Genomic DNA, 115,343 nt, shown 5'->3' with positions numbered 1-115,343 from the left:
ATTCGTTTCCCTTTATTCTCGATCCACAACGCACAGCGGCCATTGACGAGCACAACACAATTCCCCTGCCTCCTCGTGAACTGAATCTCTGACATATCCGGCCAGTCTAGTAGGATGCCATAAGGATTCATCGGGTCGGCTGCTGTCATCACCGCAATGTGATCCTTCGCCATCGATATAGGTAGTTGAAGCTGTTCGAGGGTCTCCGGCTTGGCGAATTGTAGTGACTGAATCCCCTCAATCCAGAACCCACGCGTCAGCATCCCCATCTGTTCCAGCTGCTTGCAAGCATCGTACATCTGCTCCCATGTGAATAGCGATTGCGACGCAACCGTCTCCTTGGTCAAGATCAGATGCGTGTCTAGCAAATGCTCAATCCAAGCCGCAGCGCTTCGTTCAAGCTGCAGTTCCGGGTCCGCAAGCGACTCAAGCATATACCATCGTCCTAGCCCCGATTTAAAAGCACCTTGGGATTTACCTGGCTTCGAGCCATGCAATCGGAGAGGTGAGAACTGATCATTCGAAACAACACCTGCCCAGACCAGATCGATCAGCAGGTCCATCAGTTCTGAAGGAGCACATGCCATCTCTCGGCTTAAGGCGGTCAGGAAACTCGCTCCTTTACTTCGCAGTAGTTCTACGAGCTGCGGGTGAACCTCGAGTGAAGTCGCCTTACAGAGCGGTGCATACAACGCCTTGGACTCCGCGAGAAAAAAAGCAACACGTCCTTCTTTCTCCCCCTCTTCTCGGCGTCCCACCCAGATAATCTCGCCTTCCGCGCATAGTTGATCGAGCCATTCCTTACGATACAGCTGCATCCGAGCCGGGAATAGACTCGTCTCCCAATGCGACAACGGGAGGAACACCCCTTGCATGCGAGCAATAATTTTCCGAAGCCCCTCCGCGCCTTGCTCTTGATCTTGACGATACAAATAATGCCGACTGCATACATCATGACCATACCGTGATGCCTCCACAGGCTCAACCTGTTTGCGCAATTGCCCCGTAGTCCGGCGAATGGCCCGTTCAGCTGCTGTTCGACTCATCCAGGTCGTTTCTTCGGATTCTTGGAATGGCGCAGGATCAATCCGCTCCCGTTCCAACAACTCTTCGATGAACTTGTCTACCTGTGCTTCCGACAGACCATATGCGGCGATCAACTGACTCGGTGTAAAATAGAGCTCTCGCTCGATATATCGCTCCAGAACGAATGCCGCTGCTTGTGCATCTTCCTGCAGCCGTGCATACGTATCTGCCTCGTCCGAACAAATCCAGCGTTTGGCCCCATTAAGGGATATCCATTGAATCCGTTGCCTCTGGGTGAGTTCGTCGAGCAGCCGTAAGGTCTCTTCCGCATCTTGCGTCCCATGAATGAGCTCTGTCGTACTGAGATCGCCCTTACGCTTCAAATAGGTCCACAGATCTTGCGAGGACTGGACGTGATGTCCTTCTTCCTTCAGCAGCTCCGCAGATTTGGCGGGGAGCAGCGAAGCAGAGAACATCTCCCCTGCAAGCTCTCGATTGATGCTGAGCAGATGAAGCTGAATATCTTTGCCGATCGCATCGGATTCATACATCTGACTATTGGCAGAATCGAGTGCGAATTGCCACGCAAAAGGTGATGGCGTCTTGCGATCATCGATGACAAATTCAAGAGTTCCTGCTTGAATATCTGTCAGCAGCTGCTTCAATCGTTTCAGATCCAGCAGCTCATACAGACAAATCTGCATCGTCTCTTCGATGAACGGAAATTGAGCCGCATGCGGGACTGCCGCACGAAGCAGTTCTTGACTGCGCAGCCGCTGCTTCCATGCCGGTGTGCGCGTGAAGCTTCGCGGCAGCAGCAAGGAAGTCTCCGCGACGCGGCGGAACGTCATGCCGAATAAAGGGGATGCAGGAATCGCATCGACCAGCAGCTCTTCCACTTTATGTAACGGCATACTGAACAAGGATTGCACAACACGCAGATCCCAGTCTGGAAGGATGAATTCAATGCCGTTGTCTTTGAGCGATGTACTCACATGAGCGTTGAACAGACGTTCCAGACTAATCTGCAGGACAAGCTGCCAGGTTCGATTTAATCTTTTGCCGAACCAGCTGTGAATGACCATGTGATGCCGCAGATGATCGTCCTGATAATGCTCCACAATGATGCGTCGATCCGTAGGAATCGGTCCTGCTTCAAGCTGTGATTGGATATAGCCGACAAGCTGCTCTGCGGCACTCGCGTCCATCCCATAATCTCGCATCAGCCAGTCTTTGACTGCATCCTTCGTCTCCGTCTCTAACCGTATCGCAATCGACTGATGGAACTGACCGATCTGACATGATAATTCGAAGGACCTCCCGGACGCCTCCGCACGCCAGAAAGGAATTTCGCTCACTTCATTCGCCGCCTCGACCACATAGACGCGATCATTCTTAATCGATTGAATCCGCCAAGAGGAGGTCCCGAGCTGGAAGACATCGCCGATGCGGCTCTCATAAATATATTCCTCTTCCAGCTCACCGAGCTTCAGTCGAGACTGGGCGTGGTGGATCGGGTAGCTGGTGCTCTGCGGAATCGTTCCAGCACCCATAATCGCGGACATCAAGGCCGTTCGGGTTGGCGTTAGCATCCCTGAAGCTGTATCCCACTCAAATAAAGGCCGAACAAACGGAAAATAACCCGATAGCACGCGCAAAGCATCATGCAGCCGTTCTTGGGTTAAGCTGCGATACGTATCACTGCGTCTCAGAACCGCATAAAGACGCTCCACAGACCATGCCTCACTTGCAACCATCGCTACGATTTGTTGAGAGAGTATCCCTAGATCATTCGAAGGAATCTGGATGGCTTCGATCTGCCGATGGGCAATCAGATGCGCTTGCATTGCACATTCCGAGAGAATGCCACGTGAACGAGCGATCATCGTCCCTCGGCTAATATCCCCAACAGCATGGCCTGCCCGCCCGATTCGCTGAATGCCGGATGCTGTGCTTGGCGGCGCATCAATCTGAATCACCAGATCTATATGGCCAATATCGATCCCGAGCTCCAACGAAGACGTAGCAACGAGGCATGACAGCTCCCCAGCCTTCAGCGCCCGCTCCACCTCAAGTCGATTCTCGCGTGACATGCTCCCGTGATGCGCTCTCGCGCGATCGGTGCCAGCTTCCAAATTCAAATGCCGTGTCAGCCGCTCACAGAGTCTGCGATTATTGGCGAAAATAAGGGTTGTCCGATTCTCCTTCATGAGCGATTGAAGGCGCTCCACGAGCGGAGCCCATATCTCTTCTTTATTGTTCGTCATCAGCGTACGATCCGGCAGCATTACGGACACGTGATAAGTCTTGTCCATCTTACTCTCGATAATCCCGACCAGGCGCGGTCGATAGATCGCTTCTAATGATTCTACTCCCTCTGTCGATCGCTCCCATCCACCCATAAATTGCGCTACGAGGTGGATCGGCCGCTGTGTCGCGGAGACGCCGATACGCTGCGGTGAACGTCCTGTCAGCTCGACGAGCCGTTCGAGCGTAACGGATAGATGCATGCCACGAGCATCCCCGGCTAGACTGTGAATTTCGTCAATAATCACCTGCTCCACCGTCTTCAGCATTTCTCGAGATTTCGGCGAGGTGAGCAGCAAATAAAGTGACTCCGGCGTTGTGATCAAGACATCGGGTGGTTGACGCAGCATCGCAGCCCGAACCCGCTGCGGGGTATCGCCCGTCCGAATGCCTACGTGTAGTCCTGGCCATGCCAGATCCGACTTCACCGCGACTTGCTCCATCTCGGCCGCGAACTGCAGCATATGATGATGCACGTCATTATTGAGCGCCTTCAGCGGCGTCACATATAGCAGCTTCACACCCTTGGCGAGCTTCCCATGGGCTTGTTCTTTCCCTCGAATAATCCGTTCCAGGCAAGGCATCAGTGCGGCGAGCGTCTTGCCCGAACCCGTCGGTGCTGCGATCAACAGGTGATCGTGATGCTGAATTTCACGCCATACGCTTCGCTGCACCTCGGTTGCTTCACCAAATTGCTCACGAAACCACGTCGCCAATACCGCGTGAAAAGATGTTAGATCAAATTCCAGCAACAACAACCCCTCCATCGTAACAAAGTCATATGTTGTTAGTATAAAGATATTTACATCATTATCCAATGGGTGCACCAATAAAGCCTGCACCAAATCAAGTCTGTGCTCCTCAACATTCCAAATAAAATAAGCCCCTAGCCTGCAATTGCAGGCTAGGGGCAGTGTGCTTCACTGCTTTTTTATTCCTATCCGTATTTCCAATTAATTCAGCATCTTCCGTGCGATCATCGCCAGATCATCAATATCAACCTTGCCGTCGCCCGTCACATCGGCTCGCTTCGCTTGCGCCCAGCCAGCATCCGTCTCGGATGCGCCGTAATTCGCCGCTACGATCGCAAGGTCGCCGATGCTGACGACGCCGTCTCCGTTCACATCTTCAGGAATGACCGGTCCTGCCGGAACGACTTCAATCGTTATCGATGCCAGAGCTGCAGCTGTCTCCGCTCCACGCGCATCGCCAAGGATTGCCGATTCGACTCCGATGTTCCCGAGCGTTGCCGCTGTCACTTGCTTCGCCCGGAATGTAAGCTTCAGTAAGTTCGCATCACCGGATATTGCATTCTCTGCGCCTGCACTCGCTGTGATGAAGCGAACCTGGCCCGGTTCTTGCTGGGAAGTCTCTAGCACTTGAAGCCCTTCACGATTCGGTTTCCCTTCCACAAACTCAAATCGACTCGCATCATAGCTTAGTCGAATATCCTGCGCAAATACGGGTTCCTTCACTTGTGACAGCCCAAGAAGCACCTGCACTTCTTGCCCCGCCGTGACTTTCGCTGGAGCGCTTAACGTTGCACTCGTCTTCATCGCAACCGTCGTAAATGTGCTGCTATATGCATCTATCCCCTTTCCCCCGTTATTCTGTACGGCTCCCTTTGGAATCAAAATCGTATACTGAAGCTCCGGCGATAACTTGCTGCTCGGCTTCAGACGAAGCGTGCTACCTTCGACCTTAATCACAACAGGTACCACGATCTCTCCTTGCTTCAATTGAATCTGATCGAATGTCTGCCCTGGCTTCACCTCTTGATCGAATTGAATCGAGAGTTCTTGATTCAGTGGTACATCCTTGGCCTCGTTGGCAGGGGTCGATTGTACAACAATCGGTGCGGCAACCGCTTGCTGGAGTTGGAATGCATGCGTCGCTCCCTTCGAGCCTGCGGTTTGAATCTCTACTTTGAGCGATGGCATCGTCTGAAGTACCGTAACGGTGCTGTCCTTACTTGCTACGGTAAGGTCCGAGCGATTCCATTCCAGCGTGATCTTCGATTGCGTCTGTGTTGGGTCAGAGACACCTACGCTCCACGTGCTGCCTTTCTTGCGGAGCATAACTGAACCTGGGCTTGATGCCGTCAGCTCACCCGACGTCCCTGCTTTCCAGAAATTCAATGCCGTCACGCCGAGCTTCGTCTCCTCCACCGCTTGAAGATCCCCGGTGTTACTGAGCACGCGAATATCGGGATTCTCGCTATATTGCTGTGTCTCTTCGGTATTCTTATTCGGAAGCAATGTATAGGCATAAGATGCATCCGTCGGGTTCGTCCCATGGCCAACAGCCAGTGAGAGATAATTGCGCGTTATCGATTCCGTATCCGTAAATTCGAGCTTCTGATTAATATCGGACCACGCATTCGTACGTGCTTCTCGTGAACCTACAACATCCGTTGCTTGCGGAAAATAGTACCCGATATCAGAGCCTGCCACATTCCCTTGTAAATGCGCCCAGTGAACGCCGGGAACAGTCTCTTTCCAGCCTAGCGCCGCCGATTTCGATACCCCGTTGATCGTCAACGCGTTGTCCCCGCTAGCATTTAGTTTGCGATTCTCCACGATCGTCTCGACGCCGCTCCCATCGGTCGCCTGAATCCCTGCGCCAAGCGCTACAATCTCGTCATCGAACATGAACCAAGATTTTTTGCCCCGGAGTGTACTGCCCCGTGGAGCCACATCCATCCCAACCGCTCCGTATTTTCCTTCCAATGACGATCCGCCTACCCAAGTCCGATCATTCGTACCGCTCGTTCGCGTCTTCCCGTCTGAGGTTACTCCAGGCAACCGATACGAATCCACCGTCGGCCAGAAGTCATCATTGAACTGCGCTAGATCTTGATTGTATAGATAGGTCATGCCATCGCCTGTATACCAAGCTTTCAGGTTCTCACTGTTCCCCGTCTCATAATTCGCGATACGCTTCGAAGTCAGGCTGATGCCGAATCCAAACCCTGGACGCAAGTGTACCGCCCGATCCATCGCTGGAAACTGCTTATGCAGGACAAGCTCCTCTTTCGGCGTAACGCCCGTATCTTGCAAGAGAGATTTGACGAGCTGCATATCCGAAATTGGGAGTCCTGCTGCAAACGAAGAGCCAGATCCACTAGACTCGATCCAATATTTTGCCATACGCTGGATCTTGGCCCCTTCCTCCGCTGGTGCAGCCTGGGATAATCGGAGCAAAATAACGACGGCCGATTGCCCGATCGTATCGTCCTGCCAAGCTTTTCTCGAGATCGCCCTGCCGCGCACCATGTCCATCATGACGCCTTTGTAAATCACCGGCTCGAAAGAATCTTGAATCCAGCGGTAAATATTGCTCGTCCCTGGATCGGTCACTTCCCAGCTAGAACCTTTCAAAAGCACGAGCAGATCCGCTAGATGATCGATGAGCACGTACCCATAACTTCCGGTGTAGGCGATATTGGAATGCTGGATAAAAGAACCGTCCTTATAGAACCCATCACCCGACGTTACATAAGCAAATACTTGCGAGAGCGCATCACGTCCTTGCGCGACTTTGGTGCCATTTTTGCCAATGATGCCACGCAGTGCAACAATGAGAGACTTATCCACGCGGTTCGCGCCGGTCTCGGTTAATGTCGGGGAATTCGTCCGTTTCGTCGGATCGAACACGAATTTATCGATGGCTCGGATATAATTCGCTAGCTGCGTCTCGGTTAAATCGCTATACATCAAGGCCATGAGATCGTTCAAGGTCATTGGCGAGCCAATCTCCCAGTCCCACCAATTGCCCCGTTCGGTTGCTTTCTCGTTGTATCGCTGAGCATACAGCCAATCGAGCGCATCAAGAATATCATTGCGCAGAAGTGGATCTTGATAATACTTGGAACCAACCGTCGCATAGACGAGCGCCATGTCTTTCAATCGATTGTAGCCTGCCGTAATATCAGCCGAATATTGTGCTTGCGAAGATGGAGCATTCAGATCGCTCCACAAATACGTACGGTTCGCCGCCTTATTCAGCGTATCCCAATAGCCCGTCGTATCGGGGTTCTTCACCCTCGACTCCAGCGCACGAAGCGTTGCCGCGATATCTTGATCCGCCGGATCAAAAGCCGATCCTCCCGTCAATTTATTGCGCCACTTGGTGAGCAGTACCGGGAACATCGTATCGATGCGGACTGTTGCTTTGACTTCCGGACTTTCATTCCCATCGACACCCACAATCTTCGCATACACATCCGTCTCGCCTTGCTCCCGAACAGTGACGGGACCGGTATATTTTTGCCAAGTACCGTCCTTCTTCAGCTTATAGAGCAGCTCACGGATATTCTCTTCCGCAGCAGGGTCAACTTGCAGCGTAAAGGTCACTTCCTGATCACTCCAACCTTCTTGGCTTAATGCAATCGTTAAAGGTGAAGGACCGTAAACCTCGAATTCGAGGAGTGAGTATCCGTATTGCGTCGCCCGCTTCGTTCCGAGCATTCGGACATACCTCGCATTCTCTGTCTCGAACGTGATTTCATCCGTGCCCCCGTCACCTGTCGTGGTCACGAATACATCCTTCCACGTCCCGCCATCGTCCGAGACTTGAATTTTGTATCCGCTTCCATAAGCAGCCTCCCAAAATAACTTCACCGTATTAATCGACATCGACTTGCCTAAGTCCACGTAAATCCATTCCACATCCGTCCGATTGCTCGACCAACGTGTAACCATGCTGCCGTCAAATGCATTTGCAGTGTAAAATGTCGTCGTCCCCTCTACCGAAGAGGATACCGCTGTTTTGCCCTCCGCCATGTTGTTCGTTCTGCCACCACTTACCGCACCGTATGCCGTCATCGAAGGGGTAATCGGCAGCATGGAACACATCAGACTTGCTGTCAATCCAAGTAACAGATTCCGTCGCCAGTTCACATGTAGACCTCCTATTCATAGGCTAAAATATTGATTCTACGAGACAACACAAAAAAGACACGCGCAAGAAGAGTTGCCTCTTAAAGCTCATGCCTGCATGCAGTAACACGCTTAGGGCTTGAATCTACCTCTAACATAGATGATCCCTGCCTAATTCTCAATATGTTCGACAAAGGTTCCTAGGGTTCTTAGAAATCTCTGTTAATCCGCGAAAAGACTCATCCATAAAAAGGAAATATCATCTTACTGTCAAATGTTCTTCGTCATATCCCATTGCGTAAGGAGTCGACGATCTTGAGCACAGCACAACGATTAACTTTATATATCAGCTTAAATCTCTTAATCCCAATTACCTTTATTAATATCTTGTTTTTCTGCTATCCAAAGTTTTGGTTAGGAGGATTTATTCTCCCCGAGGGTCTCGTTAGCATTCCTATTTTGGTCTTTCTAATCGGTACATTTTGTTCCTTCCTGTTCGGACTCCATCGCTACATCCCGATCTGGGTCATTCTATTAGATTGGTTATTATTATCCATACTAAGCGTAGTATACCTTTTGAGTGTAACGGATTTCTTCCTTAACCTCGAACGAACACGATGAATCTACAAATAAAAGCGCAAACGCGTTAAACGGCGTTTGCGCTTCTTCATCTCACTACACCTTCCGCCCCTCTGGCTTATGCTCCGGCTGCTCATGGACCACGCTGCCATCCGTCTGGCGAATCCAAGTCTCGAACTGCTTCTCGCCCTGCTTCAGTCGAATCACACGCGCGCCTGTCGGCACTAGGTCGTGACGCTCCCCGTCCACGAAGCTCACATAGCGTGTCGATCGGCCGTAACAGAGACGAATCCCGTGCAGTTCTCCCCAGAAATCATTGCCATGATCGTGACCGACGAACGTCCCCATCACATCGCCCATATCGACCATCGCAGAGAACATGCCCGAATTGATATTCGGTGCCGAGCACCAGTTATCGAATCGATGTCCATAGCAGGTATGGAAATCCCACAGGTCGTTGTATTCCGGGAGCGGAATATGGAAGAACGCCAGGGCAGGCAGCGGTTCGCCGCCGTTCTGCGCGGTCAGCTCACGCGATCTGCTCGTGTACCAATCAATTTGGCTTCGACGGATCCAGTCGTAACCGCCAACCCGATGGCCTTGCTGCGCATAGTCACCGCTATCGAGGAAATAGAGCGCCGCTGCTGTATGATCATCTTCACCTCTCACGTGAACGACGAAGTTCCCTGCGCCATCTACACCTTCCGGATCTTCTTCCGCTACGTTATGCACATATTGCAATTGCAGTTCATGCATTTGCTTCCGCGGCACCACGCCTTCGGAATCATGATTGCCGAACACGGCGGCCCATGGAATCCCGCGCGCTTCTACCGCTTCAACCGCACGGCGGAACGATTCGAGCGGATCTCTTGCCCGGTTACTCGCTACCACATCCCCAGCGAATACGACAAGGTCCGGCTTCTCTGTGTCCATGACACGCTCCATGAGCACTCTCGTCTCTGCGTCATAGAGCGGCGTCTCTGGGTCATAATCAAATTCATCTAGAAATTCCACATCCGAAAATTGCACAATAACAAACGAACCGTCTTCACGAAACTTGAGTTGTTTCTTCATATTCGATTCCCCTTTGTCAGCCTAATCCTCATCGATAGACAGCTGCATATTGATAGATTCCTGCATCTTCCATATCAATCCAAATATAGCACATGCAGCACAGGTTAGCGTGAAGATTTAATCAGCAAAATAATCCAACAAGTGCGCAATGCTATATAGAGACTCCATCTTTTTTTCGATTTAGAATTAGAGTATCCGGATTTCCATAAATAGAGCAAATCATTCATTTGGGCAAACGTATTAAATCCATAAAAAATTTAATTGGAGGTCACTAAATGAAATTAGCAAAGAAAAGTTGGACAGTATTATTACTATTTGTGATGGTATGCACCCTTTTCGTAGCTTGTGGAAAAACGAACGAAAACAGCGATAGCAAAAATGAAGCTAGCTCGGTAGAAGAAAGTAAGACACCTATCCAGGAAAACGATACTCCAAAAGACTCGCCGCAATCAGAAGGAACGTCCACAGATCCCGTCACAATCACCGTGGCATTTCCATGGGGAGAAGAGATTTTTAACAATCGATTCAAAGAAATTGATGAGAAATTGCCCAATATCGATATCAAAATGGTTGCCTGCGAATGTAAATCCACGTCGCTGCAGGAATTATTTGCAAGCGGTATCAATCCTGACATCATCTTTCCGAACTACGGAATTTCTCACGTCGAAAGTCTAGGAATCATACACCCTCTTGATGATTTAGCAAAAAGCAACAATTTTGACGTAGACACGTTAAACCCAGGACTTGTGTCTTATATTCGATCATTGGATGCAGAGGGAAGATTAATCGGTATTCCAGACGGAACAGGCTACATGTCCCTCTTCTATAATAAAGAAATATTCGATTTATTCGGCGAACCGTATCCTACAGAGAAGATGACTTGGGATCAGGCCTTCGACTTGGCTAGAAAAATGACAGGACAGCGCAATGGCGTTTCCTATCTTGGACTTGAACTGGGCGGCTGGGGGAATGTTGGCGATGGTGCTGCCGTACCGCTCAGAGAATTAGCCGTGAATAAGACAGATCCGGATACCGGCGAAGTGCTCATTACGAAGGATCCTTCATTCTCCAAATTTTTAGAGCTGATGAAGAAGTATTACAGCATACCTGAAGTAAGATCTGAAGAAGCAAAGAACGTCGATTTGTTCGCAAAAAAACAAGCTGCAATGACAGTGACTTGGACCGCCTATTTCGTTCATGGAAATCCGTTTGAAGATGTAGAATATTTAAAAAATAATATAGCCATGCTGCCTGTACCTGTATGGGCTGATCAGCCCGATATTGGTCCTGCACTAGGGACAACACCGATGGTCATTTCCAATCAAAGCGAGCATAAAGATGCGGCATTCAGCGTGTTGAAGGAATATGTATCTGTAGCGAATCAGACCAAAATCGCAAAATCAATGGCATCCGGTCCTGTGCTTACCGAGGTTGCCGATCAGTATGGCTCGGATATCGAAAATTATATCGGGCAGGATGTTACGTCTGTGTTCAAGTTAACACCTGCAACCTATAAAGGCAGACAAAGCTTATGGGATCAATATGTCAACCTGGACCTTGCAAAGTTTGCTGATTCCGATCTGAATATACAAGAATTTCTAAGAATAACAAAAGAAGAAGCCGAAACGGCAATTAAAGAGGCCAAAACGCAACAAGAAACCACGAAAAAATAATGAGAAAAACCTAAAAAAAGAACCGTAAAGACCATTCGCGGGTAATATTATCCCCTTTAAGGAGACACTCAAAAAAACCTCATCCTACCCTGAGAGATGAGTAGAGTGAACTTGGAGGGGATATTTTGTGTGGTCTGTAGAAGAATATGTCTACTTGACGGGGGTATGACTAGGCGCCTTACGGTTTTTCAGTAGAATTCGGTGAATGATTGTTTATACCTTGCGCAGTTTGTTTGCGGAATTCGGAAGGTGAACATTGCCTATATTTTCTAAATACTCTGTTAAAATAGTTAATATCATTGAATCCCACCCGGTGAGCAATTTGTGTAATGGGTAAACTTGAATTCATAATCATCTCCTCCCCCTTTCTGATCCGACACAAATTAACATACTCTATAAATGTTTGTCCTGTTATCTTTTTAAACGTCCTACAAAAATGAAAGGGGCTCATTCTAGCGATCCTTGATATATCGTTCAGTGTGAATTCCTCGCCGTAATGTTCCTCTACAAACATCATAACGTCACGAAAATCCTCTGTCTTTCTTCGATTTGCACGTTCAGTAGGACTCTCAGCAGCCACATAACCATATACTCTTGTCAGTGTAACGACAAGCTGATAAAGATAAGATTTAATGACCAATTCATATCCAATCTTTTTCGTATGAAGTTCAGTAGCAATATTTAGAATGACTTCTTTAAAGTAACGATAGTGATCATCCCCAGATTGTAAAATCCTAGGTAAAGACAGCTTACCATGTAATTGCGGTTCATGAACGAGGTGCATCGATTCCGCAGCTAACAAAATGGATTTGTTGATCAAGACAGCATAGTACTCAGGGACTTCTTCCTTTTCTATTAAATATGCCCCATGAATTTGCCCCTCTTCAATAAAGAAAATATCCCCTTCTACACCAATATAAGAATAGCCCCCAATAAAGAGCTGCATTCGCCCCTTCACGATATAGACCATTTCCAACACTTGGTCATGCCAATGAGAGACGAAAAGGGCATTCCCATAGGGTTGCGCTTGAAACAGATTGAACGGAAGATAGTTGCTGATTAAATAAGCCGGTTGATTCGTTGGCGCTGGAAAAGACAACATTGGACATTCTCCTTTCAAAGCGTATCATTCAACCCATTGGAGGTTTGAACATATAAACTTATAGAACCTGAGACTATGCCTCAGGTTCTATCAAAATCAATCTGCAAACCCGTTCGTTCGAAGGTTTGTTTGCGTTATTACTTCCCTTATTCTTTCTTTGCTTTCTCATCCGCAATCTTCATTTCCAACTTTTCTTGCAGCTTACGTAAATATTCCGAAATATTCATGTCTGAACTCGCAAAGTCGGGCAAACTTTCAACGATCATACTCTCGGCTATTTTTTTCCATTTCGAGCTTTTACCTTCTAATATTTTTGCATTATCCGGGAAATAAGATTTTACATTCTGGCCGTCATAAATGTCTTTTTCACTGCCAAATACCGCGATGGCTTCCGAATTCTTCAATACCGTCGGATATCCCGCAGCGGAAAACTTCTTCTGCATGTCTTCCGCTACGACTTCTTTCATCCACTGGAAAGCGGCGTCTTTGTTCTCACTGTACTTGTTCAATACATACATATGAGCTGTCGTTGTCGGTGCATATTGATCTGCGCCTCCCCAGATCGGCAATAGTACTGAGTTCGTATTCGCTCGGACATTCTCAGGAATTCCCCATTCCATATATGTCGGCCAAGAGACTAACATCGCAGCCGTACCGTTTGCAAAGAAGCTTCCTGCTTTCTTCGGGTCGCGTTCATATAACCCTGGCACGCTATAGAACTTCTTCATGAGTTCGAAATATCTTGTGACTGCCGGCTCACTCGTAAGTAATACTTGATCTGTTTCAGGATCAACGACATTCGTAACAAGCTCTTTTAGCGGGGCGAGCGTATCGTCCGTGACACTGTTCTGCCATCCCATTTCCAGCCCCCGATAGACAACACCGTCTCGTTCCCCTGTCATCTTCTTAGCTAACTCGATTGTCTCATCCCATGTCATATGGTCCGTCGGATAAGGAACGCCGAACATATCAAAAATTTCTTTATTATAAAACAACGTATACGTATCAGCGAACGTTGGCACGCCAATCATAGAACCCTTATCATCGAACGAACGAAATAGTGAAACGATGGATGGGTCTATACTGCTGATATCCATTCCGTAAATCTTCGACAATTCATCAATCGGCTCTACCATATCCAGATCCTTCAAGGCGTCAATTCCTTTGGATGTATAAATAATATCCGGGACGACACCGCTAGCATTCAATTCTTGCAAAGCCTCCGAAGTCGCCTGACCTTGAATCCATTTAACTTTAATGTTCTTGCCTTCTGCCTGGAGTTTATCTTCAATGGGCTGCATAAGGGCAGAGATCTGGTCCAAACCCCATTCATGTTGAATCGTAATTATTGTTTCCTTGCTGAAATCCGTCACGGCTCTACTGGCCGGATCATCATTCGGGTTCGTTTCGTTATTTGATTCCGAATTACTGCCACTGCAACCTGACAGAATTGTTGTTAACAAGAAAACAAAAGCAATGATCAGAGAGATTGAATTTTTCTTCATTTTCATCCTCCTCAGCGTCATTCAATATTTATTTTCCGTTAATTGACATCAAGGATTACAACTCACCAATACTTTAGAAAGTACGGATCTATTCGACCAAGCCCGTTCTTTCCACACTTTCGATAAAATAACGCTGTGCGAATAAATAGATCAGCACGGGCGGAAGGATCGTCAAGAAACTAGCACCCATCTTAATCGGCTCCGCCATATATTCCGGGAATCCACCGTTCTGAATGAATTGCCCTAAGGCTGTATCGATGAAGGTCATCTTCATCGCAAGCGGCATATCGCCGGTCGGACTGAGGAACATCCGCGGATAATAAGTGTCATTCCACGTCCACACGAAGGAGAATAAGAAGACGACCAAGATCGCAGGTCTTGCGAGCGGGAACATCACGCGGAAGTAAAATTTCAGCGCCGTCGCCCCGTCAATTCTCGCAGCCTCTTCAAGAGATTTCGAATGCGTCATGAAGAACTGTCTGAAGATGACGACGAACAAGGCGCCTTTGACCCCAAACCCGAATATCGACGGTAAAATCAGTGTAATGAGATGACCGTTCAAGCCTAATTTGGTATAGACCATAATCGTCGGCAGAATGATAACCTGAGGTGGAATAATGAACGCAAGCATCAATAGGAAGAAGATCGTTCGTTTAAACGGTACATCTAATCGAGCTAGTGCATATCCCGCCAATCCGCAGGAGATACAATGCAGTACGGCTACACTAACGGCGATGAATAAGCTGATCATTAATGAATTCTCATAATTCAGCAGCTTCCACGCCTCTGCCACATGACCCAAATAAATGGAGGATGGCACCCATGTTACTGTCGGATCTACGAGATCCTTCACATTCATGACCATCTTCACGAGCATCTTCAACATCGGATTCATGTAAATATATGAAGTAATGATAAGGACTGCGTACAGGATCAGCTTAAATACAAGCCCTTGGTTAATCTCTTTCCCGAGCACCAAATTGCGTGCTTGCCTGATCCGTCTCTTCGTTAGAAATCGACGACCCTTCGCATCGGATAATATGGTCCGCATCTGCGATTCCCTCCCCTCTAGGCGTAATTTTTAGCATGTCTACGATTCATGATCGAATAGATCAATATTACAAGCCCCAAGAAAATGATGATAATGAAGAAATAGATCCAAGCCAGTGCGCTGTTAAACCCGTAATTCCCTGTGTTCACTAGCTCAATGACCGGATTGGATGGGAAGGTGAACATGTCGACCACGGTATAGATCAAGTTGAGCAGAATAAACGGCGACATCGCAGGAAGCGTAATTTTCCAGAAGACTTCCCACGGGGTTGCCCCGTCAATTCGTGCCGATTCATACGCCGAGGTGGAGATGGTCTGCAGCCCGGCGAGGAAGATCAGAATCTGAACTCCCGAGTACCACAAGACGAGTACAAAGTGATTCAGAACCTCCTTCACCGGCTTCGCCCAAGAGCTGTCCCCGAGGAAGGTATCGAGATAGCCGCCAAGCTCAAATCTCTCTAGGAATCCGAGGTTCCCTTCCCCCTGATTAATAAACTGCAGCAGTACCGCGCCGGTCGAGAAGATCACTGGCAGGAAGAAAATCGCACGGAACAGGAATCTACCGTACAGCTTCTGATTGAGCAGAATCGAGATCATCAGTGCAAAAATGACGATCACCGGCACCATAAGCACTACTTCTTGAAAATAAGGGATCAATTTATCATAGAGCGCAGAACTGTTCAGGATAATCTCGCGGTAAAATTTCAGACCGACAAAATCATAAGCGACCTTATTCGGTAGAATCTTAACCGTGTGAAAGCTCATGTAGAGTGAGAAAAGAAGCGGAAACCCTAAAAACGCGATAAATCCAATCACCCAAGGGGCTATAAACAGCGTCCCTTCGAGCCTCCGTAAAGACCGAGCGGTAAGCATGCGTTTTCGACTCATTCCATCACGCACCTCCCTTAATGACAATAAAGTCTCTCGCCTTCACCACATGCTGTGTGTCGAGGTTGTACGGCGTCTCATTGTAGTTGACAATAATGCGCTTGCCATGCGCGTAAGTCGTCTCGAACACCCCATGCGCTAACTCGCGATGATTCTCGATGAACTCGCCTTGGACATCACCCAGCGCTTCCGTATAACGCTGATATTGCGATACGATTTCTTGAATCCAATCTTTATAATACGTGCTGTAGAATCGATCCAAATGAAGGGACTTGAGCAGTTCCTCCGGTTTGGCATACGTGACGATGTAAGATGGCACCGCCCCGTACTCGATTCCTTTCAAGAAACTCTCCTCATAATCATCACTTAAATTGGCATAGTCAAATGAGTAAGTAACGAGACCATGCAGAACCATCTGCGTAAAAGGAATCGCGCGATCCACGAACAGATCATAAGAGTTACTCGCGAACATATTGTGCATATGATTCACATACGGCAAGGTATACAAATTCCCATCCGCGACTTGCACGTTCCCGAGCGACTGCTTCGTCTGATTCATGATCTCCTGCTGAATATGCATCGATTCCTCTCTTGATACCTTGTGATCCTCGTTATAGTCGGTATTTAACTGATTGCCGACCCCTTGACCGTACATATAACCGTCCACCATCAGATCTTTCGCGTCCTGCAAATCATCCTGTATCACCTTCTGCATGAATTTTGGACTGACGAACGTCGTACGCTGATCATCCCAAGAATTGAATTCGATGACGGATGAACCAAGGTCCCGAAGTCCATCCCGCTTCACGCGAAAGCCGTCTTTGCCGGTATTGTTGAACGTATACGATGAGGCGTCCATATAAACCGGAAACCCGCTCGTATGGGCAAAATCAATGAATTGCTGCATGCCTTCATTCCCGCCAATTTTCGAGCCGACCGGGAACGCCCCCCCGAATTTACTAAACCCGCCATTCTGCCAGCCCAAGTAAGTAATGGACATGTCATCGACGCCGAGTGCACCGAGCTCCTGCACAATTTCTTTGGCCTCTGCGGTTGTCGTAAGAGGCAGGTAGGAGTCCCATAAGAAGCCTGTCTCCGTGTCAGCCCCTAGGATATGGAGCTGAAGCTTCATGTCTGCATTCTTGCCTTGAAGCGGCTTCAGTCCCTGTTCATCGATCAAATATTGACGGTACCGATCTGCCATCTGCGCATAATCAACCTCAGGCTGATCGATAAAGTAATACCTGACGGAACGATCAGACTTCGTTATTTCTTTGCTGTACATCAGATAACCGTTCTTCTTCTTCGTATCGGTTGGTTGGAAGAACTTGAAGCGATATTCGAATTCTGCCGTCGCCCAATTGTATTGACTGAATGACCCGGAAGGCGCAGCGACAACGTTCGCATAGTCGTCCCCTTCACGGATGACACCAACCATCGCCTGGTTCGCTGACTTGATGCCGAAGAACGGCATTTTGATCGCTTTGCGATCGGACATGATATTGCGGTTGCTATAGGCCCAGTCATCGCCATATACGCGTTCCGTGTACAAGTTCTGGGTACCTGCACGATATTTTTTGAAATCGATTAAAGCTCCTGATCCATCTGGAATGAGCAGAAACCCATTCTCCTCATCCGAAGTCTGCGCCCCAAGGAAAGGGAAGAGACGAATCGATACGAGCCTAGCCAGCGGATCTTTTTTCTTCGTCTTCAATTCTTCCGCGGTGTATACCCTCTCGTCCTTCAATCCTTCGGATAGCACCTTCGTCTCAACAAAATCATCTCCGAGGGTGACTTCCACGGGAATCGAGAAGCCAAGCTCTGGGAGCTCATATTGAATTTTGAATCCATGCTCTGTCGCCTCAAATTGTGAGACCGTTCCCTTCTGTGCAATGAGGTTCGACTCTTTGAGCAAGTCTTTCCGAATATTGAATTCAACATAACGGAACATGAAGGGCGAGGCGAGATGGTCCTTCCACGCTGCCGTGTTGGACTTTTCCTTCCAATTCTTCGGGTTCGGGAAGGAACGCCATACATCTCCCGTCTGCTTATTCACCACGAGGAAATGGCCTGTACTCGCATCGACCTTTAACTGCAATCGCTGATTCTCTACCAAGGGCTTGAATGTACGTTCATCTGGCAACCCACTCGCAACTGGTGTACCAGCTGCGGCGACCTTCACGCTGGCCGGTTTCACCGTCGCTTGTTGAGCTGTTGATGGCTCGCTAGACTGTTCAGCCGATTGTTGCTTAGATTGCGAATCTGAGCCCGATGCTGCGAAAATAAGCCCGACAACCGTTAATACAGATATGATGCATGCAGTCACCGATAGCAGTAATTTCTTCGAACGAAATAATCGCATCACATCGATACCTCCTGATAAATCGTATAGATGAAGTTGCTGAACTCGGAAGACAGGCCGACCAGAATGAAGATCATAATCCACAGAATCATCATGGTCACTCCGGTGAGCAGAATGTTGACGACCGTCTCTCCCACACCATAATTCTGCATCGCCTGGATATTCCAGAAGAACAGCAGCCCACTCCAGAGCAGCATCGCCCATTCAATCGAATGATAAATGGATGCTTCACTTAAGGTCAGCCCATTCGAGATCAGGGCAAGCGGCAGACCAAATAGTACAACTGGGAACAGCGCATAAGAGCTGCCCATGAATACGTCCTTGAACCTTGCCTCCCCTTGCCGAATGGAACCGATCAAGTAGTTGCAGACGACCCAAGACAGCCAGACCGACATGAAGATGATCAGCATCGAGCTGGCACCCTTCTCATAATCCGGGACTGGATTGAATGTAAAGCTGGAGTAGAACGTCTTCACCAGAATCATGACAAGCGTCAAGATGAGTAAGATCAAGGCACTGATATAACTGCCTTTTTGCCGATACCTAAGATCGCCGAAACCATCAATCGGGTGTTTCAGAATATAGAACACATGCTTGAATTGCTGATACCAGCGCTGCCGATCGAGCAGGGTCGTCTTCGGTAGAATCCTGAATTTATACTTCCGCTTCAAAAGTCCGAGAATCCAGATCAAGACGGCCAGTACAATGAGTATATTCGCAAAGATCGAGAAATTCTTCTGGAACCACCCGAGTCGCAGCTGCCAGAAGGAATCGGAGAATCCACCCTCATCCCCAGCGAGCTTGAACATGTCACGCGCTAACTCATAGTCCTCACGATAGAAGGCCGCTTGCGCAATCCCTTGAAAAGCAGGGGAGAAATGCGCATTTAATTTCAGCACCTTGGTCCAATATTTCTCGCCTTCAAGATACTTGCCATCCTGCATGAACTTGTATGCCGCCTGTACCGTCGATCCAAATTCCGTCGGCTTATACACTTGAACGAGATTGAGCGCTTCATCCAGAATGAACACTTCGTTCCGAGAATTGGTTGCGACAGCCGTTGGTGCTTTGGTTAACCCGATTAATGAATTTCCCGTTGTTGAACTGCCGCTCCAATAGAACAACAATTCGCCATTCTCGTCATATTGCGAAATGATGTTGCGTGACTTATCGATCATGATAATATTCCCGTTCTGATCGACGGAAACATCTGTTAACTGTGGCTCAATCGGTTCACTGCTAGTACGCCGATATGCTTTATTTTTATCAAAGTCGATATCCTTCTCTTTCCATAAATCTTCGCCGCGAATGTTCAACTTCTTCACTTGCTCCGATTTGGAACCTGAGACGGTATAGATAAAGCCTTGATCGTCAATTTCAATATTACGGATCGTAACAGGAAGTAATCGAACTTGTCGACTCAGCTGCTCCTTCGTATAGAACTGTCTACGGATTTTGTCCATCAGATTGACTTCCGTTTTGTTCGTTCCGAAGAACTTGAGGAAATTGCCTTCCGGATCGAATTCGATAATACCGTTGTAGCTCCCTTTCGATACCACATAGATGAATCCGCGCTTATCAACGACCATATTCGTCGGTTCATACACAAATTGATCATTCATGAAGCTCGACTTCGGCCGCTTCAGCTCTTGAACGAGCCGACCTTCCTTATCCGTGTGTACGACTCGTTTATTGCCGGTATCCGCAATGAAGAGGTCCCCATTTTCGGTCACAAATACCCCCTGCGGCTGATTCAGCGGACTCTCTGGCAGCGTAAGGATCCGTACCAGCTCTCCGCTCGGATCCAAATGAATAATTCGATTGTTATCTGTATCGGCGATATAGATATGGTCCTGACGATCAATGAACAAGTCTTGAGGTCTTTGCAAGGGCGTATAGCTGACCTCCCCTTGCTGGTTCAGCGTAGGGATATCCCTTGCGATGACGCCTTTCGGTGCATAGGCAGGTTGGGTCATAATCGTACGACCATAGCTATCCTTCGTAAATGTTCGGTATGGCACATCCGCGAATGCAGCTGTTGGAAATAGCGTTATCGTCATCAAGCAAACGAACCAAATCGCAAACTTCCGCCTGCTGTGATTGTTTTTCATGTCGGAACCCCCTTCTCCTATCGCTTATTTAATCCCCGAATGCGCCATCGTTGTAATGACCTTCCGTTGGGAGACTAAGAACACAAGCAAGGATGGAATGAACATAATCAATGCACCAGCCGCCGCCGCTCCTTGCCTTGCCACCGAATTGGCTAAGTTCGACGTTAACGTCCCCATATAGAAAGGAAGTGTCTTCATTGCGTCATCCTGCATGAACAAGGTTGAAGTCTCTGCATTTCCCCAAGCCGATTGGAACGCCAGAATCGTGATCGTAGCCATTGCTGGCGACACAATTGGAATAACGATACGCAGGAAAATGAAAAATTCCGGTGCGCCGTCAATTTTGGCCGCTTCGATCAATTCATTCGGAACTTGATCCATGAACTGCTTCAGGAGGAATACCCCGACAGGCATCGCGATCATCGGCAGTACATGCCCCCAATAGGTATTCATAATCCCAAGGCTCTGCACGACGACGAATCGAGGAATCGCAATCGCTTCCGTCGCGAATAAGAGCGAGGTCAGCACTAAGCCGAAGACGATTTTGGAACCCGGAAATTTATGTTTGGCAAGCGGATAGGCGCACATCGCTCCGAAGATTACCATTCCAAGCGTAGCTAAGAACGTCACGACGATACTGTTGAAGATATATCTCGCGACAGGCACAACCGTCGATTCCGTCAAGGCAAGCAGCTCCGAGAAGTTCTGGATGGTCGGTTCTCTCACCACGAAGGTCGGAGGGAATAAGAACAATTCATGCAGCGGCTTGAACGCATGGTTAAAGATATAGAAGAGCGGCAGCAGCATGAAGATAGCCAGTGGGGTTAACCCGATCGCGATCCCAATCTGTGTTCGGTCCACCTGCCGGACTGCGAAGACAAAATCCTGCCATTTCGCAGTCCACGTCCGCTTGGTCGTCATCATTTGGATCTCTTGCATCATTCATCCTCCTTCGGTCCGAACAGCTTCCAGAACAGCTTGCTCAGCAGGAAGCACATGATGAGCAGCACGATGGAAATGGCACTGGCGTAACCCAGTTCAAAACGTATAAAGCCGAAGTCCCCGATGTGATCAATCATAAGCTGTCCGGCATAGTTCGGCGTTGGATTGCTTCCCGTCAGCGTCGAGCCTAGGCCCCCCGATTTGAGTGTGTGAACGATCGACATAATGGCTGCGAACAGCATCTGCGGCTTCATCATCGGGATCGTGATGTACCACACTTCCTGCAATCGACTCGAAATGCCGTCGATTCTCCCGGCTTCATACAATTGTTTATCCACATTAAGAATACCCGCCAGGATCGCGAGGAAGCCGATCCCCATACTGGACCAGATTGAAATCACGATCATAATATTGAGCAAATAATCCTTATCGATCAGGAAGTATAACGGCTTATCAATGAGTCCCCATTTGAGCAGGAAGCTATTGATATAACCGGACCGATCGCCCGTGAACATTACCGTCCATACAACCGTCATCGCTACCCCTGCGGATAAAGAAGGAGCATACATGGCTAAGGCATACCAGGTTCTGAGCGTAGATGGCAATTGAGCGATTAACCACGCCAGAACAAAGGCGAAGATATAACCGATCGGGCCGACGAACAACGCAAATTTAAATGAGTTAGGCAGGACATGCTGCAAAAATACGATATCCTGCGAGAAGAGATTCTGATAGTTCATCCATCCTCTCCACGATGGGAACTCAATCGCGTTGAAGTATGTGAAGCTGAGCAGGACGCCGGCAACGACTGGGATCAGGATGAAAATCACGAACAACACAAGGAATGGAAGGATGAACAAATAGGACAGCCGGAACTTCCATATCTCACTTAATAAATAACGCAGCTTCTGCGATAATTTGCTCTTCGTCTCGCCAAGTCCAGCCGGTGCTGGACTTGGATGATCAGAAAGGATCGGTGTTCTAGTCGACATGTACTTCCGCTCCCTTCCATGGTTCTGTCACTGTGGGAAGATCTAGTTTCTTGATGATATTGCCGTCCCTATCGATGAAGTTGAACTCCTGCTGCTTGCGCTTCAGTTCCCGATTGATTTCTTTAATCCCTTTCTCCAGGGATATCCGTACATTCTCACCGTCAATCGTGACGCGGTTCCAAGCAAACCCGAGCTCTCGCAGCGTCATATATCCACCGGGAACGTTCGGAATATCTTTAATCCATTTCCACTGTTCAAGAATGGCCTGCAAATCTTCCGTCTTCCATGGCATATTGACAAAAGCATTCACGTTCGCTGAATTCCACCGGAACGCCTCGCCGCGGTATTGCTCCAGATTCAGACCATACTCGGTCTGGATCTCATCCGACATGTACCACTCAAGGAACTTCCATGCCAAGTTTTGTTTTTCTTTGGGCGTATCGTTGAACAAGACACTGGCAGTTGGGGTAATGCCTGAACCCCCAGACCATCTTGCAATTGTCCCATCTGCTTGCTTCGTACCCGGAATCGGCGCGATACCCCATTCGTTCAATATTTCCGGAGCAGCGACGAGCAATTGCATGTATTGGTTGAAATCGGCTATGCCAATCGGCAATGTTCCATCTCTGAACTGGTTGTAGAAGCTGGCAACTTGGCGTTCTAATCCATATACATTAAATAGATCCGTCCACTTCTTGAACGCTTCGAAAGCCTGCGGCTCGCCGAGTGCTGTCGATAGCCCATCCTGCTTATAGAGCTCTACCCCGTTCTGGAAGAACAGATAGGAGAAGTCTGCCGGATCGACATAGAAGTTACTCTCGTTCTGGAGCAGCGTAGGGAGCATCGCATAGACATCATCCCATGTATTCGGAACGGTAAGCCCGAGCTGCTTCAGAATATCTTTGCGATAGAACAGCACTTTGAAGTTGGTCGTCTCCGGAATCCCGTAGACCCCGCCGTCATAGCGGTATGGAAGCATCGCGCCTGGATGGAAGCTGGAGACAAGCTTGTCGGCTCCCGGCATCGTATTCAGATCAAGCGCTGCGTGACGCAAGGCCAAATCGAAGATCGAAGTATTCGATACCCCGATAGCAACATCTGGGAGGATGCCCGCTGCTTTACCAAGAACGAGCAAGTCTGCCGATTGGATAAGATTCACCTTCACGCGAATACCAGACTCCGGTGTGAATTTCTCGTCTGCAAGCTGCTGCAGTTCATCCACGTAATCTCGTCCTTTGAACATCCAGACGTTAAGCTCTTGATCATTCTGTTTACTTATCTGGTTATCCGCTGTGAACGAGTAGTATAGCGATGCGAACATGCCGCCTACTTTCTCGAAGAACCCCGCTTCCATGCGCGGTAATTCCGCCTCAAGCGGTGCGATATACAGTTTATCGATTTGTAATTGACTGTCCATCAATTGTGACCGCTGCGACTCCAGCTTCTCTTGCAGTGACCCGATGGTTAGTTGGCTGTATGGAATTTCGTTCGGTTTATCGAGCAAATCCTTCAGATCCTGCACCGATGTTCGGAACGTCTGCGACACACTATTGGTCTCATGATTGATCTGATCCATCTGTGCGGTTAGCGCTTCGAATTGCTGCTTCAGGCGCTGCAAGCGATCGGTGATGCCCGGAATATCCCGTGCTACATCCCATACCCGATATTCATCTTCACTGTTGCCTGTAGCAATGCGAATTTCCTGCGAAATATCTCGAATTTCCGCGGACATTTGATCGATTAGGACAAGCATCGGTACATAAGGCTCATAGCCTGCTTCAAGCTTGATCGCGTGTTTACCTTTTGTCAGATAGAACGTGAACGGCTTATTTTCTTCTTGCTCGAGCGCAGCCCCATACCAATCCGAGTGATAGGCGAAAGGATAGTTGGCGAGCTCCTTGAATGGAATCTGACCGTCGATGGAGATCGTTCGAAATGCTGACAGGTTTTTGCGGAAGTTCTGTTTGACGCGGAAAGCGATCTTGTAGAGGCCATCTTCCGGCACATCGAAATCCCATGATACCGCTTGCCCTCCTTTGTACCAGACCGTTCCGCCGATTGTATTGAAGCTCACGAGGTCTAATGACTTCGGCGTTGTTAATGGACTTCGATCATATTGCGTTTGAATGGATGATGAGTTTTTGGTTGTAAAGTTCTCAGCTTCAAGTGCGATGATGTTCTGCGCGGTCGTTGATCTGGATGGGTATGCTTTACTTACCTCTTCGTAAGATGGAAGGGTTGAAGGCGCTTGCAAACGAATCGATTTCAAGGCCATCGGCTGACGAAGCACCGAGATGCGAATCGTATTTTTTCCCTTCTGCAAATGCCATAAGAGTGGTGTCGCATAAGCATTCTGGGAGTCCTGTATCACCTTGCTCTTCCAGCCTGTGATCTCGTTCAGCAGTGAACGCAGCTGATTCCCGTCTGCATCGAACTTCTCCGGCTTCTGGTCGACGAATTCACGTTCGAGTGAGATCGAGTGCGCTTCCCGATAAGGGAATTTGCCATTGAGCTGGACTGTCATCATGACTGGCTGCTTGCTGCCGCCATCCTCCTCCGTGAATGGGAAGTATTCGGCTGCCATTTCGTAGAGACCTTCCTGCGCCACATCCACTTCATACTCGATCCAGCCTCTTGGCTTAGACCACAGCAGCACATCATTCTCCCCTTGATAGGAGCCGATCTGAATGGACGCATCTGGCGATTGGTTCGCAATCGATTTCAAATCGATTGATATTTCCTTCGTTCCCACTGGAACCTGATCTTTCTCCCATTGCTTCTTCACTTCATAGAAGTAAGGATCATGTGAGAGGCTATTGCTCATGATTTCTGAGGGGTCGGCTTGTGCTTGTTCTCCGTCCGAATGACGCGGAAAACCTGCTACACCAAGTACAGCCACAGAAAGAATCATGATGATCAAGGGGTAGCTAACAACCTTGTACCATCGTTTTGCCATCTGTCTCCCTCCATTAATCCGTTAATAAAATCTCAGTCTCTTTGTGGAAAAATAGCGCTTTGTTCATATCCACCGCTACCGATGCGCGCATGCCATCATCGAAGTGGTAGCGTGGATGCGCCCGCGCCACGAACCGCTTATCCATTCCGATATCCATATGATAATAACGATCCGACCCGACGAACTCGCTTAGCTCCATAATGCCGTTCACGATCGAATGCGGGTACGTCTCGAGCATAATTTCCTCGAAGCTGATATTCTCTGGGCGAATTCCGAGAATCACCACACGGTCGACAAGGTTAAGTTTTCTTAATTGCGACGCCTGGCGCTCCGTCAATTGCAGCGAAAATCGGTTCGTGTGGAATTCGAGAAAACCATTATTCTCTTGCAATTTGCCCTGAATAAAGTTCATCGGCGGGTTCCCGATAAATTTAGCGACGAATAGATTGGCCGGGTGATTATAGACGCGTTCTGGTGTATCCACCTGCTGCACGATCCCTTTCTCCATGACCACGATCCGGTCGCCCATCGTCATCGCCTCGATCTGATCATGCGTGACATAGATCGTCGTCACGCCGATTTTCTTATGTAAGCTGACAATTTCGGAGCGCATCAATACGCGGAGCTTCGCATCCAAGTTCGACAACGGCTCATCCATCAAGAAGGCTTGCGGGGTTCGAACGATCGCTCGCCCGAGCGCAACCCGTTGGCGTTGACCCCCGGATAATTCCTTCGGTCTACGATCGAGGAAATTCTCGATTTCGAGTACGCGTGCCGCCCGCTTCACAGCGAGATCAATCTCATGCTTCGGAAGCTTCCGCATCCGTAGTCCGAAGGCAATATTCTCATATACGGACATGTTCGGATATAGCGCATAGTTCTGGAACACCATTGAAATATCCCGTTCCTTGGGAGGTATATCGTTCACAATTGTATCGCCAATATAAATTTCACCTTCAGATACATCCTCAAGCCCTGCGAGCATACGCAAGGTTGTTGATTTCCCGCATCCCGAAGAGCCTACGAAGACGAGAAACTCTTGATCCTTCACATCCAGATTGAAATCCTTCACTGCATATTCCTGATATTTTCCATAGCGCTTGTGTACATGATTAAACACGATTCTCGACATGATACCCCTCCTAGGCTATAGATGTGCATATCTATATAACTTGATACTAACAATTTTACTGTGAGCGTAGTGTGTGATTGTTGTGGATTTCGTGTGAAGATGGGACAACGAGCGGGATGATAGTGGGCGAATACCCGTTATGTTGGAGCACGGGGGAGGGGATGGGCAGGGGGCTCCACCCGCTGTTAAAAAACGTGTGGATTGAACGATATGTAGCGGTGTTCACACGTTTTTTAAAGGCGGACGCTATCGCTTCTCCACCCCCTGCCCATCCCCTTGCATGCTACGTTGGTGCGGGGTTCTATCTCATTACACCCACTCGTCGTCGTGCCTGGGGGTGAGAAGGGCTATAGTGGATTTTCGCAGCATAGAACCTCGAATTGACTGCAACGCAGCTTCTATACTGGATTTTTCACACTAAGTTCTCGTGTTTGAGGGAAACAACGAGCCATTTCGGCCAGCTATATTGCTACGATCCTACATAGCTGCGGAATGGAGTGGAAAAAGAGCTTCTATGTTGCATAGATCCACTGTAGACGTGAGGCACTAGCTGGAAGGGCAAGATACCTACCCAGAAGAACGACTTCATCGCCCTGTAGCGCGATAAGCGTTCTTACAAAACCTTCTCAAAGACAACACAAAAGGCCGCCCCCGCGATATTCCATAGCTTACAGGGGGGACAACCTTTACATGCAATCCTATTCAGATTCCAATTGCGCTCGCACCTGACTCAACACCATCATCAATGCAAGCTGAATCACCGATACCACGTAAGCGCCGAACACGATGCCAGCGAGGATCGCATACGGGCTCCATAGCTGGTGAATGAGCGTACTCAACAGCCCCGATGCGACGAATAAACAAAACACAAGCAACATCGTCTTCATTCTGGATTGCTTGAAGTATTCTCTGCTGCGCCGGAGGGCTGCATCCAGCTGGGATCGATTAACCACAATCGTAAATTCGAGATAGATAAATAGAATGCGCAGCACGATGAAGACCAATAACGATAGGAACAATCCAATCCCTTGGAACAACATCACTAGAAGTGTCGTGACTGCCGTCTTGGCGAACATGATCATCAGATAAAGGAAAATAAACCGGATCCAATAGACCTTGCCCTCCCGTATAAATCCCCTGATCGATGCTGGCTCACCGGACGATGCTTGCCGAAGTATACCAATATATCCGCCCTGCGCAAAGGTCATCAAGAGCAGCATCAGCACCACAGCGGCCCAGCCGATGGTCGGTACGCCAGGGATGTTCATAAATTGGAGTTGATTCGGCAGTAATGGAATATTGATTAAATGGCTGACCGACGGCAATCCCATCTCAAGAATAAGTCGATACGATAGAGACGATGTACCGATAAAACCTACCAACGCCTCGCCGAGCAAATAAGCGATAAGATCCAAAATGATAGGACATAGAATCAACAGCGGATATCGAAGGATCTGGACAAATGCACGTTGAAGCAGCATGATCTACCTCCATGACAATGATGTGTTAATGAATCGACTTCGCAAGCGGCAAATGCAGCCGGAACGTTGAACCTTCACCCAGCTCGCTCTCCGCATCAATCGTTCCCCCGTGGGCCTCGATCAATGCTTTGGCGATGCTTAAGCCGACGCCGATCCCTCCCGTACCGCGTGAACGAGCTTTGTCCGCACGATAGAATCGATTGAAAATAAGCGGAAGGTCTTGCTCCGAAATGCCAATTCCGCTGTCGGTGCAGTACATCGTAACGGTATGCGCATCCTTTACCGAGAGGCCTACCGCTATCGTTCCGCCCGTCGGCGTATATTTAATCGCGTTCGATATGACATTGGTGATCACTTGGATGAGGCGGTCCGCATCTACGCGGACTGGACATGGAACATGCAAGTGATGCAGATGGAACGTAATGCCCTTATCTTTGACGAGAAAGATCATGTTCTCATAGACGTCCTTCACGAGTTCGCGCAAATCGACCTGCTGCATGACCAGTTGGAATCTCGCACCTTCGGCCTCAGATAGCTTCTCCACCTCATCCACCAACCGGCATAGACGATCAATCTCTGCATAAATCCGATTCAAATTCTCTTCATTCACCGGATAAATGCCGTCAATCAACGCTTCCATACGTGAAAGCATTGAAGTAAGCGGCGTCCGCAATTCATGCGTCAAATCCTGCATCGACTGTTTGCGCCACGTCTCTTGCTTCGTGAAATCTGCGGATAACGTATTGATGGCATTCGTGAGCTGATCAAGCTCCTTCATACCCACCGTAGGGATGACAATGTCGCGATCTCCGCTCGTAATGAGCTCCGCCATCTTCCCGCTTGTCCGTAAGGACCTCGATAACCATCGTGCCACACCATAACTAACAAGAATCGATATGAGGATCACGAAGAAAACGCTTCCCTTATTCTGATGAACAAGATTATTCGCCAGAAAAGCCAAATAAGGAATATGCTGTACATTGTTCAAATCAACGAACGTATCCAAATAACCGAGCAGTACCCCATTAACCGAAATCGGTACACTCACCGTGTACGGCACGGCCCATTTATGCGATTTGGGGACTGAATCAAAGAGAACGCTCTGATGGTCCGGTCCATAATAGCGCACATGCATGGCATAGATATTGACAGCCTTCCGCATCCATTCCGTCTGCTCCTTCGAGAGGATCCCCGGTTCGAGATTTGATCGGAGAGTGAAAGCCATTTTATGCGTCTGATCTCGAATCACTTGCTTCTTATACGCCGTTAACGATTCATTCCAGGTGAGGGTTAGGAACAGTCCCGCCGTCAACATCAGAAGAATCGATGTCATCATGAGTGTGAAGAACAGCATGAACTGTGTTCTTCGCAGGATCCCGTATTTGCCCATTAGAACCCCTCATCCGAATGATAGGAGAACTTGTAACCGCCTCCAATTTTGGTCACGATGTACACCGGATTTTTGTGATCCTCTTCGATCTTCTTCCGGATATTCTTAATATGCGTATCGGTCGTTCGTCCATCGCCGATATCCCGATACCCTTGCACTTCATAAGACAGCTCTTGCCTCGTATAGAGCTTGTTCGGATTCTTTACCAGCACACTGAGCAATTTGAACTCGGTAATCGTCAGATTGGCCGGCTTGGAATTCACATAGACTTCTTTCGACTCGAAATTAATCACGAGATTGCCCCGATTGAACCGCATCACGGTCTGATTATTCACGGGGAACATATTCATTCGGCGCTGGATGGCACGGATTCGCGCGATCACTTCTTTCATTCGGAACGGCTTCGTAATGTAGTCGTCCGCCCCTAGATTCAGACCGTTAATCGTATCCATTTCTTGCGCCTTAGACGTGATCATAATGATTGGAATATTCGAGAATTTGCGAATTTGCTTACAAATTTCCTCTCCCGATACACCCGGTATCATCAAATCCAGCAGCAGTAGATCAAACTTAAAATTGTAAATTTTCTGAAGCGCATCATTGCCATCTTCGGAAGTATGTACCGTCCAACCTTCGTTAATGAGATACGACTGTAATACATTGCGAATCGAATCATCGTCCTCTACGATGAGAATGTTCATGCTGTCACCCCTCAGAACTTTAGTTGTTGTGAAACTATCTATAAGAGCGCGAGGACTCCTATGGTCTGCTGAAGATGCTGCCTAGAAAGGACTCTATTAATATAGCATCGAACCCTACTCGGCTCAAGGTTTTCCTCAAATACCAGATTTGCACAAAATATAACCCGACCATTTCTATGCAAGAAATGATACTGGGCATGTCGTAATATTGAACATCCACTCACGTGCAATCAAAAAAGGCCGCATTTCACCCTGAAATAAGAGTGAAACACGACCTTTGATCTACGAATATAATCCGTTATTTGCTTGTGATACCTACGGTAACAATCTCGCATGGACCTACTGCTAAGGACATTTGTCCTGCATCGTTCTGCTCGATCCGAGCCCCGCGCTCTTCCAAGATGTTACTCTTGAACGCATTGTCGAATGGCAAGTGGTACGCAAGATCCAGCGTTGTTGCTTCGCGGCTCATATTGAACCAACGCAGCATTAAGTTGCCCGAGCCTTCATGCAATTTCATCGAGGAGAACGCAAGCTCTGTATTCTCGAATGTGTATGGTGCGAACGTCGCAGTCATCGCTCCGTCGTGAACACCGGTCTGTGCTACGGTCCAAGGCACTTGGAACTGATACGCTTCCGCATAAGCACCAGACTTGATGCCGTCGCCGTTATGAGGAATCACTTCCATACGCACGGTATGCTCACCAATACATTGCGCTTCTGGCGTCGGGAAGTAACCCCAATCGCCAAGCTCGCCAACCGAGCGAAGCAGTGTTACCGCAATCGTGTTGCGACCATCACGCAATACTTCGTATTCGTTGAGTCCGAAGTTCGCAACCGTAAGGCCTGCTCCAGCCTCGGATACATCAACAAAAGCTTGCTGATGCTGCGTATTGCTTGGGTTGTCCCATTCTTCAGCCGGCTCATTGTCACGAACCGGAATTTCGAACATGGAATCCACATGATGGACATTCGTGCTCAAGTCGGTCGGGAACAATGCGCGTACGCGGTGATCCTTCGCTTGGTTGTTGAAGGAAGCTTCGATCTCTACGCCTTTACCGCTCTTGTTCAAGCTAATGACCGTGCGAATCGTGAATGGAACCATCACATTAGAACGCTGTGACTTACGATTCGGATAATACACGCATGCATGCTGTTCAACATCGAGCAATTCATCCGCAGATGCCGGAATCTCCCAATGATGTGTTACTTCAACAGACGCGCGGTATGGTGTATCTTCAACAACGCGAATCTCTGCGGACAAGCCTTTCGTCGTTAGAGCCGTCTCGCCTGTTGGCTGCTTGAACATATATTCGTTACCGATATCGCCTGTATTCTCATACACACCCAGATCACGGTACGTACGACCGGATTTCTTATCCGTTAATGTGAACGAGCCATCCTCAGCGATCTCGACCTTAAGTCCTTCATTCTCCATGGTCCGTTCGCCGCTTAATAACGATGTTTCCGGTACGACTGCCCCAGCTTGTCGAACCCAAGCATAGGTCGTTAAGCCCATCGCTGGCACCTTCGAAGCTTCGAATGTCAGCTTCACTTGGCGGCACATGTACGGCTGACGGAATGCATCATCCGGTAGATCATAGCCGAATTGAAGGCCAAGATCTTCTACCGTGCAAGGAATGACATTGCCTTCCGTATCCACGAGTACACGGCCTGTAATATCCAGATTGCGAATCCGATCTGTCGCTTCTTCCAAGGTGTATCCGTCGCGGAAGTAGAGACGTTCGGCATCCACCGTGATCGTCACAACGCCTGTGCGTTCCCATCCCGTTGTATTGAATACAACGACTGGACGTCCTTCTTCGCCATACTTCACGAAGCTGGATGTATCGATGTTGTCTGCAATCGCTTGTTTCACATCGTCTACAATCGACTCTGCGACATGACGGCTCTTATCGAAGCGCGCCACCATCTCGCGGTGCACCTCATCCACACTACAGCCGCAAATGCTGTCATGCGGGTGATTCTGCATTAAAGTCTTCCAAGCATAAGTGAACAAGTGATGCGGATAGGCTTCACCCACGCCCGCCAAATGTGCCATCGATGCAAGCGGCTCTGCCACTTTCTCCAGCATCATTTGACCAAGCTGATTCATTTGCTTCAGATAAACACGCGCAGATGCTGTATTGACAAGCGTACCCCAGCCGTCTGTACGTTGACTGCGAAGCTCGCCATGAACCTCGGAGAGATCACGATCTACCGCACGCTCCAGCGCATTGAGATAATCGATGAAATTCGAGTGAATGAACGAAGTATCTGGATATTGCTCGCGAGCGACGCGAATCGCTTCTGGCAGATCCAATTGGATCGGCTGATGATCGCATCCGTTCATATAGAGCAGCTCGTTTGTCGATGCATATTTCTCCGCATCTGCGAGCTTTCTATCCCAGTATTCTTTAGCTTTTTCCGGATCGGCAGGGACTTCGTTCCCGTTCGAATACCAGTTCGCGAACAAGATGCCGAGTACCTTCGACCCGTCCGGTCCAACCCATTGCAATTCCGAGAAGGACGATTCATAATTACCGTCTGCAACCGTATTGTTGAAGCCCGTTGGTTTCACACCGCGCCCGAAGAACGCGTTCTGAATACCGGATTGCTGCATTAATTGCGGTGTCTGACCGACAAGGCCGAATGTATCCGGGAAGTAACCCACTTTGGATACATTTCCATAACGTAACGCGTCTTGATGTCCGACTTGCATGTTGCGTACGTTTGCCTCACCGCTCGTTAAGAACGCATCCTGCAGGATGTACCATGGACCGATAAGAATACGTCCATCGCGAATGAACTTCGCAAGACGATCTCTCTGATCTGGTCGTACTTGCAAATAGTCTTCAATAATAATTGTCTGTCCGTCCAAGAAGAAGCTGCGATATTCCGGATCTTGATCCAACTTATCGAGCAATGTATCCATTAATTTGACAAGACGCACATGATGCTTCTCGTATGGCAAGTACCACTCCCGATCCCAGTGCGTATGCGAAACGATGTGGGCTGTTCTCTTCTTCGTCATGGCTGTTCCCCCTATTCTTCGCTTACCTGAATATCCACCTCATGCGGACGGTAAACTGATATGATCTGTCCTGTCGCATCCGTCGCGAACAGCACCGATCTTTCCTGTGCTAATGTAAATTGATAAGTCTTGCTCGTGTCGATATCTTTCACTTGGATCGTCGTATCCAAGGCATATTCCGATACGAAAATATATAAGAATCCGTCCTTGAACCGCAGCTTGCGTCCATAGACACCTGCGAGATCTCCGCCTTGCAGCCACGCCATGTCTTGCTTGCAGCCTGCAGCTTCCACCGCGTATCGATAGAGCTCGGCTATGGAATCTGTGCGTTCATTCAATTCAATCGGGAGTGGACTCCAGATCAAGCGGCCTTGACCAATCTGTACATCGATAACGGCATCGTTGCCCGTTTCACCGCGCACTTCTTTGCTTACTTCTGCGATACGACGATGACCGAAGGATACCGGAATCGCCTTGCCACCGAGATGGAGCATCTCTTCGCGGCGAACATTACGCAGCTCGCCTTTACCGAGCAAATCCGTCAAACGATCGGATTCTTGCCAGTAGGCATTCAGGCCAATCGGACCCGTAACAAGCATCGTTGCACCCGTGTTCTCCACCATGTCGATCAGCTTCGCCCATGCCGCATCCTCGAAGTTATGCGCACTTGGCAGAATAATTAATCTTGCCGGGTTCTGCTCTAGTGCCTCTAAATGGTACTCGGATACCGCACGGAATGGCAAATTCAATTGATAAGACAATACACGCGTTAACCGTGTCGTCGCATCGAACGCAAGTTTGCGATTCGAGAAGTCATTCGAATACGGGAATACCGCAACAATCTCCTCCAACGCGCGATCTTGGAACAAGTCCCGAATCTCGCCCATGAATTGTCCGAAATGATAGGATACATCCGCTTCCGGTTTCTCTGTACCATCTGCACGGAGGGCCCCAATATGGGATTCATTCGCATTATCCATGTAGAAGTTCGTATTCCAGATCCAGTGAATCGCACCTGCACCTCCTGTCGCGAATGCATAAGCATACTTGCGTTCCAACAAGCTACGTAGTTCTTGCTCGCTGCGTTTCGCACGGCCATCCGGATTCTCGACATACATGATGCCTGTCTCCTGAATGACATTCGGCTTATTCGCGGTCTTGGCGAAGATACCGTCCCAGATGAGATAATCATTCAACCACCAGGAGTGAACTGTTGTATAATCCACGGCTTCTTCATAGAAGAATGGAGATGGACGCTGTGCGCCGAGCGCTTCATCCTGACCTACCGTCACAAGATGATCCGGCACGATGTCCTTAATGGTATCGTATAACGCCTTCGCCCAACGATTATGCATATCCATCGAGAACAAGCAATAATCGAGCCAACGCGTTCCTTTTTTGCCTTGATGCATATCTTGTACGTCGAAGTTAATCTCTTTCGGACCCGGAATGACCGCAGCCGCGAAGCTCGGAAGCTGCTCCGGCGTCATATTCCAGCGCTTCTGCAAATCTTCGATCCGCTCATGACGCTGTTCAAGCCACTGGGTGAAGGCTTCCTTCTCGAAGCGGTCTCCGCAAGAACGCGGTCCTTCGGAGAAGATCAATTCCGGTTCGAACATGGAAGGCTCGTTGATCAGGTCCCAATCCACATGCGTCGTCGCCTTATGGCGCGATACGATGGAACGAATGAAGCGTTTCTGCGCTTCCACACTCTGTGGATCGAGATAAGGGTTGGCCCCTTCCCACGTCTCCGGTGTAAACGAGAAGAAAGTAAATGTGACTTGTAAATTGTGTTTCTTCGCAGTTAAGAAGAAGGCATCAATTGCACGCAGCACTTCCTCCGAAGCGTGTCCGTCCACTTGCATCACGTTTCGATATGCCGTCCAAATGCCCGTACGAATCCAGTTGATGCCGGCTTTCGCCATCTGTCCCATGTCCCGATCCCATACATCGGTATTAGGCAGGAACAAGAATTTTCGCGCCACATCGCTCGTCATGTATGTCATGCCGACGATTGGCAGCGGCCGCCCGTCCTTCTCAAAATAATCTCTTCCACTCTTGATTGGACTGCCAGCTGTCAATAACGCTTCATCGTTACCCCAGAAGCCTTGACGAAGCACGCGTACTTCGCCGTCTTCCATTGTAATGGTGCAAGTCACACGATAATGTCCGCTGTTGATTTCGAGCGGAACTGGAATGCGAAGATACTCAATCTCACGTGTTACTTCTAATATAAGCGAATTCTCCCAGCGATCACTTGCGTCTTCGCGTTCAACTGCAAGATCAATCTTCATGGATTCAAAACGCTTGTCAAAATGAACGAAACGTTCAATACGTTGTGCTTGCAGGGTTAATACCGCGTGCTCACCTGGCTCATATGTCGCATAATTCGGTTTGATCCAAAATTCTGTAACATCCTTCGCACAGAATTGCGTCCACGTCGCGAGTGCTGCCAAACCGCCTTCATCGAAGAAGCGTGCAGTAAGCGGTGCATTCACGAATAACCAACGTGAACCACCGAACTCGCCGCGAACATTCTCCCATAGGACAACAGGTGCCGCAATCTCGCGTCCCTCTTGGCTAACCGCCTTCAGGAGCGGATAAATCTGCGTACTCATCGTACCAGCAGAGCCCATTTGCTGAGGCAAGTCGGCATTCTTCGTCGTATGCGGCACGAGATTCCAGGTCTGATCGATTTCGAATAAAGATTCCTGACCACGCAGCAATGGAATGGAATAAAGTGCCGTAAGCGTTGTTAACTTCGCATCGACACGCAGTATTTCATGAATGTATAACTGCTGATGATACGCCGTTTGCTCCGGCTCAATAACCCAGCTGCCAGACTCTTTCCGTACCGGAAATTTAAACGGTGCACCACCAATGCTAACAAGCCCGCCACCTTGACGTAAGAATTCAAGAATCGCAGGCCATGCCGCTTTCGGGAAATATGGTGCGTGCATATTCACGAAGCACCCTGATGCAGATGAACGAAGGGCTTCAGCAAGCCCCTCGCTATCTACAACCGTTCCGACCTGACCAAGTTCCGCCGCGCTAATTTCCTCTAGCGCAGACGGACTTGGGAAAGTTGGATCATAGAATACGATGACTTGACGGCTCATAGAATGCCTTCTTTCATCGCCTTGTACACCAACTGCGAGAACAAGCTGTTCGACCAAGCGAACCATTTACGTGTGAAGACACTCGGATCATCCGCATGGAATCCTTCATGCATGTAGCCTGTATCTGCATCTGTGTTTTCTAACATCGCGATCATCTCGAGCTTCTCTTCCTTCGTCGTTGCCGTAATCCCTTGCATCGACAAAGCCATGTGCCAGATGTAATCTTTAGGCGTGTGTGGACTTCCGATCCCTTTCGCTGCTTTTCCTTCGAAGTAGAACGGGTTCTCTTTGGATAATGCAAATCTTCTTGTATTCTGATAGATCGGATCATCTGCACCGACATATCCAAGGTAAGGAATCGACATCAAGCCAGGCGTACCCGCATCATCCATCAGGCAATGGTTGCCAAAACCGTCTGTCTCATAAGCATAAATCGGTCCAAACTCTGGATGACGGTAGATACCGTACAACTGAATCCCGTGGTCGATATCCTTTTCCAGGTCTTTCAGTTCTTTCAAGAAGTCCATATCGCGGAACACCCACTCTGCGAACTCTTGCATGTGACGAAGGGCAACTACTGCGAACATGTTGCCTGGAATGTTGTAGTGGAAATCGCACGCATCATCGCTAGAACGGAAGCCCGACCATACCATACCTGTGTAGTTCACCGGCATGCCAAGCCCGTTATTGCGCAAGGAATCCTCAGGAATCCCGTTATCCCGCGTGAAACGGTAAGGCGACAATTCGAAATGGCGTTGTTCCGTCTTGAACAAGTCGTAAATCTTACGCATCGCCGACTTGAAGCCTGCATCGAAGATGTCCGTCAGCTCTGTTTCTTTCCAGTACATATAAGCAAGACGCATCGAGAAGCAAAGGGAGTCAATCTCGAACTTGCGCTCCCACACCCAAGGGGACATTTCCGTGATGTCTGCCTTGTTCCAGTGCCAGTCATTCGCCGATTCGTTGAACGCATTCGCATACGGATCGATGTGAATGTAGTTGATATGGCGCTTAATCAAGCCGCTCAAGATGCGTTGTAGATCCGCATCTTCCTTTGCGAACGGGACATAATGGATCACTTGCTCAACGGAATCCCGCAGCCATGAAGCTGGAATATCACCCGTAATGACGAATGTCGTTCCATCTTCCATTAATTTCGTTGTCGTCTCCAGTGTGTTCGGGAAGCAGTTCTTGAATAATTGCAAAAGCTTCGGACGATGCGCGAGCTTCTCTTCTGCTTCTTGAATCACTTCTTGAATCGCTTGCGGCAGCTTTAGCTCCGGCATCGGAATTTTAGGCAATCTGAATTGTTCCATGGTAAGTTTCCCCCAGTCTTTTAAGAGGTAGTTCAAAAAGTCACCTTTACATTACGAAGATTTCCAAGTAGAAAAGTTGACTTTTTGAACACACAATTTTTACTCTTTTACCGCACCAATCGTTAGACCTTGAATGAAATAACGTTGGAAGAATGGATAAGCGAAGATAATCGGCCCAGTCGCGAGTACGACCATCGCCATCCGTGATGTATCCGCTGGCAAGGATTGCATTATGCCCGCACCCAAGGATGGATTATTCGTATTCTGTAGAAGGAACTGCATACTGTTCTCGATCCGCATAAGCATCGATTGCAGTGGTACAAGATCCGGATTATCAATATACAGCAACGCGTTGAACCAGTCATTCCAGTATCCTAATGTACTGAATAGTCCGATGGTTGCAAGACCCGGTAATGACAACGGTAGAATAAGTCGGCAGAAAATTCCGAACTCGCCTGCACCGTCAATTTTCCCGGATTCAATAATGGCTTCTGGCACCGAGGTGACGAAGAAGGTTCGCATAATCATAATATAGAAGGCGTTCCCTGCCATCGGCAGGATTAGCGCAAGCAGTGTATCCTTCATGCCAAGCAATTGCGTTACAACGATATACGTCGGAACAAGTCCACCGTTGAATAACATCGTAAAGAAGGCAAAGAAGCCGAAGAAATTACGATATTTGAAGCTTTTGCGGGAAATCGCATAAGCAAATGTTGCCGTTAGAATCAAGCTGACGAGTGTACCTATAATCGTAACGGTAATGGTAATCCCGTAGGAACGAAACAACTGATCTCCTGCTTTGAATAGATAACGGTAAGCGTCAAGACTCCATTTCTCTGGGAAGATACTATACCCGTTCGCCGCAAGAGTTTGCTCGTCCGTGAACGAGATGATGGTAACGAATAAGAACGGGAAGACGCAGGCAAAGGCGAACAACCCAGCTATAATATTAAACACGACATTTAACCCGGCGGGTAATTTATGAAAATCACGCGATTTAAGCGCTTTTGTCGACATAACCATTTCCTCCTTCCAAGGCGATCCTTAGAATAATGCGTTGTCCTTGTCCCATTTGCGAACGATCCAGTTCGAGACAATAACAAGCGTAAATCCGATCACTGATTGATATAATCCTGCTGCTGTACTCATGCCAATCTCACCTGTTGCTTTGAGACCGCGGTATACGTACGTATCGATAACGTTCGTGACAGAGTAGAGTGCACCCGAATCTCTTGGTACTTGATAAAAGAGACCAAAGTCTGCATAGAAGATACGTCCAATTGCAAGCAATGTTAGAATGGTCATCAGCGGTTTAAGCATTGGGAGAGTAATGTTGCGAATTTGCTGCCATTTGCTAGCCCCGTCGATCATTGCCGCCTCATAGAGTGATTTATCAATCCCCATGATCGCCGCTAAATACACAACGCTGTTATACCCAACGGACTTCCATAGGAAGACTAGAATAATGATAAATGGCCAGTATGCTTTCTCGGTATACCATTGTGTTGGCTCTGCGCCGAACCAACTGCCGATTTGATTGATCATCCCTTTATCAAAGCTCAAGAAACTGAACACGAAATAACCAACAATAACCCAAGATAAGAAATAAGGCAGGAACATACCGGTCTGATACACTTTTGCAAGCTTTTTGTTCGTAATCTCAGCGAGAATAATCGCCATCGTTACCGCAAGCACTAGACCGACAATAATGAAAAAGATGTTATACAATAATGTGTTACGCGTAATGATATAGGCATCATTGGTGCTAAATAAGAACTTAAAGTTATCCCATCCTACCCACTTGCTGTCTACAATACTTGCCCAGAACCCATCACGGCTGTTACGGTATTCCTTAAATGCAATAACAACCCCGGCCATTGGCAAATAGGAGAAGAACAGGAACCATAAGGTCGCCGGCAAAGCCATCAGCAGAAGTACTTTATTCTTATTGATATCCTTGAAGAATCCGCCGATCCTTTTCATACGATCACCTCTCGAATCAAAGTTGAGAATGAATTAGGCGAATGATCAACATCCGCCCAATTCATTTATATCTTGTGACGTTTATTTCTTCGTTGCTTTCCAAGCATCCACTTGACTTTGTGCTTCAGCAATAATTTTATCTAAGCCAGCAGCTTTGAATTTCGCAGTTGCTTGTGGAATGAATTTATCTGGATCCACAGTTCCTGTCATAAGCGATGCCCAGAATTCTTCTTTAACGTTTTGTACTGCTGCGATTTCTGTTGTTACTTTGGATGGATCGAAGTTGAATCCTAGAAGCGGTGCTTTTTCACCCGAATCGTTGAATTTTTTGAACTCGTCCCATTTGTTCTCAGGGTCGTTCTTGTCACGGTATGTGAGCATTACGTTACCAAGGGAGAATGTCGGCATATCGTAGTTCTTGGATTCTGGCAAGTTTTCCATCGCATCGTCGCCTACTTTTTTGTAGTGAACGCCTTCGATACCGGAATCGATCATGTTACGAAGAACAGGGTCAGTATTGAGCAAGTTCAAGAACTCCATTGCTTTCTCAGGATATTTCGAGTTCGCAGAGATCGCTTGCATCGAACCCATAACGGACCAGTTGTAGATCAACGCAGGGCTAGCAGCTTTGGATACGACAGGGTAGCCAAGGCTTTGGGACCAAAGGTTATCTGCGAACGGTTGGTTCGTTGCTTTATCTGTTAACCATTTACCTGTAGCTTGTACATCAGACAAGGAAGTCAGTGTTGCAGCTTCTGTTGGGATGTAACCTGCTTTGTAGTATTTGTGCATTGTTTCAAGCGTTTGCTTCATCTCAGGTGTTTCAAGGATGTTAACGACTTTCAGATCTTTATCGCCAATTTTAACCGCCATCGGCATGTTCTCGATGATGTAATCGAAAGGAACGATCGGGTTAAATGTTTTGTCTACTGCAAGCGCATAAGTACCTGGCTCGTTTTCTTTGATTGTTTTAAGCAAAGGCTCAAGGCTTTCAAGGGAACCTACGTTATCCAGGTTCAATTTGTATTTATCAACAAGGTTTTTGTTGAAGCGCCATACGGATTGTGCTGGAAGCTCTTTGTTCGCAGGAACACCGTAGTTGTGTCCGTCAACTTTGGAGCCTTCAAGGAATGCCGTATCAAGTGTGTCTACGATGCCTTTTCCTTGATTCTTCAGTAGGTCATCGATCGGCAGGAATGCGCCTTTACGTGCATTTTGTACATAGTCGAATGCCCATGATGACGTGAACATGAGGTCCATCGGTGTACCCGAAGCCGTCATAACTTGCATTTTCTGAGTGTAGTCACCCCAGTCGATCATGTTCATTTTTACAGTTGCGCCGATTTTCTCTTTTGTATATTTGCTAACCTCTTCCATAACACGATCCACATCTTTTTGTGGTGTACCGATCGTGTACCAGATCAGTTCTACGGGTTTCTCAGGTGTTCCAGTGCTCTCTTCTTTTTTGCCCCCGCATGCACTTAGGGATAATGATAGCGCTAACATCAGCACTAAAGTTGTTACAAAACTTTTTCTCACTTTACTCATTTTTTGTTTCCCTCCTGTTGTACTTCTCAATGACTGACCCCCGTTTGGGGATATATTTACAGTACCTCATGAAAGCATTTTCAAATAGGCGACAAAGTAAATGATCTATGTCCAAACTAAAGAAAAAAAAGACTACTCTAATTATTGTTTAGAGTAGCCCTTTATATTCCGTTGGGGAGATTCCCACATATTTCTTAAACTGTTTGTAGAAGTATCCTGTCTCCCAATAGCCCACATTCCGCGCAATTTCGTGGACTTTCAAGTGCGTGGTCTTCAACATTTCCTTGGCTTTATCAATCCGGTATTTATTAATGTATTCGGTAAAGGTTTCGCCCGTCTCCTTGTGGAACAACTGCCCTAAATACACGGGATGGATGTTATATTGCTGGCCCATTAGCTTGAGTGACAATTCTTCGGCGTACGATTTGTGAATGTAATTGAGCACCTGCTGCACAACGGGACTCTTCACATCGGAGATGAGAAATTCGACCGCCGTATCGCACACGCTATGAATGGCTTCACTCAAATCGTCAATCGTGCTTGCTGTACGAACTTGATCGAATGCGTCATGGAACAGATCCGTCTCTTCAGTATGGCGTATCGCTTTCAGTTCCACCTTGAACCGAACGATCATTTCAAGAGCAATGTTCTGCACATCGTGCGGCATGATGCCCGGGAGACTCTGAATTCGGCTGAAATCCTCTCGGATCAATTGATGCAGCGCTTCGTGGTCTTTGGCAATAAGCAGCTTGGTATACTGCGCCCAATCCAATGTAAAATCAACCCGTTCAAGCTCCTGTCGAATCGGAAGTTCACTATAATCCATCATATCTTGGTCTGGATAGATCCAGAAATAAGCCTGCGTCTTCTTCGCATTCTGGTAGCTTGTCCCTGCATGCTGCGGAAGAGATTCCATGCTGCCAATCGAGATCCGAAGCGGATGGTAGTTACTGAGTCGATCATGCAGTTCTTGCAACCACGCCTTCAGCTCTGCAAATCCTTCGTCAGGATTCTGGATGCACGCAAGCAAAATTAGATCCCCGTCAATATCGCGGAAGCAGTTATATGTCTTGTGATGCTTCAATTGTCTTGCAATGAGTTCGAACACCTCAGGCTGCTTGCTCTCCGGACTGAATACGACGGCCGCAATATAAGGTGCATTGAACGTGATATCGAGCAGATCCATCCGTTCCTTGAATTCCATGGGACCGATCTGATTCGTGACCCAGCGATGGAGCGTATTGTCTTTCAGAATTTGCGTGCTGAATTCCGTGATCATTCGCTCTTCTCGGAACGTATTCAACTTCTCAACGGTATTCAGCAGCGTTGCACGCAGCTCCTCGACATTGATCGGTTTGAGCAGATAGTTCTCAATCCCGAGACGCATACCTTCTTTCAAATACGTGAACTCATTAAACCCGCTAAGCACGATAACCTTAAGCTCATCGTGGAACTCTCTCGCTCCGCGAATGAGTTCAAGGCCATTCATCACGGGCATCGAAATGTCCGTAATCAGAATATCGACGAGTGTCTGCTGCATCGCATCCAGTGCCTTACGTCCGTTCTCGGCATGGCCGACAATCTCGAGACCAAGCGCGGACCAATCGATAATATCGTATAGGCCCTCGATAATAAAGGGCTCGTCATCGACAATAAATACTCTATACATCTTAACTCTCCTTCTCTTCGATGTCTGGCAGGAGCACCTTCACAATCGTGCCTTCCCCATCCCGACTCTGAAGTTCAATCCCATAGGGACTGCCGTACAAAAGCTGAAGCCGATCATGCACACTACGGAGTCCGAACGATTGGCCTTCTGGCGCATCAGGGTGCAGGGAAGATCGTATCTGTTCTAGCCGTTCAGCCGTTATCCCATGTCCGTTATCCTCAATCTGTACGAGAATCCCCTCATTACAGCGCATCACGCGGATATGAATGACATTATCCATCTGATCGGTCCGAAGGCCGTGAACAATATAGTTCTCGATAATCGGTTGAAGCGACATCTGCAATACTTTTTTGTTACTAAGCTCGAAGTCGCATTCAATCGTGTAAGAGAATATATCTTTGTAGCGGATTCGGAACAATTCCAAATATAATCGGCACGCTTCAAGCTCATCCTTCAGCAAATAAATCTCCTTCTGGTGCACGAAGCTGCGGAATAGCGCCGACAAACTGTAGATCATCTCCCCAACATCTTGTGCTCCTTGCGAGATCGCCCGCATCCGAATGACTTCTAGGGTGTTATAGAGAAAATGCGGATTGATCCTCGCTTGCAAGGCCATAAGCTCTGTCTGCTTTTGCTTAATATCTGCCTTATATACCCGATCGATGTATTGATTCAGATCCATCAGCATATCATTGAAGCTATGTGCAATCTGGCCGAGCTGATCTTCGTTCGGGTCGTGAATGCGAGCGGTCAAATTTCCTTCTTTCACTTCTTGGGTGAAGCGAATAATCTCGTTCGTCCGTCTTGCGAACCGTATGATGAAGATCGATGGGAACAGGATTGCGACAAGGATACAAATGGCGCTGACGCTTAGAATCGTATTGCGTAAGCCGTTATAGGAGGCCTGCATCTCCTCCCTTGAGATCATGCCAAGGACCATATAGCCACCTTTATTCTGCGTCAGCTTGGTCATATATTGATTATTCACTAGCTCGCTGCTCTCATAGAAGGAGTTAATCGCCGCCATATCCGGATAGGTCTGCCCGTACATCTGTCCAAGGGAATCGAACAATACGCCACCTTCTGTGGTGAGCACGAGAATACGACCTTTAAGGTTATCCTTCAAATCAACGAGCGTCTTCCAGATGCTATCCGAATTGTAGAACACGAGCAGTTGGCCGATATTCGTCAGGGACTGCTTATCATTAAGCTGCAGCCGAAGCGAGAACAAATGCGTATTCCATTGATTCAGCGCCTTGCGTACCCACGGATTCGGGAGTGTGATGTTGCCGCCTTCCAGTGCCATCACGTCGGGGATATAGGTATGTACGACATCCGTCTTCCGTACCTTGAGCTGCTGGTACTGATTATATTCGTACATCGTCTGCTGTCCCGAGCTGTATAGGATGAGGTTGCTGATATCTTCGTCGTCATCCATCTTGTTCTTGAAATATTGGAGCGTCTCCGACCATACACTGTTCGAATTTCGGTAATATTGATCCAAATTATACTGAATGTACTCTTGGAATGGATGCTCCAGGAAATACGTTACGCCCGCCGACAACAACGAATCTCGGTATACGCCTTCAACCATCATGTGTACGGCATCGTATTTCGACGAAATATAGCTGTTGACGCGCTGCATCGCTTGCTGCTGACTTTCCAGCTCCCGATTAATCACCGTCTCGGACATGGAGCGGAACATCAAATAAGAAAACGTAATAATGGTCACGATCGTGATGAAGGAGAACAGAAGAATCAGCTTCATAAACAAGTTGTTTTGAAATTGTGTGCGGTAGAGGCTGCCTAATTTCATACTGTACATCCCTTCATACGTTAGTCAGTAGTTGATTATATCACGACTTGCACAGAAGTCGAAATGACACCACGGGTCGAAACATGTTCTATAGCGCATAGGTGGGGAAGGGCTGGAGGTTCAGGTCTCTGACGCTTATCCCCCTGTCATCCCTTTCAGTTCTACATCGGTGCGGAGTTGGACTTTTTGAATAGTACAGCATCAACACAAAAACGATCCAAGGGTTTCTCCCTTGGATCGCACTTTTCACTTCACTACCTATAAACCATATGTCTTTCGAATTCGCGAGCTTAAGGCATATTCACGCCACGTGAACTAACATAGAGTGAATACCACTCTTCACGCGTCATCAGCTGTGCTTGGCGCTCAGCATCCTTGGTCGCCAAGATCCGCTCCACATTCGACGATCCAATCACCGGTTGAATCCCAGCAGGGTGACGCATCAACCAACCCAGCACGATCGCTTCCGGCGTTGTACCTTTCTCCGCTGCCATCCGCTGAACCATCGCTGCTGTTGCTTGAATATTCGCAGGTTCGCCTTCCACGCTGCGGCCTGTGAATCGACCTTGTGCAAGCGGTGCCCAAGCTTGAATCTGAACTTTCTCCATCTGGCAATATTCCATCAGCCCCTCAGAGAAGTTCACATTCACGCCCGCTTGTTGGTTCACATGAACCCCTTGATCGAGCCAATCGAGCTTCGCAAGACTCATTTCCAGCTGATTCACGACAAGCGGCTCAGGTAATGCGCTCTGCAAGAAACGAATTTGCGCCGCACTCATATTCGATACGCCGAAATATCTCACTTTGCCCGATGCCTTCAATTTGCCAAACGCTTCTGCCACTTCCTCAGGCTCCATTAGAGGGTCTGGACGGTGCAGCAGCAGCACATCCAGATAATCAACGCTAAGACGGCTAAGTGAAGCATCGACGGATTCTAGGATATGCTCTTTGGAGAAATCAAATCGTCCAGGAACGTCGCCTTCTCCGAATCGAATGCCGCATTTGGTCTGAATCACGAGCTGTTCACGCAGCTCAGGTCTGTTCTTCAGAATGCGGCCGAAGGCCTCTTCTGCTTTACCCATCGTATAGATATTCGCATGATCGATCATGGAGATGCCGATGGACATTGCTGCATCCAACGCCTTCTCCGCCTTCAATACATCATCCGCCAATAGTGGGTCACGGTTCCATCCGCCACCGAACGGCATGCATCCCATAATCACTCGGCTTGCAGCAATACCGCGTTGTTGTAAAGGTATGATCTTCATAAGTTGTATAGCCTCCTGTGCATGTGAGAAATATGACGATATTCACATCCATTATACACAGGTTAGATGCAATCATACGAATTTTTTACATGCTAGCGATATTTCGCTTAAACAGCCCGGACAAATTTTAACTCGAGAAAACCCTAGTACACTAAGGCACTAGAGCATAATTTTGGGGATTTGAGTGATTTCTAACACCGATACTACTCTATCGTTATACGCAAAGATACATTTTTACCGCCATAGCTAAACGTGATGACGTCTTTGCCTTTGCTCACCGCGGTAATCGTGCCCTGATTGGCAGTCGCCTTACCATTCGACTTAGCCTTTGCGAGCGTCGTTACATCGGTGCTGTTCCCACTGCTGAACACGGCTAGTACTTGATAAGTTGTTGTCTGATTTAAAGCAAGCTTTGATGTCGATGCCGTGACCTTCAACTTCTGCAGCTTAGGCGTGACTTGGACCGGGATCTCAAATGTGCGATCACCGTACCTGCCGACGATCGTTGTCGTACCTTCTGCCAATCCTTTTACGCTTGATCCTGTGGCTTTGGCAATTTGCGCGTTTGCGGATGTCCATGCCACCTTGCTTGCAAGCGACACCTTTTTACCGCTGGAATAGGTGCCGATCACTTTGATGGGCTTAGATGAGCCGGCTTCCACCACAAGAGAGGCAGGCTGCACTTCAATACTCACCAGGCTCTCCTGCAAGGTGACTGGAAGCGACACGCCTTTTCCTCCATAATACAGTTTGACGCTGGCCTGTCCCTGTGACTGACCGGTCGCCGATACTGTGCCGTTGCTCACTTGAATGCCTTTGCCGTCTGCTTTAGCCGTCACCTGGGAAGAGACATCCACCGTGCGTCCACCTTCATAAACCGCCTGAACGGAATACGTGGCCGATTTACCAGGCGTCAGAACCAGCTTCGCAGGGGTTACGGTTAGTTTGATAATCTTCGGCGTAATCTGCACGGGAATTTCGAACTTTTGCGCACCAAGAACTCCCGTAACGGTCGTACTGCCTTCCGCCACGCCCTTTATCGTCGTGCCGCTAACCCGCGCTACTTGATCATTTCCGGATTTCCACGTCACTTTCGTTGCGAGCGATACTTTTTTTCCACTTGCGTAGTAGCCCGTTACTTTAATCGGCTTAGAGGAACCTGCACTTAACGTGACGGAAGATGGCTCCGTTTCATATTTCACGAAATCCTCTTGGATTTGAACGGGAACGGTAACCGTCTGATTGCCGTATGTACCTTTCAGCTTAGCTGTGGCTGCATATTTGCCGCTCACCTTGCCTCCGCTGATATTCAGCACATCCGAATTAGACTGCCACGTGATGAATCCAGTCACGTCCTCGATTTTGCCGTCCTTATACAAGGCGTTTACTTTCGGAAGATTGGTTTCCTGTCCAATGATGAGATCTAATGACTGGGGCGCAGCTATCAATTTAAATGAAGCCGCCACAGCATTGCTCTTGGCTTGTGTGCTTGCCGGCCATGATATGGCAAGGATCAGCATCAGCATAGAACATACAACTAACGATCCAATACGAAATTGGCCTTTTCCTGATTCAAATACTGACTTCATAAGTTTCTCCTCTCACAACTGCCTGGTTATATCACTTTCGATGCCTTATTCGGATAGGCTCTACTTCATATAACGGCTGTTAATGAGAAAAATTGTTGCTTTTTAATAAAATTGGATGCCATCCGAGTACACCTGATGCGTTATCCATTCGCTTGTCACGAGCTGGCAGACTAACGTTAATATGGAGACAATAAATAGACCTGGAATTATGATATAGTGACGTGGAGGTGATGTAACCCATGCAAATCCATCGGATGTTCGAGATCGTATATCTCCTTATGCATAAGAAGACGGTCACCGCCAAGGAGCTTGCTGACCATTTTGAAGTGTCTCCGCGCACGGTATATCGGGACATCGATACCTTGTGCGAAGCCGGCATACCGGTCTATACGCTCAAAGGTAAAGGAGGCGGCATCCGGCTCCTCGATAACTTCGTCCTGAACAAGTCGATGTTATCCGAACAAGAGCAAGAAGAAATTCTCTCATCGCTATCCGGGCTGAATGCCGTCACGGGCGATATGGAGCAAGTGCTCGCGAAGCTCAGCGGCTTCTTCAATAAGACGATGCCCAGTTGGATCGAGGTCGATCTGTCCCATTGGGGTGAGGAGCATTCAGACCATTACCAGCTGCTGCGTGCCGCGATCCTACAACGCTTGGTCATTCGGTTCGTATATTTCAACAGCAGCAGCGAAAACTCCATTCGAACCGTCGAGCCCCTTCAGCTATGGTTCAAACATAGAACCTGGTACATCAAAGGCTACTGCCGGCAAAAGCAAGCCATGAGACTGTTCAAGCTGACGCGCATGAAGCACATCGAGCTGCTCGAGGAGCATTTCGATCGCGAGCTTCCTCAGTCGTTCCATGAGCAACAGGCAAGTCAAGTCGCAGCCGTGCGGCTAGTTCTACGCATCGATGCTTCGCAAGCCTATCGGCTCTACGATGAATATGACGAGCGTCAGCTCACGAGAGATGAGAACGGTAACTTCATCGTCACAGCCGAATACCCCGAGGATGAGTGGGTGTATGGCCATGTGTTATCCTTCGGCCATTATGCCGAGGTGTTAGAACCTGTACGTCTTCGTACCCTCATCAGTGAACGACTCCAACTCGCCGCGAAGCGATATTTATAATATGACATTCAGTTGTCACATTACATCTCGTACAATGAACCTAACAACGCGAAAGGGGAAGATATGAGATGGGATCAACAACATATTGTCAGAGCTGTGGTATGCCAATGGGAGGGAACGAGGAGCTGCTCGGGACCAATGCGGATGGAAGCAAAAATGAAACATATTGTACGTATTGCTACCAAGAGGGCAATTTTACAGCGGAGATGTCGATGGAAGAAATGATTGAATCCTGTGTGCCACATATGGTCGATGGGAATCCGGGGATGACCGAAGAAGCCGCGAGGCACAGTATGAAGGACTTTTTCCCACAGCTGAAGCGCTGGGCAGCACAATAAATTCAAACATAATAGGTGAGCGAGATGGAATGGGTACATACCAAAGGCCTGCTGATCAAAAATAAGCATTACGATTGGTTCGGACATGACTATACGATGAATTTGTACCGTGGTTGTCACCATGGCTGCATATACTGCGATTCCAGGAGCAGCTGTTACGGGATTGAGCATTTTGACATCGTGCGTGGTAAAGCCAACACGGAGGACATCCTCCGCAGAGAGCTTGCTAGCAAGCGCCATAAAGGTGTCATTGGCATGGGCTCGATGAGCGATCCGTACAATCATGATGAACCGGATCATCTGCTCACAAGAAATGCACTAAAGCTCATTCATCAGTATGGGTTCGGCGTGTCGATTGCGACCAAAAGTAAGCTTGTTACGCGGGATATCGAACGTCTCGCCCTCATCCAGATGCAGGCGCCTGTGAATGTCAGTCTATCGATCACCGCAGCAGATGATACGCTCAGTCAGCGAATTGAACGGCGTGTCTCTCCGGCTTCGGCTCGCTTCCAAGCTTTGAAGGAATTATCCGAAGCCGGAATCTATGCTGGGGTATTGCTCATGCCTATCCTACCGTTCATTACGGATCATGCATCCAATATTCGTGAAATTATAAGTCGTTCTTATGAGGCTGGGGCGAAATACATTTACCCGTCGTTTGGAATGACACTGCGGGAGAATCAACGAGATCATTATTTTCGTTGGCTGGACAAGCTGTATCCAGGACTCAAGCGCAATATATTCGCACATACGGGATTCGCTACAGCTGCATGTCGACGCGTCAGCAGCAGCTAGAATGGGTCTTCCAAGAGGAATGTGAGAAACGCGGAATAACTTATCGCATGCCGGAGATCATCGCTGCTTACAAGTGGGAGCGCGGACCCGAGCAGCTTGAATTATTCTAGCAAAAATCATGGTCCGACCTGTTCCTCATTTTCTAGGCAAAGGATTCTTAGACTTACCCAGCCTTCCATAGTTGACCGATCCATTTGCCTACAGGCGTAAAAACGGCATTCATAGGAGAAGCAATGGTCAGCTTAGGCCATGTGTAGATGTCCGCTAGACTTAGATACATACACCATCCGACCACACAAACGTACAAGACAAGTTCTTTGGTATAGCCCTTACTTCGCATTGTACGGGTGCCGATGTAGAACAGCATGGCATAGAACAAAATCCATAATCCCGTTTTCATGGTAGAATCATCTCTATTCATTAGAATTTGTACTCTTAAATGGTTTGTTGGTGAGCCCGACACGATCCATTGAAATATTTATATGGGGCTCAATTTGGATTTTACTGAAAGTCTCATCCCAATTCTTCTTTACTCTTCTCCATTCCCTCGGATATTTGCGATGGACGGCATCAGCGAACCCGAATACATCTACTTTCAGCCGCTTCGCCGCCTCCCAAGATTGGTTCACCATCTGCTTCACTTCCTCTTGCAATTGCTGTTCCAATTGTTTGACCGCCGCAGGTTGAGTGAGGTCCGTCACGCAGTTACTCTCCAAGAGATACCCCGCGCCTTTAATATCGATCCCCATGTTTATCTTGCCGTTACGCAACGTGGGTTTCAACTTCGTGGCAGAAGTCTGGAGGCGAAATGTCATATTATAGGTCTTGTCCCCTGGTTTGCATCGAAATGTCAGATTACTGGAACGCACTTTGTTCGCAATAAAAGAGACGCCAAGCCCTTCTTCCCGCGTCAACCAGCCTGCAAATTTATCCCCACGCATTACGGCAAGCCTTCCTATTCTTAACTTCGCCTGCTCATAGGTTTTTTTCAGGACATCCAGTGATCTACCGTCCTCGTCGTTACCCGCAAAGACAATTTCCGGTATCACAGCACCTTTCCCGTCACTCGTGATTGCCATCGCCAATTCGTACAACATGACACTTGGAACGATCGACGTATTACGTGATTCATTGCTGAGGATCCCACGAATTCCTTGACCTGGTATTTTCTCCGTATGGATTAATCGTTCCAGAATCGATCTTGCATTGCCTTGCGTAATTAGGACATTGACGGTCTCGCGGGCATCGGTATTCCGGTAATGCAAATCAAGAATCTCATTAATCCCATGCCGAGCGACTTCTTCGCTAATAATTATGGCACTATTATGGGCAAAAAACATCTGCCGCGGCGTCTCCATACTGCTCTTGCCGACGGCTTCTCGAATTGTTCTCCCCTCTGAAGAGAATACCGTAACAGGGGATTGTGAGCCGCCCCCGCCTGCAAGACCTGTACCCGACGAAATCGCCGACGGAATGATGACCTGATAAGAATTCACCCATTTGTTGCCATTAAAATCGAAGGATGACGCCGAGACAATCGACAACTCGTTAAGCTCAATTCGATTCCAACAACCCGATATGAGACTGCATGCAAGGAGCAGCACGATAATTCCCGTTATTTTCTTCATGTTATTTCCCTGCTTTCATCGGATTTGGCTTAATAAAGCGAAGAAGAAGCCAAATGACAACAGGAATAAGGACATTAAACGTTATGGCATAAGGGATCAGTGCTGTTTTCGAGAAATAAGCTAAATCTACAGACTTCGGCCAAGCATACAAGGTCGTTAATATCGTAAAAAGTCCAAGACATAGCAGAAACGGCTTCTCATTGCGGATACGGAACGTATGAATGAAGCAATGGAACGTCGCGAACATCATGATGGACATTTTGACATACATCATGCAAATCCAGATCGAAATGAACAAAAGATCAATGCGTTCTAGAAAGGTTCCGATTTGAATGATCCCAATCATATAGAACGTCGGATACGACATAATTGAGATAAGACGTGATCCGATGATCGTAATCGCCGCAACAACAATGATACCTAGTTCGATGCTCGTTAATACGATCCCCCACATACCAACTTTCCCCGCTTCTGCGGGTTTACTCATGAAGGGCGCTATCAACAAGAGGATAGACACTTGCAAGAGCCACGTGGTTGGCGTCACACTGCCTTGCGCGACTTTGCGCAGCGGATGTTCCCACAAGGGAAGCAGGTTCTCGATATGAATGTTCTTGAGCAGCAGAATCCCCGTCACGATAAATACGAGCAATGACACCGGAAGGACGATCAGATTGACACGAGCAATGTTGACGATCCCTTGGCTGACCCCATACATGACAACGGCTACCGTAATAATTAAGAGGAAATAGACAGGCGTTCTAGACAATACATTCTCGCCGATAAAATTAACAAATTCTCGCATTTCGATCACGACGGATATCAAATAATAGTACGTGAGTAGAATACCGATAACCGTCCCTGCCTTACTGCCTAATCGAACTCTTAGCCAATCTAGGAACGTTGTCTGTGTATTCTGTCTACAGATGGACCCGATGAGAAGGGAAAACAAGACCCCCGCCACCATTGCAATGATGATGGATACCCAGGCATCCTGCTCCGACAACTGGACGACCACACTCGGAACCGACAAGATTGCTGTTGGGGCAATGGTGCTCATCATTAACAAGATCCCCTGCAGCTTCGTTATTTTGATGATCATGAGTCCCCCCTTCCTTTCTTCTATGAGTTCGATGGATGATCAGATGGATTCGATTGTCCTGCGTTCTCCTGCCTTGCGATATTGTCCGTAGCCGCTTCAGGCCGCGTATTCATTTTCCACCATGGCACACGAATGAAGATATCTTTGAGACTGTTATAGCTCAGCGGCGCTAACGGTGCCATGTATGGAAAGCCGAAGGAGCGCAGACTCGCCATATGAATCAGTAAGAACATCAGACCCGATATGATACCGAATAGCCCTAACGTCGCACCAAGAAGCATAAGCAAGAACCTGGTTAGACGGGCCGCAATAGCCATATTGATCGCCGGGATAACGAAGTTTGCAATCGCAGTAAACGACACGACGATAACCATCGCTCCCGAGACGAGGCCTGCTTGTACAGCGGCCTGACCCAAGACCAGCGCCCCTACGATGGATATCGCGGGACCAATGACGCGAGGCATTCGAACGCCGGCCTCACGGAGTACCTCGAAGGTCATCTCCATCAACAAGGCTTCGAGCAGCGCCGGGAACGGGACCCCATCCCGCTGTGCGGCTAGACCAATGAGCAACGTGGTCGGCAGCATTTCCTGATGAAACGTCGTGATGGCAATATACAGGGATGGCAGCAGCATCGATACGAGAAACGATACGTAACGAATCAACCGTAAGAAAGTGGAGATATCGTACCGTTGATAATAATCTTCACTAGACTGGAAGAATTTAAAGAACGTGACGGGCATAAGCAGCACAAACGGTGATCCGTCCACGATAATGACCACTTGTCCTTCGAGAATCCCTGCGGATGCGGCATCTGGCCGTTCGGTATTGATCATCGTTGGAAACACGGTAATCTTCGCATCCTGAATAAATTCCTCGATATATGCGCCCTCTAGGACGCCATCGATCTGGATCGAATCGAGCCGGCGATGGATTTCCTGTACAATTTCTTCTTTCGCCACACCCTTTAGATAGACAACAGCGATATTGGTCTTCGTCTGCGTCCCTATGACCTTGGCATCGATGCGTAGATCGGGTGATTTGATTTTGCGCCGAATCAACGATGTGTTCGTTCGCAAGCTTTCCGTGAAGCCATCCTTCGGCCCACGGATAACCGTCTGCGAGCTTGGCTCTTCGACAGACCTTAAATTCCCGCCTGCCATATCCGCGAGGAGTGATGTGGCGCAACCATCGACTAGAACAACCACGTTTCCGTTGAAAATCGAGAGCAGCACTTTGTCCTCTTGATCGGTCTCCGTAACTCCCCCAGCCGCAAGCGCATGATTCTTCAAGAACTGATAGAATTTTTCACCGTTCTGCAGCTTGAACATGTCGCGTTCGGTTTGCTTCGATATTTCTGCAATCAGCTCATTGACGCTTGCACCATTGACTAACCCATCGACATACACCAGCGCAAATTGCTGGCTGTTCCTATTCATACCATCCGCCGGATCCCCTAGCCTCCGAATAACAATATCCGGACTATTCCCCAGTCGGGTATGAAGCATATCGAGATTGGATTGCAGATCCGACGAGATCAATTGAGCCTGTTTTTCCCCTGAAGCATTGCTTTGGCTTCCCTCTGTCTTGTTATTATTGACGCCGTTAGCGGATTGGCCCTTCGATTCTTGGTTGTTGAAAATATCCATAATCCCCTCATATGAACAGATAGTGTGCAAAAAGCATCCTTATCATTTCCAAATATCGCTATTTCATGCATTAATTTGGTGATAGTCCATGATTGAGCTCACGAAAAAAACCGCCCGGAGAACATACCGAACGGTTCTAGCATAAAAGAGGGCGACTATGGTTCAATTGATTTCATATCCATCCCGATCAATCAGGCTGATTCCCGACACTGCTCCAACGTGCTTCGTATACGCGTCAGTCTGATCGCAGACGAATTCTTGCATAAATGACGCTATCAACTCACTCATCATTTGATGCTTGGCCTTGATACCAGGCTCATTGAAGTGGATTGGCACGTCGCTAAACGTAACATGATTCGCGTCATCGATTTTGATAAAGGATTTGTACCCTACTAGAGTTCGATCCAGACATGCTTGACCTTTCATCGTGTTGCGAGCAAGCGTCTCATCCCATCCATTTTGGATCAGCATCTCATAAGTCGAAGAGTTTTGACGCATCAGTAAGACAGGTGTAGTCAGCGGGGAAGTGTCTGTTCCAAGTAAATGAAGACTCGGGTCTAATAGAATCCCTGCTTTGATCGAAGCGTTCTCCTTCAGAACCCGATATACTGCCGCACCGCCAAGGGAATGTCCCATCAGGCCCATCCGCTCTAGATCAAGCTTATTTCGAAGTAAAGCATCTGTGTCATTGAGCTCAGGAAGCCGGTCAAGCACATAAAGTAGATCCTTCGTTCGGATCGTGACCAGCGACTCCCACTCCTCGACATCCGAACTTTGAAGTTTAGACAATGCCTCCAATTGTGGAATATGTTCCTCATCCGGAAATATGGTGAACACCGCATCATAGGTAGCCCCAACGGTTATCACAATAAAACCCTTCACAACAAGATTGTAGATGTGGCACCAGTACATATCCCGTTCGATGCCAAAGGCAGGTGAGAGGACAATGACAGGATACACCCCTTCAATGATCGGAGCATTCTCATGCACATCTATTCTTAATGCTGTTAAATAGTCGGTATCTGCACCGAAGCGCTTGAAAAAATCAATCGCAATCTCCTCACCCGGATGAAATAGCGCCGGATACCCTGGAGCAACTGCGCTGCCCGAGATTGCCGCAGGGTAATACAAACTCACCATAAATCTTCGTTTACTTCCATCCTGCTCAAAAGGATTCTCCCGATTTCGATCCGTCATGATCCGTGTCGTTCGACCGATCCGCATACCAAAACACCCCCACCCGTCTTTTCGAAATAATACATCATCAAACCATATTCATACTGTTGTCCGCTAGTGAAGCCCTATATGAAATCATCCTTAATGAGCCTATTTATCCGTCTAAACAACCATGTTAGTCAATGGAACATATTATAAGTCATGTAAACCGTGAAGAGGTGATTAAGAAATGCGTACGAAGAAACTCAAAGTCAGGATGGTGCTATTTCAGAAAGATTTCTTTAACACAAAAAGAAGAGTTTTTCCGGCAATTATACTCACTAACAACCGTTGTATCTATTATCTATCGTTGAATGATGTATTGGAGATCTTAGAATATGATCGATATAGATCCAATCGCCTCCAATTCACGGTTACAGATGGTTCTGAGTTTGTAACGATTCCCCTAAAGGGCACCACGGCCATCCGAGAAAGCGTTAAGTTTCGAATAGACCCTCTAATTACGTTCAGCAAGCAGCAGTTCATAAGCCTTCGCTCAATCAACCGTTTGTTCAATGTGGATGTGAGGCTAAGTATAATAAAAAAGGAGGTACGTATAAATCAACCAGGACGTTTTTTCATCGCACTGCAAGGTGATACTTTGCGCAGTATTGCAAAATTACTTAACACCTCTGTCAAGCAACTGTTGTCCAAAAATAAAAATTTACGCCAGCCCGTTCCTCCCGGAACAAAGATCGTCATTCCAACCCTAGATTTTGATTCGCCTTCACAACGGACGGGGAAGCGATCCAGATCCGTTCAAATCAAGCAGAACGTCGAGCTTGCTCCCAAAATCATCGCACTCGGTCGAAAGCTGATCGGAACTCGTTATCAATTTGGTGCTGCACCGTATCCGCAGAGTAAGAAGTTCGACTGCTCCTCCTACACGCAGTATCTTTTTAGACGAAATGGCATTTTCTTGCCTCGCTCCGGTGAATTACAATCGCGCAAGGGTCGAGCACTTAAGATCCGCAGCATTGAACCGGGCGATTTAATCTTCTTTCGGCGTGACCGTTACTCAGATAATCGAATTGGGCATGTAGGCATAGATATTGGAAATGGTAGAATGTTAAATACGTATAAATCTCCCCCGGGCGTCACGATTACGACATGGAGAACGCCGTATTGGCTCCGCAGATTTGTAACCGCTAGAGAAATTCTATGACAATATCAGAGCCGCAGATGCCCAGGACTCGTTAGTACGCGTCGTTCGACCGATCCGCATACCGCTCCACATCTCTAAGTCACTTCAAATTCTCTGGATTTAACGCCTGTAATGCTTCAGGAACGAACATCCCGTCCTTACGAATTAATACATCATCGAACCATATTTCCCCGCCGCCATACTCTGGTCTCTGGATTTGCACGATGTCCCAATGCAGCTCCGACAAGTTTTCATTACCCGGCGATAGCGCTGGTACACATCCCGGCGTGAAGTGGAAGCTACCCCATATTTTTTCATCGAATAAGGTGTCTTTCATCGGCTTCTCGATATAAGGATTCACGCCAATGCCGAACTCGCCGAAATACCTTGCATTGAAATCTATGTCTAGCAGTTTATTGATTCGCTCGGAATCGTTCGCTGTGGCACGCACAATTCTACCGTCTTTGATTTCTAGGCGTACGTTCTCATAGACAAAACCTTCTTTGAGCGAAGGGGTGTTGTAGGAGATGACGCCATTTACGGAATCTCGCACTGGCATCGTATACACTTCGCCATCGGGAAGATTCATCTGTCCTGCATCCTTGAACGATGGCATGCCTAGAATAGAGAAGGATAAATCCGTTCCTTCCGCTACAATTCGGACCTGATCCGTTCGATCCATGAGCGCTACCAAATGATCCATCGCACGATCCATCTTCGAATAGTCCAGATTGCAGACATTAAAGTATAGATCCTCCATATCTTCTAGCGACATGTTCGCTTGCTGCGCCATCGCATGATTCGGATAACGGACAATGCACCATTTCGTATCGTTATACCGTTTACCGTTGATTTGTTGTGCATAATGTTTGCGGTAGATTGCCATTTTCTCTGCCGGAATCCCACTGTACTCGCTCATGTTCTCCCCTGCTCGAATGAGGATGTAGGCTTGCATATCGTTCACTCGATTTACATCATACGAAGCCATGGCGGCCATCTGTTCTTCGGTGCAATTCAGGATGATTTCTCGCCATAACTCATGATTGTGAATGATAAGAAATGGGACGCCGCCCACAGCATACGCTTGTTTAATCAATTCTTTCGCGAGTGGAACTTCAAGCCCATCCGCTTCGATTAATATTTTTTCTCCGGGCTCAAGCCTCACGGAATATTGGATCAGGTTTCTAGCAAGCAGCTCGATTCTTGGATCTTTCATGGTTGACCTCCTCTTGATGAGAGCTTCATAACGTTATCCATATTCGCGAACGTTAATCTTATTTCCTTTATTTGTATTCGGAGTCCCTTCCTGCATAACGGACATTAGTTCCGCTAAACTCGCTAAACCTACTAGAATTTATACAGACGCGGACCTAGGAGTCGCTATTTGCTAGAATTACACCTTTCATTACGTCCTATTAACCATTTAACGGATCTACTGTCCGCAGAACCCCCTATGGACACCTCTTTTGATCCATTAGCGGAACGTGAGTCCGTTGCAACAGCTCAAATCAAAAAAAGGTCCCTGATTCATGCTCAGCACATGCTTCAGAAACCCTTCTTATTAATTCGATTGCATAAGACCTTGCACTTCCATGAGCGTTGGCATCGCTGGTATACCCCCCTTGCGGGTTGTCGCTAGCGCCCCCATTGCATTCGCAAACGTCAGCAGCGCGTCCAGCTCTGTCGAGGTCCACGCAGGTATCGGCTGGTTCGCTAGCAGAATGCTGTACAGTGCACCGGCCATGAACGCATCGCCCGCGCCAGTCGTATCGATGGCTTGAACCGCGAATCCTGCGCGCTCACCCGTCCGTAAGCCTGTACGATAGAAGCTTCCCGCGCCACCGCGCGTAACGAGCAGCAGCGAAATCGGGAATTGCTCGCACAGGATCTGCGAGCCTGCTTCGAGATCCGCCGTACCCGTGAGGAACTCCAGCTCTTCCTCGGAAATCTTCACGACATCGGCTAGGCGAAGTCCGGCGAGGATTTGTTCCTTGGCTAGCTCATCGCTTGCCCACAGCGCTGGTCTCAGATTGGGATCAAAGGAGACCAAGACACCGTGCTTCTTCGCATGGTGCACTGCTGCTAACGTAGCCGTGCGGACGGGCTCATCCGTCATCGAAATCGAACCGAAATGGAATATCCGCGCTTCCGCAATGCTCGCAAACGGCACCTCTTCCTCCGTCAGCAGCTGATCCGCACCCGGGTTGCGGTAGAAGGAAAACGAGCGGTCGCCGTCTTCCGCAAGGTGCACGAACGCAAGCGTCGTATTAGCCGATTCGGATAGGACGAGTCCCGCCGTATCGACCCCGCTGAATGTAAGCGCGTCGCGAAGGCCTTGTCCGAACGCATCGTTGCCTACTTTACCGATAAAACCTGATGAGCTTCCCAACCGCGCAATCGCTGCAACCACATTCGCAGGCGCACCACCCGGATTGCGTTCGAACAACGGCTGACCATGCTCTGATTTGCCATAAGGCGTAAAATCGATTAAAAGTTCTCCAAGTGTTATCACATCTGCCATAACAGAATCCACCTTCATTTCTCATAAACTGTGTCTCTATCACTAATCATGTTTACTTACGGGCAGATCGCCTTGATCTCCCAATCTATTCAGGATGCTTATTGTCGACGTAATCTCCATGTTAGTGATATTCTGGTTCGAATACAAGACGCCATGGTGAAGCAGTGCGAGAGTTGCTCCATTAGAATTCTACGTCGTCATTCTTCAAAAATCCATTGTTCCGGGTATCCCTTACGACTAGCTGAATGAATATCATTCACTGTTTTCGTGCTTCGATACCATGCGGTATACTGCCGACTATTCTTTTCATAACTAATTTTATAGATATAATTACTGTTATTGCTCTCTGTAAATGGGCTTTCCTCTAAACTCACTTTATGAATACTTACAACAACGCCTTCACGCTCTGTAATGATTCTATGAATCTCTTCTTTATGTTTGGCGTCCAACACATATAATCCCCAAAGAACTAAGCCAAGTATAATAATAACTAATGCAGCTATACTGACACCTAGTACTTTTTTTTTTAAACATAACCGTATTATTCATCCTTCTTATGAGAGTTTATTAGCAACAGTCATATGATAAACTATTAACCATCACATAAAAGTGACAGAGCGTTATTCTCATTCATCAAGAAGCTATGCTAATGATAATCCTTTGCATGCAGAAAGAAACCTTGATTAGCACTGAGCCAATCAAGGTTAAAACATACTATGTTACTTTTTGTTTTCAATAAGCGAGTTCTTAATAGGAGGGCTTGGTTCCCAACTAATGAGTTTAATATGATACTTCTCATATAACTGATCTTCTTCGAGATAATCTTCTCCGCTTACATCACCCTTCTCATTCTTAACAAGCCATGCATTAGGAAAACTTGAGTTATTTTCCTTATACCATTTTGAATCATTCATATAGTAATCTGCACTACCTGGATAAAAGCCAATTTTCTCAAGTTCATTTAGTTTCTCTAAGATAACAAAATCCCCACTCACATTTCCACTCGCTAATCGTTGTTTCCATTTTCTAAATTTTCCTTGTCCTTCATCCATACCAACACCATCATATTCACATACAACTGTATCTTGAACAATCTTTTTCTTTCCGTTTATTTCATAAACTAATTTAAATGGAAATTCACTATATGTGATAGATGGTTGTGGTGGATTCGGTTGTGAATTAAGTCCAATATACAAAAGCAACCAAGGCCAACTGAAAACAACAAATGTAGCCAATGATAAGAAACATGCCCAAACAGTTGTAATAATTAATATTTTTTTCATGAATACGTTTCTTGCTTAAGAGCATTAATTACTGATTCCATTGAATGATTTTCAATACGGTTATTCACGATCGCATTAGCTCCTTTTACAAAAAATTTCCATGTAGTCCACTTGTGTTGAATTGGTAAATATTCTGTTTTTCCTACGGATGCTTCTCCTAAAACATAATTTAATATCTCACCCGATACCACATAGTTTGTTACATTACCTTTATATCCTTTCTTACTTAAATCATAATGAATTAGATTTGGATTAGCAGGATTAAATGTAATGGCATTTTTATTAGTTGCAACTGCATTTGCAAGTGCTTCTGCTCCACCCTTTGAGTGTCCAACCATGGTCATTTCATAATTTTTATTATTATTAACAAAATACTTAGCTTCTTTAATAGAATCCTTCATGTCATCAGAGTCTCCAGAGGGTTGTTAGAGATTATTTACCCAGTCCCCTTTATTAGTGGGAGTGGTACCCTTATTAACTAATGCATACTCCAATGTTCCATTGCTCTTTTTCCTAGAGTATGTGCCTAATTTCAATCCTTCTTTATTACCTTTGATATCTGCTAGTTTCCAACCATTAATCAGATCAACACCTTTATCTTTTTTTAATGTCGCTTTATAAATATCTTCCGCCATTCTTGCCGCTTCCATCACAGTTGGAATATGCCCACTTGGGTCGATATAAATCAATGGGTTATTATATACATACGTATATCGGTTCAAACTTAAAGGCTCATGAATCTGTCCTTCATACGTATCCTCACTCACAAAACGTCCAATTTCCGGCTTGTAATACCGCACACACATACAGGTTATCCGGCCCCAGCCAGTTCACATCGAACTTCTTCGCATCTAGACCACCCCGAATTAATCGTAATGGTAACGTGAGGACATGCGACCGTCTTGCTCCAGCATGCCGTGACTGCTGCCAAGCATGTTGTTGACATAGTATAGGATTTTCGGTGCGACGCCTGGTTCGGCTCCACCCATGCCTGGGACAGGCTCCCATCCATTGTTATCGTCATAAGCCGGGAGATAATCCATACTTAAACGATTCTGCACTATAGACGTAAGTCTGTTTTTATTTGGTCGGATCTGCCTCGGAGACCTGAATCAGTTCTGGAAGCTTAAAACTCACATCGTTCGTGTAGTTAAATTTCCATTGCTTCTTCTTGAACTGCTTCTCTCGCTATTGCCGTTTCCATCCTACACATATTGCTACAGAATACGCTCTTGCAGCCCTGCAGCATATATGGCGTCCATCTAATAGCCGAGATAGCCTCTACATTAACATTGAATCCTATCAATATCGGTCTACATTAATTTGGACAATTTTTGTCGAATTAAAGCATACATTTCTAAATTTACTTGATTTCGCTCTATCACTATGTATTAGTGGTACATGGTGCGCGAAACTGAGATAACAAAGAAACCACAAGCGAGAGGTTAGTCTCGTTTGTGGTCTCCTAGCTCTTTTGGCTAGATCGTATAGTTATTCTATTAAACTTCCATTTAAGGCCTTATATGTTCTTAGACTTCCTTTCAGAGTATATGTTCTGCCCGAGACGACTATACCCGTATTAAGTTGACTAAGTTCAAGCACTTGCTCATTCTTCATGTTGGAGATTTGAAGTTCTTCTAGTCTCGGAAATTGATGTTTCAGATTTGAAGTATCAACTTGAACCTTACAATCGATCAACCAGAGACTTTCTAACTGCTTAAGTTCTCCCATTTCTGACAGTAAAATCTCATTAGTATTTCCATTCACAATTAAAGATTTAATCCTTGCAAAAGTTTGAATGGTTCGTAAATCAAGTTTTTTACAACCTTCAATAATCATCCTAGTTATTCGGCTATTATCGCCTGTAAACCGCTCTAGACTGCGACAGCCTAAAACCCTGATATCATTTAGGCTTATGACATCAACGGTATTCCCAAATTCCCTAAATTTACCTTGTTTGAGCCCAAGTGATTTCAGAGGGACTTGGCTCCACTTTGAAAAATCTATATCCTTACTACGGAACAGATCAAGATCATTTAGCGTTAAGCAAGCGCCTATGTCCTCCAAATCTTCAGATCGAGCAAATTGAAGAGTCATTTTCTCGATGGGAGCAAGGGATAATCCGGCAATCCTACGACGTCGATTAGACTCCGTACTAATTTTAATGTACTGGCCGTGCTGAAACCATTCGATTCCATCTAACGATATAATCTGATATCCATAAACACTAATATAGCGCAAATTAGGAAATGCCTTAATGACCTTAAGATCTTTTAAGAAAGAGTTATAGTTTATGCTAAGACTTTGTATTTGACTTGTCCCTTCAACAGTACACAAATAATCCACAAGAGCAATCGGATCAACTTCGGTTCCCAAATCATTAGAAAGTTCAATAGAGTCATACCCCAATTCAATACGACTAAGATCATGAAAATTTGACTCTTCAATTTTAAGTTCCTTTGTCATCCTTTTTATTGATTCCTCCACACTCAATTTAATAACAACATTATTAAATCTTATATTTCATTTGCTACAGGTAATCTGGGGTTGAGCAGTCCTGGCACAAAATCACCCCAAATATCGACTCTTCCCCAGAGCGCTTGTGCTTCTTTTTTCCAGTACCCATAATCTCCATCGTCAATATATACTTTTTGACCAGACTTAGGACCTGATTTATATGTTTTCCAATAGTAGTGAGGAGCAAACCAATTAGCTTTACCTTCACCTATTGTAAAAACACCACCTTCATCTTCCAAAATATATGGTGCAAACTCGTACCTGGCTATTTTTTCGGATCGGTACATATTAAATGCATCCCATAAAGCAAAACCGGCAAAACCACTTACCCGAACCCCACCTTTTAAAGCTAGTTTGGGAGAATCAAAGTCAACTTCAACTTTATGTTTATTACCCCAATATTCCCTTTTTTCTTTAGTTGCTGCTGCATTCCTATCATTAAGCAGTGCCTCCTTACCCCCTTCTTTATCAATACCTAGTTGTTCGGCTGAGCGGAGAGCTTCAACTAATGCACTTCTTTGTGTCCCTCTGGCGGATTCTGCTACATTCAATTCCGCTTTCACTTCATAGGTCGTTACTGTTGTAGATGGATCTGCAACGAGAGCTTTCCATTTATGTTTGCCCATACGTTCGAGGAGCTCTTGTGCTGTTGATCCCACATATTTCTCAGTTTTACCTTGATAAGGGCCTTTAATTATATAAACATGTCCAACCGTAACGGGATCAAACCCAGAAGGGTCAATCCAATTGATAGGATTATTCCACACATACGCATACCCATTCTGACTCTGCGGCTGTCCTAATGTCCCCTTATACGTATCCTCACTCACAAACCGCCCAATCTCTGGCTTGTAATACCGCGCACGCGCATAAGTCAGATCGCTATAGAACTCATAGCCTAATCCCGTGTAACCGAACAGGTTATCCGGCCCCGGCCAGTTCACGTCGAACTTCTTCGCGTCGAGAGTTACTCCGAATTCATCATAATGGTAGCGCGAGGACATGCGTCCGTCTTGCTCTAGCATACCGAGGTTGCTGCCGATCATGTCGTTAACATAGTAAAGGGTTTTCGGTGCAACACCTGGTTCGGCTCCGCCTTCGCCCGGTACACGCTCCCATCCATTGTTATCGTCATATGCAGGGAGATAATTCATACTTAAGCGCTCTAATCCTACACCGTAGACATAGGTCTGTTTCCATTTGGTCTGATCTGCTTCGGTTACTTGGATTGGTTCTGGGAGTTCAAGACTTACGTCATTCGTGTAGTTAAATTCCCAATGCTTCTTCTTGAACTGCTTCTCCCATCCGTCACGCGGTCCGCCTGGGTGATCATCCGGGTACGTATCCGGGTCACCTGGGTCGGTCTGGCCGCATTTCTTGGCAAGTCCCGGCGGGATAAAGCCTGGTGGTACCGTATGGCATTTGTCTTTTCCATTACCATTACCATTGCCATTGCCGTTCCCGTTTCCATGGCCATTACCGTTACCATTGCCATTCCCTTTGCCGTTACCGTTACCGTTACCGTTACCGTTACCATTTCCATTGTTGCCCTTCGGACCATGAGCAACATCAATGCTCATTTGCACGCGGTTGCCGTCTCCATCATAGAGGTAGCGCGTCACATCACCTTTTGGATTGATCTGCTTCTGCAACCGATTAGCGTCATCCCATATATACTGCTCCAAGATACGCTCTTGCGGCTGTGTCGAAGCATCCCCGAATGTCGTAATAAGCTGATCTAATGGATCAACATAGGTTGCGTCTGCGACAGACATCTTCAAACCGTGTTCATCGCCCTCATTTTCGTAGACCGATCCGGTTACGGTTGTCAGATTGCCGCGAAGATCATACATATATTGCTTGTAGCTCTGCGGTCCATTCTGCCAGCGCACCAATTGATCGGCAGCATTGTATTCATACTGCTCAACATCGGTCAGATCTCCGAGTAGGCTTGTCTTTGATAAGCGATTGCCGACACCGTCGTATGCATAACGCGTGGTTACGGCTCCTTCGCCCATCATCCGCTGCACTTCGATCAGCTGATTCAGTGCATCGTACGCATAGTCCGTAATGACGCGATCTTCATCGCTCGTCTTGCCTGCTTCGGCGTCCTCATCGTCTTCATCTTCCATCCGTTCTTGATGGACGATATTGCCGACCGGATCATAGCTGTACATCAAATGCTCTAAGGTCTTGCCGTGCTGATTCTCTTGCTTCAACGATATGAGCTGTCCAAGCGCATCATATCCATAAGAGCTCTGCGCTTTTGTCGGCAGCATTTTACTCAGAATACGTCCGCTCGCGTCATACGTATAGTTCGTGGCACGTCCCTGTCCATCAACGACCTTCGACAGGCGATCTGCAAGATCGTATGTGTACGTCACCGAAGTCTGATCCGGATAGATCACGCGGCTACGTTGGTTATTTGCTCCCCATTCATAACGAATCGTCTGTTGACGCGCGTCCGTCACTTCGGTAAGGCGGTTCAACGGGTCATAGGCATACGTTGTTTGTCCCTGCGCATCGTTCATCGCCGTCCGTCTGCCGAGTGCGTCATATTGATACGACACTTGCTTGCCATCCGCATAAGATAGCTGCGCCAGCCGGCCTGCCAAATCATAACCATAGGAGGTCTGCAGTCCCTCTGGGTCCATGACCGTCACGGCTTGCCCCATGCCATCATAGGTTAGCTCTGTTGCCTTGCCCAGCGGATTCACGGAACGAATCAATTGACTACGCAGATCATACGCATATGTCGTCGTTCTGCCCATGGCATCGGTCTTGGCCACCAGATTACCAACCGCATCGTATTGGTAATTCGTCTTCTGCTGCATTGCATTCGTCACCGAGGTTAATTGCCCCAGTACATCATAGGCATACGAGGTCACTTGCTGCTTCGCATCGATCAAGCGCTCCAGCTGGCCGCGTGCATCATACGCAAGATGCGTCGTCGCGCCAAGTGCATTTACAATCGAGGTGACACGTCCCAGTGGATCGTAGTCATACTTCGTAACGGCCCCGCTCGCATCCATGCTTGACGTCACTTGTCCAACCGCATCGCGCTCCATCTTCTGACGTTCACCCATCGGATTCACCATCGCGACGAGCTGACCCCGCGCATCGTACTCGTACTTGACTACCGCGCCATTCGGACGCGTCACTTGTACCAATCTGCCTGCTGCATCATAATCCAACTGCGTCTGCTGCCCCAGCTCATCTGCTGTCGTCACCAGTTGACCCAGTGCATCGTACTCGTACGAGGCGACAAAGCCCAATGCATTCGTCTCTTGCACCAAACGGCCTAGCACATCATATGAGAACTGTGTTACCGCACCCGTTGGGTCTGTAATCTTCAACGGCAAATTGCGCACGTCATATTCAATCCTCGTGACGCCTTGATTCGCATCCGTCCGTGTAAGCAAGTTGCCGTTGCCATCATACGTAAACGTCGTGCTGAATCCGTTCGCATCAATCATCTCCACCAGTCGATCTACGTTATCGTAGACGTACTGTGTTGTCGCGCCGTTCGGCTCCTTCGTCTCGAGGACATTGCCGACCGCATCATAGCTCTGCGTGGTCTGTTGCCCTTTGGCATCCGTCACCCCCGTCAACCGATCGAATGAATCATAGCGATACGAAGTGACCGCACCTGCTGCATCCGTGCTCGATACCAAGTTGCTGTTGCGATCATAAGCTAGTTTCTGCTTCTGTCCGAGTGCATCAATTACCTCGGACACACGGTCGCGAGGGTCGTAATTCGAACGGCTTACGCGGCCCAGCGCATCTACCGATTCGGTAACGCGGTGCAGTGCATCCCGCTTCATTTGCTGTTGATGGCCCATCGGATCGATCACTACCTGCAAGAACCCGAGCGCATCATTCTCCAGCTGCATCTTCTCGCCCTTAGCATTGGTGATCGATGTTACCGTACCACGACCGTCATACGTTAGTTTTGACACTTGCCCCAGCGAATTCGTTATCTCACTCAAATTGCCGCGAGCGTCATAAACAAGCCCAGTACGCTGTCCCAGCGCATTGATCATTTCTACCGGCAAATTATTATCGTTGTAAGCGATTGTCGTCACGGCGCCTGCCGGATCAACCACCTGGATCTGATTGCCACGTTCATCATACCCATATTTCGTCATATTCCCGTTGCGATCCGTCTTGCTCGTCATATGGTCGTTTGCATCATACGTGAATAATTCGCTCGTACCGTCCGGATAACGAATCGCCGTCTGTCTGAACCGCTCATCGAAATCAAAAATTTTGACGCGTCCCAACGGATCTGTCGTCGTGGATTTCCGATTCTTCGCATCATACGCAACTTCGGCCCAACCGCCTGCAAAATCCCGTTGGCGTACGACCCGGCCCTCAGTGTCATATTCGTTCAGCAGCGTTGCTGTCTCATTCGGATTGTGCATCTCCGTCATCTGATGCTTATCGTTGTAGCCAAACCCGATCTCTGCACCGTCCGCCAGCTTCACCGCTATCAAGTCATGCGTCAACGGGTTATGGCTGTATTCAATCGCGCGCCCTGTCCCATCTGCTACACGCACCAGCTTGCCACTTGGGCCGTATGTGAACGTTAGCGAACCGCTGTCACTGCTTACCTGTTCCAAAACTGTACCGCTATAAGTTAGTTTCACTTGATTGCCATTCGCGTCCCGAATCCGCTGCAGCAGCCCGTCTTCCCGGAAGGAGTACGTCCATTGCTGAGGAGTCGACAGAGTATACGTCTCATCCGCGTTGCGCTGCAATTCATCATAAACCCCGAGCGGCCGCTCATAATGACCGTCCGGCTTCGCCAAATAGACATCGGATGCGCCTTCCGGTCTATACAAGATCATCTCATTGCCGTCTCCCCGCTGCAGCCGCCACTCATACGAATGACGCCAGCCAAAACCGATCGCTCCATCGAACGAATCCCGGCTATGATAAGCGATGTTCATCACGAGCGGAATCGGACCATCCAGACGCATATTTTCATGCTGGAACAGAAAATCTCCCGTCGCAATATTAATCGGATCCCACCATACTGGAGGGTGGGCTCCATCCCGATTCGCAATCTTCTCGAACGTCAGCTCGCCAAGATCGGATTCCAGAATATTGCCGGCGAGCAGCGGATCTTTAATGAGCAGGTGCATGCCCTTCTCGACACTGTCTGGACAGCCTTGCTGATCGTTACAAGTCCGAATTCGGACGTTATTGAAATCTGCGATCTTCTTAACACCCGCGACGAGCGCATCTTTGCCCGCGACTTTGTAATAATACCCGGCGAGCGCTTCCCACGTCACATTCCAGGCTGGCGCTTGATAACGAAGCACATTCAGCATGTCCGACGGAACGCTCGACTTATTATCTGTGCCAATCGTCCGCTCCGCCGTAGCCTGAATATGTGCAATCTCATACAGCGGGAGCTTCACCCGAACTTCCCACTCACCGACAAAGGCTTTCGGCTGCTTCGTCGCTTCTTTCGGGAAATTCGTAAAGTCCTCAGCTACAATCTGCATGCCTTGCGACCAGGTGCGCTGCGGCTTAACGATAATATCCGAGGCAAGTACTACCTCATCTCCCGGCACTTGATCATAATTAACCCGCTTCGTTGTACGCATCCGAACCGTTACTTTGGAGCCAATCTCCCCGAGACCGCGCAGGATATGCGTCTCACTGCGCAAATCCGGTACCACATCGAGCGCTTTCGGGCGCATCGGTGGCGAATTGACGACGGAGACGTCGACATCCTTCTTGAACTGCGCGAACTTATCTGTCGGGGTTACACATACTTTGTAGTCCCCATCCGCTATTGGACGGCCGTCGATTTGACCGTTCCACTCTACCTTGTTATCTCCTTGCGGATACGTCCCACTCTCAATATCTCCTTCCCCGCATAAATCAATCGTTGCAGGATGCTCCATATCTTGAAATTCCCATATAATGCTCGTCTTCGGCGCATAGACCGAATTAATCGGCAGCGGATCCACTTTCATCTCAACCGTCGCCGCTTGTGCTTTCTCCACGCCGAAGCCCGGAACCATCGGAATGCCCGTCAGCAATACGACGACTGCAAGCATTCCGCTAATCCAGGAGCGTATCATCTGCTTATATTTTCTCTTCATCATCATTTCTCCCCTAATTCAACCTATAGCTTCCCTTGATTCTGCAGCATCCGCAGCAGCATTACGACGCCTTGCGCCCGTGTCGATACTTGGCCCGGATGAATATTCATCCCTTCGCCGGTCAATAACTTACGTTCCAAAGCACTCGCCATGAAAGGTCTAGCCCACGCACTCACCTTAGCCCCATCCCGATATGCATCCAGAATACTTTCGTCCGTCACCTTAAGCGGCTGTCCCGCTAACCAAGCTTCCGCACGCACGAGCATTGCCGTCATCGCTTCGCGCGACAGCTTCTCATTCGGATGGAACTTCCCTTGATCCCCTTGCACAAGACCTGCTTGTACCGCCGCTTCTACATGCACGTAACTCCAATGCGACTTCGGCACATCCACGAAACTCGGCTCATTCCCGAGCAGTGCCTGAAGCTTCAATGCACCTGACAACATGGTCACGAATTGTGCACGGGTTAACGGCGCATTCGGCTCGAATTTTCCGGCGCTGACCCCTTGGACGAGATGGCGTGCCGCAGCCGTCTCAATGGCTTCCTTGGCCCAGTGCCCCTGAATATCCGAATAGGTAATATCCGTGAGCTGCAATCCATACGTACCCGGCCCATCGATCTCCGCCACCATTTCCTTGCGTTCGTTATCCCATCTGCCACCAATATCCTCCCATTTGCCTGCCGACGCATCGAACGCATACACCGACAATTTGCTCACCTGATTCGGCTTCATCTTCGACACATCCACCGGGATATGCAGCGTAAGCGGCTTTACAGTCGCTTCCTTCCAGCTCAACTTCACGACAGGTCCTACCGGATGCGAATTAGCAGCCACCTTCTGCTTAAGCGCCTTGTCCCAAGCCGTCGTGACCGTTAACGTCAGCTTCGAACGCTCTTGAAAAGCATACTTCGGCACGTTCAACGAAATCCCAGACTTCCGCGCTTCCAACACGCCGCCATCCGGGCCGATTTCAGCCTCTACCAACTCATCCATTTCCATCGAAATCACTGAATTCCATGAACCTGGCGTTCCCGCTGTGGAAGACTGCCCCGTAGTACCGCCTTCCTCTTGACCCTCTTGACGCGTCATCGTCTTATAGACCAATTTCTTCTGATCATTCATAACGAGAAGGCGATCCCCGTCGAAGAACAGATCCTTCTGATTGATCTTCCCTGATGTGACCTGCCACGTCTTACCTGTCCCCATATCTCCTGCAAAAATCTGAAGTACCCCGTCAACATATTGCGTCCAAGCCGCATAAGAATCGCCAAGTGCTGCATGCGAAAGATTCTTCCCGGTAAAAGGAGGAACAAGAACCATCTTTTGCGGCGTCTGCATATCCTTCAAATCATATAAAACGACGGATGTCGTATCCTCGCCACCTTCATCGCTTCCTCTCTTGAATGTCAGGACGCGCGTACCGTCAAATGCATAAGAGCGGAACGCCTCTCCCTCATCCAGCACAATCACCTTCGTCGTTGCACCTGTATTCACGTCATAGAGATACCCTGCATCCTGATACCAATATTTTGTAAAAAACACTTTGTCATTCGCAATCTTCGGATAATCTCCATCACCAATCACCTTTTCCGTACCGGCCTTGAGATCGTACAAATACACTTTGTGACCCGATTCCCCCCATACCACGTAACGTCCATCCGATTGCGGCGAACCTAAATGTCCAACGGTCTTGCTGATCTTCGTTTCTTTACCCGTCTTCAAGTCGAACATATAGATATCCCAGTCCTCTTCGCCCGGAGCCGTATTTCTTTTATCCGCCCAGAATATGAGATCACCATGAATCGACAGCTCTCTTTTATACGATTTCACCGGCGTCAGCAGCTTGGATTGATTCGTCTTCAAATCCCGATACATCACTTGGCGCGTCGTATCCGCACCCGTGACGAACCACACCATATTCGAGCCCGAAATTTGAATATCCCCCCCTTGCATGTCCACCTTCGTCACTTCATCCTCCGTCTGAATCTGTACAGCAGCATGCGCACTTGGCGCAGCCAGCACACTCCATGAAGCAACTGTTAATGCACAGCAGAGCGCCGCCATCCGAAGCCGGTACTGCCATCCTTTCTTTCCTTCTTCCGTTCTTCTCATCATCGATTCCCCCTATGGTCTTTTTTGGGCACACAAAAACCAAGCCTTTGAGCGGCCCGGCGATCATAGTACGAATGTACCTTAGACCCGTGGCTTTGCGTCCCCGTCTTTCGAACGAGTTTGCCTTGGTTCATTCACTTGGTTCATAAAAGATTTAGGTTCTATAACCTAAATTCACGCGCGATCTTCATCGATCAAAAACCTGCATTTCCTTTTGGTGGTAAAATATACCTAACCAAAAAATTACATTCGTCATCCACTTCTAAATTCCTCCAAATTCGATTCCAAAGTCATAAAAATAAGTCGAAATACCTAGAAATATGTCATTTTCTGAAAAGTTCTTCTGTCCAGACATACCACGCCAAAAAACCGCTCAGCGGTTTCGCCAAGCGGTCATGTTCCTACTATTAATCTTTACTTCATGAAACTGAACCTGCAGCCCTTTCCCTACATCTGAATCGATTCGATCATCTCATGCACAGCATTCTGCCACTCCCCCTTCACATCTGCGGGACAGGTGAATGTGATTTCCAGAAAAGCGCCGTCTAATTCAGCCCAAGCCACGAGATGATACGTGTCGCCTGCCTTGGATGGAACGATGACCTCATTAATCGCGATATGCTTCCCATGGACTTGCTGCGTCTCATCCTTCAACCACTCTAATTTTACACCTTCATATTGTTGTTCGAAGATCCCTCTCATCTTCAAACGTCCCATATCGATCCCCTCATCCGTCACCAATTGCTCAGGATCATGCAGCATTTCGAGCTTCACTTGATTCGCTTTATCGGTATAGATCAATTTCGAATTTGTGGAGCCTGACGATTGTGCCTCAAGGCCCTCCGGAAGCTTCAATGCCATCAGATCCGAGAATACTTTCGTCATGCCCTGCCCATCATTCTGGCCTTCATCATTCTTTTGTTCCTTCTCGGCAGTCTCTTCACCCTTTTGTTCTTGCTTTCCCCGTTGATCTAGCGGCTCAGCCTCTATATTCATTTCTGCCTTTGTTTCTTCCGCACCTGGAACCGAGCAAGCTGAGACACTGGCCACAACTCCGAATACGAACAACACCGCTATCCATTTTTTCATCCATCATCATCCTTTACTCAAGATTTCATTACTCATTCAAATAGGTTGTGATCCGATTTGCGATCAGATCCGCAACAGCTTGCTCCGACTTTTGTCCGCTAAAATAGGCTTTCGCTTCCTCTTCAATGATCGATTGAATCTTCTTATCTTCTCTCACCGTTGTCTTCGTATCGGCGACCATCTGTTTAAGAACTTCGAGGTCTTCCTTGCTAACCGGTACGGAAGATCCCGTCGGCGACTCCACCGAGCCTTTATTCTCAAGGTCCTTGAACATCTTCTCGTTCACCGATTTGTTAATGGAGAAACCCTGCAGTCCCGGCAGCATCTGCGCCTCTTCAGACATCAGGAATTTCATGAAATCCCACGCTTCCGCCTGGACGTCTGAGTTCGCGTTGATCCCGAGCGTCCTATTCATGATGAATGAACCTCCCGATTGCTCCTGCAAAGCCCGTGGCTTGTTATAGATCTTCCCTTTCTCATAGAACATGGCTGGTCCGACAAAATAATCTTCAGGAGATATAATCATCGTAGGCAAAAAGTAGGATTCATCTGCAGCAATCTCGGCCTTCGTGACGACTTCATCATCATACATCTTCTTCACTTGCTTCATGAGTGATGAGAATGCGTTCGTGTCGAAACGCTTCTCATCCTTCACAATCCCTGCATAGTTATCCGAGAACAAATAGTTCAGCATCTGCTCCGGAGGCGTATTTCCCGTCGCATGTTTCCGTTTCCCTGAAGCTGCCAAGCTTTTACCAACCGTTGTGAAATCGTTCCATGTCCAGTTCGAATCATCGAATGTCACGCCTGCATCCTCAATCGCCTTGGCATCCCCCATCATCCTGTCCAAGAAGAATCGTAAAGGCAGCGTGTAGAGACCTCCATTCATCTTGGCACCGTCCAGAATATTCATCTCATATTGGCTGGCATCAAAGGACTGATCCTGCTTCATCAGATCGCTCAAGTTAACCAACACTTTTTTATCGACATACTTCACGACAGGCAGCCCCATCACATCAAAGGCAATGATATCTGCCCCTTTACCCGATAAGAGTTCGGTGTTGGTTATGTTTATATATTTTTCCCCCTCCCCTTCATAGCTGGCATTTGGGTCCTTCATATGTGCCTTAATCTGAATATCCACATTCGGGTGACTCGCTTCATATTTTTTCTCCGCCTGTGTATAGACTGGATCAGCGCTGAAGACGGATAAGACGACGGTTTTTTTCCCCTCCTTCTTCTCGTCGCCGTTCTGCCCGCCGGAGCAAGCAGCCAAACTCATGGAACATGCAACTATCAAACATACGATCGAACTTTTTCTCATCTCATTCCCTCTCTCCATATGCAAAATCTATTAATGCGTGTTCAAAAAGTCGGCATTTCAGCACCGAGAAGGTTGCGAGAACCTGAAGAAGGAGGAACGGAGTTTAGGCGAAACCTAAATGAGTACCGGACTTCAAAGGTGAACGCAAGATTCGATGTTGATTATGCTTCTTGAATCACTTCGTGATCAAATGATGACTTTTTGAACAACCTCTATAATAAGCGAACGCACTAGACTCTTACGCGATTACCTTCCGCTAGCGGCTCGTTGCTCTCCACAATGATGGCATCATTCATATATACCCCTTGCACGAGGGACTCCTGACCATTCGTCCCCACCAATCGGACTGGGGCTTTGCGGACGATAAATGTATTCCCCAGCGGACCTCTACGTTCTTCGACAACAAGTACGTAGCTGCTCTTACCTTCGCGATGAATCGCTTGGTTCGGCACGAGCAAGGCCCCCTCGTCCTCTTGTGATTGCGTTAGATCTACATTTACCAAGTCGTTGGCCTCCAAATCTTGATGCACTACTTGTACAACGAATAGTTGATTCGATGTATCGGGAGTCGCATTCTCCCCCTGCGACGGACTGCCATCACTAGTACTCGTCGCATTTCGAATTTCACGAATCGTCCCTTCAACGGGTACGTTCGTGCCCTGATGCTCTACTTGAACTTTGAGCTTATCTCCTGTACGATACTTCCGCCCCACGGCATTCGGTATAACAATCTCGAATTGGTAGCCTTGCTGCATATTCGCTAGACTTACATCCGGCCCGTTGCTCCCTGAGGGCAGCTGCGAAGCCGCATTGACCTGCATTACGACACCATCAAACGGTGCAACGATACGTCTTCGACCGCTCGCATCCGACTGCATCACCGCCACTTTTCGCTGCTGCACATCCATCATCAATCGGGCTCGCTCTAGTTCCCTCTTCGTACGACGCATCTGCATTTCATCATTGTTCTGAGCCGCTTCAATATAAGCATCCTGCAAATCCTCGATCGACAATTGCTGCTGTGCAAGACTCGCATTGGCATCCTGTATTTCCTGCTCCGCAGCAGGATTGTCATACGTAATGAGCGTCTGTCCTTTTGTAACGCGGTCTCCCGGTTTCACGAGCACTTCCTTCGTCGTCCACTCCGCAGCATTGGATAATGCCATCAATTGCCTGGGCATCAGCCGCGCTGTACCATTCCACTGGGTGGTCAACGGTCCTTGTCTCCCGATCTCTGTTCGAACCTTAGGTAGACTCATCGTCAGCCATGTATTACTCGATAGGGTAAGAAGTAGGAGCACACCGATGAACAGACCGGAGATCCACACTATTTTTCGTTTTCGGCCCGCATCCATCGCTTCAGCCATCCCTGTATTCATCTTGTTCCTCCTCTCGATCACCCTTTAATGCCCGACATTTGTACACCCTCGATAAAATACGATTCCGCATACATGAACAACAGCACCATCGGTGTCATGTAGATCATCGAAGCAGCGAAGCCGATGCCCTGCGCTTCTGTGTTAATTCTGGATAGATAGAGCGATAATGGCTGCTTAAAGGCATCCTCCAAGAAAATCAAAGGCTGCTCGACCATATTCCAATAGTCTACGAACAGCAAGACGACGAGCGCCGCGATCCCCGGCTTCATCAAGGGCAGCATAACACGGTAGAAAATACGATAATGTCCGGCACCATCCATCTGTGCCGCTTCAATAAGTGCGTAGGGAATCGACAGCATAAATTGTCTAAGCATGAACACCCCAAATGCCGCGAATATCCCTGGCAATATGATCGCGCTCGCTGTATTCATTAAGCCTAACTGATTAGCAATAATATAATTCGGAACCAGGGTCACTTGGAAAGGCATCAGCATCGTCATTAAGTAGACTCGGAACCAACCCTCTCTTCCCTTAAATCGGAGTTTGGCAAATGCGTACGCGGCCAGCGCACTCACAACGGTCTGCCCCACAATGATCGCGACGACCATGGCAACCGAATTCCACAGCATGAACAGGTAATTCGGCGTCTCGAGCAACACTTTTCCATATTGCTCAAAGGACAGCCAATCCGGTATGATCTTCAAATTCACAAATGAAGGCAATTCCCCAGGCGCTCGGGTCGGCATGGTGCCCACGAGATCATAATTACCGTGAATCTCTTGCTCTGTCATCAGTGAATTTGTGAAAGTAATCACAATAGGAAAGAGCATCATTAACCCACTGCACGCCATCACCAGCGTTCCCAAGAGGTTCCGAATGAACCCCTTATTCTCCATCCTTCCTCCTCGTTCAATTTATAAATTGTGTATATCTTTTCTCGATTTGAAGCAGGATCGTGACGATCATGAAGATGCAGATCACCATAAGTGTCGCTGCCGCAGACAACTTCTGTACATCCATCGTTAGGAACATATTGTTCATATAATGCTGAAGTGTATAGATGCTATCATGCGGGTAATCCCCTGCGATCAAGTACGTTTCTCGAAATATTTTGAATGTATTCATGATCGACATCAGCACAACGAAGACCATGGTCGGCGTCAAGTAGACGAGCGTAATACTGTAGAATTGGCGCCACTTACCTGCCCCTTCGATATTCGCTGTCTCATAATAGTCTCGCGGAATACCTTGCAGCCCTGCTAGGAATAGGATGATATTATAGCCGACATGCTTCCAGAGATAAAAGACCGATACGACGCCTCTAGCCCATGTCGATTTCATCCAATCGATTTGATCCAATCCGAAGCCATGCAGCCAAGCATTCAGCGATCCATTCCAATCGAAGATCACTTGCCATACCATCACGACAGAAGCGACCGGCACAACCAGCGGCAGAACATAGGCCATCCGAATGAAGTTTCGCAGATAGAGATTACGATTCAATAGGATGGCGATAACCAGCGATACGATAAGCATCAGCGGAACGTTAACCGCCGTGAACCAGAAGGTATTTGATGCCGCTTTGCGAAATGAATCGCTGCTCAGCAGCTCCTGATAATTCGCCAATCCTACAAACGATCCTCCGACGGTTCGATCCAACATCGAATAGATCAATCCCATCACGAACGGAATGATATAGAACAATGCGAATCCGATGGCACTTGGCAGCAAGAATGTCAACGCGACCATACCCTCACGACGGATGAGTCGTTGAACCCTCAAGACTTCTCCTGACTGATGTCCGCGACACTCGTACTGCCTTGTCGAAGGTTAACTTGGAGCATCTTCTTCCCATCTTGAGGACGCTTGTAGATCACGATCGATTGATCCGTTTCTTGCGTGTTATTCGAACTTGTCCGTATAACCTCATGTTGATATCCCTCGATATTCATTTGCAATCGCTCCAAGAAGGCATTCGCAATCTCAATCGCTTCCGCCTCCCGCAATTTCAAGGTATGTGCTGAAGGATCTAATTCGATCGCTTGAAAGAATTGAATCGCTCCAGTCCTCACATCGACGATCGCTGTAATTTCCTTATGCGGATCAGCGAAAGTCTTCCCTTTCTCCATGAGAATCAAGTTCAATTCATGGATTTGCTCCCCGCCACGCGTCCCTTCTGTAATTTGTGCGTTAGCAATTTCGAAAGAGCGCGTCTCTGGATAACCGTGATAAATACGTGCAAGCACATCTTGTGCAGCCTTATTCCCGGCAACCTCATCTTCATATAAATTGGTCGTGATATAATCTGAATCCTCATCTTTCGTGACGAAGCTGCGTATGTCTTCCGTCCCCGATAAATTCAATAGAGCGCGAATCTGTGCAGCGACGGCAGGGGCAGTATAGATGACAATAGGCGTGAGCAGGACAACCGCAAGCGCACCTATAATCAGGCGAACCTTTAAAGCTGATATAGATTTATGTTTTTCATTCCGATAGCGTTCATAAGAAGCTCGCTCCACACGCTTTTGCATTTCTGACGGAACTTCCATTGCTTCCGCACAATCTTGCAGCTTATCGCGCAGTTGTTGTTCAATGGACATAAAGTTTCTGCTCCTTTCCTTGTTCAAAATACGGACTAAGCTCGCGAAGCTTGCCTAGTGCTGTATGATGTCTGGATTTAACCGTTCCTTGCGGAATCTCCAACAGTTCAGCGATTTCATCGAATGCGTAATCGTGATAATAACGAAGAATGATCACGATGCGAAGCTTGTACGAAAGCTGATGCACGATCGATAACATCTCCTGGTGTGTCTCTGCCGCAAGAACAGGCCGATCCGAGAATAGATGCTCTTCCACTTCCAAGAGCCGTTTCTTCTCGAAGATCCGGAACCTTCTCCAACGCTGTGTCCTCCATTTCTGGATCTGCTTCAGCACAATGCCGTGCAGCCAGAATCGGAAAGGTCGACGCGAATCATAGTTCGATATCGACTTCCATAGCTGAAAATATATTTCATTCATCAAATCTTCGATCTCTTGTTTGTCTGAGATTAGGAACACGACCGAACGATAAATTTCAGGAAAGGTCCATTCATAGATGACCTGGAATGCAGATTGATCCCCTTCCCGAATGCGTTCGATCCATGATTGTAATTCGATTTCTTGCATGAACAAGGGCCCTCCTTGGTAAGCTTACACCTCTATATTGCATCGATCGTTCGAAAAGGTTCAGTTTTATCATAAGGATAATAATGGAAAATTATCAATAGTCATAAAAAAAGAGCGAAACCCCCGTCACTGTCTACGAAGAGTCTCGCTCTAATTCTTTTCCTAAATGGATTTCGGCTCATTGTGCCAAATGACGGCCAAGGTCCCTTCACCCGCATGAACTGCAATCGCAGAACTAATCTCTCCGATGACAACATCCATGCTTGGAAAATGCTTCTTAATATCTTGCTTGAATGCCTCCGCCTTATCCCGGACATTCCCATGCATAATTTGCAATTGTTGAATGTGATATTTTTCTAAAGATTGCTTCAGGAGTTCTGTCATACGGTTGTACGCCTTCTTCTCTGAACGGACCCTCTCGAATAGTTCGAACACCCCTTCGGAGTTGATCCGAATGATGGGTTTAATCCGCAGAAGTGATCCTAATAAATATTGGGTTCCCGTCATCCGCCCACCCTTATAGAACTGATCTAAACAACCTAGAACAATATAATTTTGCGATTTCGCTGTCTCCAACCGTAACTGATTCGCGATATCCTTGCTGTCTAGCCCTTGCCGTGCAAGCGCTATGCCTTTGTAGATCAACGTTGTAATCGCATAAGACATCGATTTCGAGTCAACAACTTCGACCTCAAATGGAACAAGCTGCGAGGCCGATTGGCAGCCAGCGAATGTTCCACTTATTTTATCCGATACATGAATAGCAATTGCGCAGTCATAATCTGTACTAAGCTTCTCGAAAAGCTCCGTAAACCTGCCGACCGGGGGCTGGGATGACTTGGGGATCTCTTTCTCTTCCCGGATTCGTCGATACAGGTCCTCCGTAGTTAGCTCCACGCAATCTTCGAACACATGGTTACCGAATATAATCCCGATCGGAATCACAAATACATCGGGATTATTCTTCAAATCCTCTGGAATATAGGCAGTACTGTCTGTAATCCATGCAATTTTCTTTGTCATGAAGGTCTCATTTCTTGTTATTTAAATTTGTGGTAATTGCTCATTATATAACAGAAGTTCGAATATAACATTACGAAATATCACGCTAATTCATGATTTACACCAATTTCCAACTAGTAAAGTATCTTTATCTGGAAGTGGAAAGCAAAAAAAATAACAACAGGTGCTCAAACACCCGCTGCTTCACGCAAATTAACTGCTTTTGCGCAGTTATTTACTCCTTAATCAGCCGCTTCGAGTAAATTAACTGCATTTGTGCAGTTAATTACTCCTTAATCAGCCGCTTCACGCAAATTAACTGCATTTGCGCAGTTATTTACTCCTTAATACGCCGCTTCACGCAAATTAACTGCATTTGCGCAGTTATTTACCCCTTAATCAGCCGCTTCGAGTAAATTAACTGCAATTGCGCAGTTATTTACCCCTTAATCAGCAGCTTCGAGTAAATTAACTGCATTTGTGCAGTTAATTACGTTAGGGAGTTACAACTGCGTAGTCAGAATCGGATCATTCGGCGCTTGAACCTTCACATGGATGTGACGAGTCCGTCCGGGATAGAGTCCAGGAACGATCAGAGGTGAACTTGCCTTTCTCATCCGTGTATTGGTGGCCGGCTTAGAGGACCATACGAATAACCCCAGTGGATCTCCACTGGGGTCACAACATTTTACTCCCTTAGAGGCACTGTAATCCGCTGCTTCTCATGCACATAGATCACTTCGGTGTACCCCGCTGCTTCGAGCAGATCCATCGCTTCATCGAGCAAGGTTCCGATATCATCCGGGAAATGCGAATCCGAGCTCATCGTGATCGGCACCCCGTGTTTATTCAAAATTTGCAGGAAGGATGGACTTGGACAAGCCTCTTTGACAGGATAACGATAGGCTAATCCCGTGTTGATCTCCGTCGCCACGTCCGCTTCCTTCAGCGTCTTCGCCACGTCTTCATAGAGCGGCAATAACTGACTTTCATCCGGCCTATAGTTGAATACTTTGAGGTTATCCAGATGCGCAATAATGTCGAACAACCTGCTTCGCGCGGCCATTTTTACGTATTCAAAGCCTTTGGCATACAATTCGACTAAATCGCGATTCTCGAACAACTCTTGCGCCTCGGGGTTGTCGAACCCCCAACCATCCACGAAGTGAACCGAACCGATCACGTAGTCCAGCTCATATTGCGACAGCAATGCGCCAAGCTCCTCTTCTCCGCCCGGAAAAAAGTCCGCTTCGACGCCGAGCGATACCGGGTACCCCGCGGCCTTTGCACGCCGTACAGCATCCAAATACGGTTCAATCGACGTCACACATACCCGATCCAGCCAATACTGCTGCATCCGTCCGAGCGGGGAATCGTCCAGCACCATATGCTTCTCGTAATACGAACGGAACTCGGTGAACCGATACAGATGATCCACCATACCAAACCGTTCGATCCCGCGTTTCTTGCCCTCTTCAAAATAATAGGCCAGCCACGTATCACTAAAGCAACCCGTTTCCATCCGATCTCGCAACAGCTCTGTTAATTCATTGACCCAAGCTAGCGAATGTGATGGCGCATGCAGTGTCCCCCGATCTTGATGCACGTTCTCCAGCGCCCGTGCCGTCCGCCCAATCCATCCTGTGCTGTATGGCCCTTCTTCCAAATGAAAGTGAAAATCGACCTTCATCGTCCGTCTCCCCTCTATTCTGTGATAAATATATCGTTCCCCGTCTCTCTCCACTGCTTCGCCCAATCGGCTGAACAGCCACGATCCGTAATCAGCATCGACACCTGCTTGATATCTGCAATTTTGGCAAAAGCGCTCTGGCCCAGCTTCGTATGATCCGCCACGACGATCGATTCCTCCGCCCGCGCCATCATGCACCGGGAGATACTCGCCTCGTTCACGTTGTAATCGCTAATGCCGTCCTTGAGCGATACGCCGCCGACGGAGATGAACGCCTTGTGTACCTTAAATTGCTGCAGACTGTTCTCCGTCATCGCCCCTGTCGCTGCTTGCGCCTGCACATCCATTTGCCCTCCGACAAAAATCAACTGTCCTTTGAACATCTCCATGGCGTAGAGCAGCACCGGGACAGAGTGCGTCACGACCGTCACATCGGCACGATCCCTAAGCCCCTTGAGCACTTCAAGCGTCGTCGTCCCGTTGTCGATCATGATCGTCTCCCCCTCTTGAACGAGCGAAGCCGCGAAGGCACCAATCGCCGCTTTCTCGTCCGGCTGCATTAGTGAACGCTTCATGAACGGTGGTTCCATCACATTTTCCCGCGTCCTAACGGCGCCCCCATAGACCTTCTTCAAGCGTCCTTCCTTCTCCAGTCGGTCGAGGTCCCGGCGTATCGTCTCCGTCGTTACACTAAGCTGTTCAGCGAGCGGCAGCACCTGCACCTTCTCATCCTTATCCAACCAATCTAGAATCGTCTTCTTCCGTTCTTCAAAAGTCAGTGACATGATCGTTCCATCCTTATCATCATCAATATGTTGTTTTTGGTTGTTTGTACTGTTTTTATGTTGTATTCCTATGATTTATTCTAGGTTTTAAGGGGGGGTAGTGTCAATGCTTGTGGAGAATCTTAAAATATCTTTTACAAATTTACCAAAATGGTAGAATTTACGTATGGGATATCGGACCCTAAGGGCGCTATTCTTGCCAAATGATCACTTTCTACCATCTAACGGATACATGAGCACTTATCAAAACACGTTCCAATTGGATAATTAACCGCTGAATACCGGCTGTACGGTCCGTTTCGCTGTTATCCCCTATTACTGTAACGTAAACAATTTGTGTTAATACATCTCAAAAAGGAGCATACACCGGATGCCAAGCTCAACCAGCAGCACCATCGAAACGAAACAATGGCTTCAACAATTACTTAACGAGGACATTTCGATGCCCGAAGGCGACGAACTGCTCAATGCATCAAAGCGCGTTCTTCAATGTTTTCATTCAACCGATGCCGAGCTTCGGGACAATCTCGCTTATTCACTCATCGCAAAATGGATTACATCGTCCAAATTCACGTCTGATCAGCTCCTGACCCTGCTCGATCAAGCCCTCTCTTCGGAGATGCTGCTCTATCGCATCGGCGAGTCGAATACGTCCAGCGTGCTGATGCGAAGCTTCTCATCGCTCGTCATCGCATCGATCCTCTATCAAGATCAGCAGGAGAAATTCCTCTCGGAAGAGACTTATACAAACGTCTTGCACACCCTCATCACGTATGCGGAACAAGAACAGGATCTAAGAGGTTATGTTGCAGAATACGGCTGGGTACACAGTGTGGCTCATGTATCGGATACGTTCGATGAGCTGGCCTACCACCGATTCTCCTCGTATGAAGTTTGCCAGCAAATCTGGCAGGCGTTTTACCAATTTATCACCCGTGCGGAGGCCGTCTTTGGCTTTAAAGAAGATGAACGTATCGCGGTCGCACTCCGTTCGATGATTACGCACCAACACGTCTCCGCCGCACAGTTCTGTACATGGATTGAGAACGCTTCGGAACAGCTTGACCAACAGGATTACATGGAACGCTACGTCAAGGGCATTAATCTGAAGCATGTCGTTCGGAGCGTGTATTTGGGTTTCAAATTGAACGGGCAGCTGCGTGGGGAAGATGAGCAGCTTTATACCGAGTTAAAGGCCCTTCGTCAGAAATAACAGATCATTCACGAGATAAATGATTCATTCGATTAATAATCTTCTCACACCAATCTATCCCGCAAAAAAAAGGGACGCGAGCATTCCCTCGCTTCCCTTCTCTTCCATATCTATTTCACTTTTCGCTTTGATTCAAAAAAAGGTTCCCAAATGCAATACAAATTACTTCATGCTGTTCCAATGTGTTACTTCATCTACAGACAAACGAACTGTCGGGTGTCCTGGCTTCGCTGCTTTACCGAGTGCGATCAGCATGATGTTCTCGTAATGCGCAGGAATTTGGAACATTTCGTTGAACTTCGCAGCGTCATATCCGCCCATCGGTACCGTATCATAACCTTTCGCACGAGCCACTAACATCAATTGCATACTGATGAGACCCCCATCGATATGCACGATTTTCTTCTTGCGCGCTTCATCCATGTGATGATATCCATTTTCCACCGTGGACATCATTTGCTTCTTCACATCTTCGCTCATATAACCTGCTTCCACAGATTTAGAATAGATTTTCTCCCCTTCGTGGTACCAATTCATGTCTCCCAAGACAGCAATGACAGCCGATGCATCAACGACTTGTTGTTGATTATAGGCGATAGGCAGCAGTTTCTCCTTCAGGTCCTGATCATCGATAACGAGAAAACGCCACGGCTGAAGATTGCTTGAAGAAGGTGCAAGCGTAGCTTCCTGCAAGAGTTCTTCTAACTCCTGCTTCGAAATTTTCACTGCAGGATCATAATAACGTACGGAATGGCGTTCATGGATGACCTTGAAAAAATCCTGTTGCTGTTCGACTTGCGTTGACATAGTTAACTCCTCCTAAATATTCATCTGTGTTATATTTTGCACAGTTAAGCGTTTGGTTCATCTGTGCTCTTATTTGCACAGTATATACCTGCGATTCGATGATGTCAATCGGGCTCGCATGTTCGCTCGACCAAATCCGCAATCGTGTATTTGTTCAGTACCGTTAACACACTCTGATCGATTTCAGACGTAATATCAAACATCACCGATTTCATTTTCACACCGAAAGAATTCTCTCCAGTTGCCTCCGTCATCCCGCTGCAACGAGCTTCATCAATCTGAAGGGCCGAGTAGACTTCTGCCAGTGTAATCAAATCTGGACTCTTGCTTAGACGATATCCGCCTTCGCGTCCTTCACGCGTCTCAATAATATGTTCCCGAGCTAAGACAGCAAGAATACGTCTTAACAACGTCGCTTCGGATTGCATATAAGTTGCGATATCACTGCTTGGACATGTACTGGAATGCTTCGCAAGGATAACTAACGCTTGTAATGACAAGCTGAACGTTTTGTAGGTAGACGGGCAGGCTTTCGGCTGTTTCTTCGATGGCTGCTGTGCTTCCATGTTCCTTCCCCCTCCGCTGATTGTCACTGCTTCCCTGCATTGTATCGTAATCGCAGGTTTCCGGCAAGCATGGCAGACCGTATCGACAGGTGAAAAAAGCCCTCGCCTGGGCGAGAGCCGTCTTCCCTATCTATGAATTAATCGATCAATTTCAGTTCAATAACGGTATTGCGCGGATCCGGCAGCGGATAGGTCGAATGTTCCGGTCTGTGGAAATTCATGAACGCATCCGTCGAGTATTGTGAAGCATTCCAAGGCAGTGACAAGAAAACTTCAGAACCGTCAGCGAGCACGCGTGCTTGTTTGATTTTCCCCGCCAAGCCTGGCAAATGAATCGGTCCGATGTTCTCCTCATAAATATGCGCATACACGGTATTCCCCTTCTGCGTGTAACGACCCCAGTCTGGTTTCGGTAGGTCGGCTTTTCCGGAGCCATAAATACTCTCCCCGTTCGCTTGCATCCACTCGCCCACTTCCTCTAAGATGCGAAGCGACTCCGCAGGAATCTCCCCATTCGCATTCGGGCCGACGTTCAGCAGCATGTTGCCGTTCTTACTGACGCATTCAACGAGCTTACGAATGACTGTCTGCGGTGTTTTGTACGTATGGTCATGTGCGGCATAACCCCAGTTGTTATTCAGCGTAATACATGCTTCCCATGGGAGGGAACGACCTTCGTTATCCGTTAAGCCCTCCGTCGGAATGATCTGTTCTGGCGAGCAGAAATCCCCGGAATAGACCGATGGGTTATTCGTCATGATCGATGCCTGTCCATCGTTCACTTCCAGACGGTTATCGATAATCAAATGCGGCTGAATGCTGCGGATCATCTCCATCAGTTCCGTCGCGCGCCATTTCTCACCGCTCATTTCGCCATAAGAGAAATCGAACCACATGATGTCGAGCTTGCCATAATTTTCGAGCAATTCTCGGACTTGTCCGTGCATATATTCGAGATACCGCGGGAACGTCTTCGGATCACGCTGATAGTCCTTGTTATCGCGCATTGGGTGGTGAAGATCGCCGTAAGCCGGGTAATCCTCATGATGCCAATCAATAATCGAGTAATAGAGACCGACTTTGATCCCTTCCGCACGAAAAGCATCCAAGAACTCACGCACCAAATCGCGGCCGGACGGTGTATTCGTCGATTTATAATCCGTCAATTGGCTGTCGAATAGACAGAAACCGTCATGATGCTTCGCGGTAAGAACCGCATATTTCATCCCTGCCTGTTTCGCAGCACGTGCCCACTCCGCTGGATTGTAATGCTGTGGATTGAACGCGTCAAAATACGGCTGATACTGCTCCACCGTCAATCGCTCACCATTACGCACCCATTCGCCGCGCGCTGGAATCGCATACAATCCCCAGTGAATGAACATGCCGAATCGATCTTGCAGGAACCATTTTGTACGTTCTGTACGCTCCTCGATAAGCTGATTTTGCGTCGTAATCATATGTTCTCGCCACCCTTTTCATATTCGTCGTTGCAATCAGCTTAACAGAGCTATGGTATAATGGACAGGTGTGAAAATAACCTCCTTTCGTATAAAACTAACTTCAAGGTGGGACGTGATGAACCGCATGGGAACGATGAATAACGTCTTCGAGGAACTGCTGCAGAATTTGCAGATTCACCTGCTCGAAGCACGACTGACGAAGTGTCCGCCCGACTGGCAGGATATGCATTATACGCCGAATTACAACAAGTTGTATTTCATTTGTGAGGGAGAAGGCTGGCTGCAGATCGGGGATCAAGAGCTCTACCCGAAGCCGGGACAGCTCTGTCTGATGCCCGCGCATTTTGAGCAATCTTACGCGGCGATTAATGCAAATACGTACTTCAAATATTGGATCCATTTTACGGCCAAGGTCGGTCCGTTCGATCTGTTCCAGTGGCTGGATGTCCCTTTTATTTTAAGCGTACTAGATTACGATCAGGTCGAGTCATGGTTCAAGCAGTTGACGATATTGGTCAGGCAGCAATCTTTGCCCGCAAGGCTTCAGGAGAAAGCAATCCTACTGCAGCTCATCGCTTATTTTCTCGAGTCGGTACCCGTTGAAATTCTACATACCCATTTGGAAGAAATCGATCGGCTCAGCCAAATTCAGCAGTACATCGAGCGCCATCTGCATACGCAAATTACGGTGGACCAGATCGCGAAGTCTTTCCATCTGCACCCGAACTATTTCATCAAATATTTCAAGAAACACTTCGGCATGCCGCCGCTCAAATATATGCGCCAGAAGCGGATTCAGCACGCCAAACGGCTGCTCACCACCACCATGCTGCCGATCGGGGAGATCGCTGTGGCTACGGGCTGGGATGACTCGAATCATCTCGGTAAAATTTTTCGCAAAGAGACGGGTTACAGTCCTTCCGCTTATCGGGCGCAGTATCGAACGAATGCATGAACGAGGGCAGTCAAAAAAGAACCTCCATTCCCACGATCGACGTGGAATTGGAGGTTCTTGGGCGTTGAAGGATGCCGACCGTACGCACGGGTGACGTCTGTCCGTTCAGATCTGTGCTAACGAACCCAGGCACGCTTATTTGCTCGAAAAATCGTATTTTGAAATTGTAACGAATCCTAGTATCGTTATTCCGATGAAAAACGTGCAATTCTGCCCGTTTCTGGCGCAATAACGCTGGCTGAGTTCGTTAGCGCAAAAAAAACGCGATTTTCGCGGCAATAAGCGTTGTACGGTTCGTTAGTGGAGGATCGGGCTGCAGTCCTTCCACTGATCGCGCATCGTATGGACCCATGCGGGCTAAACGGTTCGTTAGCAGCACCATACATATTCACGCTTATCGCAATCTTGCGATTCGCCGCGCTTGATCCGACTAATCCAACCAACCTTTCTCATGCGCAATACTGATCGCCTCGATCCGCGTGCTGGCACCAATCTTGCCCATCGCTTCCGACATATAGTTACGAACCGTCCCATGAGAGAGGAATAGCGTAGCGCCGATGTCCTGCATCGTCATCCCCTGTGCCGCATATTTCAATACTTCACGTTCCCGCGGCGATAACGGACATGGATCCTCCCAGACGGCGAGCGATAATTCCGGGCTAATGACCCGCTTCCCTTGATGGATCTGACGGATCGCATTCGCGAGCTCATGACTCGGCGTGTCTTTGAGCAGGTAGCCGGAAATGCCTGCTGCAATGCCACGCTGTAGATACCCCGGTCTAGCAAATGTCGTCAGAATCATGACGCGACCTGGAATGTTATCCCGCTTCATGATCTCCGCCACGTCGAGGCCCGTCTTGAGCGGCATCTCAATATCCAGAATGACCACATCCGGCTTCAGTTCATGGATCAGTTGAAGCGCGACCTCTCCATTCTCAGCTTGACCGACTACTTCTATATCGTCTTCGAGCGACAACAGCGTCGCGAGCGCCCCGCGCAATAACCCTTGATCTTCCCCTAATATCAGTCGAATCATGTTCGATCAACCTCCTTGTTGACTGCGAATCGTTCGCGGAATATGTAGCCCGATCTGCATCCCGGCCTGCGGAGCAGATTGGATCGTAAGATGTCCGTCGACCAGCATCAGCCGCTGTCTAAGACCCGCAATGCCGCTGCCGCTCGCCGATTTGATTTCTTTCTCATCCATGCCTTGTCCATTATCGATCACATGCATAATGACACTACCTTCTTGAATCTCCAGCTCAGCCCTGCAATCCGTCGCACGGCTATGCCTTACAACGTTCGTAAGTACCTCGCGGAAGCTCATCGCAAGAATGGTCTCTTGTAAGGGAGACAATGGCGTTCGAGCCGTCGGCGAAAGAGTCTCATCTGCAGTCTTGTCCTTCTTATGATCATAGACGCGATCTTCAATCGTCAGCGCGATTCCCGCCGCGGCGCATAGAGCCCGAGCATGTGCATATTCCTCTGCCAGACGTACCACGCGCATCTCGGTCACAAGCTCCCGCATCTGCTTCAGCGCTGATCTTGCCGTTTCTGTTAGCTCACGCGCTTCAGCCATCGCTTTCTCCGGCGCACGGGGAATGAGCTTCTCTGTCAGCTCTCCCTTCAGCGAGATCAGCGACAGCGTATGTCCTAGCGTATCATGCAGCTCACGGGCAATCCGCTGCCGCTCCTCCTGCTGCGCCATCCGTTCCAACTGCTCAGTCGCCGCTTTGAGCCGCTCTGCCATCGTCTTGAACTTCGCCGCATTGCGAATGATGAAAGGCATGATGCATACCCCGAAGATCGGCGGAATCAGGATGAACAGCATCACTGAGCCGATTTTCTCAAAATACGGAATGGAAGCCCACGCCGTTACTGCAGCGAATACAATCGCAACCATCATAATAAACCGAGGTCGCTGCTTGCTAAGCGGCAGCGAAAGGATAAATCCGAGATAAGCGGACCCTGGCTCATAGGCCACCACATAGAACAGAATAATCACGAGCTGAACAATAAGGAAATGCTGTACATAGCGAACTCTCCAGAACTGCTCACGATAAGCGACAAGAAATACCACAAACAAAAGGAGCCCTGGCCAAACACTGGCTAGAGGCTCTCGAAGCATAAAAAATAATGGAATAACACAATTAGCAAGTGCGATATAGGGGACGATCCCTTCCAGCTCCGGGAACAACCTCCATTTACTCTTCTCCACTTATAACGCTTCCCGTCTATTCAGAATGTATCCTGATAGTACCATAAACACGACACCAACGACTAGCAGAATGATAACATCAAGGAATGCCGGACCACTGCCATTCAACATATTCCAAGCCCCATGCGCGTAACGGTACGAAGGTAACCATTCGCCGATATTTTGCATCCATGCAGGCAAGGTATGAAGCGGCATCCAAAGACCGCCCAATATCGCAAGACCCATTTGAAGAATATTCGCAATTGCAATAACCGCGTCTGCATTTTTCATCGTTCCAAGTAATGATCCCATAGCTAGGAATGGTAAGCTGCCAACCCATAACCAAGCACCACAGACAACCCATTGAATAGCCGTTAAATCGATACTGTAGACCAAACCCGCCGCTCCGAAAATAACTATAATTGTAAGCAAATGTACGATCATATGTGCAACCATTTTACTGCCGATCCATGTTGAAGGTGTTAGCGGAGTCAATTTCAACAGACGTACCCAACCATCACGACGTTCGTACGAAAGACGGATGCCGAACTGGCTCATCGCGGTTCCGATCAAACTGAATGCTGTCATCGAAATCATGGCGAACGGTGCGTATGTCGTCGATTGAACCTTCATATCCGAGCCATTTAAGCTTGCGAAGAGGAAGTAGAAGCCTAGCGGCATCAGGATCGAGAAGAGCATAAAGAATGGACTGCGGATAATGCGAATACTTTCGGCTTTCGTCTGTGCTATAAACATATTCATAATGGATAATCCTCCTAAGATTCATTCGTTCATTTGTCATTTCGTATGATTATAATTTCGAACACGTCGTTAATAATTTATTGGGTTAATATCCGGAACGCATCCCCGAGCTTCGCAGCGGAGACATCGATATCCGAGACGCCCCATGAGGTCTTTAAGAGTTCCGCGAGTATCCGATCCGTATCTTGGACATGCAATCGGATACGTGCACCCGCAATCTCTACCTTCTCTACACCCGGTAGGGAGAGCAGTTCGGCCTCCGAGACGATCGTCTGTACATGGAATGAAATCGTGCGCAGCGCTGTTTGAGCTTTCAAGGCTGCCGGCGTTCCTTCCGCTACGACGCGTCCTTTGGCAATCATCGTGATGTAGTCAGCTACGGCATCCGCTTCTTCCAGGTCATGTGTCGTTAAAATAATCGTGCGTCCTCGTGCAGCCATCGCCCGAATCGTATCCCAGAAGCGGCCTCGCGCTTCAATGTCCATCCCGACGGTCGGTTCATCCAGCAGGATCATCTCCGGGTCTCCAGCCAGACATTGCGCAAAAGCTAGTCGACGGCGCTGTCCACCGGATAGGGACGAAGCACGGCGCTTCGCTTCACCGTGAAGCCCTGAAATATCGAGCAGCTGCTCGAGCGATAGCGGCTTCTTGTAGTAGCTGCGGAACAACTGGAGCACTTCGTCGACGCGAAGCCCGTCCGGCGCTTTCACGTCTTGCATCATCGCGCCAACCCGTTCTCGCAACGCTTTCGTACCCACTGGTTGTCCTAAGACTTGAATCGTTCCGGAGGTCGGCTTCAGCAGCCCCAGTATCATCGAGATCGTCGTCGTCTTCCCTGCCCCGTTCGGTCCGAGCAGCGCTGTAATCTTGCCTGTTTCGAATTTCATATCGATATGGTCAACGGCTTGAAAATCACCGAATTGCTTCACTAAGTCTTTAACTTCGATTGCATATGTCATGGTTCATCATCCTTTATCGTAAGTGTTGTTCTTGCGTGTTCCTTATGACTTTATTGTAGTGGATCGACGGGAACGCTCGTTAGTGGACGATGTCAGAGATTCCGTATGACAAATGTCAGAAAGTCATGATATGAGAAATATCCCCACAAAGTAAAAGCAGCCTCGAACCAGGAAATAATCCTGATTGAGGCTGCTATGCCGTTCATATTATATCGATAATTTACACACCATTAGTCAATTAATTTCGCCTGGCTAAGCAACTTATGGAGAGCAGCAGCAACCGTCTCACGGGTAGTCGCTGTAGTCGGAAGGAAGAGACCCTTCTGATTCTCGTCACCGCTCATGATGCCTGCTGAGGACAATGCCTTCACGCTGTCCTTCGCGTAGTCGGAGATTTGGTCATCATCCGAATAAGTCTGGAACGACGGATTGGACGGTTTCAATTCAACACCGGTTAATTTCAACGCCCGTGCCAACATCACCGTTAATTCTTGTCGTGTCACATTCGCTTTCGGAGCGAATTTCCCGTTGCCAAGCCCTTGGATCAATCCCACTTGCGAAGCAGCTGCAATATCGCCGGCATACCATTCGGTGCCCTTCACATCGGAGAAGGTAGGTGCGGCTGAGCTCGTTCGTAAGCCAAGCGAGCGAACCAACAATGCCGTGAACTCAGCGCGAGTTAAGTTGTTCTTCGGCGCGAAGGTCGTCTCCGAAGTTCCATCGATAATCAACTTGTTTGCGAGCGCTGTAATATCGGATGCAGCCCATGAGGAAGCAATATCATTAAATTTCACCGTGCGGCTAACGGCCGCATAGGTAGAGAAGCCTGGATGCGATACCGCAACAAGCGTCGTACCGTCTTTTTGCGGCACGAACACAGATGCGACAGGTGTAATTTTGTCACTCTCTTCGAACAATACCCCTGCCGTATTCGGTTCCACTTGGCCTGGAATGGTGAAAACGCGCTTGATAAACGTCGTATTTGGCACTTGGATCGGTGTTCGAGTCGAATCTTTCACCCAAGATGCTTCGAATGCAACCGGCGTACCCAGTACCTTCGCGCCAGGCAGCTTCGCCGCGAACTTCGCTTTTGCATCTTCAACCTGCTTCACAACAAGTTCGAATTCTGTACCCGCTGGTCCTTTGGTGAGTACGGAAACAGGAATAGATACAGCTGAACCTGCCAGACTGACGACGACAGCACTCTTCGCTGGCAGTGCCTGAAGCTGCTTGATTTGTTCTACGGTCAGATTAAGCTTGGTTGCAGAGCTTGCATTCGGAGCTCCCGTGATGATCACTGCCACCGGTGTGTTTCCTGCCGATTCGATGGCCTTCTTCAGATCGCTATCCGTAAGTGTCACTGTCGTTACACCATCGGCAGTATTCAAATTCGAGTTCAACGTAACTTGCTTCAATCCTTGATCGATGACTGCATTGGCTGCAGCTGTCAAGGCTGTAGCAGGGGCTGGCGTGGATGTACTTGGGCCAGGACTTGGGCCTGAACCACCAGGACTAGTATCACCGCCGTTCGTTGAATGATCAACGCGGAAAGACGTATAGCCAGAATATAAAATATCATTGCCGTTCTTATCTTTAGCGATTTCTCCTAATGCCGTAAGTTGAAAAGCATATACTCCAATAGTATAGACACCGTCATTAAGGGGCATTGTTTTTAGGCTGCCGTCGTTTTCGAGAATCGGGTTGCCATGGTCATAAGGATGGTATGCGCCGGTAATTTTTTTAGTAATCGTACCCGGTTGGAATCGATCCTCTGTTTTATCTTTGGCATCCATATAGAAGAATCCAATAGACTCATCGTCCAACGTTGCGACTTCAACCTGAATAAAATTCGTATTATTAGTCGTCAGTTTGAATGAAAGATCCGTGAAGGCATCCTGACTGCTGCGGTTCGGATAGATAATGGCTTTCGAGACTGCGACATCCTCAATCCCCAATCCAATCGCGGGTTTGTCTTTACCGACATAGACGACAAACGGCAGATGCAATTTCGGAAGACCCAGTCTTTCCACGCCAACTTGACCTTCATAGAACCCTTCTTTTGCAGAAGAACCGACATTCAGTCGCAATTGGAATGAGCTTTGCCCACCTGCAGCAACGGTAATCGTTGAACGATCCAACGCAGCTTCAACGCCATCATGTCCATTGTGCCAATCGATGGAGGCTGTATATGTTAAATCTTCATCACCCGTATTCTTCAGCTGCAGATTTTTCACTTGCTCCGACGCACCCGCTGCAACCACGCCGAAGCTTGCCGAAGAATTATAATTCATGACATTTACAGGTTTGAAATTCTTATCTAGAATGGTAATCGGCTCAAGCGCCTGCAGTAATACCGGAGTATCTAAGGCATTGTCCACGTTCGCACGGCCAGATCCTTGCTGGTACACGTTGTATAACTTTTCTTTTGGATCCTTAATCAGATCTGCCGTATTGGTCAAGGCGGAACGTATGTCAGCAGGCGTCCATTCTGGATGGGCTTGCTTGAGAAGAAGCGCTAGACCGGCAACATGCGGCGTCGCCATACTTGTACCGCTGATCCGATTATATGCCTTATCATAGGATATTTCCGGCTTACCTTTACCGTATGCAGGCCATGTCGATAAGATGTTAACCCCTGGTGCGGTAAGGTCCGGTTTGATACTCATATCCTTGTCGCCATTTGGCCCCCAGGAGGAGAAGTCCGCCAAGAAGTCGCCAGGAATCGGTGTTACAGTTAGATCTTTTTTGAATGCTAACTCCAGTTTATTATTTGGATTTTTGACAAGTTCTCTGGCTAACGCCCTGCCTTGCTTGCCTTTTATATCAAAGGTTGGTATAAAGTCAAAACTGTCTCCTAAATTACCGTCATAGTATTCATTTAAATTCGGAATATCATCCCTTAAATCAGGCACCAATGCACTCTCTGGGTTGCTCGGATCGCTATTGACAGCTCGGCCGTTAAAGATGACAACCGCTTTTGCGCCATGCGCTTTTGCTGCGGCAATCTTATCGACGAATGGATAAGCTCCGCGAGAGACGAGCGCGATCTTGCCGGCAACGTCTTTGCCCTTGTAATCTTCGTCGATTCCTAGACCGACATAGACTGCCTCATAGGGATCAGTTCCCAGCACACCTTTGAAATCTTCTTGAGCGGTCTGCCAAGCCATGACTTGAAACGGCGCATACGTATCATAAGTCACGGATGTTACCGAACTAAAGCTAACTTCGGTTCTACCCAAGAAACGCTTACTCTCGCTTGTCACCGCGCCTACTGAGATCGCGAGTTGCGAGGTTGCTGGAGCTCCCATGGTACCTAACCCCGGGCCAGCATTTCCACTAGCAACAACAGCGACAATCCCCGACATCACCGCGTTATTGATCGCAATAGTGTCCGGAGAATTGACATCTTTCATGGCATCGGAACCGAGCGATAGATTGATCACATCCATCTTATCCTTCACAGCATGTTCAATCCCGTCAATGACCTGCGCTGTCGTCCCTGTAGACCTGTCAGGTGTTGTTAGGCTTCGCCCTAATACTTTATAAACATGCAGCTCCGCACCGTAAGCAACACCTTTCTGCACAATATCACTAGTCTTATTGGCGAATTGGCCAATGATGGTCCCTGCCACGTGCGTCCCGTGATACGTTCCTTTAAAGCCTTTATGGTTGCCTATGACGTCATCTTCAGGTTTGATCGGTACTTCTTCATAGGGATCATCGTCTTTCTCGAACGAATCATAGCCACCTTTATAGACAGGTTCGATATCAGGATGGGTATAATCTACCCCCGTATCAATGACACCGATTTTGAGGCCTTTGCCCGTATAACCTTTATTCCATGCCTTTATTGCACCAATTTGCTTCAGAGGACTTGTCTCGTAGTTAGGATCTGTCTTGGATGAGTCTGTTTCAATGGGGATCGGATACCATGTGCTATTCTCATGAATCGATTTCACACCGGGAATCTCTGATAGTTTAGGAATTTCATTCGCTGGGATGGTTACTTCAAATCCATTCAATACCGTGTTGTATTGATAGTTAACTTGCATATCTATGCCTTGGTCTGCGGCCTCATCAAGAACAAATGATTGTTGTGTATTCACAGCAGATTCTGTAGCCTGCGATGCTAAAGATCTGTTTCCTTGCTTTGCTGCGTATTGACCTAATGCAGCAGGTTGACCGGTTAACTGAACAATAACGTTGACTTTCTCATTAGAACGCGTATTCAGGCGAGATGAAATGGTCGCCTTCTGATCTTTTCCCTCAATAGACAATACCTTCTGAGTCTGACCAGATAATAGGAATTCCGACGTGTTCGCAGCTGAAGCCAGGCCCGGAAGGGTACCCACAACAAGTCCAAGCGTAAGTGATAGAATAGATAATTTGCGAGTTAATAGATTTATTCCCAAATAAATTCCTCCAATGAATTGAGATAGTACTCTCTCGCACGTTGAAAGGGGAAATGGAAACAACAAAAAACTACGCCCTCCCTTCATTGTATTTTCATTAACCCTTACAAGAATAACGGAGAAGTAGACATGAAAACTTTACCATTACATTTAATAGATTGGCTATAATGCTTTAGTAGGAAGGAAAATCGTCTCACATTCGGTTCACACCAAAAACACCGCACCTCTTTCGAGATACGGTGTTTCACGTAAAGTTTCCTGTAACTGCTACGCTTAGCCTGCTTGCTGCTGTTGACGGAGGATAACAGCTTCCTCCTTCTTCCGCAACCGCCCCTCACCCGGAGGTGTAATGAACATCGCGATGAGCAAGGATACCGCGCTCAATACAGCGATCACCAGGAATGTCACATGGAACCCGCCAAGTAATGCCGATAGGAAGGAACCTGTTAATGCCCCAAGCCCGAAGCCTTGGTAGATGATGCCGTAGTTCTTGCTCTGATTCTTCAGTCCGAAGAAATCGGCCACAATCGCTGGGAATACCGTAATATTACCGCCGAAGCAGAAAGCAATGGCAGACACGCAAGCGAAGAAAATAAGTTCGTTTAATTGAACGTAGTTTAATACAAGAACGGATACTGCTGTTGCAGAGATCGCCCCCGCGACCACTTTCATCCGTCCGACACGATCTGACAGAGCCCCAAGGATAATACGACCCAACGTATTGAAAATTGCGACCATCGCGACTGCATTCGCAGCTGTGGCTACATCTAATCCTGCAAGCTTCACGCCGATATCTTTGACAATCCCGATCAAATACAATCCACTCATACAAGCGGTGAAGAAAATAATGAACAACAGATACGCTTCTTTGGTACGCAGCATTTCGCGAACCGTGTAGTCGCGCTTTATTGACTTCTTCGCACTCTGCGATGCTGCATCCGTCGTGACAACCGCCTCACGAAGCAAGAAGGAACCTGCCGCAATCATCACCATCGCAATAATTCCCCAATACAAGAACGTCTGTGACACACCGACCGATTGAATTAAGCTGGCATTTACATATTTGAAGATCAAACTGCCTGACCCGAACGCCCCTACCGAAATCCCGGATACGAGCCCTTTATGATTCGGGAACCACTTGATCAAGTTCGATAATGAAGTAATATAAGCCGTACCGTCAGCGAACCCAACAATAACACCCATGAAGAGGTAGATCATCCAGAGCGATGAAGCCATCGAGCTCATCATAAGTCCAAATCCCAAGAGAATCCCTGAGATAAGAATTAAGCGCCGTATACCGATACGTTCTTGAATTTTCCCCGCGAACAAGGTGGCAAAAGCAAGTGCAAAGCTTGTAATCGAGAAGGTAATCGATATTGAGCTTAACCCCCAGCCGAATTGTTCCTCTAACGGTTGATTAAATAAACTCCATGTATAGATCGTCCCAAGCCCCATCTGAACGATAATTGTACCTAATACGATCAGCCATCGATTTGCCTTTGGTGATTGCATCACGATTCCCCGCTTTCATGTTGTACTTGTGTTCTCGTTGTAGCTTCATCTTACAAGAGAAACCGCGACAGCAGCGGATATCAGCATGAAATGACGGGAAACCGGAATGAACTGCATTTAAAGGTGCATGAGCTGCCTGAATTCTTTCACTTTACTGCGACTGACTGGAATTTCCTTGTCACAATCGCGAAGTCGGAGCAGATACGTATTGTTGAACCACGGGACAATCTCATGGATTTGCTTCAGATTGACAGTAAAAGACCGATGGCTGCGGTAGAACTGATCCTGTGGCAGCATGGCGTGGAACTCCGAGATGCTCATCGGCATCGTGTATTGCCCGCTCTTCGTATAGACTTGTGTTACTTTCTCCTGCGCTTCGGCGTAATAAATCTCCCCTGAATCCGTCACGATGATGTTATCATTCTTGAGCAGATTGATCCGTTTGCTGGGCGTCGCCGCCGGTCGTCGATCGGATGGTTTTTCGTTCCTCGTGTAAGCTGCCTCGAGCTTATGGAGCATCGCCGCAATGCGGCGTTCATCGTAAGGCTTCAGAATGTAATCGAATGCTTCGAGTTCGAACGCCTGCGCAGCATGTTCTTTGTATGCGGTCGTGAAGATAATGAACGGTTTGCGTGCGAATTTGCTAATATTGTTCGCGAGCAGCATCCCATCCAAGGAAGGAATATTAATGTCCAGAAATATCGCATCCACCTCATGCTCCTGCAGATACTTCAAGACATCGAGTCCATCCTCGAACCGTTCCACAATGTCGATCTGGCTATGCTCTGTGATCAGATACTCCAGTTCCTCTCTTGCTAGCACTTCATCTTCTACGATTATCGCTCTCATGATGTCTCCTTTGGTATATCAAAAAAAATATCGGTTCCCTTCTCCAGACGACGAATCGTCAGTCCATGGCCGTAGAGCAGCTGCACCCGTTTATGCACGTTAAAAAGGCCAATATGATGCGCGGCAATACGTTCATTCAGCACATTTTCGATGACCGCTTCATCAATGCCAATCCCTGTATCCATGACCCCGATCCTTATCGCATTTCCGCGATCTTTTACGGATATCGTCACCGTACCTGGCCCCTTCTCCTTCAGAATACCGTGAATAATCGCATTCTCAACAAGCGGCTGAATAACAAGACTTGGGATCTGAACAACGACTTCATCAACGTCATATTCCACCGTAAGTCGATTGCCGAATCTTGCTTTCTCTATCTCGACGTAATTACGGACCTGTTCTAATTCCTTATGAATGTCGATCTGCTCGTCCGTCAGCTCCAGATTATATCGCATGTAACCGGATAGATTGACGATTAATTCCCTCGCCCGATCCGGCTTGGTTCGAATAGAGGAGCCAATCGCGTTCAGCGCATTGAACAGAAAATGCGGCTGTATCGTTGTCTGGAGCGCCTTCAGCTCTGCTTTATTGGCCATCTCCTTCATTTCCCCTACGCGTGAAACCTCCATCAAGGTAGAGATAATCTGCGAGAGACCGACCGCCATCGTCTGCAGCGAATAGGTAATTTTAGATGCTTTGCGATAATAGATCTTGAGCGTACCCGTCACCTCGTCCCGTTCCTTCAGTGGAATGATAAGGAGCGATTGAATGCCCGGCATTGTCTCATGGATGGCATGGTTGCTCATCTTATATTCGCCGGTTCGAATCACTTCCTTCGTCAGATCGGTAATAATCTCATGATGTATAGAATAGCGGTCTTCGCCGAACCCTACATAGGCGAGTACATTCCGTAAATCCGTTATCGCCACAGCGTCCGCTTGAATATCTTCTCGAATAATACCGCAGATGGTATGCAGCGATTCGGGATTAACCGAGCGAAAATACGGCAGCGTCTTGTTCGCAATATCCAGCGCAAGCTTCGCTTGACGGGCGGCGATATTCTCTTTCTCGGACTCCACGCTCTGAATTAAGAGGATAATAAGCCCTACATTAAGCTGCCCAACGATCATCGGCACAGCGATCTTCGAGACGATATCCATACCTAGCTCGGGCGGATTCGCATAGAAAATTATAAGCAGCATCGTTAATGCTTCACAGAACATCCCTGCAAGTATCCCAGCAAGCCAGCGCCAAGACTTAGCCATCCGCAAATGAATATAACTCGCGACGAACCCTGCGATGATACTCGTTATGAGACAAGGGACTGAGGTAACCCCGCCGATATCAATGAGATAACGATGGATACCCGATACAAAACCGACAATGATCCCTACCCAAGGGCCGAATAGAATCCCTCCGGACATAATCACAATAATGCGGACATTGACGAGCGAGCCTTCCACATCAATCCCTGAATAGGTCCCGAAAATCGCAAACAAACAGAAGATCAACGTAATAACGGCGTACTCTCTCGGGGATTGCGTGTCTTTCTGCAGCACATGTCTGACACTCGAAATTCGGATCATGAAAAATAATATAATGAGCAATAAGGCAGCACGTTCGAATAATTGCAACAGCATCGTCCTTATTCACCTCACTTCCTGCGAAGTCTTGTTGTGGATTCTTGATGCACATCTGTATAGTGTACCACATCAGCCAATTTTCATTTATTGAACCCACTCCGATGAATGACAAAAAAGGCCAACCCGACATCACAGGTTGACCTTCTCTTACTTCATATTGTCCGAGCACGTTCTGCTTGCGTAGCGCAATGCCCGACTAATCAGAACCGGGAGCACCGACGTATGATTCTCCTCCGCGAAAACCCGGAACTGCACCTCGAGTCCTTGTCCCTCCAAGGAAGATAAGCGTACAGCCATCGTCTCCGCAAGTTCGAACATACGGCTCGGATGCCGTTCTTCGAGCTCCCCCATAGCAATCATTAATCCCGCATCGACTTTCTGCTGATCCAAACGCTGCACGAACTCCGCTTCTTCATCCCGCAGCAGCTGGCGACCAAAATGAATCGAAGGACTGCCTGCAATGTATGTCCGGAATGCTTCCGGCTTCGTGAACAGCGTATGTAATACGAATAACCCTCCAAGCGAGTGTCCGAATAAGCTCTGTCTCGCTCGATCAATCGTCACTTGCTGCTCAATCGACGGCTTCACTTCCTCCTCCAAGAATCGGTGGAATGTATCTGCACCGCCGTGTTCGGGCCATTCTTCTCTGCCTGGTAATGTCGGCAATTCATCACGCGGTATCGGAAGCGAGTAGTCAACCATCCGTGCCGGGTCGAAGGGCTCCTCCGTCCGGTACCCGATTCCGACGACGACATGCGGCAGAACGCCTGTCTTCTCCGGCCTACGACTCTGCAACCGCACCGCTTCCACCATCGTTCCGAATACAGAATTGCCATCGAGCACATAGATGATTGGATAACCCGTGGAGGGTGGTGGATCATGAGGAACAGCGATCATAATCTGGTATTCTCGATCCCCTTGCTTCGAGCGTATATATTGCTGCCATGTACGCGGCAGCGCCACTTCCTGCCCCGGAATGGGTAAGGTCATTACTGTTGTACGATCTTCAGAATTATGCAGAATGGATACGCCTCCTTCATCCTTCTATTCACGATAAAGCCAGGTAAGCGCAGATGGGAACCTTCGAGCAAAAGCCCCTGCCACATGACTCGCTCCCTCATCCATAATTAGCGTGAGCTGCTCGGAACCCAGTCCGACAGCCTGCAGATGGGCATATACTTGTTGTGTTCGGGTCACCATTTCCCGTTGAACCGTCTGCTTACCTTCACCCTCTCGGCTCCCAACATCCATATAAATCCTCTGATTCCCGCATCGCTCCACCGTTTGCGAGACGATGAATTCCACGAACCCCTCGTACCAATAGGATCCGGAAATCGAGCCGATTCTTCCGAATGTTTTAGGGTGTCGATAGGCCCCGTACATCGAGATCAATCCGCCGAGCGACTTACCGAGAAGCCCTGTGACATCGGCTCTTGCATCCGTGCGAAAGGTTTTATCGATATAAGGCTTGCACTGCTCCACGATGAAGGAGAGGTACTTATCGCCTTGACCGCCGAAGTCTGAAACGGTTCGTTGGTCAGACAACCGAGGTGCAGTCCAAGGCGTATAGTCATCCATTCGCGCATGAGACGCTATACCCACGAAGATCATCTCGGGAAGCGTACCCTCCGCGAACAGCGCTTCGATCTCAGGCAGCGTATTATGAATAGCCGGATCGAACAGATCCCCTCGATCATGCATGTACACAACAGGATAGATCCTTGTCGTCATCAGGTTATAGCTTGGCGGTAAATAAATGAGCAGCTCGCGCTGCCCCAATTGATGTATACGGATCTGTCCATTCATGGCTTCGCCTCCTATTTCCGTCCTCGACGAAGTAGATAGATGAAGTAAGGCACGCCAATAATCGAGATGACAATACCGACTGGCAGCTCCACCGGCTGAAATACCGTCTTCGAGATGAAATCGGAGGCTACGACGAGCAGCATACCCATCACGCCGCTAATCGGCAGCACATAGCGATGGCGTATGCCGACGAGCCGTTTCGTGATATGCGGCGCGATCAATCCGACGAAGCTGATGTTGCCGGATACCGATACACAGGCGCTGACCACCCCAATACAGCAGAGCAATAGGATACTCTTCTCTTTCTCTGTCGCTACCCCAAGACTCTTCACGCTGTTCTCTTCGAGCTGGAACAGATCGAGCAGATGGGCTTTCCACATCATGATCGGAAGAAGAATGATCAGCCATGGCAGCATGGCGACAATATAGGTCCAATTGGCATCCCAGATGCTCCCCGTTAACCAGACGGTCGCCATCTCGAAGTCATTCGGCTTCATCTTCAGCGATAAAAATAATGAAACTGCCCCAAAGCCGGATCCGATCGCAATCCCGACCAGAATAAGCCGCTGGGGATCCAGCTTCCCGCGATTCCAAGCGAACAGGTAGATGAGGGCGGCTGCGCTAAGTCCGCCTGCCAGGCCGAATAACGGCTTCGCCATCATGGCGAACCAGCCCGCACCTTGAATGCTGCCCTGGAAGAAGAACATGAAGACGACGATGGCTGCCCCTGCGCCCGCATTGATCCCCAGAATCCCGGGATCTGCCAGCCCGTTACGCATCAAGCCTTGAACCACCGCTCCGACAACACCAAGGCCGAAGCCGACCAGCATCGCAATCACAATCCGCGGCAGCCGGAATTCAAAGATGACCAGATCATGCGATGGATCGGGATTAATCCGCAACAGCGTCTTCACCACTTCCGCAAGCGTCATGTCGAATGCGCCGTTGGTCAGGCTGACATATACGGCAGCCAACGTCAGGAGACATCCGATCAACAGTACGAATCCGAATCGCATCGTTCCAGAATGATTATGCATGCTTACCGCCCCCTCGTTTACGTATTAGATAGAGGAAGAACGGTACGCCGATCAGTGAAGTAACGACGCCGATCGGCGTCTCGAACGGATAATTCAAGAACCGGCTCAGTACATCGGATAGACCAAGGAATATCGCTCCAAGTACGCCTGCGGCCGGAACAATCCGTCGATAATCGATGCCGACAAGGAATCGCGTAATATGTGGGACGATGAGCCCTACGAACGCAATCTTCCCTGCAAGCGCGACCGAAATGCCGGTCAGCATGACGACGGCTAGCGTCGCAATAACTTTGACCAGCACCGTGCGCTGGCCGAGTCCTCTTGAAATATCTTCTCCCAGCGATAACACCGTCACCGATTTCGAGATCGCCACCGCTAGAATCAAGCCGACAATACCGAATGGGATCGCGATCTTCACGAGCTCCGGCGTCATGAGATGCATCCGGGCATTATACCAGAAGCTCACATCCTGCGAGATCTGAAAATAGGAGGCAAGCCCCGCCGACACACCGCTTAGGAACGTCCCGGTTATCAATCCAATCACAGCCATATTCACGGGCGACATGCCGCCAGGCACCAGTGTTGCGAGGCTGAAGACAACCGCCACACCGATCAATGAGCCGATCATCGAGAAGAGGATCATCTCCATCGCCGAGTTGCTCTCCGGCATGAACACCATGCAGATCGTAATGGCAAAGGCCGAACCGTCCGAGACCCCCATGATCGATGGTGAAGCAAGATAATTACGCGTCATCCCTTGCATCAATGCCCCGGACACAGCCAAGAACGCTCCGATCAGGAGCGCTCCGATGGCTCTTGGCAATCGTGAGTGGATCACGATCTGATGATCGACGTTCTCGGGGTCAAAATGAAAGAGTGCATCCCACACTGTGCTCATGGGCAAGTTCTTCGCGCCAAATAGAATCGATGCGATCACAATGCCGACCATGATGAGGGGGGAGCCCCATAGGAGCAGGCTCCCTATTCCTTTAACTCGTCGCATACATACCACTCACTTCATTGTCATTAGTTCAACTTCTCAGCCAGCGCCTTCAAGAAGTTGATCTTGCTCCATGCTGTTCCACCTTGTGCATCCGGGTCGATGAGGTTGACAAAGACCTGGTTGTCCTTCACGGCTTTCAAGTTCTTCCAGATTGGGTTGCCCTCGATATCCTTCATCACCGTAGGCGTTGCCTTGTTCTCAGATTCAGAATATTGAAGGATGATATAATCCGGGTTCATCTCACTCAATTTCTCAAGGGAGAGCGTCTCTTGCCCTTTCGCTGCTTTCACTTCCTCCGGTGCTGTAAATCCAAGATCCGTGTACAGCAATGGGTTGAAGAATACTTTGTCGGAGTAGAGCATCAAGCTGCCTGCGCGAACCCGAAGGGCAATGACTTTCTTATCTTTCAATGTCGATTGAATCTTACCTTTCGTCGCTTCGAGCTCATCTTGATATTGCTTCAGAATCTTCTCCGCCTCATCCTGCTTACCTGTTAATTCCGCGAGCAAGCGAAGGTTCGCGTCCCAGTTCTCCGACAAGTGGGATACCGGGAAGGTTGGTGCGATTTTGCTCAGCTTCTCGCCCACTTCCGGCTTGAACTTCGTGGAACTCAGAATGACGTCCGGCTTCATCTTCAGAATGCTTTCAAAGTTCAATTGAATTTTCTCCCCAGTTGATTCGCTCTTGCTCGTAATCGGCTTGAACATCTCCGCGAATTTCCCGCCCGAAGTCATCGCCCCAACCGGTTCAACATTCAACACCAATGCATCTTCCATGGACTCCACGGTGCCGGTGATAGCAATCCGCTCGACTTTGGCAGGTACAGTGTACTCTTGGCCTAAATATTGAATATCGCGCGTTGCGCCGTCTGTCTTACTCTCTGCCGGCTCCGCAGCCGTTGATGTCGTCGTTGTCTCTGCCTTTGGCGTTGCTGTATCTGCCTTTGAACCGCATGCAGCAAGGGCTGCTGCGAGAATCGCAATCATACTGATCATTAATAACTTCTTCATGCTCTTTCTCCATCTCCCTATTCCATTTCATCTAGAAATCGTTTCAACCTGATTGATAACGATTCTCATTCTTAATTATAGGGACAGGGTTAACCATGGACAATGGACATTATCCGGCAATTCTCATGGACGATTTCCTGATAGCAGCTGTAACGTCTCCTGCACGACTCGCTCCATCGCTTCCGCGGTATAATGTCGCCAAGGGTCAGAATTCAGCCGATATAGATGGTGCAGCCGGACGGCCTTCATTTCTTGCCAACTCGGTGCATGCTGCACTGCCTCCCAATGCTGCAGCGTCTCTTCTTCTTGCTGAACAAGCACAAGCAGATAATCCACATCGAGCTTGACCAAAGCCTCCATTGACAATCGTTCCTCATAGATCGCCTCACGGTACACCACTGCAGGCTTCATCTGCAAATCACCATAGAAGACCTCAGCCATCGTTCGATTGCTGTAGGCATAAATTGCATTTCTCGTAATGCGTATGATAAGACAGGTTCCCCCTTGTACCGCAGCATGCAGCTTTTCTCTCGCACGGTTCATCCGCTGCTCATATTTGCCCAGCCATGTCTCGGCTTCTTCTGTCTCTCCTAACAGCTCCGCCGTAAGCTTCAGCTGCTCTCGCCAAAATAGGCCTTGTGCGGGAATATAGTAGACCGGCGCAATCCGCTCTAGCTGTTCCTTCTCCTCGCTTGATGCCTCTGCTGGACATAGAATGAGCTCTGGGCCATGCTCCGTCAGCTCCTGAATCTTCGAGGAGGAGGCATCATGCTGGCGATACGCACGGAGATGTACCGGGATATCCGCATGGTAGGTTCGATAATAATAGGCCGTCCACTTGGGATGCAGCGGGGCCGCGTAAGGAATGATTCTAAGCGGCAGCAAGAGCCCGATCATGTTCAGACTATAGGCAGCGATTCTTCTGCGCTTGCGCTTCATATAGACGGTTGGTGCTACGCCAATCTCCTTCTTGAACTTGCGGCTGAAATAAAACTCATCCTGATAGCCAACCTGATGCGCGATATCGCGCAGCTTCAGATTGGGCCTCGCCATCAGCAGCTTGGCGCGGTTCATGCGCAGCTCCGTCAAATAATCCATAGGACTCGTCCCATAATGCTTCTTGAATACATCGCCAAAATATTTCGGACTTAAATCCATCATGCGAGCAAGCTGCTCAATGGTCATGCCTTGATCCAGGTGCCGCTCCATATGCAACCTCACTTGTTCCAAGGTAGAGATGGAGGGCTGCTGCTTGAGTCGGTAGAATTGCATAACATGATAGATGAACTGCTCGAATGTATATTGACTTCGGAATCGTTCCAATGGATCATGGCTCTCGCGATAGTGCAGCACAGACTCGCACAGCGGAACGAGGGTATCTGTTGGCAGGACTGCAACCTCGCCGCGGCAAGGCAATAGTTCGCCCTGCACAGGATGCAGGTGCCGCTTGAATCCGCCCTGCTCTTGATAGATATCGATACGGAATAGATAGAGCTCGACATAGGACGCTGGATTCGATTCCACACTGAATGTATTATCTGCAGGGCAGAAATAAACCGCATGCGGCTGCATCCGGTGTGACGTCTCATCAATCGTCACGCCACCCTGTCCCTGACGGACATAGATCAGCACATGCGACTGCGTCAATTGCGGGTGAATATTCAGCATTTCCCCTTGCAGACAAGCTGCGTCACGAAGACGGAACATGAGGCCTTCCATCATGTTGACATCTTTCAAGTTTATTGTTCCAGATTGTTGTTCTCCTCCGGTCATTGAATCACTTCCTTTGTCAGTTGAAAAAAGCTATCAACCCCGCACATGGGGGCGATAGCTTCATTCGTTTATCGCTATGCTATGGATGACACGCCGCTCTTCGAGGATGCTACATCGTACGTGGCATGCGATCGGCTAACTATATATTCGGGCTGCGGCTTTCCTCTGGATTGACGATGTCCTTCAATATGCGCTTCGCTCGTCTCCCATTTCTTCCATGCTTCTTCCGATTCCCAGCGAATCAGCACGATTACTTCTTCATCGCTACCGCGACGCATACGCTTCACGAGCACGCTCAAATCGATGAACCCCTCCGATTTCTCGATAATCCCTTCACCGGTAAAACGCTGAACGATTTGATCCGAGAATCCTTCCTTCACGACAATCGTCTTCGTCTCAATGAACATTTCGATACCCTCCCATGGTCTCCTATGAACATGTATGTATACTCACATTCTATTGATAATGATTATCAATGTCAAATGAAAATGCATGATAAAGATATTACGATCTTGGGACAAAATAAAACGGGTACCCATCCTCTGATCAGAGGATCGAATACCCGCTTGCTTATGAACTTGATTTCAGAAGAAATCGATTATTTTTTGTTTGCTTTCCAAGCATCAAGCTGCGTTTGCATTTCTGCTTGTACTTTGTCGAGTCCCGCAGCTTTGAATTTCTCGATCGCTTTTGGCACATAGACTTTCGGATCTACAGATCCTGTGAATAGGGAAGGATAGAACTCTTCCTTCACGTTCTGAAGCGCTGCGATTTCAGTCTTCACGCTGTCCGGATTGAAGGAGAATCCAAGCAATGGCGCGTTTTTAGCCGAGTTGTTGAATTCAGCGAATTTCTCCCATTTGTCTTTTGGATCTGTTGGCATTTTATCAAGGATAAAGAAGTTACCGAGTGTGAATGTCGGCATGTCATAACGTTCTGTCTTCGCTGGCAAATATTCAACCGTTTGGTCATCGATACGTTTGTAGTGCTCGCCTTCGATTCCGTTGTTCACCAAGTTACGAAGGTATTTGTCCGTGTTCAGCAAGTTCAAGAATTGCATTGCTTTCTCCGGATATTTGGACGATGCGGAAATCGCATGCATCGAACCAAGAACGGACCAGTTATACACGTAAGCATCTGTGTAAGGTACCGATACGACTGGATAGCCTAAGGATTGGCTCCAGAGATTGTCTGCGAACGGTTGTGTATCCGGCATATCAACGAACCATTTGCCCGTCTTCATCTCATCGCCATTCGCTGCCGAAGCCACGTCTTGCTTCAAGTAACCTTTTTGATAGTACTCATGCATCGTTGTGAAATCTCTCATCGTCTCTGGCTGTTCCAGAATGTTCACGATTTTGAGGTCGCCATTATCATTCAGCGATACGCCAAGCGGCAAGTTCTCGTTGACTAGATCGTAGTACAGACCGAACTTGAAGTTCTTGTCCCCGGAAAGTGGATACAATCCTTTCTCTCCTGCTTTCACCTTAGCAAGCAACGGCTCAAGGTCTTGAAGCGTCTTCACACTATTAATGTCTAGCTTGTACTTATCAACAAACTGCTTGTTGAAGCGGAATACCTTCTGCGCCGGCAGCTCTTTATTCACCGGAATGGCGAATGTCTGACCGTCGATTTTGGCACCTGCAAGGAAGGACGGATGAATCGCCTTCTTCATGTCTTGTCCATATTTCTCAATGAGCTCGTCCATTGGATAGAACAAGCCTTTCTTCGCGTTGTTCACATAATCGAATGCCCAGGAAGAAGTAAATGCAATATCATAAGGTTCGCCTGTTGCTGCGATAACGCCCATCTTCTGGTTGTAATCACCGAAGTCGAACATTTTCATTTTGATCGTGACGCCGATTTTCTCTTTCGTATATTCGCTCACTTTCTCCATGACTTTATTTAGATCCTTCTGTGGCGCACCAATCGTGTACCAGAGAAGCTCTACCGGCTGTTCTGCCGTACCCTTGTCAGCGCTTTCAACTTGGTCCTTATTCTTACTTCCACACCCAGCCAAGACGATAGATGTCAGCATCAACAGACAAAATGTCGTGAGCAGCATTTTCTTTGCTTTGGTCATGTTGTTTCAATCCCCTTTTGTATGAAATTCAAGCGGTTACTGGTAAATCTTGATTGCTATTTAAGATTAAACAAAATAATACGCTTACAAAAGTCGACAAACTATAGATTTTGTGTACAAACTAAAGAAAGGTGTCTGGAACATTCATCCAGTCGGATTTTCGCTCCGTCAACCTTCCCTATTTCCCTTTATAAATCCAAGGCTATTCCTTTATTCTTCCGATAGGCCGTTGGCGACATGTGCATGCGCGACTGGAATACCCGCACGAAGGTAGAGTACGATTTAAAGCCAGCTTCATAAGCAATGTCTGTAATCTTCAAATTCGTACTGATCAATAAATTACATGCGTGTGCGATTCGAATCTGCTCAAGAACCGCATAATAATTCTCGCCGGCCAATTGTTTGAATGAAGCGCTAATATAAGAGACACTATAGTTAAACTTCTTCGCGAGCGTCTCAAGCGTAATATCTTCCTTGAAATGATGGTACACATAAGAGATAATCTCTCTCATCCCTCGCATGGACTGGACCTCTCGATGCTGGGAAGGACTTGGTTCGAGATGACTTTGTCGATAGCGGTCGAAGAGAACGAACACCTGAATGAGCTTCGCTACGAACATGACGCGGCTCCAAGGATGCCCTTCCTGTATTTCCACATGCATCTGTTCGAGCAGCGTCAGAATCTCGGCCGCTGTCTCGTCATCGAGCCGGTAAGTGGTATTCGGATCAGACTCTGCTCCTTGCAGCAAGCGGTGCAGATCAAAGAGCGTGTCCCCGCCGAAGAATGCTTTAAGTCCAATCGCACCGACGTAGAGATATAGCTCTTCACCCGGCTCAATTTTGATCTCATGCACTTGGTGCGGGAATAGGAAGGTGAGCGTGCCGGGAACTAACTCCTTACTAACGCCATTAATTAATTCCGTTCCTCGGCCTTTAAAAGCATAGGTATATTCAATAAAATGGTGCACATGTGCAGGGATATGCGTCTCAAGATGATGGATTTTCAGTGTAAAAGGAAACTCGCCATGAACCTCGTCATCGCCTTGCAAATAATACGGAAACATCATTTTTTTTGCCTCTTTCTAGCATTCACAGCCATCATGACATTACGTCCTGATCTATTTTATCATGAAAAGTGATAGATATTCTAAAATATTGATAGGCGAGCGGTACATCTCATTCAATACAATGATACTAACGTGACCTGAAGACAGATCCGTTAAAATGGTTGTTCAAAAAGGAGTGTAGACATGAACAAAATTGCTTACGTGAATCCCCTGCAAGGGACCGATTCCATTTATCCATATTCGAATGGCAATACACTGCCGTTAACTTCATTGCCCTTCGCGATGAACGCTTGGGCGCTGCAAACCTCCGAAGCCGGCGGCGGCTGGTGGTTCAGCCCGAACCATAACCGCACGGAAGGCTTCCGTCTGACGCACCAACCAAGTCCATGGATTGGCGATTACGGCCATATGGCCTTCATCCCGCAGACGGGTCCGCTCAAGACCTCAGGCCATGATCGCTCATCCTCCTTCCGCAAGAAAGATTTGGTCGTGCGTCCAGACTACATGAAGGTTCATCTGCTTCGCTACCAGACGACGATGGAACTCGCGCCAACAGCACGCTGTGCGAGCATTCGTCTGACCTATAAACGCCGTGATGAGGCCCGCTTCATTCTGGCGCCATTCCCAGGCGAGACAACCATGCAGATTGACACGGCGAACAACACCTTAACGGGCTACACAACAGCAAAAGCGGGCGGCACGCCGGAGAACTACCGGATGTATTTCGCGATTCGTTTCAATTGCTCCATCGTTGGGGAGCTCAGCGGGTTATTCGATGCGAAGCATAACACGAACGCAGATCTTAACGGAACGGGCGAGCGTCTCGGTGCTTATGTCAGCTTAGAATTACCGGCAGACGGTATGGTCGAAGCGAGCTTCAGTACATCCTTCATTAGTCAAGAACAAGCCTTCACGAATCTGGATCGCGAGATCGGTCAGCAGTCTTTCGATGACATCCTTCAGGCTGCAACGGCCATTTGGGAGAAGCAGCTTGGCGTCATCGAGGTTGAGAGCGACGACCAAGAGAAGCTGAAGACATTCTATACAAGCCTTTACCGTACCTCCCTCTTCCCGCACGCGATTCATGAATTTACCGCAGACGGTGAGCAGGTTCACTTCAGTCCATACAATGGCAAGATCGAGAAAGGTCCGCTCTATGCCGATATCGGCTTCTGGGATACCTACCGGACATCCTTCCCGCTCTACAACTTGCTCTATCCATCCTTCGTGAATGAAATGATGCAAGGTTGGGTCAATGCTTACAAGGAGACCGGCTGGATGCCGAAATGGGCATCGCCGGGCGAACGCAGTATGATGCCGGGTACCCTTATCGACGTATCCTTTGCTGATGCGATTGTCAAAGGGAACACAGGATTCGATGTCGAAACGGCCTACGAAGGACTACACAAACATGCGACGACCGTATCACCGGACAATCGTTACGGACGGAAAGGCATGGGCGAGTATTTGAAATTCGAATACATGCCTGCCGATATTCACACACATGAGAGCGTATGTAACACGCTCGACTATGTGTATGGCGACTTCTGTATAGCACAGATTGCGAAGCATTTGGGTCGCGATGAGGAATACACGCAGCTCATGAAACGTGCGGAGCAATATAAACACCTGTACGATCCAGCTGTCGGCTTCATGCGTGGCAAACTGCAGGATGGCAGCTGGCTTGAGCCATTCGATCCGACCGTTTGGGGTGGACCGTATACAGAGGGCGGCGCTTACCAGAGCAGCTGGGCGGTTCAGCATGACCTGCTCGGACTCGCGGATTGCATGGGGGGACGTGAGGCTGCAAAAGAGCGGTTGGACGCGCTATTCGCGGCAGAACCTGAATTCAAAGTCGGATCATACGGCTTTGAAATTCACGAAATGTCAGAGATGGCCAATGTCGATTTTGGGCAGTTCGCGATCAGCAACCAACCGAGCTTCCACTTCCCATACATCTACACGGCACTAGGTTATCCGGCTTTGACGCAACAATGGGTTCGTCGGACCATGGATGAGTTATTCAGCTCCCACCCTGACGGCTTGCCAGGCGATGAAGATAACGGCAGCCTATGCGCGTGGTACGTATTCGGTGCGATGGGCTTGTATCCACTCAGCCCTGGGGTACCTGAATATGTGCTTGGAACGCCTTACTTCAAGAAGATGACGGTCCATCTGGAGAACGGCAAACATATCGTGATTGAAGCTGCGAATAACACGGCTGAGCACAAATATGTATCGGGTGTCCAGCTGAACGGGGAATCCGTATCGAGGCTCTATCTAACCCATGAAGAGCTTGCCAATGGAGGCGTACTCGCCTTCGAGATGAGCACCCAAGCACCTGCTGAGGTAAGCGATCTGGAGAAGCTTCCTTATGCGATGGCGAAAAATAAATAACATCAGCGTCCATCTATAGGACGATCACACAGAATAAGCCCTACGTTCCATCATCATGGAACGAGGGCTTATTTTCGATTCAATCGTCTGACGACAATGCGTGAACCTTCGAAAATAGAATTAAACAAAGTGGGTGGAATTGGTAGAAGATAACGCTTGCATAATCAATATTTAAGGGTATACTTGTATACAAGTATACTTGGTTGCAAAAGAGGTGAAGTTATGGTGGATTCAAAAGAATTTATTTATCCCGAAAAATGGCTTTCCAAAGCTTCGACTGGCGATCGTGTTGCAAGCGAACTTCGAATGCGCATTATTTCTGGCAAGATCGAAAGCGGTTCCATATTGTCCGAAAATAAATTGGCTGCCGATTTTTCAGTAAGCCGATCCCCCGTTCGCGATGCATTGAAAGTACTGGCATCTGAGAATATCATTCACTTGGAAAGAATGGGCGCCGTTGTCATTGGTTTAACCGAAAAAGAAATCAGCGAAATATATGATGTCCGTCTACTCATAGAAACGTTTGTCTTTGAACGGCTTGCGAATATGGACACGAACGAATTGGTAAAAGAATTAAATAAAATTATGGAAATGATGAAAATCGCCATCAAATATGAAGATGCGGATGAGTTTTCTTATCAAGATGTCTTATTCCATGAGACAATTATCCGTTCCATTCAACATTCCTACGTGCTGATGATTTGGAGTAATTTAAAGCCCGTTATGGAAAGCTTCATTCTATTATCGATGCGTACTCGTTTTAAAGAAAAGTACGACGACTTGGCGCGGATTATCAATAATCATGAACTTTATATACAAGCCATCGAAACAAAAGATCGAGCACTCATGATCAAATCCTTGCATCAAAACTTTGATGATGTTCAAAGGAAAGTCGATGACCTCTGGATGTCGCAGCAAATGTTATCTAAAGGAGTAGAACAAGAACATGAGTAGCTATATGTTAGGCGTAGATATCGGCACAACAAGTACCAAAGCGGTATTGTTCACCGACAATGGCGAAGTGATTCAAACCGAGAATATCGGTTACCCGCTTCATACACCGGATATGTCCACGGCGGAACAAGATCCAGAACAGATTTTTCAAGCCGTTCTGCAAACGATTTCAAATATTACAAAACAGCAATCGGATAAACAACCATCGTTTATTTCATTTAGCAGCGCCATGCATAGTGTCATTGCCATGGATGAAAATGACCAGCCGCTGACACCATGCATCACCTGGGCGGATAACCGCAGTGAAGCATGGGCACATAAAATTAAAAATGATATGAATGGCCATGACGTGTATAGACGGACAGGAACACCTATTCACCCCATGTCGCCGTTATGCAAAATTACATGGATTGTGAATGACCGTCCTGAGATCGCTGCCAAAACCAGAAAGTATATCGGAATCAAAGAATATATCTTTAAAAAATTGTTTGATCAGTATGTCGTCGATCATTCCCTCGCTTCATCGATGGGGATGATGAATCTTAACACGTTAGATTGGGATGAAGAAGCACTTCAAATCGCCGGCATAACACCTGCTCAATTATCTGAGCTCGTGCCAACCACCAACATATATAACCATTGCAATCCGGACTTGGCTCAAAGGATGGGTATTGATCCACAGACCCCTTTTGTCATTGGCGCCAGTGACGGCGTGCTCTCCAATCTAGGCGTTAATGCCATCGGAAAAGGCGAGATTGCCGTCACCATTGGGACAAGCGGAGCCATTCGAACCGTCATTGACAAGCCGCAAACCGATAAAAAAGGAAGAATATTCTGTTATGCCTTAACGGAAAAGCATTGGGTCATTGGCGGACCGGTCAACAATGGAGGGATGGTCCTTCGCTGGATTCGCGATGAACTTGCCTCCTCAGAAGTAGAGACGGCGAAAAGACTAGGGATTGATCCCTACGATGTATTAACGAAAATCGCTGAACGTGTGAGACCGGGGGCTGACGGATTGCTATTCCACCCCTATCTCGCAGGAGAACGTGCGCCACTATGGAATCCGAACGTACGCGGCTCCTTCTTCGGCTTAACGTTGTCACATAAAAAAGAGCATATGATACGGGCTGCCTTAGAAGGCGTTATTTATAATTTATACACCGTATTTCTAGCATTAACGGAATGCATGGACGGTCCTGTGACCCGGATTCAAGCAACGGGAGGCTTCGCGAGATCTGATGTGTGGCGGCAAATGATGTCTGATATTTTCGAATCTGAAGTCGTTGTTCCCAAAAGTTACGAAAGTTCTTGTCTAGGGGCATGTATACTAGGTCTCTATGCCACAGGAAAAATTGACTCTTTTGAAATCGTTAATAGCATGATTGGCAGTACCTACCAACACACACCAAAAGAAGAAGCAGCAAAAGAGTACAGACAATTACTGCCGATATTTATCAGCCTATCAAGAGTATTAGAAGACGATTATACACGGATTTCCAATTATCAAAGAAGCTTGACCAAAGACAACTAAGACAAACAGCAGGGGGAAATTACGATGCCATTAGTCATTGTAGCAATTGGGATTCTAGCATTACTTGGATTAATCATGGTCTTGAAATTAAATACCTTCATTTCATTAATCATTGTATCGTTCGGCGTCGCCCTAGCCCTTGGTATGCCGATGGGAGATATCGTTAAAACCATTGAAGCCGGCTTAGGCGGTACACTGGGCCATCTAGCTCTCATATTCGGTCTCGGTGCCATGTTAGGCAAGCTGCTCTCGGATTCCGGAGGCGCACAACGTATTGCCATGACCCTTGTGGACAAATTCGGTGAGAAGAACATTCAGTGGGCTGTCGTGACTGCCTCGTTTATTATCGGCGTTGCCCTATTTTTTGAAGTTGGATTAGTATTATTAATCCCTATTATTTTCGCCATTTCAAGAGAATTGAAAGTTTCGATCTTGTATCTCGGGATTCCAATGGCCGCAGCTTTATCCGTAACGCACGGATTTTTGCCACCCCATCCGGGACCTACCGCGATTGCCGGTGAACTTGGCGCAAACCTTGGTCACGTACTGCTGTATGGTTTTATTATTGCCATCCCAACGGTCATTTTGGCCGGACCTGTATTTACGAAGATTTCCAGAAAACTAATGCCGAACGCATTTACTAAAACCGGGAATATTAGCTCGCTAGGCGAACAGAAGGTATTCAAACTTGAGGACACACCTGGTTTTGGCATCAGTGTTTTTACCGCTTTACTGCCTGTTATCTTAATGTCAATCGCTACGATCATTACTTTACTGCAAAAAACAATAGGATTTAACGATAACGGATTACTCGCAACAATCCGGTTCATCGGGGATGCGGATGTGGCCATGCTGATTTCCTTATTAGTGGCCATCTATACGATGGGATTAGCAAGAAAGATTCCAATCAAAACCGTCATGGAGTCATGTACAACAGCGATTTCTCATATTGGTATGATGCTCTTAATCATTGGTGGAGGCGGCGCCTTCAAACAAGTATTGATTAATGGCGGCGTTGGCGACTACGTAGCCCAAATCTTTCAAGGCACTTCCTTATCGCCGATTTTGCTGGCCTGGATTATTGCTGCCATCTTACGTATTTCCTTAGGTTCTGCTACGGTTGCTGCATTAACAACGACCGGTTTAGTGCTTCCGATGTTAGGTACATCTGATGTTAATCTAGCTCTCGTCGTCCTTGCAACCGGAGCTGGCAGTCTCATTGCTTCCCACGTGAACGATGCTGGTTTCTGGATGTTCAAAGAGTATTTTGGGTTAAGCATGAAAGAGACATTTGCGACGTGGACTTTGCTTGAGACGATTATTTCCGTATCCGGACTAGGATTTATTTTATTACTAAGCTTGTTCGTATAGTTCTTTCCAGGCAGTAAAGGCTCAGCTTAAGTGGGGTTTTTACTGCCTATTAATCTTAGAAAAAAGGTGCAAACATATGTTGAACACAATTGGCGTCATTGGTTTGGGAGTTATGGGCAGTAATATCGCACTGAACATGGCTAGTAAAGGGGAACACGTTGCTGTCTATAATTACACAAGAGATTTAACCGATAAACTGGTCGAAAAAATGGATGCGGTAACGGTCCATCCGTATTACGAAATTCAAGATTTTGTGCAGTCCTTAGAAAAGCCAAGAAAAATCTTTCTTATGGTGACGGCAGGCAAGCCGATCGATTCCGTTATTGCTTCATTATTACCTTTTCTTGCGTCCGGCGATATCATCATGGACGGCGGCAATTCCCATTATCAAGATACGGAACGCAGATACGATGAATTACGTCCCAAGGGAATCGGTTATTTAGGGATCGGCATCTCCGGGGGAGAAGTCGGGGCTCTGTTAGGTCCTTCGA

General features: G+C 47.9%; 82 protein-coding genes, 2 pseudogenes and 1 riboswitch (2 of these 85 cut by a window edge). Of the genes and pseudogenes, 13 read left to right on the top strand and 71 right to left on the bottom strand.

Translation table 11 applies throughout. From position 1 onward, the window contains the following. From ACFQZR_RS26360 to ACFQZR_RS26350, 3 genes are all read right to left on the bottom strand, one after another. Positions 1–4,085, bottom strand: partial view of a DEAD/DEAH box helicase gene (locus ACFQZR_RS26360; protein WP_379351326.1) — the 5' portion only. 229 nt of this gene lie to the left of the window's left edge; 4,085 of the gene's 4,314 nt are visible here — the first part of the coding sequence; its start codon is at positions 4,083–4,085; its stop codon lies off the left edge, out of view. Between the two features lie 201 nt (positions 4,086–4,286). Beyond that, the gene (locus ACFQZR_RS26355) at positions 4,287–8,234 is read right to left on the bottom strand and encodes a polysaccharide lyase family 8 super-sandwich domain-containing protein (RefSeq protein WP_379351325.1); all 3,948 of its coding nucleotides are present in this window, start codon (positions 8,232–8,234) and stop codon (positions 4,287–4,289) included. Positions 8,235–8,888: 654 nt separating this feature from the next. After that, positions 8,889–9,866: a metallophosphoesterase family protein gene (locus tag ACFQZR_RS26350; protein WP_379351324.1), complete on the bottom strand. Its 978-nt coding sequence runs from the start codon at positions 9,864–9,866 to the stop codon at positions 8,889–8,891. A 275-nt stretch (positions 9,867–10,141) separates the two neighbouring features. Between ACFQZR_RS26350 and ACFQZR_RS26345 the strand changes: the two genes are divergently transcribed. Continuing rightward, positions 10,142–11,539, top strand: coding sequence for an ABC transporter substrate-binding protein (locus tag ACFQZR_RS26345; RefSeq protein WP_379351323.1), 1,398 nt, complete (start codon positions 10,142–10,144; stop codon positions 11,537–11,539). 178 nt (positions 11,540–11,717) lie between these two features. Here the strand turns inward: ACFQZR_RS26345 and ACFQZR_RS26340 are convergent, their stop codons facing one another. The 23 genes from ACFQZR_RS26340 to ACFQZR_RS26230 form a co-directional block, all read right to left on the bottom strand. Further along, positions 11,718–12,641, bottom strand: coding sequence for a helix-turn-helix transcriptional regulator (locus tag ACFQZR_RS26340; RefSeq protein WP_379351322.1), 924 nt, complete (start codon positions 12,639–12,641; stop codon positions 11,718–11,720). 146 nt (positions 12,642–12,787) lie between these two features. Then, entirely contained in the window at positions 12,788–14,146 is a 1,359-nt protein-coding gene (locus ACFQZR_RS26335; RefSeq protein WP_379351321.1) for an ABC transporter substrate-binding protein, read from the bottom strand. A gap of 88 nt (positions 14,147–14,234) precedes the next feature. Beyond that, a complete protein-coding gene (locus ACFQZR_RS26330) occupies positions 14,235–15,197 on the bottom strand; it encodes a carbohydrate ABC transporter permease (protein ID WP_379351320.1) in 963 nt (320 codons plus the stop codon). A 17-nt stretch (positions 15,198–15,214) separates the two neighbouring features. Continuing rightward, positions 15,215–16,084 carry a carbohydrate ABC transporter permease gene (locus ACFQZR_RS26325; RefSeq protein WP_379351319.1) on the bottom strand — a complete coding sequence of 290 codons (870 nt, stop codon included), beginning with the start codon at positions 16,082–16,084 and terminating at the stop codon, positions 15,215–15,217. A gap of 4 nt (positions 16,085–16,088) precedes the next feature. Then, on the bottom strand, positions 16,089–18,446 hold the full coding sequence (locus ACFQZR_RS26320) for a DUF5696 domain-containing protein (protein WP_379351464.1): 2,358 nt from the start codon (positions 18,444–18,446) through the stop codon (positions 16,089–16,091). Further along, a complete protein-coding gene (locus ACFQZR_RS26315; protein WP_379351318.1) occupies positions 18,446–20,557 on the bottom strand; it encodes a YIP1 family protein in 2,112 nt (703 codons plus the stop codon). The genes ACFQZR_RS26320 and ACFQZR_RS26315 overlap by 1 nt, the downstream gene beginning before the upstream one ends. Positions 20,558–20,581: 24 nt before the next feature. After that, complete coding sequence (locus ACFQZR_RS26310) at positions 20,582–21,496, bottom strand: carbohydrate ABC transporter permease (RefSeq protein WP_379351463.1); 915 nt, start codon at positions 21,494–21,496, stop codon at positions 20,582–20,584. Continuing rightward, positions 21,496–22,491 carry a carbohydrate ABC transporter permease gene (locus ACFQZR_RS26305; RefSeq protein WP_379351317.1) on the bottom strand — a complete coding sequence of 332 codons (996 nt, stop codon included), beginning with the start codon at positions 22,489–22,491 and terminating at the stop codon, positions 21,496–21,498. The genes ACFQZR_RS26310 and ACFQZR_RS26305 overlap by 1 nt, the downstream gene beginning before the upstream one ends. Then, a complete protein-coding gene (locus ACFQZR_RS26300; protein ID WP_379351316.1) occupies positions 22,481–25,447 on the bottom strand; it encodes an extracellular solute-binding protein in 2,967 nt (988 codons plus the stop codon). The genes ACFQZR_RS26305 and ACFQZR_RS26300 overlap by 11 nt, the downstream gene beginning before the upstream one ends. Before the next feature lie 13 nt (positions 25,448–25,460). Continuing rightward, positions 25,461–26,579: an ABC transporter ATP-binding protein gene (locus ACFQZR_RS26295; protein WP_018757458.1), complete on the bottom strand. Its 1,119-nt coding sequence runs from the start codon at positions 26,577–26,579 to the stop codon at positions 25,461–25,463. Between the two features lie 698 nt (positions 26,580–27,277). Beyond that, positions 27,278–28,060, bottom strand: a complete 783-nt coding sequence (locus tag ACFQZR_RS26290) for a hypothetical protein (protein WP_379351315.1) — start codon at positions 28,058–28,060, stop codon at positions 27,278–27,280. A gap of 25 nt (positions 28,061–28,085) precedes the next feature. After that, positions 28,086–29,450 (bottom strand): sensor histidine kinase, encoded by a 1,365-nt coding sequence (locus tag ACFQZR_RS26285; RefSeq protein ID WP_379351314.1) that lies wholly within the window; start codon positions 29,448–29,450, stop codon positions 28,086–28,088. Beyond that, positions 29,450–30,151, bottom strand: a complete 702-nt coding sequence (locus tag ACFQZR_RS26280) for a response regulator transcription factor (RefSeq protein WP_379351313.1) — start codon at positions 30,149–30,151, stop codon at positions 29,450–29,452. Before ACFQZR_RS26280 ends, ACFQZR_RS26285 begins: the two co-directional genes overlap by 1 nt. 298 nt (positions 30,152–30,449) lie before the next feature. Next, positions 30,450–33,185: an alpha-mannosidase gene (locus ACFQZR_RS26275; protein WP_379351312.1), complete on the bottom strand. Its 2,736-nt coding sequence runs from the start codon at positions 33,183–33,185 to the stop codon at positions 30,450–30,452. A gap of 11 nt (positions 33,186–33,196) precedes the next feature. Further along, positions 33,197–36,304, bottom strand: a complete 3,108-nt coding sequence (locus tag ACFQZR_RS26270; RefSeq protein ID WP_379351462.1) for a beta-galactosidase — start codon at positions 36,302–36,304, stop codon at positions 33,197–33,199. Further along, positions 36,301–37,620, bottom strand: a complete 1,320-nt coding sequence (locus ACFQZR_RS26265; RefSeq protein ID WP_379351311.1) for a glycoside hydrolase family 125 protein — start codon at positions 37,618–37,620, stop codon at positions 36,301–36,303. The genes ACFQZR_RS26270 and ACFQZR_RS26265 overlap by 4 nt, the downstream gene beginning before the upstream one ends. A gap of 99 nt (positions 37,621–37,719) precedes the next feature. Further along, the gene (locus tag ACFQZR_RS26260) at positions 37,720–38,637 is read right to left on the bottom strand and encodes a carbohydrate ABC transporter permease (protein ID WP_379351310.1); all 918 of its coding nucleotides are present in this window, start codon (positions 38,635–38,637) and stop codon (positions 37,720–37,722) included. A 27-nt stretch (positions 38,638–38,664) separates the two neighbouring features. Next, on the bottom strand, positions 38,665–39,603 hold the full coding sequence (locus ACFQZR_RS26255; protein WP_018757449.1) for an ABC transporter permease: 939 nt from the start codon (positions 39,601–39,603) through the stop codon (positions 38,665–38,667). Between the two features lie 81 nt (positions 39,604–39,684). After that, positions 39,685–41,151 carry an ABC transporter substrate-binding protein gene (locus ACFQZR_RS26250; RefSeq protein ID WP_379351309.1) on the bottom strand — a complete coding sequence of 489 codons (1,467 nt, stop codon included), beginning with the start codon at positions 41,149–41,151 and terminating at the stop codon, positions 39,685–39,687. Positions 41,152–41,299: 148 nt separating this feature from the next. Further along, the gene (locus ACFQZR_RS26245; protein ID WP_379351308.1) at positions 41,300–42,820 is read right to left on the bottom strand and encodes a response regulator; all 1,521 of its coding nucleotides are present in this window, start codon (positions 42,818–42,820) and stop codon (positions 41,300–41,302) included. A 1-nt stretch (position 42,821) separates the two neighbouring features. Beyond that, positions 42,822–44,636 carry a sensor histidine kinase gene (locus ACFQZR_RS26240; RefSeq protein WP_379351307.1) on the bottom strand — a complete coding sequence of 605 codons (1,815 nt, stop codon included), beginning with the start codon at positions 44,634–44,636 and terminating at the stop codon, positions 42,822–42,824. A gap of 290 nt (positions 44,637–44,926) precedes the next feature. Continuing rightward, positions 44,927–45,904 carry an aldo/keto reductase gene (locus ACFQZR_RS26235; protein ID WP_379351306.1) on the bottom strand — a complete coding sequence of 326 codons (978 nt, stop codon included), beginning with the start codon at positions 45,902–45,904 and terminating at the stop codon, positions 44,927–44,929. 203 nt (positions 45,905–46,107) lie between these two features. Continuing rightward, positions 46,108–47,493 (bottom strand): Ig-like domain-containing protein, encoded by a 1,386-nt coding sequence (locus ACFQZR_RS26230; protein WP_379351305.1) that lies wholly within the window; start codon positions 47,491–47,493, stop codon positions 46,108–46,110. A gap of 239 nt (positions 47,494–47,732) precedes the next feature. Here ACFQZR_RS26230 and ACFQZR_RS26225 point away from each other — a divergent pair, with 239 nt between their 5' ends. The 4 genes from ACFQZR_RS26225 (at position 47,733) to ACFQZR_RS26210 (ending at position 49,866) form a co-directional block, all read left to right on the top strand. After that, on the top strand, positions 47,733–48,623 hold the full coding sequence (locus tag ACFQZR_RS26225; protein WP_379351304.1) for a helix-turn-helix transcriptional regulator: 891 nt from the start codon (positions 47,733–47,735) through the stop codon (positions 48,621–48,623). 68 nt (positions 48,624–48,691) lie between these two features. Continuing rightward, positions 48,692–48,961 (top strand): zinc ribbon domain-containing protein, encoded by a 270-nt coding sequence (locus tag ACFQZR_RS26220; RefSeq protein ID WP_379351303.1) that lies wholly within the window; start codon positions 48,692–48,694, stop codon positions 48,959–48,961. Between the two features lie 24 nt (positions 48,962–48,985). Then, entirely contained in the window at positions 48,986–49,756 is a 771-nt protein-coding gene (locus ACFQZR_RS26215) for an SPL family radical SAM protein (RefSeq protein ID WP_379351461.1), read from the top strand. Then, positions 49,732–49,866: a hypothetical protein gene (locus ACFQZR_RS26210; protein ID WP_379351302.1), complete on the top strand. Its 135-nt coding sequence runs from the start codon at positions 49,732–49,734 to the stop codon at positions 49,864–49,866. Before ACFQZR_RS26215 ends, ACFQZR_RS26210 begins: the two co-directional genes overlap by 25 nt. Before the next feature lie 53 nt (positions 49,867–49,919). Here ACFQZR_RS26210 and ACFQZR_RS26205 read toward each other — a convergent pair whose 3' ends face one another. The 5 genes from ACFQZR_RS26205 to ACFQZR_RS26185 form a co-directional block, all read right to left on the bottom strand. Then, positions 49,920–50,156: a hypothetical protein gene (locus ACFQZR_RS26205; RefSeq protein ID WP_379351301.1), complete on the bottom strand. Its 237-nt coding sequence runs from the start codon at positions 50,154–50,156 to the stop codon at positions 49,920–49,922. A 13-nt stretch (positions 50,157–50,169) separates the two neighbouring features. Further along, the gene (locus ACFQZR_RS26200; RefSeq protein ID WP_379351300.1) at positions 50,170–51,384 is read right to left on the bottom strand and encodes a Ger(x)C family spore germination protein; all 1,215 of its coding nucleotides are present in this window, start codon (positions 51,382–51,384) and stop codon (positions 50,170–50,172) included. 1 nt (position 51,385) lies between these two features. Then, on the bottom strand, positions 51,386–52,483 hold the full coding sequence (locus tag ACFQZR_RS26195; RefSeq protein ID WP_379351299.1) for a GerAB/ArcD/ProY family transporter: 1,098 nt from the start codon (positions 52,481–52,483) through the stop codon (positions 51,386–51,388). 20 nt (positions 52,484–52,503) lie between these two features. Beyond that, on the bottom strand, positions 52,504–54,132 hold the full coding sequence (locus tag ACFQZR_RS26190; protein WP_379351298.1) for a spore germination protein: 1,629 nt from the start codon (positions 54,130–54,132) through the stop codon (positions 52,504–52,506). Positions 54,133–54,294: 162 nt separating this feature from the next. Continuing rightward, entirely contained in the window at positions 54,295–55,356 is a 1,062-nt protein-coding gene (locus ACFQZR_RS26185; RefSeq protein ID WP_379351297.1) for an alpha/beta hydrolase family protein, read from the bottom strand. Positions 55,357–55,948: 592 nt separating this feature from the next. Here ACFQZR_RS26185 and ACFQZR_RS26180 point away from each other — a divergent pair. Then, the gene (locus ACFQZR_RS26180; protein ID WP_379351296.1) at positions 55,949–56,512 is read left to right on the top strand and encodes a C40 family peptidase; all 564 of its coding nucleotides are present in this window, start codon (positions 55,949–55,951) and stop codon (positions 56,510–56,512) included. A gap of 79 nt (positions 56,513–56,591) precedes the next feature. On the opposite strand, the gene ACFQZR_RS26175 is transcribed toward ACFQZR_RS26180, so the two are convergent. The 20 genes and pseudogenes from ACFQZR_RS26175 to ACFQZR_RS26080 all read right to left on the bottom strand — a co-directional run bounded on the left by ACFQZR_RS26175 (position 56,592) and on the right by ACFQZR_RS26080 (position 81,479). Then, a complete protein-coding gene (locus ACFQZR_RS26175; protein WP_379351295.1) occupies positions 56,592–57,707 on the bottom strand; it encodes an aminopeptidase in 1,116 nt (371 codons plus the stop codon). Between the two features lie 345 nt (positions 57,708–58,052). Next, positions 58,053–59,012, bottom strand: coding sequence for a carbohydrate kinase family protein (locus ACFQZR_RS26170; protein ID WP_379351294.1), 960 nt, complete (start codon positions 59,010–59,012; stop codon positions 58,053–58,055). Positions 59,013–59,209: 197 nt separating this feature from the next. Further along, positions 59,210–59,461: a hypothetical protein gene (locus tag ACFQZR_RS26165; RefSeq protein ID WP_379351293.1), complete on the bottom strand. Its 252-nt coding sequence runs from the start codon at positions 59,459–59,461 to the stop codon at positions 59,210–59,212. 270 nt (positions 59,462–59,731) lie between these two features. Further along, the gene (locus ACFQZR_RS26160; protein ID WP_379351292.1) at positions 59,732–60,295 is read right to left on the bottom strand and encodes a hypothetical protein; all 564 of its coding nucleotides are present in this window, start codon (positions 60,293–60,295) and stop codon (positions 59,732–59,734) included. Continuing rightward, positions 60,292–60,696: a Tle-like phospholipase domain-containing protein gene (locus ACFQZR_RS26155; protein ID WP_379351291.1), complete on the bottom strand. Its 405-nt coding sequence runs from the start codon at positions 60,694–60,696 to the stop codon at positions 60,292–60,294. Before ACFQZR_RS26155 ends, ACFQZR_RS26160 begins: the two co-directional genes overlap by 4 nt. Before the next feature lie 258 nt (positions 60,697–60,954). Beyond that, positions 60,955–61,092, bottom strand: a pseudogene (locus tag ACFQZR_RS29035) (RHS repeat-associated core domain-containing protein); the annotation flags it as partial. 69 nt (positions 61,093–61,161) lie between these two features. Beyond that, positions 61,162–61,356 (bottom strand): hypothetical protein, encoded by a 195-nt coding sequence (locus ACFQZR_RS26145; protein WP_379351289.1) that lies wholly within the window; start codon positions 61,354–61,356, stop codon positions 61,162–61,164. Positions 61,357–61,786: 430 nt separating this feature from the next. Continuing rightward, positions 61,787–62,761, bottom strand: coding sequence for a hypothetical protein (locus ACFQZR_RS26140; RefSeq protein WP_379351288.1), 975 nt, complete (start codon positions 62,759–62,761; stop codon positions 61,787–61,789). 50 nt (positions 62,762–62,811) lie between these two features. After that, positions 62,812–68,937 carry a DUF6531 domain-containing protein gene (locus tag ACFQZR_RS26135; RefSeq protein WP_379351287.1) on the bottom strand — a complete coding sequence of 2,042 codons (6,126 nt, stop codon included), beginning with the start codon at positions 68,935–68,937 and terminating at the stop codon, positions 62,812–62,814. 17 nt (positions 68,938–68,954) lie between these two features. After that, positions 68,955–71,048 carry an S-layer homology domain-containing protein gene (locus ACFQZR_RS26130; RefSeq protein WP_379351286.1) on the bottom strand — a complete coding sequence of 698 codons (2,094 nt, stop codon included), beginning with the start codon at positions 71,046–71,048 and terminating at the stop codon, positions 68,955–68,957. Between the two features lie 44 nt (positions 71,049–71,092). Further along, a riboswitch (cyclic di-GMP riboswitch) is annotated at positions 71,093–71,180 on the bottom strand. A gap of 312 nt (positions 71,181–71,492) precedes the next feature. Continuing rightward, positions 71,493–72,134 (bottom strand): hypothetical protein, encoded by a 642-nt coding sequence (locus ACFQZR_RS26125; protein WP_379351285.1) that lies wholly within the window; start codon positions 72,132–72,134, stop codon positions 71,493–71,495. 28 nt (positions 72,135–72,162) lie between these two features. Beyond that, on the bottom strand, positions 72,163–73,434 hold the full coding sequence (locus ACFQZR_RS26120) for an ABC transporter substrate-binding protein (RefSeq protein ID WP_379351284.1): 1,272 nt from the start codon (positions 73,432–73,434) through the stop codon (positions 72,163–72,165). 254 nt (positions 73,435–73,688) lie between these two features. Beyond that, positions 73,689–74,837, bottom strand: a complete 1,149-nt coding sequence (locus ACFQZR_RS26115) for an efflux RND transporter periplasmic adaptor subunit (protein WP_379351283.1) — start codon at positions 74,835–74,837, stop codon at positions 73,689–73,691. 17 nt (positions 74,838–74,854) lie between these two features. Then, a complete protein-coding gene (locus ACFQZR_RS26110; protein WP_379351282.1) occupies positions 74,855–75,733 on the bottom strand; it encodes a carbohydrate ABC transporter permease in 879 nt (292 codons plus the stop codon). A 13-nt stretch (positions 75,734–75,746) separates the two neighbouring features. Beyond that, positions 75,747–76,586 carry a carbohydrate ABC transporter permease gene (locus ACFQZR_RS26105; protein WP_379351460.1) on the bottom strand — a complete coding sequence of 280 codons (840 nt, stop codon included), beginning with the start codon at positions 76,584–76,586 and terminating at the stop codon, positions 75,747–75,749. A 29-nt stretch (positions 76,587–76,615) separates the two neighbouring features. After that, complete coding sequence (locus ACFQZR_RS26100) at positions 76,616–77,437, bottom strand: hypothetical protein (protein WP_379351281.1); 822 nt, start codon at positions 77,435–77,437, stop codon at positions 76,616–76,618. Next, the gene (locus tag ACFQZR_RS26095; RefSeq protein WP_379351280.1) at positions 77,427–78,002 is read right to left on the bottom strand and encodes a sigma-70 family RNA polymerase sigma factor; all 576 of its coding nucleotides are present in this window, start codon (positions 78,000–78,002) and stop codon (positions 77,427–77,429) included. Before ACFQZR_RS26095 ends, ACFQZR_RS26100 begins: the two co-directional genes overlap by 11 nt. A 162-nt stretch (positions 78,003–78,164) precedes the next feature. Beyond that, the gene (locus ACFQZR_RS26090; RefSeq protein WP_379351279.1) at positions 78,165–79,025 is read right to left on the bottom strand and encodes a DegV family protein; all 861 of its coding nucleotides are present in this window, start codon (positions 79,023–79,025) and stop codon (positions 78,165–78,167) included. Positions 79,026–79,692: 667 nt separating this feature from the next. Beyond that, positions 79,693–80,694 (bottom strand): PHP domain-containing protein, encoded by a 1,002-nt coding sequence (locus ACFQZR_RS26085; RefSeq protein ID WP_379351278.1) that lies wholly within the window; start codon positions 80,692–80,694, stop codon positions 79,693–79,695. A gap of 14 nt (positions 80,695–80,708) precedes the next feature. Beyond that, positions 80,709–81,479 carry a DeoR/GlpR family DNA-binding transcription regulator gene (locus ACFQZR_RS26080; protein WP_379351277.1) on the bottom strand — a complete coding sequence of 257 codons (771 nt, stop codon included), beginning with the start codon at positions 81,477–81,479 and terminating at the stop codon, positions 80,709–80,711. Between the two features lie 370 nt (positions 81,480–81,849). Here ACFQZR_RS26080 and ACFQZR_RS26075 point away from each other — a divergent pair, with 370 nt between their 5' ends. Beyond that, a complete protein-coding gene (locus tag ACFQZR_RS26075; RefSeq protein ID WP_379351276.1) occupies positions 81,850–82,692 on the top strand; it encodes a DUF2785 domain-containing protein in 843 nt (280 codons plus the stop codon). A 162-nt stretch (positions 82,693–82,854) separates the two neighbouring features. Here the strand turns inward: ACFQZR_RS26075 and ACFQZR_RS26070 are convergent, their stop codons facing one another. The 3 genes from ACFQZR_RS26070 to ACFQZR_RS26060 form a co-directional block, all read right to left on the bottom strand. Continuing rightward, positions 82,855–83,499, bottom strand: a complete 645-nt coding sequence (locus ACFQZR_RS26070) for a nitroreductase family protein (RefSeq protein WP_379351275.1) — start codon at positions 83,497–83,499, stop codon at positions 82,855–82,857. A 104-nt stretch (positions 83,500–83,603) separates the two neighbouring features. Further along, positions 83,604–84,065 carry an RrF2 family transcriptional regulator gene (locus ACFQZR_RS26065; protein WP_379351274.1) on the bottom strand — a complete coding sequence of 154 codons (462 nt, stop codon included), beginning with the start codon at positions 84,063–84,065 and terminating at the stop codon, positions 83,604–83,606. A gap of 137 nt (positions 84,066–84,202) precedes the next feature. Beyond that, positions 84,203–85,525: an alpha-L-fucosidase gene (locus tag ACFQZR_RS26060; RefSeq protein WP_379351273.1), complete on the bottom strand. Its 1,323-nt coding sequence runs from the start codon at positions 85,523–85,525 to the stop codon at positions 84,203–84,205. A gap of 118 nt (positions 85,526–85,643) precedes the next feature. On the opposite strand from ACFQZR_RS26060, the gene ACFQZR_RS26055 reads away from it, so the two are divergent. Then, positions 85,644–86,483: an AraC family transcriptional regulator gene (locus tag ACFQZR_RS26055; protein WP_379351272.1), complete on the top strand. Its 840-nt coding sequence runs from the start codon at positions 85,644–85,646 to the stop codon at positions 86,481–86,483. Between the two features lie 430 nt (positions 86,484–86,913). Here ACFQZR_RS26055 and ACFQZR_RS26050 read toward each other — a convergent pair whose 3' ends face one another. The 17 genes from ACFQZR_RS26050 to ACFQZR_RS25970 form a co-directional block, all read right to left on the bottom strand. Further along, complete coding sequence (locus tag ACFQZR_RS26050; RefSeq protein ID WP_379351271.1) at positions 86,914–87,519, bottom strand: response regulator transcription factor; 606 nt, start codon at positions 87,517–87,519, stop codon at positions 86,914–86,916. Between the two features lie 6 nt (positions 87,520–87,525). After that, positions 87,526–88,701 carry a sensor histidine kinase gene (locus tag ACFQZR_RS26045; RefSeq protein WP_379351270.1) on the bottom strand — a complete coding sequence of 392 codons (1,176 nt, stop codon included), beginning with the start codon at positions 88,699–88,701 and terminating at the stop codon, positions 87,526–87,528. Then, positions 88,702–89,442, bottom strand: a complete 741-nt coding sequence (locus ACFQZR_RS26040; RefSeq protein WP_379351269.1) for an ABC transporter permease — start codon at positions 89,440–89,442, stop codon at positions 88,702–88,704. A 77-nt stretch (positions 89,443–89,519) separates the two neighbouring features. Beyond that, a complete protein-coding gene (locus ACFQZR_RS26035) occupies positions 89,520–90,401 on the bottom strand; it encodes an ABC transporter ATP-binding protein (RefSeq protein WP_379351268.1) in 882 nt (293 codons plus the stop codon). Between the two features lie 230 nt (positions 90,402–90,631). Next, positions 90,632–94,813 carry a S8 family serine peptidase gene (locus ACFQZR_RS26030; RefSeq protein WP_379351267.1) on the bottom strand — a complete coding sequence of 1,394 codons (4,182 nt, stop codon included), beginning with the start codon at positions 94,811–94,813 and terminating at the stop codon, positions 90,632–90,634. Positions 94,814–95,086: 273 nt separating this feature from the next. Then, a complete protein-coding gene (locus ACFQZR_RS26025; RefSeq protein ID WP_379351266.1) occupies positions 95,087–96,325 on the bottom strand; it encodes an L-lactate MFS transporter in 1,239 nt (412 codons plus the stop codon). Between the two features lie 117 nt (positions 96,326–96,442). Next, entirely contained in the window at positions 96,443–97,174 is a 732-nt protein-coding gene (locus ACFQZR_RS26020) for a LytR/AlgR family response regulator transcription factor (RefSeq protein ID WP_379351265.1), read from the bottom strand. Next, positions 97,171–98,814, bottom strand: a complete 1,644-nt coding sequence (locus ACFQZR_RS26015) for a LytS/YhcK type 5TM receptor domain-containing protein (protein WP_379351264.1) — start codon at positions 98,812–98,814, stop codon at positions 97,171–97,173. Before ACFQZR_RS26015 ends, ACFQZR_RS26020 begins: the two co-directional genes overlap by 4 nt. Positions 98,815–98,964: 150 nt before the next feature. Further along, entirely contained in the window at positions 98,965–99,807 is an 843-nt protein-coding gene (locus ACFQZR_RS26010) for an alpha/beta hydrolase (RefSeq protein WP_379351263.1), read from the bottom strand. A gap of 54 nt (positions 99,808–99,861) precedes the next feature. After that, positions 99,862–100,623, bottom strand: coding sequence for an alpha/beta hydrolase (locus ACFQZR_RS26005; RefSeq protein WP_379351262.1), 762 nt, complete (start codon positions 100,621–100,623; stop codon positions 99,862–99,864). 11 nt (positions 100,624–100,634) lie between these two features. Beyond that, positions 100,635–101,660, bottom strand: coding sequence for a FecCD family ABC transporter permease (locus ACFQZR_RS26000; RefSeq protein ID WP_379351261.1), 1,026 nt, complete (start codon positions 101,658–101,660; stop codon positions 100,635–100,637). Further along, positions 101,653–102,663: a FecCD family ABC transporter permease gene (locus tag ACFQZR_RS25995; protein ID WP_379351260.1), complete on the bottom strand. Its 1,011-nt coding sequence runs from the start codon at positions 102,661–102,663 to the stop codon at positions 101,653–101,655. The genes ACFQZR_RS26000 and ACFQZR_RS25995 overlap by 8 nt, the downstream gene beginning before the upstream one ends. A 23-nt stretch (positions 102,664–102,686) precedes the next feature. Further along, positions 102,687–103,673: an ABC transporter substrate-binding protein gene (locus ACFQZR_RS25990; RefSeq protein ID WP_379351259.1), complete on the bottom strand. Its 987-nt coding sequence runs from the start codon at positions 103,671–103,673 to the stop codon at positions 102,687–102,689. A gap of 123 nt (positions 103,674–103,796) precedes the next feature. Next, the gene (locus ACFQZR_RS25985) at positions 103,797–105,446 is read right to left on the bottom strand and encodes an AraC family transcriptional regulator (protein ID WP_379351258.1); all 1,650 of its coding nucleotides are present in this window, start codon (positions 105,444–105,446) and stop codon (positions 103,797–103,799) included. Positions 105,447–105,520: 74 nt separating this feature from the next. Then, complete coding sequence (locus ACFQZR_RS25980; RefSeq protein WP_379351257.1) at positions 105,521–105,853, bottom strand: antibiotic biosynthesis monooxygenase family protein; 333 nt, start codon at positions 105,851–105,853, stop codon at positions 105,521–105,523. A 191-nt stretch (positions 105,854–106,044) separates the two neighbouring features. Further along, the gene (locus ACFQZR_RS25975) at positions 106,045–107,529 is read right to left on the bottom strand and encodes an ABC transporter substrate-binding protein (RefSeq protein ID WP_379351256.1); all 1,485 of its coding nucleotides are present in this window, start codon (positions 107,527–107,529) and stop codon (positions 106,045–106,047) included. A gap of 188 nt (positions 107,530–107,717) precedes the next feature. Beyond that, positions 107,718–108,596 (bottom strand): AraC family transcriptional regulator, encoded by an 879-nt coding sequence (locus ACFQZR_RS25970; protein ID WP_379351255.1) that lies wholly within the window; start codon positions 108,594–108,596, stop codon positions 107,718–107,720. Positions 108,597–108,779: 183 nt separating this feature from the next. Here ACFQZR_RS25970 and ACFQZR_RS25965 point away from each other — a divergent pair, with 183 nt between their 5' ends. From ACFQZR_RS25965 to gnd, 5 genes and pseudogenes are all read left to right on the top strand, one after another. After that, the gene (locus ACFQZR_RS25965; protein ID WP_379351254.1) at positions 108,780–110,993 is read left to right on the top strand and encodes a GH92 family glycosyl hydrolase; all 2,214 of its coding nucleotides are present in this window, start codon (positions 108,780–108,782) and stop codon (positions 110,991–110,993) included. 222 nt (positions 110,994–111,215) lie between these two features. Further along, positions 111,216–111,947: a GntR family transcriptional regulator gene (locus ACFQZR_RS25960; RefSeq protein WP_379351253.1), complete on the top strand. Its 732-nt coding sequence runs from the start codon at positions 111,216–111,218 to the stop codon at positions 111,945–111,947. Then, positions 111,940–113,481, top strand: a complete 1,542-nt coding sequence (gntK, locus tag ACFQZR_RS25955; RefSeq protein ID WP_379351252.1) for a gluconokinase — start codon at positions 111,940–111,942, stop codon at positions 113,479–113,481. The genes ACFQZR_RS25960 and gntK overlap by 8 nt, the downstream gene beginning before the upstream one ends. Before the next feature lie 24 nt (positions 113,482–113,505). Further along, positions 113,506–114,852, top strand: coding sequence for a GntP family permease (locus tag ACFQZR_RS25950; protein WP_379351251.1), 1,347 nt, complete (start codon positions 113,506–113,508; stop codon positions 114,850–114,852). Positions 114,853–114,928: 76 nt separating this feature from the next. Next, positions 114,929–115,343, top strand: a pseudogene (gnd, locus tag ACFQZR_RS25945) (decarboxylating NADP(+)-dependent phosphogluconate dehydrogenase) (it continues 995 nt past the right edge of the window).

This window comes from Paenibacillus sp. GCM10027629, from assembly GCF_042676425.1.
GTDB lineage: Bacteria > Bacillota > Bacilli > Paenibacillales > Paenibacillaceae > Paenibacillus_K > Paenibacillus_K terrigena.
Note: the sequence above shows the minus strand (reverse complement) of the source record. Positions and strands in the feature narration are given on the sequence as shown.

What these genes read in the sequence shown, in the direction of transcription:
- ACFQZR_RS26330 (WP_379351320.1), bottom strand. Translation starts at nt 15,197, where the DNA reads ATGCGGACCATATTATCCGATGCGAAGGGTCGTCGATTTCTAACGAAG.
- ACFQZR_RS26325 (WP_379351319.1), bottom strand. Translation starts at nt 16,084, where the DNA reads ATGAGTCGAAAACGCATGCTTACCGCTCGGTCTTTACGGAGGCTCGAA.
- ACFQZR_RS25965 (WP_379351254.1), top strand. Translation starts at nt 108,780, where the DNA reads ATGAACAAAATTGCTTACGTGAATCCCCTGCAAGGGACCGATTCCATT.
- ACFQZR_RS26040 (WP_379351269.1), bottom strand. Translation starts at nt 89,442, where the DNA reads ATGAATATGTTTATAGCACAGACGAAAGCCGAAAGTATTCGCATTATC.
- ACFQZR_RS26095 (WP_379351280.1), bottom strand. Translation starts at nt 78,002, where the DNA reads ATGCAAGAAATCGAATTACAATCATGGATCGAACGCATTCGGGAAGGG.
- ACFQZR_RS26065 (WP_379351274.1), bottom strand. Translation starts at nt 84,065, where the DNA reads ATGGAAGCACAGCAGCCATCGAAGAAACAGCCGAAAGCCTGCCCGTCT.
- ACFQZR_RS25980 (WP_379351257.1), bottom strand. Translation starts at nt 105,853, where the DNA reads ATGTTCATTGAGACGAAGACGATTGTCGTGAAGGAAGGATTCTCGGAT.
- ACFQZR_RS26125 (WP_379351285.1), bottom strand. Translation starts at nt 72,134, where the DNA reads ATGAAAAAATGGATAGCGGTGTTGTTCGTATTCGGAGTTGTGGCCAGT.
- ACFQZR_RS26170 (WP_379351294.1), bottom strand. Translation starts at nt 59,012, where the DNA reads ATGGCAGATGTGATAACACTTGGAGAACTTTTAATCGATTTTACGCCT.
- ACFQZR_RS26245 (WP_379351308.1), bottom strand. Translation starts at nt 42,820, where the DNA reads ATGTATAGAGTATTTATTGTCGATGACGAGCCCTTTATTATCGAGGGC.
- ACFQZR_RS26230 (WP_379351305.1), bottom strand. Translation starts at nt 47,493, where the DNA reads ATGAAGTCAGTATTTGAATCAGGAAAAGGCCAATTTCGTATTGGATCG.
- ACFQZR_RS25970 (WP_379351255.1), bottom strand. Translation starts at nt 108,596, where the DNA reads ATGATGTTTCCGTATTATTTGCAAGGCGATGACGAGGTTCATGGCGAG.
- ACFQZR_RS26100 (WP_379351281.1), bottom strand. Translation starts at nt 77,437, where the DNA reads ATGTCCATTGAACAACAACTGCGCGATAAGCTGCAAGATTGTGCGGAA.
- ACFQZR_RS26085 (WP_379351278.1), bottom strand. Translation starts at nt 80,694, where the DNA reads ATGAAGGTCGATTTTCACTTTCATTTGGAAGAAGGGCCATACAGCACA.
- ACFQZR_RS26185 (WP_379351297.1), bottom strand. Translation starts at nt 55,356, where the DNA reads ATGCGGATCGGTCGAACGACACGGATCATGACGGATCGAAATCGGGAG.
- ACFQZR_RS26110 (WP_379351282.1), bottom strand. Translation starts at nt 75,733, where the DNA reads ATGGAGAATAAGGGGTTCATTCGGAACCTCTTGGGAACGCTGGTGATG.
- ACFQZR_RS26285 (WP_379351314.1), bottom strand. Translation starts at nt 29,450, where the DNA reads ATGGGCAAATACGGGATCCTGCGAAGAACACAGTTCATGCTGTTCTTC.
- ACFQZR_RS26310 (WP_379351463.1), bottom strand. Translation starts at nt 21,496, where the DNA reads ATGCAAGAGATCCAAATGATGACGACCAAGCGGACGTGGACTGCGAAA.
- ACFQZR_RS26210 (WP_379351302.1), top strand. Translation starts at nt 49,732, where the DNA reads ATGTCGACGCGTCAGCAGCAGCTAGAATGGGTCTTCCAAGAGGAATGT.
- ACFQZR_RS26070 (WP_379351275.1), bottom strand. Translation starts at nt 83,499, where the DNA reads ATGTCAACGCAAGTCGAACAGCAACAGGATTTTTTCAAGGTCATCCAT.
- ACFQZR_RS26300 (WP_379351316.1), bottom strand. Translation starts at nt 25,447, where the DNA reads ATGGCAAAACGATGGTACAAGGTTGTTAGCTACCCCTTGATCATCATG.
- ACFQZR_RS25975 (WP_379351256.1), bottom strand. Translation starts at nt 107,529, where the DNA reads ATGACCAAAGCAAAGAAAATGCTGCTCACGACATTTTGTCTGTTGATG.
- ACFQZR_RS26130 (WP_379351286.1), bottom strand. Translation starts at nt 71,048, where the DNA reads ATGATGAGAAGAACGGAAGAAGGAAAGAAAGGATGGCAGTACCGGCTT.
- gntK (WP_379351252.1), top strand. Translation starts at nt 111,940, where the DNA reads ATGAGTAGCTATATGTTAGGCGTAGATATCGGCACAACAAGTACCAAA.
- ACFQZR_RS25950 (WP_379351251.1), top strand. Translation starts at nt 113,506, where the DNA reads ATGCCATTAGTCATTGTAGCAATTGGGATTCTAGCATTACTTGGATTA.
- ACFQZR_RS26265 (WP_379351311.1), bottom strand. Translation starts at nt 37,620, where the DNA reads ATGGAACAATTCAGATTGCCTAAAATTCCGATGCCGGAGCTAAAGCTG.
- ACFQZR_RS26225 (WP_379351304.1), top strand. Translation starts at nt 47,733, where the DNA reads ATGCAAATCCATCGGATGTTCGAGATCGTATATCTCCTTATGCATAAG.
- ACFQZR_RS26335 (WP_379351321.1), bottom strand. Translation starts at nt 14,146, where the DNA reads ATGAAGAAAAATTCAATCTCTCTGATCATTGCTTTTGTTTTCTTGTTA.
- ACFQZR_RS26080 (WP_379351277.1), bottom strand. Translation starts at nt 81,479, where the DNA reads ATGTCACTGACTTTTGAAGAACGGAAGAAGACGATTCTAGATTGGTTG.
- ACFQZR_RS26270 (WP_379351462.1), bottom strand. Translation starts at nt 36,304, where the DNA reads ATGAGCCGTCAAGTCATCGTATTCTATGATCCAACTTTCCCAAGTCCG.
- ACFQZR_RS26025 (WP_379351266.1), bottom strand. Translation starts at nt 96,325, where the DNA reads ATGCAATCACCAAAGGCAAATCGATGGCTGATCGTATTAGGTACAATT.
- ACFQZR_RS26190 (WP_379351298.1), bottom strand. Translation starts at nt 54,132, where the DNA reads ATGGATATTTTCAACAACCAAGAATCGAAGGGCCAATCCGCTAACGGC.
- ACFQZR_RS26275 (WP_379351312.1), bottom strand. Translation starts at nt 33,185, where the DNA reads ATGACGAAGAAGAGAACAGCCCACATCGTTTCGCATACGCACTGGGAT.
- ACFQZR_RS26055 (WP_379351272.1), top strand. Translation starts at nt 85,644, where the DNA reads ATGAACCGCATGGGAACGATGAATAACGTCTTCGAGGAACTGCTGCAG.
- ACFQZR_RS26195 (WP_379351299.1), bottom strand. Translation starts at nt 52,483, where the DNA reads ATGATCATCAAAATAACGAAGCTGCAGGGGATCTTGTTAATGATGAGC.
- ACFQZR_RS26260 (WP_379351310.1), bottom strand. Translation starts at nt 38,637, where the DNA reads ATGTCGACAAAAGCGCTTAAATCGCGTGATTTTCATAAATTACCCGCC.
- ACFQZR_RS26315 (WP_379351318.1), bottom strand. Translation starts at nt 20,557, where the DNA reads ATGAAAAACAATCACAGCAGGCGGAAGTTTGCGATTTGGTTCGTTTGC.
- ACFQZR_RS26215 (WP_379351461.1), top strand. Translation starts at nt 48,986, where the DNA reads ATGGAATGGGTACATACCAAAGGCCTGCTGATCAAAAATAAGCATTAC.
- ACFQZR_RS26035 (WP_379351268.1), bottom strand. Translation starts at nt 90,401, where the DNA reads ATGACATATGCAATCGAAGTTAAAGACTTAGTGAAGCAATTCGGTGAT.
- ACFQZR_RS26350 (WP_379351324.1), bottom strand. Translation starts at nt 9,866, where the DNA reads ATGAAGAAACAACTCAAGTTTCGTGAAGACGGTTCGTTTGTTATTGTG.
- ACFQZR_RS26340 (WP_379351322.1), bottom strand. Translation starts at nt 12,641, where the DNA reads ATGTTGTCTTTTCCAGCGCCAACGAATCAACCGGCTTATTTAATCAGC.
- ACFQZR_RS26000 (WP_379351261.1), bottom strand. Translation starts at nt 101,660, where the DNA reads ATGCATAATCATTCTGGAACGATGCGATTCGGATTCGTACTGTTGATC.
- ACFQZR_RS26105 (WP_379351460.1), bottom strand. Translation starts at nt 76,586, where the DNA reads ATGGTCGCGTTGACATTCTTGCTGCCAAGTGCCATCGGATTCGCATTG.
- ACFQZR_RS26250 (WP_379351309.1), bottom strand. Translation starts at nt 41,151, where the DNA reads ATGAGTAAAGTGAGAAAAAGTTTTGTAACAACTTTAGTGCTGATGTTA.
- ACFQZR_RS26280 (WP_379351313.1), bottom strand. Translation starts at nt 30,151, where the DNA reads ATGAACATTCTCATCGTAGAGGACGATGATTCGATTCGCAATGTATTA.
- ACFQZR_RS26015 (WP_379351264.1), bottom strand. Translation starts at nt 98,814, where the DNA reads ATGCTGTTGCAATTATTCGAACGTGCTGCCTTATTGCTCATTATATTA.
- ACFQZR_RS26235 (WP_379351306.1), bottom strand. Translation starts at nt 45,904, where the DNA reads ATGAAGATCATACCTTTACAACAACGCGGTATTGCTGCAAGCCGAGTG.
- ACFQZR_RS26320 (WP_379351464.1), bottom strand. Translation starts at nt 18,446, where the DNA reads ATGCGATTATTTCGTTCGAAGAAATTACTGCTATCGGTGACTGCATGC.
- ACFQZR_RS26050 (WP_379351271.1), bottom strand. Translation starts at nt 87,519, where the DNA reads ATGATTCGACTGATATTAGGGGAAGATCAAGGGTTATTGCGCGGGGCG.
- ACFQZR_RS26240 (WP_379351307.1), bottom strand. Translation starts at nt 44,636, where the DNA reads ATGAAATTAGGCAGCCTCTACCGCACACAATTTCAAAACAACTTGTTT.
- ACFQZR_RS25990 (WP_379351259.1), bottom strand. Translation starts at nt 103,673, where the DNA reads ATGAAGAAGTTATTAATGATCAGTATGATTGCGATTCTCGCAGCAGCC.
- ACFQZR_RS26255 (WP_018757449.1), bottom strand. Translation starts at nt 39,603, where the DNA reads ATGAAAAGGATCGGCGGATTCTTCAAGGATATCAATAAGAATAAAGTA.
- ACFQZR_RS26010 (WP_379351263.1), bottom strand. Translation starts at nt 99,807, where the DNA reads ATGACCTTACCCATTCCGGGGCAGGAAGTGGCGCTGCCGCGTACATGG.
- ACFQZR_RS26345 (WP_379351323.1), top strand. Translation starts at nt 10,142, where the DNA reads ATGAAATTAGCAAAGAAAAGTTGGACAGTATTATTACTATTTGTGATG.
- ACFQZR_RS26205 (WP_379351301.1), bottom strand. Translation starts at nt 50,156, where the DNA reads ATGAAAACGGGATTATGGATTTTGTTCTATGCCATGCTGTTCTACATC.
- ACFQZR_RS26155 (WP_379351291.1), bottom strand. Translation starts at nt 60,696, where the DNA reads ATGAAGGATTCTATTAAAGAAGCTAAGTATTTTGTTAATAATAATAAA.
- ACFQZR_RS26295 (WP_018757458.1), bottom strand. Translation starts at nt 26,579, where the DNA reads ATGTCGAGAATCGTGTTTAATCATGTACACAAGCGCTATGGAAAATAT.
- ACFQZR_RS26135 (WP_379351287.1), bottom strand. Translation starts at nt 68,937, where the DNA reads ATGATGATGAAGAGAAAATATAAGCAGATGATACGCTCCTGGATTAGC.
- ACFQZR_RS26075 (WP_379351276.1), top strand. Translation starts at nt 81,850, where the DNA reads ATGCCAAGCTCAACCAGCAGCACCATCGAAACGAAACAATGGCTTCAA.
- ACFQZR_RS25960 (WP_379351253.1), top strand. Translation starts at nt 111,216, where the DNA reads ATGGTGGATTCAAAAGAATTTATTTATCCCGAAAAATGGCTTTCCAAA.
- ACFQZR_RS25995 (WP_379351260.1), bottom strand. Translation starts at nt 102,663, where the DNA reads ATGCGACGAGTTAAAGGAATAGGGAGCCTGCTCCTATGGGGCTCCCCC.
- ACFQZR_RS26020 (WP_379351265.1), bottom strand. Translation starts at nt 97,174, where the DNA reads ATGAGAGCGATAATCGTAGAAGATGAAGTGCTAGCAAGAGAGGAACTG.
- ACFQZR_RS26200 (WP_379351300.1), bottom strand. Translation starts at nt 51,384, where the DNA reads ATGAAGAAAATAACGGGAATTATCGTGCTGCTCCTTGCATGCAGTCTC.
- ACFQZR_RS26005 (WP_379351262.1), bottom strand. Translation starts at nt 100,623, where the DNA reads ATGAATGGACAGATCCGTATACATCAATTGGGGCAGCGCGAGCTGCTC.
- ACFQZR_RS26140 (WP_379351288.1), bottom strand. Translation starts at nt 62,761, where the DNA reads ATGACAAAGGAACTTAAAATTGAAGAGTCAAATTTTCATGATCTTAGT.
- ACFQZR_RS26220 (WP_379351303.1), top strand. Translation starts at nt 48,692, where the DNA reads ATGGGATCAACAACATATTGTCAGAGCTGTGGTATGCCAATGGGAGGG.
- ACFQZR_RS26115 (WP_379351283.1), bottom strand. Translation starts at nt 74,837, where the DNA reads ATGAATACAGGGATGGCTGAAGCGATGGATGCGGGCCGAAAACGAAAA.
- ACFQZR_RS26090 (WP_379351279.1), bottom strand. Translation starts at nt 79,025, where the DNA reads ATGACAAAGAAAATTGCATGGATTACAGACAGTACTGCCTATATTCCA.
- ACFQZR_RS26160 (WP_379351292.1), bottom strand. Translation starts at nt 60,295, where the DNA reads ATGAAAAAAATATTAATTATTACAACTGTTTGGGCATGTTTCTTATCA.
- ACFQZR_RS26175 (WP_379351295.1), bottom strand. Translation starts at nt 57,707, where the DNA reads ATGAAAGATCCAAGAATCGAGCTGCTTGCTAGAAACCTGATCCAATAT.
- ACFQZR_RS26060 (WP_379351273.1), bottom strand. Translation starts at nt 85,525, where the DNA reads ATGATTACGACGCAAAATCAGCTTATCGAGGAGCGTACAGAACGTACA.
- ACFQZR_RS26290 (WP_379351315.1), bottom strand. Translation starts at nt 28,060, where the DNA reads ATGCTGCTTCAACGTGCATTTGTCCAGATCCTTCGATATCCGCTGTTG.
- ACFQZR_RS26305 (WP_379351317.1), bottom strand. Translation starts at nt 22,491, where the DNA reads ATGTCGACTAGAACACCGATCCTTTCTGATCATCCAAGTCCAGCACCG.
- ACFQZR_RS25985 (WP_379351258.1), bottom strand. Translation starts at nt 105,446, where the DNA reads ATGACCGGAGGAGAACAACAATCTGGAACAATAAACTTGAAAGATGTC.